At 35.0% G+C, this 97,812-nt stretch carries 87 protein-coding genes and 8 pseudogenes; 76 read left to right on the forward strand and 19 right to left on the reverse strand.

The annotated features are described in order from the left end of the window. Both ADF62_RS11890 and ADF62_RS11475 read right to left on the reverse strand, forming a co-directional pair. Window positions 1-835: pseudogene (locus ADF62_RS11890) on the reverse strand (IS110 family transposase); the annotation flags it as partial. A gap of 21 nt (window positions 836-856) precedes the next feature. Then, window positions 857-1,441: pseudogene (locus ADF62_RS11475) on the reverse strand (IS3 family transposase); the annotation flags it as partial. Between the two features lie 402 nt (window positions 1,442-1,843). Between ADF62_RS11475 and ADF62_RS05835 the strand changes: the two are divergent. From ADF62_RS05835 to ADF62_RS06040, 46 genes and pseudogenes are all read left to right on the forward strand, one after another. Further along, a complete protein-coding gene (locus ADF62_RS05835; RefSeq protein ID WP_048788305.1) occupies window positions 1,844-3,538 on the forward strand; it encodes an ABC transporter ATP-binding protein in 1,695 nt (564 codons plus the stop codon). 10 nt (window positions 3,539-3,548) lie between these two features. Further along, window positions 3,549-7,940 carry a non-ribosomal peptide synthetase gene (locus ADF62_RS05840; protein ID WP_152901328.1) on the forward strand — a complete coding sequence of 1,464 codons (4,392 nt, stop codon included), beginning with the start codon at window positions 3,549-3,551 and terminating at the stop codon, window positions 7,938-7,940. Between the two features lie 13 nt (window positions 7,941-7,953). Beyond that, window positions 7,954-13,821 (forward strand): condensation domain-containing protein, encoded by a 5,868-nt coding sequence (locus ADF62_RS05845; protein ID WP_048788307.1) that lies wholly within the window; start codon window positions 7,954-7,956, stop codon window positions 13,819-13,821. After that, window positions 13,821-16,190, forward strand: a complete 2,370-nt coding sequence (locus ADF62_RS05850) for an FtsX-like permease family protein (protein WP_152901329.1) — start codon at window positions 13,821-13,823, stop codon at window positions 16,188-16,190. The genes ADF62_RS05845 and ADF62_RS05850 overlap by 1 nt, the downstream gene beginning before the upstream one ends. 10 nt (window positions 16,191-16,200) lie before the next feature. Next, window positions 16,201-16,791: a 4'-phosphopantetheinyl transferase family protein gene (locus tag ADF62_RS05855; protein WP_160312379.1), complete on the forward strand. Its 591-nt coding sequence runs from the start codon at window positions 16,201-16,203 to the stop codon at window positions 16,789-16,791. Between the two features lie 852 nt (window positions 16,792-17,643). Beyond that, window positions 17,644-17,988 (forward strand): hypothetical protein, encoded by a 345-nt coding sequence (locus tag ADF62_RS05860; protein ID WP_048788310.1) that lies wholly within the window; start codon window positions 17,644-17,646, stop codon window positions 17,986-17,988. A gap of 839 nt (window positions 17,989-18,827) precedes the next feature. Next, a complete protein-coding gene (locus ADF62_RS05865; protein WP_048788311.1) occupies window positions 18,828-19,256 on the forward strand; it encodes a single-stranded DNA-binding protein in 429 nt (142 codons plus the stop codon). 142 nt (window positions 19,257-19,398) lie between these two features. Further along, window positions 19,399-20,181, forward strand: a pseudogene (locus tag ADF62_RS05870) (PD-(D/E)XK nuclease-like domain-containing protein). 56 nt (window positions 20,182-20,237) lie between these two features. Next, the gene (locus tag ADF62_RS05875; protein ID WP_048788312.1) at window positions 20,238-21,245 is read left to right on the forward strand and encodes an ERF family protein; all 1,008 of its coding nucleotides are present in this window, start codon (window positions 20,238-20,240) and stop codon (window positions 21,243-21,245) included. A gap of 192 nt (window positions 21,246-21,437) precedes the next feature. Next, window positions 21,438-21,575, forward strand: coding sequence for a hypothetical protein (locus ADF62_RS11155; RefSeq protein WP_179944333.1), 138 nt, complete (start codon window positions 21,438-21,440; stop codon window positions 21,573-21,575). Window positions 21,576-21,897: 322 nt separating this feature from the next. Beyond that, on the forward strand, window positions 21,898-22,206 hold the full coding sequence (locus ADF62_RS05880; protein WP_048788313.1) for a hypothetical protein: 309 nt from the start codon (window positions 21,898-21,900) through the stop codon (window positions 22,204-22,206). A 221-nt stretch (window positions 22,207-22,427) separates the two neighbouring features. After that, window positions 22,428-22,550 carry a hypothetical protein gene (locus tag ADF62_RS11675; RefSeq protein WP_275043071.1) on the forward strand — a complete coding sequence of 41 codons (123 nt, stop codon included), beginning with the start codon at window positions 22,428-22,430 and terminating at the stop codon, window positions 22,548-22,550. Between the two features lie 12 nt (window positions 22,551-22,562). Further along, entirely contained in the window at window positions 22,563-22,739 is a 177-nt protein-coding gene (locus ADF62_RS11160; RefSeq protein ID WP_179944334.1) for a hypothetical protein, read from the forward strand. 19 nt (window positions 22,740-22,758) lie between these two features. Further along, window positions 22,759-23,403, forward strand: coding sequence for a JAB domain-containing protein (locus ADF62_RS05890; protein ID WP_048788314.1), 645 nt, complete (start codon window positions 22,759-22,761; stop codon window positions 23,401-23,403). Window positions 23,404-23,418: 15 nt separating this feature from the next. Continuing rightward, window positions 23,419-23,907, forward strand: a complete 489-nt coding sequence (locus ADF62_RS05895) for a hypothetical protein (RefSeq protein WP_048788315.1) — start codon at window positions 23,419-23,421, stop codon at window positions 23,905-23,907. Window positions 23,908-23,958: 51 nt separating this feature from the next. Then, window positions 23,959-24,129: a hypothetical protein gene (locus tag ADF62_RS11480; RefSeq protein ID WP_239664996.1), complete on the forward strand. Its 171-nt coding sequence runs from the start codon at window positions 23,959-23,961 to the stop codon at window positions 24,127-24,129. A 42-nt stretch (window positions 24,130-24,171) separates the two neighbouring features. After that, window positions 24,172-24,402 carry a hypothetical protein gene (locus ADF62_RS11485; protein WP_239664997.1) on the forward strand — a complete coding sequence of 77 codons (231 nt, stop codon included), beginning with the start codon at window positions 24,172-24,174 and terminating at the stop codon, window positions 24,400-24,402. A 2-nt stretch (window positions 24,403-24,404) separates the two neighbouring features. Next, on the forward strand, window positions 24,405-24,584 hold the full coding sequence (locus ADF62_RS05905) for a hypothetical protein (protein ID WP_048788316.1): 180 nt from the start codon (window positions 24,405-24,407) through the stop codon (window positions 24,582-24,584). A gap of 119 nt (window positions 24,585-24,703) precedes the next feature. Continuing rightward, a complete protein-coding gene (locus ADF62_RS05910; protein ID WP_048788317.1) occupies window positions 24,704-25,039 on the forward strand; it encodes a hypothetical protein in 336 nt (111 codons plus the stop codon). A 43-nt stretch (window positions 25,040-25,082) separates the two neighbouring features. Then, window positions 25,083-25,244 (forward strand): hypothetical protein, encoded by a 162-nt coding sequence (locus tag ADF62_RS11165; RefSeq protein WP_179944335.1) that lies wholly within the window; start codon window positions 25,083-25,085, stop codon window positions 25,242-25,244. Window positions 25,245-25,445: 201 nt separating this feature from the next. Beyond that, complete coding sequence (locus ADF62_RS05915; protein WP_048788318.1) at window positions 25,446-26,036, forward strand: type IV toxin-antitoxin system AbiEi family antitoxin domain-containing protein; 591 nt, start codon at window positions 25,446-25,448, stop codon at window positions 26,034-26,036. Continuing rightward, entirely contained in the window at window positions 26,036-26,872 is an 837-nt protein-coding gene (locus ADF62_RS05920; protein WP_048788319.1) for a nucleotidyl transferase AbiEii/AbiGii toxin family protein, read from the forward strand. Before ADF62_RS05915 ends, ADF62_RS05920 begins: the two co-directional genes overlap by 1 nt. Before the next feature lie 643 nt (window positions 26,873-27,515). Further along, window positions 27,516-27,677 carry a hypothetical protein gene (locus ADF62_RS11170; protein ID WP_048788320.1) on the forward strand — a complete coding sequence of 54 codons (162 nt, stop codon included), beginning with the start codon at window positions 27,516-27,518 and terminating at the stop codon, window positions 27,675-27,677. A 3-nt stretch (window positions 27,678-27,680) separates the two neighbouring features. Further along, the gene (locus ADF62_RS05930; protein WP_048788321.1) at window positions 27,681-28,547 is read left to right on the forward strand and encodes a replication initiator protein A; all 867 of its coding nucleotides are present in this window, start codon (window positions 27,681-27,683) and stop codon (window positions 28,545-28,547) included. 86 nt (window positions 28,548-28,633) lie between these two features. Beyond that, window positions 28,634-28,900 (forward strand): hypothetical protein, encoded by a 267-nt coding sequence (locus ADF62_RS05935; RefSeq protein ID WP_048788322.1) that lies wholly within the window; start codon window positions 28,634-28,636, stop codon window positions 28,898-28,900. A 339-nt stretch (window positions 28,901-29,239) separates the two neighbouring features. Beyond that, the gene (locus tag ADF62_RS05940) at window positions 29,240-29,551 is read left to right on the forward strand and encodes a hypothetical protein (RefSeq protein ID WP_048788323.1); all 312 of its coding nucleotides are present in this window, start codon (window positions 29,240-29,242) and stop codon (window positions 29,549-29,551) included. Window positions 29,552-29,555: 4 nt separating this feature from the next. Beyond that, window positions 29,556-30,338, forward strand: coding sequence for an LPXTG cell wall anchor domain-containing protein (locus tag ADF62_RS05945; protein ID WP_048788324.1), 783 nt, complete (start codon window positions 29,556-29,558; stop codon window positions 30,336-30,338). 75 nt (window positions 30,339-30,413) lie between these two features. Further along, window positions 30,414-32,645, forward strand: a complete 2,232-nt coding sequence (locus ADF62_RS05950; protein WP_048788325.1) for a C39 family peptidase — start codon at window positions 30,414-30,416, stop codon at window positions 32,643-32,645. A gap of 73 nt (window positions 32,646-32,718) precedes the next feature. Further along, a complete protein-coding gene (locus ADF62_RS05955; protein ID WP_048788326.1) occupies window positions 32,719-35,376 on the forward strand; it encodes an SspB-related isopeptide-forming adhesin in 2,658 nt (885 codons plus the stop codon). Between the two features lie 149 nt (window positions 35,377-35,525). Next, window positions 35,526-35,915 (forward strand): hypothetical protein, encoded by a 390-nt coding sequence (locus tag ADF62_RS05960; RefSeq protein ID WP_048788327.1) that lies wholly within the window; start codon window positions 35,526-35,528, stop codon window positions 35,913-35,915. Window positions 35,916-36,190: 275 nt separating this feature from the next. Next, entirely contained in the window at window positions 36,191-36,418 is a 228-nt protein-coding gene (locus ADF62_RS05965) for a hypothetical protein (RefSeq protein ID WP_048788328.1), read from the forward strand. 76 nt (window positions 36,419-36,494) lie between these two features. Further along, complete coding sequence (locus ADF62_RS05970) at window positions 36,495-36,860, forward strand: hypothetical protein (protein ID WP_048788329.1); 366 nt, start codon at window positions 36,495-36,497, stop codon at window positions 36,858-36,860. Window positions 36,861-36,920: 60 nt separating this feature from the next. Further along, window positions 36,921-37,670 (forward strand): membrane protein, encoded by a 750-nt coding sequence (locus ADF62_RS05975; RefSeq protein WP_048788330.1) that lies wholly within the window; start codon window positions 36,921-36,923, stop codon window positions 37,668-37,670. 14 nt (window positions 37,671-37,684) lie between these two features. After that, window positions 37,685-38,065: a PrgI family protein gene (locus ADF62_RS05980; RefSeq protein ID WP_048788331.1), complete on the forward strand. Its 381-nt coding sequence runs from the start codon at window positions 37,685-37,687 to the stop codon at window positions 38,063-38,065. Continuing rightward, entirely contained in the window at window positions 38,046-38,258 is a 213-nt protein-coding gene (locus tag ADF62_RS05985; RefSeq protein WP_048788332.1) for a hypothetical protein, read from the forward strand. The genes ADF62_RS05980 and ADF62_RS05985 overlap by 20 nt, the downstream gene beginning before the upstream one ends. Before the next feature lie 68 nt (window positions 38,259-38,326). Beyond that, window positions 38,327-40,705 carry a VirB4-like conjugal transfer ATPase, CD1110 family gene (locus ADF62_RS05990; RefSeq protein WP_048788370.1) on the forward strand — a complete coding sequence of 793 codons (2,379 nt, stop codon included), beginning with the start codon at window positions 38,327-38,329 and terminating at the stop codon, window positions 40,703-40,705. A gap of 56 nt (window positions 40,706-40,761) precedes the next feature. Further along, window positions 40,762-43,533, forward strand: a complete 2,772-nt coding sequence (locus tag ADF62_RS05995; protein ID WP_048788333.1) for a phage tail tip lysozyme — start codon at window positions 40,762-40,764, stop codon at window positions 43,531-43,533. 24 nt (window positions 43,534-43,557) lie between these two features. Next, complete coding sequence (locus ADF62_RS06000) at window positions 43,558-44,241, forward strand: hypothetical protein (protein ID WP_048788334.1); 684 nt, start codon at window positions 43,558-43,560, stop codon at window positions 44,239-44,241. A 4-nt stretch (window positions 44,242-44,245) separates the two neighbouring features. Next, a complete protein-coding gene (locus ADF62_RS06005; RefSeq protein WP_048788335.1) occupies window positions 44,246-44,428 on the forward strand; it encodes a hypothetical protein in 183 nt (60 codons plus the stop codon). 264 nt (window positions 44,429-44,692) lie between these two features. Further along, a complete protein-coding gene (locus ADF62_RS06015; RefSeq protein ID WP_048788337.1) occupies window positions 44,693-44,962 on the forward strand; it encodes a DUF4315 family protein in 270 nt (89 codons plus the stop codon). A gap of 2 nt (window positions 44,963-44,964) precedes the next feature. Beyond that, a complete protein-coding gene (locus ADF62_RS06020) occupies window positions 44,965-45,873 on the forward strand; it encodes a hypothetical protein (protein ID WP_048788338.1) in 909 nt (302 codons plus the stop codon). Between the two features lie 12 nt (window positions 45,874-45,885). After that, window positions 45,886-46,410, forward strand: a complete 525-nt coding sequence (locus ADF62_RS06025; RefSeq protein WP_048788339.1) for a DUF3801 domain-containing protein — start codon at window positions 45,886-45,888, stop codon at window positions 46,408-46,410. A 9-nt stretch (window positions 46,411-46,419) separates the two neighbouring features. After that, on the forward strand, window positions 46,420-48,414 hold the full coding sequence (locus tag ADF62_RS06030) for a VirD4-like conjugal transfer protein, CD1115 family (RefSeq protein WP_048788340.1): 1,995 nt from the start codon (window positions 46,420-46,422) through the stop codon (window positions 48,412-48,414). Window positions 48,415-48,447: 33 nt separating this feature from the next. Next, window positions 48,448-48,612, forward strand: coding sequence for a hypothetical protein (locus tag ADF62_RS10975; protein WP_160312380.1), 165 nt, complete (start codon window positions 48,448-48,450; stop codon window positions 48,610-48,612). 63 nt (window positions 48,613-48,675) lie between these two features. Further along, window positions 48,676-49,365 carry a hypothetical protein gene (locus ADF62_RS06035; protein ID WP_048788341.1) on the forward strand — a complete coding sequence of 230 codons (690 nt, stop codon included), beginning with the start codon at window positions 48,676-48,678 and terminating at the stop codon, window positions 49,363-49,365. Between the two features lie 11 nt (window positions 49,366-49,376). Then, window positions 49,377-49,655 carry a hypothetical protein gene (locus tag ADF62_RS06040; protein ID WP_048788342.1) on the forward strand — a complete coding sequence of 93 codons (279 nt, stop codon included), beginning with the start codon at window positions 49,377-49,379 and terminating at the stop codon, window positions 49,653-49,655. Here the strand turns inward: ADF62_RS06040 and ADF62_RS06045 are convergent. Continuing rightward, window positions 49,609-50,589: a hypothetical protein gene (locus ADF62_RS06045; RefSeq protein ID WP_065425430.1), complete on the reverse strand. Its 981-nt coding sequence runs from the start codon at window positions 50,587-50,589 to the stop codon at window positions 49,609-49,611. The genes ADF62_RS06040 and ADF62_RS06045 overlap by 47 nt on opposite strands. Window positions 50,590-50,755: 166 nt before the next feature. Between ADF62_RS06045 and ADF62_RS06050 the strand changes: the two genes are divergently transcribed. The 18 genes and pseudogenes from ADF62_RS06050 to ADF62_RS06125 all read left to right on the forward strand — a co-directional run bounded on the left by ADF62_RS06050 (window position 50,756) and on the right by ADF62_RS06125 (window position 70,318). Next, complete coding sequence (locus ADF62_RS06050) at window positions 50,756-52,501, forward strand: DNA topoisomerase (RefSeq protein WP_048788343.1); 1,746 nt, start codon at window positions 50,756-50,758, stop codon at window positions 52,499-52,501. 15 nt (window positions 52,502-52,516) lie between these two features. Continuing rightward, window positions 52,517-55,684 (forward strand): PBECR4 domain-containing protein, encoded by a 3,168-nt coding sequence (locus ADF62_RS06055; protein ID WP_065425431.1) that lies wholly within the window; start codon window positions 52,517-52,519, stop codon window positions 55,682-55,684. A 78-nt stretch (window positions 55,685-55,762) separates the two neighbouring features. Continuing rightward, window positions 55,763-56,065 carry a hypothetical protein gene (locus ADF62_RS06060; RefSeq protein WP_048788344.1) on the forward strand — a complete coding sequence of 101 codons (303 nt, stop codon included), beginning with the start codon at window positions 55,763-55,765 and terminating at the stop codon, window positions 56,063-56,065. A gap of 445 nt (window positions 56,066-56,510) precedes the next feature. Next, the gene (locus ADF62_RS06065; protein WP_048788345.1) at window positions 56,511-56,885 is read left to right on the forward strand and encodes a plasmid mobilization protein; all 375 of its coding nucleotides are present in this window, start codon (window positions 56,511-56,513) and stop codon (window positions 56,883-56,885) included. Further along, a complete protein-coding gene (locus ADF62_RS06070) occupies window positions 56,848-58,485 on the forward strand; it encodes a helical hairpin domain-containing protein (RefSeq protein ID WP_048788346.1) in 1,638 nt (545 codons plus the stop codon). Before ADF62_RS06065 ends, ADF62_RS06070 begins: the two co-directional genes overlap by 38 nt. Before the next feature lie 49 nt (window positions 58,486-58,534). Beyond that, window positions 58,535-59,332 (forward strand): hypothetical protein, encoded by a 798-nt coding sequence (locus ADF62_RS06075; RefSeq protein WP_065425432.1) that lies wholly within the window; start codon window positions 58,535-58,537, stop codon window positions 59,330-59,332. A 23-nt stretch (window positions 59,333-59,355) separates the two neighbouring features. After that, window positions 59,356-59,655: pseudogene (locus tag ADF62_RS06080) on the forward strand (terminase gpP N-terminus-related DNA-binding protein); the annotation flags it as partial. A gap of 346 nt (window positions 59,656-60,001) precedes the next feature. Further along, window positions 60,002-60,475 carry an IS200/IS605 family transposase gene (gene tnpA, locus ADF62_RS06085; RefSeq protein WP_003092321.1) on the forward strand — a complete coding sequence of 158 codons (474 nt, stop codon included), beginning with the start codon at window positions 60,002-60,004 and terminating at the stop codon, window positions 60,473-60,475. Window positions 60,476-60,808: 333 nt separating this feature from the next. Further along, a complete protein-coding gene (locus ADF62_RS06090; RefSeq protein ID WP_048788348.1) occupies window positions 60,809-61,600 on the forward strand; it encodes a ParA family protein in 792 nt (263 codons plus the stop codon). 42 nt (window positions 61,601-61,642) lie between these two features. Continuing rightward, window positions 61,643-61,867, forward strand: a complete 225-nt coding sequence (locus tag ADF62_RS06095; RefSeq protein WP_048788349.1) for a hypothetical protein — start codon at window positions 61,643-61,645, stop codon at window positions 61,865-61,867. A 73-nt stretch (window positions 61,868-61,940) separates the two neighbouring features. Beyond that, a complete protein-coding gene (locus tag ADF62_RS06100; RefSeq protein WP_053090509.1) occupies window positions 61,941-63,197 on the forward strand; it encodes an ISLre2 family transposase in 1,257 nt (418 codons plus the stop codon). A gap of 1,366 nt (window positions 63,198-64,563) precedes the next feature. Beyond that, window positions 64,564-64,737, forward strand: coding sequence for a hypothetical protein (locus ADF62_RS11490; protein WP_239664999.1), 174 nt, complete (start codon window positions 64,564-64,566; stop codon window positions 64,735-64,737). A 98-nt stretch (window positions 64,738-64,835) separates the two neighbouring features. Then, entirely contained in the window at window positions 64,836-65,081 is a 246-nt protein-coding gene (locus ADF62_RS11495; RefSeq protein ID WP_239665000.1) for a hypothetical protein, read from the forward strand. A 236-nt stretch (window positions 65,082-65,317) separates the two neighbouring features. Continuing rightward, the gene (locus ADF62_RS06110; RefSeq protein ID WP_048788350.1) at window positions 65,318-66,373 is read left to right on the forward strand and encodes a hypothetical protein; all 1,056 of its coding nucleotides are present in this window, start codon (window positions 65,318-65,320) and stop codon (window positions 66,371-66,373) included. A gap of 18 nt (window positions 66,374-66,391) precedes the next feature. Then, window positions 66,392-66,931: a hypothetical protein gene (locus ADF62_RS11500; RefSeq protein ID WP_239665001.1), complete on the forward strand. Its 540-nt coding sequence runs from the start codon at window positions 66,392-66,394 to the stop codon at window positions 66,929-66,931. A gap of 74 nt (window positions 66,932-67,005) precedes the next feature. After that, complete coding sequence (locus ADF62_RS06115; RefSeq protein ID WP_239665002.1) at window positions 67,006-68,835, forward strand: SspB-related isopeptide-forming adhesin; 1,830 nt, start codon at window positions 67,006-67,008, stop codon at window positions 68,833-68,835. Window positions 68,836-69,082: 247 nt separating this feature from the next. Next, complete coding sequence (locus tag ADF62_RS06120) at window positions 69,083-69,736, forward strand: hypothetical protein (protein ID WP_002887254.1); 654 nt, start codon at window positions 69,083-69,085, stop codon at window positions 69,734-69,736. A 12-nt stretch (window positions 69,737-69,748) separates the two neighbouring features. Then, window positions 69,749-70,318: a hypothetical protein gene (locus ADF62_RS06125; RefSeq protein WP_048788351.1), complete on the forward strand. Its 570-nt coding sequence runs from the start codon at window positions 69,749-69,751 to the stop codon at window positions 70,316-70,318. Window positions 70,319-70,803: 485 nt separating this feature from the next. Here ADF62_RS06125 and ADF62_RS06130 read toward each other — a convergent pair whose 3' ends face one another. Genes ADF62_RS06130 through ADF62_RS06145 form a run of 4 tightly spaced genes read right to left on the reverse strand, consistent with a single transcriptional unit; the run spans window position 70,804 to window position 75,153 of the window. Then, entirely contained in the window at window positions 70,804-71,610 is an 807-nt protein-coding gene (locus ADF62_RS06130) for a hypothetical protein (protein WP_048788352.1), read from the reverse strand. After that, on the reverse strand, window positions 71,600-72,163 hold the full coding sequence (locus ADF62_RS11175; protein ID WP_048788353.1) for a hypothetical protein: 564 nt from the start codon (window positions 72,161-72,163) through the stop codon (window positions 71,600-71,602). The genes ADF62_RS06130 and ADF62_RS11175 overlap by 11 nt, the downstream gene beginning before the upstream one ends. Then, window positions 72,141-73,979, reverse strand: coding sequence for an MFS transporter (locus ADF62_RS06140; protein WP_048788354.1), 1,839 nt, complete (start codon window positions 73,977-73,979; stop codon window positions 72,141-72,143). The genes ADF62_RS11175 and ADF62_RS06140 overlap by 23 nt, the downstream gene beginning before the upstream one ends. Beyond that, window positions 73,972-75,153: a radical SAM protein gene (locus ADF62_RS06145; RefSeq protein ID WP_048788355.1), complete on the reverse strand. Its 1,182-nt coding sequence runs from the start codon at window positions 75,151-75,153 to the stop codon at window positions 73,972-73,974. The genes ADF62_RS06140 and ADF62_RS06145 overlap by 8 nt, the downstream gene beginning before the upstream one ends. Before the next feature lie 324 nt (window positions 75,154-75,477). Here ADF62_RS06145 and ADF62_RS06150 point away from each other — a divergent pair, with 324 nt between their 5' ends. Beyond that, a complete protein-coding gene (locus ADF62_RS06150) occupies window positions 75,478-76,203 on the forward strand; it encodes a hypothetical protein (protein ID WP_048788356.1) in 726 nt (241 codons plus the stop codon). A gap of 579 nt (window positions 76,204-76,782) precedes the next feature. Here ADF62_RS06150 and ADF62_RS06155 read toward each other — a convergent pair. From ADF62_RS06155 to ADF62_RS10325, 3 genes are all read right to left on the reverse strand, one after another. Next, entirely contained in the window at window positions 76,783-77,187 is a 405-nt protein-coding gene (locus ADF62_RS06155) for a type II toxin-antitoxin system death-on-curing family toxin (protein ID WP_027970066.1), read from the reverse strand. Continuing rightward, window positions 77,184-77,405 carry an AbrB/MazE/SpoVT family DNA-binding domain-containing protein gene (locus ADF62_RS06160; protein ID WP_027970065.1) on the reverse strand — a complete coding sequence of 74 codons (222 nt, stop codon included), beginning with the start codon at window positions 77,403-77,405 and terminating at the stop codon, window positions 77,184-77,186. The genes ADF62_RS06155 and ADF62_RS06160 overlap by 4 nt, the downstream gene beginning before the upstream one ends. A 383-nt stretch (window positions 77,406-77,788) precedes the next feature. Next, window positions 77,789-78,100 (reverse strand): tyrosine-type recombinase/integrase, encoded by a 312-nt coding sequence (locus ADF62_RS10325; protein WP_239665004.1) that lies wholly within the window; start codon window positions 78,098-78,100, stop codon window positions 77,789-77,791. Here ADF62_RS10325 and ADF62_RS11505 point away from each other — a divergent pair. The 10 genes and pseudogenes from ADF62_RS11505 to ADF62_RS06215 form a co-directional block, all read left to right on the forward strand. Then, window positions 77,987-78,337, forward strand: a pseudogene (locus ADF62_RS11505) (DNA polymerase); the annotation flags it as partial. The gene ADF62_RS10325 and the pseudogene ADF62_RS11505 overlap by 114 nt on opposite strands. After that, a pseudogene (locus ADF62_RS06175) lies at window positions 78,334-78,698 on the forward strand (hypothetical protein). The pseudogenes ADF62_RS11505 and ADF62_RS06175, both read left to right, overlap by 4 nt. Further along, complete coding sequence (locus ADF62_RS06180) at window positions 78,691-78,972, forward strand: DUF5960 family protein (protein ID WP_048788374.1); 282 nt, start codon at window positions 78,691-78,693, stop codon at window positions 78,970-78,972. The pseudogene ADF62_RS06175 and the gene ADF62_RS06180 overlap by 8 nt, the downstream one beginning before the upstream one ends. Before the next feature lie 141 nt (window positions 78,973-79,113). Then, window positions 79,114-79,773 carry a type ISP restriction/modification enzyme gene (locus tag ADF62_RS06185; protein WP_048788358.1) on the forward strand — a complete coding sequence of 220 codons (660 nt, stop codon included), beginning with the start codon at window positions 79,114-79,116 and terminating at the stop codon, window positions 79,771-79,773. A gap of 5 nt (window positions 79,774-79,778) precedes the next feature. Further along, window positions 79,779-81,824: an ATP-dependent nuclease gene (locus tag ADF62_RS06190; protein WP_048788359.1), complete on the forward strand. Its 2,046-nt coding sequence runs from the start codon at window positions 79,779-79,781 to the stop codon at window positions 81,822-81,824. Then, on the forward strand, window positions 81,817-83,655 hold the full coding sequence (locus ADF62_RS06195) for a UvrD-helicase domain-containing protein (RefSeq protein WP_048788360.1): 1,839 nt from the start codon (window positions 81,817-81,819) through the stop codon (window positions 83,653-83,655). The genes ADF62_RS06190 and ADF62_RS06195 overlap by 8 nt, the downstream gene beginning before the upstream one ends. A gap of 441 nt (window positions 83,656-84,096) precedes the next feature. Next, complete coding sequence (locus ADF62_RS06200; RefSeq protein WP_048788361.1) at window positions 84,097-84,987, forward strand: Fic family protein; 891 nt, start codon at window positions 84,097-84,099, stop codon at window positions 84,985-84,987. 532 nt (window positions 84,988-85,519) lie between these two features. Continuing rightward, window positions 85,520-86,683, forward strand: a complete 1,164-nt coding sequence (locus ADF62_RS06205) for a hypothetical protein (protein WP_239665003.1) — start codon at window positions 85,520-85,522, stop codon at window positions 86,681-86,683. A 177-nt stretch (window positions 86,684-86,860) separates the two neighbouring features. Then, window positions 86,861-88,276 (forward strand): Y-family DNA polymerase, encoded by a 1,416-nt coding sequence (locus ADF62_RS06210; RefSeq protein ID WP_048788363.1) that lies wholly within the window; start codon window positions 86,861-86,863, stop codon window positions 88,274-88,276. Continuing rightward, the gene (locus tag ADF62_RS06215) at window positions 88,273-88,632 is read left to right on the forward strand and encodes a hypothetical protein (RefSeq protein WP_048788364.1); all 360 of its coding nucleotides are present in this window, start codon (window positions 88,273-88,275) and stop codon (window positions 88,630-88,632) included. The genes ADF62_RS06210 and ADF62_RS06215 overlap by 4 nt, the downstream gene beginning before the upstream one ends. 111 nt (window positions 88,633-88,743) lie before the next feature. Here the strand turns inward: ADF62_RS06215 and xerS are convergent, their stop codons facing one another. Together xerS and ADF62_RS11510 are read right to left on the reverse strand one after the other, a co-directional pair. After that, window positions 88,744-89,817, reverse strand: a complete 1,074-nt coding sequence (xerS, locus tag ADF62_RS06220) for a tyrosine recombinase XerS (RefSeq protein WP_048788365.1) — start codon at window positions 89,815-89,817, stop codon at window positions 88,744-88,746. 198 nt (window positions 89,818-90,015) lie between these two features. Further along, window positions 90,016-90,186 (reverse strand): annotated as a pseudogene (locus tag ADF62_RS11510) (IS30 family transposase); the annotation flags it as partial. 17 nt (window positions 90,187-90,203) lie between these two features. On the opposite strand from ADF62_RS11510, the pseudogene ADF62_RS06225 reads away from it, so the two are divergent. Continuing rightward, window positions 90,204-90,808 (forward strand): annotated as a pseudogene (locus tag ADF62_RS06225) (substrate-binding domain-containing protein); the annotation flags it as partial. A gap of 652 nt (window positions 90,809-91,460) precedes the next feature. Here the strand turns inward: ADF62_RS06225 and ADF62_RS06230 are convergent. The 7 genes from ADF62_RS06230 to ADF62_RS11775 form a co-directional block, all read right to left on the reverse strand. Beyond that, window positions 91,461-92,633 (reverse strand): MFS transporter, encoded by a 1,173-nt coding sequence (locus ADF62_RS06230; protein WP_048788366.1) that lies wholly within the window; start codon window positions 92,631-92,633, stop codon window positions 91,461-91,463. A gap of 6 nt (window positions 92,634-92,639) precedes the next feature. Continuing rightward, the gene (locus ADF62_RS06235) at window positions 92,640-93,383 is read right to left on the reverse strand and encodes an arginase family protein (protein ID WP_048788367.1); all 744 of its coding nucleotides are present in this window, start codon (window positions 93,381-93,383) and stop codon (window positions 92,640-92,642) included. After that, window positions 93,380-94,477 (reverse strand): radical SAM/SPASM domain-containing protein, encoded by a 1,098-nt coding sequence (locus ADF62_RS06240; protein ID WP_048788375.1) that lies wholly within the window; start codon window positions 94,475-94,477, stop codon window positions 93,380-93,382. Before ADF62_RS06240 ends, ADF62_RS06235 begins: the two co-directional genes overlap by 4 nt. A gap of 202 nt (window positions 94,478-94,679) precedes the next feature. Then, the gene (locus tag ADF62_RS11180; RefSeq protein ID WP_179944336.1) at window positions 94,680-94,829 is read right to left on the reverse strand and encodes a hypothetical protein; all 150 of its coding nucleotides are present in this window, start codon (window positions 94,827-94,829) and stop codon (window positions 94,680-94,682) included. A 59-nt stretch (window positions 94,830-94,888) separates the two neighbouring features. Then, a complete protein-coding gene (locus ADF62_RS06245; protein ID WP_048788368.1) occupies window positions 94,889-95,689 on the reverse strand; it encodes a YkgJ family cysteine cluster protein in 801 nt (266 codons plus the stop codon). A gap of 59 nt (window positions 95,690-95,748) precedes the next feature. After that, a complete protein-coding gene (locus ADF62_RS06250) occupies window positions 95,749-96,606 on the reverse strand; it encodes an Rgg/GadR/MutR family transcriptional regulator (protein ID WP_048788369.1) in 858 nt (285 codons plus the stop codon). A gap of 590 nt (window positions 96,607-97,196) precedes the next feature. Continuing rightward, window positions 97,197-97,331, reverse strand: coding sequence for a putative holin-like toxin (locus tag ADF62_RS11775; RefSeq protein ID WP_105291367.1), 135 nt, complete (start codon window positions 97,329-97,331; stop codon window positions 97,197-97,199). Between the last annotated feature and the right edge of the window lie 481 nt (window positions 97,332-97,812).

Below are 97,812 nucleotides of genomic sequence, written 5' to 3' on the forward strand. Positions count from 1 at the left end.
GTTTGTTATGCGTTATGAGGTAATACATTGTTCTAATGAGACGATGTATAGAGGCAATCGTGTATGGTTTGGTTGAAGTCACTTGCGATTGTCTTTTGCGTTTCTCATAGAAGTCTGCGATATGACAAGGATTGGTGTGGCTAGCTGAAGCTATGTTATGAATGCACTTCAAGAGAATCTTTCTGGCATAGGGATTCCCACGTTTGGTGATATGTTCCTTGGCTAGAAAGTTTCCAGATTCATAGTGTCTGAGGTCAATGCCGACAAAAGCATTGATTTGATTGGCAGAGTGAAATCGACGAATATCACCAAGTTCGTCAATAATACTTGTCGCTGTGGTTTCAGCTATTCCAGGAATAGAGAGAAGAATCTCGTATTCTGGCAAAGATTGAGCCAAGGTTACCATCTCCTCTAAAACATCTTGTCTGTGTTCAGAAAGCCTAAGTAACTCCCCTGCATAGTATTTGACCTCTTCTATCACTGGAGAGGTTTTCTTGACCGCAAAATAAGACTGATTAGCTAGTTTTGTAAGCTTATCTACTAAGCAAGTCGCACGTTTTTCAGAGATGCGTTCTGCCGTAGACTAACGGATGATAGCTGTTAATGTGGCGTCATCCGACTCCAGTACAAAACTATTACATGGAAAAGTTATTACCAAGTTCCAATATTGTTCCCCAGTTGGTGCTGACAAGATGTTTTCCAATTCAGGAAAAGTGACCTGTAAAACCTTGTGCAGACGGTTTTTAGCACAGACAATATCTTCAGTAAGATTCTGGTAGAAACGGCTGAGGTCGCGTAATTCTTGATAAAGTGCTTCTTGGACATAGCTTGGTTTTAGTTTTACCTTAATGGTTTTGTTGTTGTAATACTCAATATAGTCTACAATGGCTTGTTCTAGCATCGTCTTTACTAGTTTCAAATTCGGTGACGTAGAAAGATTGTAGGCGATAATTGCATTATTAAAGCCATCTAAAACTGGCGACAAATAGAGTTTTTGGTTGCTTAAAATGGGCGTTTAATGAGATTCTCTGCTTTTTTGTCAACTTCTCCTTAGTATGAAGAATCCTTCCGATTCCGACGGGTTCTGGCCGTTAAAACAAGAACTTTCATCAGACGTTAGACCTCCTTATGATTCACAACGAAATAACGATTTCTCAATTCAAGAGTCTTTCGGCGATACCCATAATTTCTTTTTGCTTATAATAAATTTCCTGAATTTTGCCTTTAATCTCTTTATCTTTGTCGAGCCCAACCAGTTTTTTCACCAGATAGTAGTAAGTTGAGAGGGGTAAACTGGCTGTTCCAAGAAGTAAATCTAGTCGAAATCCTCCTGAAGCCATTTCTCTAATTGTCTTTGCCTTTCTTGCTGTAAGGCTTCGTTCCTGTCTTCTAGCTTTAGATAGGCCAACTCGGTACGTAAGCATTCACTCTCCTTTTGAAGTCACTTGAGTTCTGCCATTTCTTTCCTTTACGTCCCAATAATATTTGTATGTATAAGATGTGTGATCTGTGCTATAATAATCTTGGGGTTTGTTTTTGGATATTTGGGGTTTAATAGGAAAAAGTATATCAAACTATAGGAAAAATAAAAGTTTAGGATAAAATAATAACAGCAAATAGTAGAAAGCGAACAATAATGGATTTCTGTTCTTCGGAAATCTCGTTTTGTTCGCTTTTTCTATTGGTGGTTTCAATTTTATCAGTTATGAAAATTGAAATTTTTATTGATACTATTTTTTTAAAGACTGCAGCAATATATACAAGAGGAAATCTAAAATCTTTTTATTCCTTATTCTATTGTAGATAGATACAATAGATAGAATATTCACACTTGGAGGTACAGATGAAACAAATTTTAAAGATAGTATTTTTTAAAAACAAACTATTATTTTTATTGACGATAATATTTAGTTTTATTATTTCTTTGTTTAATATAATCTCAGCATTAATTCTTAAAAATTTTATCGATGTTGCTATAGAAACAGATAAATCTGGATTGAACTCTATACTATTAAAATCTGCTTTTTATATCGTTGGATTTTTAATAATTTCTTATATCACTTCCGTCTTGAGAAGTAAGTATGTTTCAAAAGCATACAAGAATTTAAGTGTTTATTTTACATCGTTATTACTTTCTAAAAGAATTAGTTTTTTAAACGGTTCGAATTCCTCTAAATACTCGGCTTTTCTCACAAGTGATCTCGAAAAAGTGAAGCTGGATTTTGTTGATAATATCGTTGTATTATTTCAAAATATTTGTACATTATTGTTATCGCTATCAATTATGCTTTATTTTGATGTTTATTTATTTTTAGGAATCCTAATTACCTCAATTTTAACATCATTTATGGGTGGAATTTTCCAACAAATACTACCTAAAATAGATAATCAAGTGACAAATCAAAAAAATACCGTCTCACAATTATTTAATGATGTAATTGGAGGTTTTCATACAATAAAACTATTTAGAACTGAAAACAGAATTGAAGAGATTTGTAAGAAAAAGGTTTATGAATTAGAAGAGTTAAATTTTAAAAGAGAGAGAATATTACATCTTTCTAAAAATTTTGCTATGGCAAGCACTAATATAATGGTATTTGTATTGTTTTACATAGGTGCAAACCAAGCAATGAGGGGTGTAATATCATTTGGGACTATTGTTGCATATATACAACTATTAAACTTTGTTGTTGTTCCAATACAAGATTTGCCTCAATGTTTTATGAAATTTCAGTCAGTATTTAACATATTAAAAAATGTTAGCGAATTGATAAACACCTCTAGAAAAAATAATCTTATCGATAATGACATTAAGTTTAGTGAAGACATAGTATTTGATAATGTATCCTTTACGTATAGTGATTCAAATAATTATGCTTTAAAAAACATATCATTCAAATTTGAGAATGGCAAGAAATACATAATAGTGGGTCAGAGTGGTAGTGGTAAGAGTACTTTATTAAGTTTATTACAGAAATTTTGGACAGATTATACTGGACAAATAAAAATAGGTAATGTTGATATAAAAAATATTGAGGAAGATGCTATATATAAAAATGTATCTGTAGTTCAACAAGAGGTATTTATTTTTGATGATACGATACTTAATAATTTAACAATGTTTTCTGTTTTTGAAAACAGGTTCTTGAACAGAGTTATAGAGCAGTCTCAATTGGGGAAACTGATTCGTGAGAAAGGTTTAGAATATAATTGCGGAGAGAATGGTAGGAATTTATCCGGTGGTGAGAGGCAGAGGATTGCTATTGGAAGATGTTTATTACAAAGAACTCCTATCATCATATTTGATGAGGCTACAGCTTCATTAGATAATAGAACTACAAAACAGATAGAAGAAGTATTGTCTGAAATGGAAGGCATTACGCAGATTATTACTTCACATAGGTTAAATAAGGAAGTTTTGCAAAAATATGACAGCATACTAGTAATGAAAAATGGAGTTCTTATAGAGTCGGGAAACTTTAACGAGTTAATTGAAAATAAAGGTGAATTCTGGGCATTATATAAAACAAAAAATTAGGAGAAATAAAATGAAAGAAACATTAACATTATCACAAAATCAAATTGGAACATTTTCTCAAATAGTTGAGGGCGATTATTCAATTGGAGTAGATGCTATTTTTAAAGGCGAAGTAGATAGCAAGTATTTTAGTAAAACGTTAGAAACAATTATCCATAATAATGATATATTTAAATTAAAATTGGTAAAAAAAGATGTTGAGATTTTCCAAGAGCTGAGTGATACGGTACTATATACATACAAAATTAAAGAATTTCAATCATTTGAAGAGTTTGACGATTGGAAGCATAATGCTAGGTTTCAGCAAATAGATTTAGATTATTTAATCGACTTTTATGGAATTATTATTAAAGATTATGGATTTGGTATCTTTTTTAAAGTTCACCATATAATTTCTGATGCTTTTTCTGTAGGCTTATTAGTGAATGAATTCATTTTTACCTATAGAGATTATGAGAAAAATTTATTGCCTTCAATTGAAAGAGGATCATACCAAAAAGTATTAGATGCTGAAAATGAATATAAATTGGGGAAAAAAATTAATAGAGATAAAGAATTTTGGGTTTCAGAATTTAAAAATAAGTTGACCAGTTCGTACTTATCAAATAAAAAAAGTAGCAGTTACCGTGTTCATAGGCAATCATTTAGTTTAAGTAAAAAGCACTCTGAACAGTTACAAGAGTATGCAAAGAGAAACAACGTATCTGAACTATTTATTTATATGTCTGCTTTTTCAATTTATATGTCCAGAATGAATAGAGAAGATATAGTGAATATTGGTACTACATTACATAGTAGATTTGGTAAAAACCAAAAAAATACTATGGGTATGTTTGTAAATACAGTACCAATAAGTATTTCGATAAATAAGGAAAACGATTTTACTGAATTTATTTCACAAGTTGATAAAAGAAAATCGAGAATATTTAAACATAGTAAATTTAATTATACAACACTCAAACAAGAATTAAATGAAAAATATGGCTTTAGAGAAGATCTATTTGATGTAATTATTAATTACCAAACGGCAAAGAAGGAATTTTCTGATGAGTTCAAAATATCATGGCAAAATTGTCAATATCAGTCAAATAACTTAACGATTAGCTTGAATAGTTGGGAAGATGGTACTTTTAAAATAGATTTTGATTATCTCGATGATGTTTTTACTGAGGAGGAAATAAAGAATATAAACAGACATGTTAATAATATTTTATTTAATGGTTTAGCAAATCCGACTCAGAAAATTTCTTCTTTAAAAATGGCCGATGAAGTGGAAGACTCATTGTATAAAGAGATTAATAAGTTAGATAATGTCAATTTTGAAAATAACGATATAAAAACTATATTTGAAAATGTTTGTGAAAAAAATTCAAATAGAATTGCAGTTATTCAAAATAACGAAAAAATCACATATAGTCAGTTAAATGAGTTATCTAATAAGCTCGCTAGGGTTTTATTGAAAAAAGGTATAGGGAAGGGAGATTCGGTTGCCGTAATTTCGGATAGAAATATCCAGTTAATTATTAACATTTTATCAGTAATAAAAATCGGTGCACGATATATTCCTATAGATCCAAATTATCCAGAGGAAAGAATTAATTATATGTTAACTGATAGTGGGACCAAAGCTATATTACTTTCGACGGATAATGTTCTGGAATTAAATGGGGATACAGCTATCGATGTAAGGAAACTATCATTAGATGGTGAAAGTGGTGCAAACTTAGATATTAATATTTCTCCTGAAGATCAGTTATATGTGATATATACTTCGGGAACAACAGGAAAGCCCAAAGGAGTAAAAATATCTCATATTAATGTAGTACGACTTTTATTTCACGATAATAATCGTTTTTCCTTCTCAAATAGAGATGTTTGGATGCTATTTCATTATTATGGTTTTGACTTTTCAGTCTGGGAGATATTTGGAGCGATTTTAAATGGAGGTAAGTTGGTTGTTCCAAGTTTAGATGAAATTCATGATAATTACTTAATTATCGAATTAATTAAGAAGCATCAAGTAACTGTGCTTAATCAAGTTCCAAGTTCATTCTATGCTTTGATGTATGCTTTGGGAAAAACGAAACTTTTGAGTTTGAGATATCTTATTTTTGGTGGGGAGGCATTGGAGCCACTGAAATTAAGAGATTTTTATTTAAATAATGGTCATGTAAATATAATTAACATGTACGGGATAACAGAGGCTACTGTTCATGTTACTTATAAGAAAATAGAATCATCAGAAATCGAACAAGGGATAAGTAATATAGGTTGTCCTCTTCCAACTACAGGTCTCTATTTAATGAATGATGATGAAGTATCCGGTATCGGAGTTCCAGGTGAAATTTGTGTATATGGAAAAGGATTATCTTCAGGCTATTTAAATAATACTAATTTAACACATGAAAAGTTTGTTTTCTCAGATACCTTGCAGAGGAAAATATATCGTTCAGGAGATTTGGCAAGACTGTTGCCAGATGGAACTATTGAGTACATGGGGCGTATCGATAAGCAGGTTAAAATTCATGGATTTAGAATTGAATTGAAGGAAATTGAAGGACAAATTTTAAGAAAATTCGAACGTTCTATTGAAGATTGTATTGTTATTGACAAAAAAGATAGAACTGGAGAAACTAGTCTATATGCATATTTTATCAAAAAGCCAATTTTTAATTATGACAATCATAGTTTGAGTAGAGAGTTAAGGGAGGTACTACCCTCTTATATGATTCCTAAATATTGGATTGAACTGTCGGAGTTTCCACTTACAAATAATGGTAAATTAGATAAATCACAGTTACCAGATATTAAAATTGAGTCTACTGGAGAAATAGATGAAGCTAGCACTGAAAAAGAAAAAGAGATATTAAATATCTTTAGAGACTTATTAGGAAATGATTCTTTGGGAATTCATGATGATTTTTTTGAGTTTGGCGGAGATTCTATTAAGAATATGATGCTTGTCTCTAAAATGAGAAATATCGGACTTGAAGTTACAACTAAGGAAGTCGTACAAAATCCTACTGTTGTAGAACTATCAAACGTTTGTAGAACTAGAGTATTGCATGATAATCAGTTGCCGGTTTATGGAGAGATACAAGAAACTCCTATAATTTCAGATTTTTTCAATTCTAATTATGACAATCCCGAGTATTATAATCAATCAATTCTATTAAAATGCAATAAAAAGATTAGCCAACAAAAGGTAAAAAATGCATTTCTTAAAATAATTGAACAACATGATATGCTAAGAGCAGTTGTTAATAAGGACCGATTATTCGTTTCTAAGTATGATGAGCATGACTTGGATTTTGAGTCAATACGGTTGGAAAAAGAAGAAATGATCCAATTTTTTAACAAGACACAAGAATCATTTCAATTCGATGGTTCTACTTTGTTCAAGATAAGATTGATAGAAATGGGGGACGAAGACTACGTATTTTTAGTTGCTCATCATTTAATAATTGATGCCGTTTCATGGAGAGTGATTTTAGATGATTTAAATTATTTATATGATCATTCAGATGATGTTGATGTTGACTTACCTCTTAAATCTACATCATTTAAACAGTGGGCAATGGAATTAAATGAATATAAAGATTCTTCAGCTTTTAAAAATCAAAGTAAGTTCTGGGATGATACTATAGTTTTTCTAAAAAAACAAAATAAGAGTGGACAAGATACTTTTAACTTCCGTAAAGATAGCATATTTATTGATAACGAAGTAATAAGTGATGGAATGAATAGGGCCAAAGAGATTTTTGGAGCTGATAGTAGTGCTATTTTATTAGCTGCATTATTAGATGTGTTGACAGATTATCTTCCTAATAAAACAATTATTAATATGGAGGGACATGGTCGAACTCTTTCTAGTAAGAATATTGCTGTTGAACGAACAGTAGGGTGGTTCACTGCTATTTATCCGCTTGTTGTCGAAAAACAATTTGATATTTCTTCTTCAATAATGAATATAAAAGATAAGTTAAAACGGGCTAGCCAGTCTCAGATTGAATTTGGTTTGATGAAAAATAAAGATAGATTTACTTATAGACCTAATTTGACTTTTAACTATTTAGGTGAATTTACTGAAGAAATTAATAATAGCAATACTTTCAGTCTATCAAAACAGTCGACAGGAGAAGTAAAAGATAAGAAGAATTACTTAAAATCGGATTTTGTGGTTGATATTATTAATTATGGAGATGGTTTTAATTTTAATTTTACTGTCGTAGAAAAAATCAATATTAATTTTGAAAAAGTAGAAATGGAATTAAAGAATTACTTCTTAAATTTGAAAGATAAACTAAATTGTTATGATCAAAAAGTTATAACTCAGTCAGATGTTTCTGATGAAGAATTGGAAAGTGAAATTTGGAAAGAATTAACAGACTTATATAACTAGATTGGAGGACGCTATGTCAAGTAATATTGAAAAGGTTTATGGTTTAACACCGATGCAGAAAGGGATGTTGTTTAATTACATAAAGTCAGGGAAGACAACTTATTTTGTCCAAAAGTCTACACATTTAAAGGGAAAGTTTAATCTAAATAATGCAGTTTCAAGTTTTCGCATATTGAGTAAGAAGTATGATATTTTAAGAACATCTATATTTTATAATTCAGGTACTGATCCTAAACAAGTTGTTTTAAAGAATAGAGAGATTGAGGTTAATATTATTCATTCCAAAGAGGAAACTAATATTGAGAAAATAGAAAATGATGATTTCAATAGAGGATTTGACCTAACCCAAGACTCACTGTTAAGAGTTACCTTAGTGGTACAGAAAAGTGATTATATCACAATTATTTGGAGTTTTAATCATATAATACTTGATGGCTGGTGCATGTCTATATTATTAAATGATTTTTTCAAGTATTATGAGCTTCTAAATGAAGGTAATACCATTGAGGAAATCCTGTCTAATATTGAAAAAACTTTGGATTATAAGGAGTATATCGATTGGCTTAACTGTCAAGATCACGATGCCGCAAAGCAATATTGGCTAGATTTTATTGCAAATTATACTGATGATTCTAATATTGAATCAAGAGATGGTCACAGTAAGAAGTTAAATAAAAGCAAAAGTATTGTTAGATATAATTCAACTTCAATTCAGATTGAACAGTACAAACAATTTTGTAATAAACATGGAATTACTTTAAGTGTTTTGTTCGAATTTTGTTGGGGTTTATTTCTAGCTAAACACAATTTCACAAAGGATATTGTATTTGGAAAAGTAGTTTCTGGAAGAAGATGTGAGTTGTCGGGTATTGAGAAAGCTTTAGGATTATTTATTAATACTATACCAACCAGAGTAAGTGTTGTAGATAATTTGACATCTTTAGACTATTTAAAGAAACTTTATAATACAAATATAGATAGTGAACAATTTGATTTTTACCCGTTGTTCGAAGTAATGAAATTAGATAAAAATAATGGGAATCTAATTAATAGTTTGTTTATTTTTGAAAATTATTTTGTCGATGAAAAAAAGGATAATCAACCTAAAGATCTAGAGTTGATTCTTGACGATAAACCAGAACATACAGAATATCCCCTGACTCTTGCAGTAATTAATAGGGGTAACTATGAATATGACATTAATTATAACCCTGATATCTTTTCCGAACAGGAAGTTGATATTTATATGTCCCAATTTGTAAATGTAATTGAGTCTGTTACAAAATATCCAAATAAACTAGTATCTGATATAACCCTTTGCAGTGATGAGGAAAAGAATAAAATAACTAGTTATTCTAAAGGAAAAATAGTTAAGTTAAAAGTTGATTCTATTATTGACCAATTTTATAAACAAGTTAAACTGAACCCTGAAAAAGTTGCTATAGTTTCTAACGAAGAGTCCATGACTTATAAAGAACTATGTGATTATGTAAGGAAAATTCAATCTATTTTAATTCTGAATGGTATAAAAAAAGGTGATCGAATTGTATTGCATTTTGATAAAAATATTGATTTGGTTGCCAGTATGCTGGCCTCATTAACGGTGGGTGGCACTTATGTTCCAGTCGACAAAAAGTTTAGTGAAGAGAGAATAAATTTTATCATTAAAGACTCGGATGCAAAAGTAATGCTATCTGATTCTGATGTTAATAGAGTTCAAGATGTAGTTGTACTAAATGTCAAAACAATAGGTAATTCTGATAATTCCTTTACAGCTAATTTTGAGAAATCTATTGAAGGGGATCAGAACCAGTATATTCTCTATACCTCAGGTACAACTGGCAGACCTAAAGGTGTTATTGTTAAGGAAAAATCAGTAATTAATCTAACCAGTTTTTTATATAATGAAATATATAAGCATTGTCAGGGGGGAAATATTGGACTAATTGCTAATCAGATATTTGATGCCTCAGTTCAACAAATATTTACTTCTCTAATGTATGGATTTTCATTGTATTTGATTGATGATGATTTAAAATTTGCTCCCCCAAAACTATTTAAGTATATAAATGATAATAATATAAAAATTTTAGATGGGACACCTTCCTACATAGACCTCTTGGTTAATCAAAATAATCAGAGTTTTCTAGATGTTGGCATCTATATTATAGGTGGAGAGATTTTACCACCAAAATTATTGAAGGATATAACTAGAGTGTCTCCAACTGCAGAGATATATAATGTATATGGACCGACTGAAATGACTGTTGATTCAACTTGTTACAAATGTAGCGAAAAAGACATAGAATTGACTAGAGTTCCTATAGGTAAACCGATCTATAATACTGAATTGAAAATAAAGAATGATAATCATCTTTGTGCTATAGGACAAATTGGAGAAATAACTATTTCTGGTGAAGGACTTTCTTCTGGTTATACAAATTCGGAATTGAATGATCAATGTTTTAAGAAGGTCGATTCTAGTATAGAATACCACACTGGGGATTTAGGCTACTGGAATTCAGACGGTGATGTGATAATATTGGGTAGAAGGGATTCTCAGATTAAGTTAAATGGTTATCGAATTGAACTGACTGAAATAGATAATTGTTTAGTTGAACTTGAAGGGGTTGCTAGTTCACACAGTATAGTTGACAATAATAATATATATACTTTTGTTGTTTTAGAAAAAGAATCTTTAATTAATAATTTAAGAAGTGAACTGCAGAAAAAACTTCCCTTCTATATGGTACCAAGAGATATTATTCAAATTGAAAAAATACCTATGTCCTTCAGTGGAAAGGTAGATATTCAGGTTTTAAAAGAGTTAATTGCGAATAATAATCGTAAAGAAGAGAATGATATTGAAGATAAATTGAACTTAGCTCGCGAAGAAGAAGTTATATTAGATACATATAAAACTATTTTTCAAAGAGAAGATATTACTTTAAATGATAATTTCTTCAATTTGGGTGGAGATTCTATATATGCTATTAGAATTGTATCGTTATTGTCTGAATATGATGTAAAAGTAAATGATATATTGAATTTCCCAGTTTTAAGAGACTTATCCAAGTTTATACAAAAAAATAATAAGACAATCTCTCAAGAAGAGGTTACAGGTAGAATGGAATTACTTCCTAGCCACAGAAGGTTTATTAAAGGGGTGAACAAAAAAACTGCAAATCATTTTAATCAATCAATATTCATTAAATCAGAAGTTAAGTTAAACTTAGAATTAGTAAATGAAATTTATCATACGTTATTGAAACATCATGACTCATTAAGAATAAGCTATCATTATGATAAAGATTATGCTGAATTGATTGATTATAAATCAATTGAGAAAAAACAGGATATTATTGTCATAAATTGTAAAAAAAGTGAGATGTGGGAATATGCTACAAGTGAACAAAAATCTATGTCTTTAAATGAGGGTAATGTATTTAAAATTGTTGTGTTTAAGACTGAAGAAGGCGAATTTTTGTTATTTATTTTACACCATTTTACATCAGATGCTGTTTCTTTAAGAATTTTATTTGATGATTTTTCTAATTTGTATCGGAATCAAAATGACGCGACATCATTACCGTTAAAAACAGTTTCAGTTAAGGAATTTGCAAAAGCAATTAATGAATATAAACAAAATAGTTCTTCACAAATAGATAGAATGTTTTGGAAAGAAAATTATATTACTTTTAATTGTGAAAATTATACGCCGTGTACTTTTTCTGAATCCGAGAAGTTTGAATTGAAATTAGAGAAATCAGTTATTTCAGAGCTTAAGAATAACCTAAGTAAGTTGAATGACATTGATATGCAAGATGTATTACTTTTAAGTTTTTTAGAATCCTATTTCAAAACTTATAAAAAAGAACAGCATCTGTCAATTGATATGGAGGGTCATGGAAGGAACTCGGAGGCCATTGATTTAAATGTTTCAAGAACCGTTGGTTGGTTCACAAGTGTTTATCCTTTACTATTTAAACCAGATGTTATTCCTAGTTCTTTTTCAGAAAAAGTTTCCTATATCCATAAACGATTGAAAAGTGTGCCAAATGGTGGTTTAACATATGCTTTGCAGACAGAATCTAATTCAAAATTTAGATTTAGTTCGATTATGTTTAATTATTTAGGAGAGTTCGATAGTAAGCTTTTTGAAAGCAATGAATTTTCAGTTATGGAGAAAAGCATTGGCGAGGAGGTATCTGGCGACCTTCTTATGCAGAATCCATTAATACTAAATATGTTAATACACGATGGTGATTTAGTTGCTAGTTTTATATATGACAAGAAAGTTTTTAGTAAGTGGAAATTAAAGAAATTCTCTAAAGTATTCAAAAAAACACTAATTCGTTCTATAAAACAGATTGAAAACGTCTCTGAAGATACTACATATAATAATTTAATAAAACAAATTCAAAATTACACTGATAATAAAGTAGATAATTATGTAGACATCCTTAATTCTGAATCAGAAAAAAATATATATGTGTTTCCGCCAGCCATGTTAAAGATTGCTTATTTACCGATTTATAAAGCTGTTTTTTCTGAGTTGGATTATAAGACACATGTATTCCATTTAACTGATGACAAAGAATTGATTAAGAGAATATCAGAATACATTATAAATCAAGGTGATACATCAATTACTTTTGTTGGTTATTCTGGAGGTTCTAATATTGCATATGATGTTTCAATTTATCTAGAACAACACTATGATAAAGAGGTCAATAGTATTGTGATGCTGGATGGATTTAAGTGGGAAGACGGGCTCGATTTTGTAACTGTTACTGAAGAGAATATTGATGACATGTTAGATGATTTTTTGGCTCAAAGCAATATTAACAAAGAAGATCTAGACGAAAAGATTGTAAAAATAATTGAATCGGAACGCACGAGCTTTCTCTTAGAAGCAAAAATTTATCAGGATTATTGTCAATTAAATAAGAACAAACATATTCTTTTACAAAATACAAAAATTTTCAATATCCTTTCAGAAGATACTTTTGTTGATAAATCGAAAGATACCAGAAGAGAATGGGACAGCATTTCAAATCTTGATGTTGAATATATTCATGGTGTAGGTAGTCACTTGAGTATGTTAACAGACAAGAAATATTTGCAACAAAATCGTAGGTTGTTAAAAGATATATTGGAAACAGTTGCTATTTCAACTCCAATAATTAGTGCAAAGAATCTAACAAAGACATATGGTTATGGTGATGCTGAGGTTAATGCATTGAAATCTGTTTCGATTGATATTTTTGAAAAAGAATTTATATGTATCCTAGGTAGTTCAGGTTCTGGGAAATCTACTTTATTGAACTCTTTGAGTACTCTTGAAGAGTTTGATAGTGGGGAACTGAAAATTTACTCCCAAAACGTAGATTATTCAGATAGTAAGCAAATTTTAAAAATTAGAAAAGATTATATTGGATTTGTATTTCAACAATATCTCTTACTACCGAATTTGAATGTAAAAGATAATATCGAGACAGGAAGATATCTTGCAAAATCTGAGTTAAATATTGATAAGATTCTTGATTTACTGTCTCTTGAAGATAAATTAGAGAAGTATCCAAGTCAATTATCAGGTGGAGAACAGCAAAGAGTTTCCATTGCGAGAGCCCTGGCTAAAAATTCTAAAATTTTGTTTTGTGATGAGCCGACAGGTGCTCTTGACACAAAGACTGGAATAACCGTTTTGAAAGTCTTAAAGCAAATTCAAAAACAAGAAGGTTTAACAATTGTCCTAGTCACCCATAATTCACAAATTTCCAAAATTGCTGATAGGGTTATTTATATGAAAGATGGTGAGATTACTAAAGAAATAACAAATGAATTTCCTTTAAGTATTGAGGAGGTGGATTGGGAATAATGAAAAAAGTATTAAAAAACAATGTTAATGGTATTTTAAAAAATAAATTGTTTATTTCGTTATTAATACTTTTTGGAGTGTGCTTCGGTTTTTTGTCTACCTATTTATATTATGGTAATATTCCTCTAAAAAATCATTATGAAGAAGAATTGAGATCTAGTAATTTAGAAGATTTCAGAATTTTACCCTCTCTTACGCTGACAGATAACGAGATTAAACAGATTGTACAAGACTATAAGATAATTGATACAACGAATATAACATTGGAAGAGTTAGTGGGGAAATATAATGTAAACTTAAGTGAATACTATAATATAAGAATTAAAAAGCTTGAAAAAAAATATAACTTCTCTTCGGAGCTTTTTCGCAGAAAATATTTTATTAAAAATTCACGAACATATTTTTTAAGTCCTTATAATGGGAAGGACAAGATTAATAAGTTGACTGTAGTTGAAGGAAAAAAAAATCTTACAAAAGATGAAGTCCTTATTTCTGTTCAGTTTGCAAGGATGAATAATGTAAAAATAGGTGAATCGATAACGCTTTATAATCATTCCTATAAAGTGGTAGGGTTATATTATCAGCCATCTGAAAGTTTAATTTACAATTCTAACTATTCAAAGCGAATAGGTAATATGTATAATGCTGGTGTATTTCTTTGTATGAAAGACTATAATGCAATTGAAGGCATGGAAGATTATATTTTCGTAGCACGGTTTGATAAAAGATTAAATAAAAAACAGCTAAATAATCAGTTACAAACCATGATGAAAGACAAAAAAGTTGGTCAAATTTTTAATAGTAACGATTTGACGAATTTTAAAACATTTCAATCAAATTTCGAAACGAGTATATCAATAATGTCTTTAAGCCTCACTATATTAAGTATTGTTATAGCTATTTTATTGATACAGATCCTACATAATCAAATTAAAAAATATTCAAAAAGTTTAGCGATTCTACGTGCAATGGGATATAATAAATTAGGTCTATCTACAACATTCTTTATATTTGCGTTGCCGACAAGTTTAGGTATTCTTCTTGGGGGGATATTAGGTTACTTTAAATCATTTAAATTCATTGATTCTTATCTAGATACATTTAATTTTATCAGGATTATACCTTCAATCAATATTCCAAAACTTATTTTGATTTTATTAGGTTTGTTTATTTGTATTAGCGTTTTTTCAATTGGAGTTGTTTTTAAAACAATGTCGAACTCCGTATTAGATGGTATTTATGAACGGAATAGCATAAAAATAAATTATCGAGCATTTAGGGTTAATAAGTATTTAGATAGGTTACCGTTTATTATTAGAGTTAGGAATAGTTATTTATTAAATAATATTTCTAGGGCGTGCTCTGTATTGATTATGAGTTTTATTTCTTTCTTTCTATTGAATTTTGCTTTTTCTTTATCTAACATTGCAAATAAACCGGTAAGTGATTATTCAAGCTCTCTTAATTTTAAATATGAGTATATTTATCAATATGCTCAACAAAATAATAATGATAAATTAGATAAAAATCTATCGTATTCAACCACAGTGTTATTAAATACAGAAGAAGATTCTTGGAAGACCTCTAATGCACAATTTGTTGACGAAGATTATAATTCTCTAAATATTTACAATTCAAAGGATAAAAGTATTTTTAAATCATTGAAAACACAAAATTCTATGATAATTCCTAAAAAGGTTTCTGATAAATATGGAGTTAATGTAGGAGATCATATCAAGATTAAATCTAGTAGTGGTATTATTCACAATATGACAGTGGTTGAAATAAATCCGATTTCATATGACAACACTTTGTATTTTAATAGAGAATATTTAAAAAAATTCGATGATAGCTTAACAAGTAAAAGTTATAATAGGAGGTACACTAATAAACTGCTAGGTGAAAATGATGGTGTTGAATATCAAACTAAGGGTGATAAAGTAAATCAAATTAAAAAACTTGTAAGTAGTAGTTTATCTTTGATTCCAAGTATCATTGGTATTACAGTTTTTATTGTTGTTAGCATTTCAATCCTATTAGCCTCTTTAAATCTTCGTGATAACAAAAGAAGTATCTCGATTTTTATTCTGCAGGGTTATTCAAAGAGACAAATCTTAAACATGTTGATAAATGTGTACAGTATTGTATTGATTGTAGGAATGTTTATAAGTTTAATGAATTTAGAACTTCTCTTCGATATAATTTCATCCTATATTAATTCATTAGTGGATATTTACATTGAATTCAATGTTTCAGCACTTTATATAATATTATCTGCCAGTGTAATCTTTTTGGTATATCAATTATCACTATTTGCTACATATCGCTCTTTAAATAAAATTAAGATTAGTGAAGTTAATTATGATTAATTTGAAATTTATGTCAATTAATGATTTAACAGAGAAAGAGTTTATACAATATTTCTATCTATGTAACTCTCAGAAACAAGAAATTATAAAAAAGTATTTTCATGAGGAAGATAAATATAGAAGTGTTTGTGGTGAAAAATTGATAAGAGATTTAATTGCTGATTTTGAAAATATTTCTATTGATGAAGTACTAGTTTCTTTTAACAAATATGGGAAACCATATTCTCCTAATAGCAAACTTCTATATAATATCAGTCACTCAGGAAGTTTTGTTGTCATTGCATATGATTATAATCCAATTGGTGTTGATATTGAAAAAATTGAAATTTTAGATTTTGACTCTATTATAAAAGAGTTTGCAACTGATTTTGAGATTCATCAATTTCAGAAGAGTAGATATCCTAAGAATTACTTTTATCACCTATGGACTTTAAAAGAAGCGTATTTTAAATGTGTTGGTACAGGAATTAGAGAATTGAAAGATATTGAATTTTCAATTCAAGATGGTAATATTACTTCAAATAAAATCGGATTTAGTTTTGAAACAAAACTTTTTTGGGACACTTATATAGTATCAACATGTAAAAGAATTATCCCATAAAATTATTTCTAATTTATATTTATATTCTTGAATAGAATTAATTGTTTAGACGACTATTATGTTTTAAATTATAATTTTTTTGTACTGACCCCAAAAAGTTGGACAAATAATTTAGTAAAAGGTATTAGTTTTGATTTTTAGCTCTCTTTAATAATTTATCAAATTGAATAATATTTCAGAGAAAAATTCCTAGGTCTATTGTTTAGTAGTTGTTTCAAAAAGCTAATATGTTGATAGGACTGAATAGGTCTTCAAAAAAAGTCATCATTTGATGACTTTTTTGTCTTCCGAAAACCACTAGCACAGCTAGTGATTTCGAAAAGCTTTTAGTGATGTAAAAAAATCCCCTAAAGTGTCATATTTGATAAGGTTTTACGACTACTAACTAATATACATACTAAATGAGTGACCCTGATAAGACAGGTTAATAATCATTTCGTACATACAATTTGAAATTTTAAGTATCCTATTGTTTCCATACCTAAATATTAACTTCAAATAATTTATGAAAAGTATAATGCAGGTATTGCTTAAATATTTTTTCAAAATGTGTGTAGAATAGATGAAAGAGATCCATAAAATGAATTTCTTGACAGGAAAAATCTATTTCATATGGTAAACTTCTAGAGAATGTGTCCTCTATAATGGTATCCTAATTAGGAGAATAGAAAAACTATTAGGGCGGATTAATTTCACAGTAGGCAATGATGGTGACGAAAGAGAAAAGATCTTGCTTTCAACTGTTGACATAAATAGCTGTAATCAATCCATTTCTAAAAGATATTAAGAGAAGTATCAAAGTGTTAATAATTATGATATAATAAGAAAAAGATTAAAAAGAGTTCTACAATAATGGAAAAAGAAGAATGGATTGACTATTATAAAAGCATCAATGGTCACAAACCATCAGTTTTAGAGGTTGCTGAAGCAGAAAAGAATGGTGAAATTTTAGTTATTTCTGTTCCATCTACCCCTACAGTTATAGAGAGTGATGATTATATCCCAAATCAATGTTCTAGCTATCGTAAAAAATCTGTCTGTGGAAGCCTTTGGACCGCCTTGACATTCATCTCCCGTGGTTTATGGTGGATAGTTAGACTTGTCTTTTCAGTTTCTTTAGTTATAGTAAATATTATTTTAACTATTTTCTTCTTTATTATACGTATCACAGGTTTGATTTTCTTCTTATCACGTTAATATTTATCATGAAGTGTTTTTAGACACTTCTTTTTTGTTCTTAAAAGTATGAAGGGAGGGATATGTCTTAACTTGTGAAGATGATGGCAAAATGCTAAGGCAATCAAATGTTGCTGTAAAACAGACGTTATTCGGGACACTAAAAATATAGTGGTAGTAGATTCTATTATTGTAAGTTTTTTTAGTTAGTAGAAATGATTTTCTGATACAAGTATCTTCAACAATAAGGAGGAGAAATGACTTAACGATTAATGTTTGCTTGCTATCTCCTAGTATGTTTGCTATACTAATGACATAAATTGTTTAATTTATATCTTTTTTTCACCACCTCTAACGGTGAACCTTTGGTCACGTGACTAAAGAAATCAGAAACATGGAGGAGGAGATGTCATTACTGGTTCTGTCCCAGCAGTAGGCATACCATGTTTAAAGGGGTTAAAAGTGAGCGTACTCGCTTTTAGCTATCAGTTAAGCAATCAGACAGAAGAAGAGGCTTAACGCTTTGAATGAAACACGTACGAGATAATTTGCCTAATTGATTGAAAGGCTACAACAAACGTTATTAGCAACTAAGCATAACGAGAAGTTTATCCTATGGTTTTCCATAGGCACGCGCAACCTTGTTTTTTGAGACAAGACTTGCCGGCTTCTTTGTTATGCTTTTTTGTTTTGAGTTTGGGTAGACGGACAAAAAAGGAAGGCGACATCTCGATGATTAGAGACGAGGAACAGGTGTTCCCAACTCTAACTTGTCGGCATGCGGAGGAAAGGCTACAAACAGGTGTTTAAGGCTTTCCAAGGTCACTTTACAACAACAATTTTTTAAAGGAGAAAAGCTTATGCTTAACAAAGTCATTATTACTGGTCGTTTGGTCGCAGATCCGGAACTTCGCTACACATCTTCGAACAAGGCGGTAGCAACGGCTCGAATCGCCTCTCCACGTGATTTTAAAAATCAAAATGGAGAGCGGGAGACCGATTTTATTAACCTCGTCATTTGGGGTAAATATGCGGAGAATTTCGCAAATTGGATCAAGAAGGGCTTTCTTGTAACGGTTGAGGGACGGTTGCAAACTCGTTCTTATGAAAACCAAGAAGGTCAAAAGGTCTATGTGACCGAGGTTAATGTGTCAAACTTTGACAACCTGCAGCCTCGTGACCATAGTAACTCTTCTTCGCAAAGTCCAGATTTTGCACCTGCAGAAGGGGGCTTTCCTGGAGGTGGAGAACCTCTAGATGATTCTATGTTCGAGAATATTCCTTTCTAGTACATAGTTCAAGGTTTTAAGAAGAAAGTAGAGAGTTCAGTCATACTGAGCTCTTTTTGTTTTGGAAGGAGAAAGAATGATAAAAGAAGTAGAGATACTTCCTCCATTGACAGAGGATAATTACTACCAAGATAGGTATTATATGTCCACTTCTCGTTTTAAGGAGTACATCAAATGTCCCTTAAGACAACAAGTTGTCGATTTGGGCTTTTGGCCTGAGAAGATGGAGACAGAAAGCCTACTTGTTGGTAATTATGTCCATTCTTATTTTGAGAATAAAGAAGCTCATGAAGCTTTCTTGGAAATGAATTGAGATAAGATCATCAGTCAACGAGGAAAAACTGCTGGCCAGGTAAAAGCCTCTTTCAAACAAGCAGATAAGATGATTGCTGCTTTAGAAAAAGAGGAGCTTTTTAATCGTTTGTATCATGGTACAGATGATGAAATGGTGGAGAAAGAACGGATTATCACTGGTACGTTAGAAGGGATTCCCTTCAAGTGCAAAATTGATAGTCTGAATCTTTCAGGCGGTTATTTCATTGACTTGAAAACGATGGAGAGTCTTCAGTCGGAAAAATATTCGACGATACTTCATCGTTATACGAAGTCTCTTCTCTATAACATTGTAGAGTATCAGTATACGCTACAAATGTACGTATATCAGGAGTTGCTGAAGCAAACCTACGGTTATGAGTTTACACCTTATATTATGGCAGTTTCAAAGGAACCTGTTCCCGATAAGGAGTTAATTCTAGTCGATGATACTATCATTGAAATGGGGAGAGACCTCTTTTATGGGCATGTTGAAGTACTTAAAGATGCTTTAGCATATAAGTCTGTCGAAGGATGTGGTCACTGTGATTACTGTTTAACGAATAAGTCGTTAACAACAGCAAAAACGGTGGCAGAATTTTTACAACAATAATAAATAGGAAATAAAGTGGTCAAAAGACCACTTTTTATATTAAGGAGAAAAGAACAATGACTGAAACAATTGCAAACACAAATGAAAAAAACCTAGTAGCTGAACTAATTGAAGCTAAAGTGGCTCTTGCTAAGGCTGAAATGCAATTAGAATGGCAAAAGGCTGAACAAGTAAAAAAAGACCATTCTAAACCGGAGCCAGAGCTTATGGCTCCATTGTTTGAGGCTTTGGCCAAGGCTCAAGCTGAGTTTAAGTCGGTAACAGCAACAAGTAGAGTCACGTTTAAGAACGTGGACTTTAAGTTCGCACCTCTCTCAGAGATTTTAGGGGCTGTACGTCCAGCACTTAACAAGTACGGCTTGACGTTGACGCAACAAACCAAACATGTCCCATTTGGTAATGCCAATGGGATCAAAGTTGTGACGACACTTCTTCATGAAAGTGGTGTCTCTTACGACATTGAGTCTGTTCCTGTATTCTATAATGTCAATGACATAAAGAATCTAGGAGCTCAGGTGACTTACCTGCGTCGATACGAGGTGAAAACCTTGCTGGGTATTGAGGCTGATAGCGAAGAACTAGATATGGACAATGTGCTAAATCAATCGCAATCAGTTCAACAGACTGGTAATTATGATAGTAACCATAAGTATCAGTCAAAAGCCCAAACGAAAACACCTCGCAAGCCAACAGGTGCCCGCTATGGAAAGACTGCTCAGTCAGTATCGCTTACTACTTCTTTGAGTAGCAGTGAACAGACATCACTTAGTGAGGTGACATCAGCTAACAAAGTGGCAAGTGATAGTGTCTCACAAGCAACTAGCGAGTCTGAAGTAGCTCCACAAAAGAGTGAAACAGCTACAAAAGGGATAAAAGCTGCTTGTAACGATGATCAACTGATTCAAATGGTTGCTCGTGGTGAAGAAGCTGCATTGTCTCTTGGAGCAACAGAAAGCCAGTTGCTTGAGTGGTCTCAGCTAGGAGAAAGCCAAGGGTTGACTGTTCAACTCAAAGCTTTATCTGATTTTGTTGCAAAACAACGTCAGCAAGCACAACAACAATAGTAGTAGAACAAAAAGTGATCAGACTTTATTACGGCAACAAAATAAGAGAAATGTTAATTAGAGGCGTTTACCTGATTGGCATTAATTGAACATTATCCAGAGGGTAGAACCATCCCTGGGTGAGAAAGAGTATGATATAATAGGATAAGAATTATCCAACATGATATTATAACGACTAAGGTAGGAATGGGTATGCAAAATATTAATGATCTTTTTGAAGCATATATAGCAGAAGGGAACCCTATTAAGAAGGAGTTTTTGCTAAATATGTACAACCATGCTTTGCAACAGAAACAAAAAGAGGTGATTAGTCGTGACTTTGTCAGATAAACAATCACCAGTATTTTAGATCTTTTCCATTCAAACCGAACATATGTCGAACAACAAATTTGGTACACTTTCTTTAAACAGACACTTTCAGAGCTGTTGTTTATTGGGGTTGTGGCCATTCTAGGCTATTTTTCCCTATGCAACTTGCTTCGCAACAAATTGGTTTTTAAACTATTAGTTGCTGTAGTATTTCTAATCCTTATTCTTTTGATAGAAGGGATTCAACACTTCTTTCGTAGTTGAACAAAGGAAGGAGACGTTTATTATTAATATACTGTGTTTTTTAGAGGGTGCTCACAAGCCAAAAAAACATAGGCAATGTATGGCTAAAGTGTGTACTTATCTAAAGAACGATGGGCATAAGGTTCGAGTAGGGTTTGTTTCACTAGCGGGTCTTGAAGCTTTGGATAACAGAGGAGTCAATTCAATGAGTGAAGCCGTTCCCGGAAAAAGAGTCTGGTTAATCGTTTATGATGAAAATCGTCCCTGTAAGTCCTATACAAATGAAGATATTCATTACTATAAGGAATTTGTGGATTTGTTTTCGTCACGTCTGATACGTAGACTTTATTACGAAGGTATGCTTAACGAACTGACAGCCCTCAAAACAAGAACAGAAAAATGGTCCTAGGGGCCATTTTTTGTTTTTTAAAGGAGAAAAAACAATGACAAAAAGAGAAAAAGCCTTGTGGTTACACGAGCACTACAAGAACGACTCCCTTAAATGGTACCTAGAGAATGATGCCAGATTAAATGCGATGTTTAGGAAAGTTTATCATCGCTATATGACTGACCTCAATGCACGCGCTTCGAAAGTGAAATTGTATCATATTGAGGGACCTAGGCAAACGTATGAGAGAAGTATACGAAGATGTCTATGGTACTAATTTTGATAGCGATTGTCGCTTAGACCGTGCAGAGACGAATCGAAAGGTGCAAACTATCCGCTCTATGTGGGTAGTAGCGCCAGCCTAGGAGGAGGTAGTTATGGATAGAATTATGATTTTGACCAATACGCTACCTGAAGAAAGTAACATTTCGGTTATCTATAAGGGTGACGTTGCTGTTGTAGTTGCAAGGGATAACCAAGAGCGTTTGCTTTTTAAAGTAACAACAACAGTAACAGTAGCAATGCAACTGCAGGCAGAATGGCTTGTAGTTTAAGAGGTAAAGGAGAAAAACAATGACAGAAACAATTACTAGGAGACAAGTAAGACATCCTAAAGACTTTGGTGATAGAGAGCTATTCAAAAGGACTTTCACTCACTGGATGCCTTCAGAAAAGATCGATGCCTTGTATTCTGAATTGCAAGGAGATTTTAAGAAGGTCTGTGAGTTAAGTATCGAGGAGTTAAAACATTATGGATTAACTCAGAGAGATGCTACTGCCTTTCTTTCAATGCTTGAACTTTTCAAACGTTCAGAAGGTGAGGAAGAAAAGCCAACTTGTGTCACTGGGACTGGATATTTTGCTCAAAGTATCCCAAAAGCCTATGGACATAAGAAACAAGAGCATCTCGTAGTGTGGTACTTGGATGTGCATTATAACATTATCGAGGAGCGAGTAGTTTTCATCGGTAGCGTTCATCGTAGTATGGCGTGTCCAAGAGAGATTTTTTACTATGCAGTGAAGAATTTAGCTCGCTACGTGCTGGTAGCTCATAACCATCCCTTTGGAAGTGTATATCCTTCCAGTAATGATATCAATGTTACTGAGGCTCTTGAAGATGCTGCAAAGCTCTTTGAGATGGAGGTCTTAGACCATGTTATCGTAACGAAGGATAAATACTATTCTTTCAGAGATAACGGAAGAATGCGTTGTTTCTAGGAAAGGAGAAAAAGAATGGGAAATATTTCTGATGCCTTTGGAAAGGTAATTATTTCCGCACCAACATTTTCAGATATTGAGGTGCTTGTGGCTACTCATAGGGTAATCAATGCCAAAGCTTGGACCCCAACGACTCTAAAAGGTTATCCAAGAAAAGCGGATTGTATCACAACTGAAGAAGGACTTGTCTCAGCGACACTTCCTTTTACAGCTTGTGGGAACTGGAATATTCGAGAGAATATCGATAGCTTTTTGACTAACATCTTAAAGCAAGATAGCACTCTTAGTGATATCTCAATGTCTGCCACATTTGATTATGTAGATGCAGAGTCTGGCGTAAACTTTATTTATAAAGCAACCGTTATGACTCGCAATGTCCCTGGTAAAGGGGTAACCACTAAACTCTTAACAGATGAAGATTTAGGAGATTACTCAGAGTCTTATCTAAAAGGGCTAGAGGAAGACTATGATCAAGAGCTTGCTTTAGGCCGACTGTCTATCTAAAAATGGTGTTATAATAGGTATAAAGAAAAAGATGTAGCGAGGAGACAAAGCATGAAAGAGACCTTCTTTTGGACCTTTAGTTCAGATGCGATTTCGACCTTATCTGATTTGACGTCAGAAGGTTTTGAAGTTGATTGGACGGTAAGGAGTTCATCTGATGATATGACCAGTGGTTTTGTGATTCAAGGGGAGATTTCTGGAATGATTGAGTTCACTCCATAACCTAGAGATGCTTACACCTTTGTTCATAAGCTAGAGGTTCGTATGGACAAGAAAAAGCAGGGGATAGCAGGGCGTTTGTTAGCACATGTTGCCCAAGATGATTTCAATCGTGGTTTTGAGGGCTTCATGATGTGTCTTTCAAAGGCTGCTCTTTTAGATTACTATGTGCGTCGCTATGGTTGCAGTCGTATTGCAAACACTGATCGTGTGATGTTTCACGCATCAGCATGCCAGTTGCTTATTGACCGATTTTTGAAGGGAGGCGAAAGCTAACCATGAGGATAGTTGAACAATTTAAGGCAGACTGGAAGTCTTCAGGTTTACCGAATAAACCTTACAAGACAACGGAGGAGATTGAAATGATTAAGAATGGCAATCTTGTCTGGGCTGCGCGTGTTGAAGAAAAATTGAGGCGTAAGTTAAGCCCACGAGAACTTGATGAAATGCAGTGGTGAGTTACTGCTACAAACAGTGTATCGTGCAAGATACATCGTATATTTGATATGTAAGAGAAATAGGAAGGTATTAGCCCTAGGCTACACCTTCCTATTTTTCTATGGAGGAGAAAAAAACAATGACAAAACAAATTTTCGTTTATAAAAACAAAAAAACACAGGAAGTCTTTGCAGATCTTTTCGCTAAGGACCTTCTTGAAGGCGTTACAACTTTTCCTCGGATTGATAACGCTCAATCCTATTCATTCTTGGAACTCTCTTGTCTTTATCTCAAGAGAATTTTAGAAATAAAGCATCGTAGGGCTCAAACCCTATTCGTTGAGGGAAAACCCGAACCAGCACTTGCTTCAGCATTGTTACAAGCACGTGCTATGGGACTGAATGTAGTCATCAAATTGAAGACAACTGAGAGTAATAGCGAGACACAAGAGGAGCTTCAAAGAGCTCGGTCTTGACGATGTTGTAATGGCATGATTTGAATTAAGAAGGAGAAAAACAATGACTAAACATCGTTATGTTGAGAAATTTAAACGTAAAGACGAAACAGTCTTTACGAAAAGGTTTCTAGCTTCAGATTTGTTTCAAGCTGATGAATACGCTTTAGAGTATGCTACTAAGCGAGATATTCTCTATCTCGACTTAGGGCCTGCAGTTCAGTAGAAAGGTAAGCTACGTATTTTATACGTGGCTTTTTAAAAGGGTTAAACGGTCTTCTGGTTTTTATCGCTTGCCAAAAACTCGTGCTTTGGTGGCATCCTTATTGAAGGAATTAAACCCGAAATAGTTGATAAAAAAGAAACAAAATGCTAACATTTAATAAAAGTGTTAGCATTTTATTTCCTATGAAAGGATACTGCTATTATGAATAATATTGAAATGATTATGGCTTCTTTTCAACGACATCAAGGATTTTTGACCTTTCAACAAGTACTTGAAGAGAAACTACCTTACAAAATGTTGCTGAGAATGATTGATGAGGGACAAGTAGAGGTTGAAGGAAAGGGGTTATATCGCCTCCCTGATACTTATCTTGACGAATGGTTTGTGACGCAGCAACGTTTTTCAAAAGGAATTTTTTCTTTAGAAACAGCTCTTTGGTTACATGGATTATCACTAACAGTTCCCTTTGAGATGACCATGAGCTTCCCTTATGGAACCAATACCAAAAATGTTAAATCAGAAGGTATACGTCCGATAGTTCTTCGTTCTTATTACGATGAAGGAATTATTGAGCTTGAGCGACAAGTGGGGCAGAAAATTAAGGTGTACGATCCGGAGAGGGTTTTAGCAGAGTGTTTAAGACCAGTTTATCAAGTTGATGTTCAAGTTATAACTCCTGCATTTAAGATGTATTTTCAAAATCACAAAGTTAACTATTCAAAACTGTTTCACTATGCACGTTTATTCAAGGTGACTAATAAGTTGCAATCTTACATGGAGGTATTAGCCTAATGTTTTCCAATGCAAATAGCTTTAAGGCAAAGATTAAGAATATGGCTAAGGATAGAGGTATTCCTGCCCAGCAGCTTCAGCAAAACTTCCTGATTGAACAAGTGTTGAAATTGATTGCTAAAAGTTCCTATAAGGATTCCTTCATTGTTAAAGGCGGTTATCTAATAGGACAGCTGATAGGACTTGATAAGCGAACGACAATGGATTTAGATGTGACGCTTAAAGGGACTGCACTTAGCCAAGGAAATTTGATTACCATCTTCGAAGAGATACTTTCGGATTCGGATGATGTCTTTTCATTTGAAGTAGATAAACTAGAGCCTATTCGTCAAGATGACGAATACGGGGGATTTTCTCTAAAACTCAATGCTACATTTGATACTTTAAGAGAGGTTGTTTTCATCGACATTACAACGGGTGATAAGATTACACCTAGAGAAATTACTTATTCGATGCCATCCCTATTTACAAATGAAACCATTGAGGTTTGGACTTATAATTTGGAAACTGTCCTAGCTGAAAAATTGGAAACGATCATTAGCCGAGGAGTTGCATCAACACGTCCTCGTGATCGTTATGACCTTTTTACCTTGTATCATATCAGAAATGATGAGATAAATTTCGATGTGTTGCGTGAAGCTCTGGCCAATACTGTAGAAAAACGAGGAAGTAAAGAGGCTATTGATATTTGGGAAAATCAGCTAAATAATATTGAGACTGATGAGTATCAAAAACAACTTTGGAAACGTTATCAAAAACAATTCAAATATGCACAAGATATTTCTTTTGAGAAATCAGTTCAGATTGTAAGAGAACTCATGACAACTATTATGTAATATAAAACAGTTCATTACCATTTATTGGGTAGTGAACCGTTTTTTGTATCTAATCCTTTTGGTAAAAGGAACATTCATATCCATTCGCTCGGAGGTTGCTATCAGGCATCCAGTTAGGTGCTATACCCATTAGACTTTCTATATCTTCAAGGCTTTGGTCTTTATCACACTCAATGATGACTTCATCATTAAGGAGTTGCTATGTATTGGTGGTAGTGTAAAATAAGTTGTGTAAACATAAAATTATTGACAGTATCTTGTTGGTTGAAAAGTCTTTACAAATTTGGTAAAACTGCTAAAGAAACGATAAAAATATTACTCATGGGGTTATCTCACCATGATAATGGACCGTCATGAAATTTCAACATGACGTTTAACGCAAGAGAAAAAACTCTTGCGTTTTTTGTTTTTAATAGAATATATATAGTGCGTAATCTAACTATTACGAGATAACTAAGTATAATCGTCTTGTTATCCCTTAAGGTCCCCAAAAAGCTAGAAAGCCTAAGAGTTTATCAAAACTAAAAACAGAATATAAAGAATTGATATATGTGTCCCGATTTGGGAGATTAGAAAAATTACAAAGAGAGCGTTAAGAGCGTTCTCTTTTATTTGTTTAATAAATCTAATTTGGAGGTTAGGAATGACACCTAGCGAGCAAAATTCACGAGAAACTATTATTTCTTTTTTGATGGAACAAACAGGGTTATCACGTCAGGAAACAGTCACCAGTATTGAAGAACTTGAAGCCTTTGGCTTAGTTGGTTTTGCTTCCAACGGTGATTTCAGACTGAAAGAGGTATAAGTAATGACAAAAATTCAGATGATTACAGCAGATGAATTTCAAACGTCAGAACGTTTCTATGCATTACCCAAAATTCTTTTTGAAAGTGACCGCTATAAACAAATGCGGATTGACACTAAAGTTGCTTACGCAATTCTAAAAGATCGCTTGAGTCTTTCCCTGAAAAATAACTGGATTGACGAAGCAGGATATATTTATCTAGTTTATTCAAATGCTAATTTGATGGAAATTTTGAATTGTTCAAAATCAACACTTTTAAGAATTAAAAAACAATTGACTGAGTACGGCTTGATTTATGAAGTTAAGCAGTCAAATAGTCAAAAAGGTACCCTCGCAAATAGAATATATCTAGGTCAATTAATTGACGACAAATCTACTAGAACCCTTGTAAACACTGACTTTGCCGAACCAGACACCCCCCCGGTGTCAGATTTAGACCAGGGGGGTGCTAGGTTCAGACTAGAGGGGTGTCAGATTCAAACTAGGGGGGTACCAAATTCAGACACTAATGATACTGATAACAGTGATACTAATATTAGCGACACTGACATTCCTTCTGACGATGACGAGGAGATGGCTTACTCTAGTCAAGATGATAAATATCAAAATACGCTAAACCGAAAAGTTGATGAAGCGACACAGTACGATAGAGATTATATTTGGAGACTTGTATATGATCGTTTAAGGAAAGAGGGGTTCTCAAGAGCTTCAGCAGATTTTGTAATACGCCATTTTGATGAACGTTATCAATACGCCCTAGAAAATATGCGTTACGCATCCTCTACAGAAAAAATTGCAGAATTTGTTTTTAATGGCATCCTAGCTGTTTTCAATCAAGAGAGACGAAAACAAGAAAATGCTAATGGATGAACTGGCAAATATAAGTAAGTACCTTCTTGAAAGCATGACCTTGATAAGTCGTTAAACTATCACAAATGTTTTCAGGAGGTAGCAAAATGAAATTTGCTAACAAACTTACAACCAAAGCTATGCTTGCAGTCGCTCTTCTTGGAGTGGTTGGTGCAACAGTCAGTGCTGTTCAGCATAAGGCAGGTGATAATGTCGCACACGCAGACACTCCAGTAAGACGTTACTATGAGTACCGTCGAATTTGTGGAAGACTCTATTACCGTAGTGTCCTAAAAGGATACGCCAACAACGTTGGCTGGGTCTACGATAGTGTAGGCCCTTGGATCTCAATTGGTAGGAACGAGTTGCTTTAGCTTTGACCTTAGCAGGTCTTAAAACTGCTTGATGTTCCTTGAAAACTGAATAATAATCTTTTGTCCTGATTAGTGATACTAAAGGCATAAAAAAAAGAAATGGGGGCGAAAGCGTAGCTAGTAGAAGTATATCTAGCGCCTGGTATCAAGTATAACAAAGGCACACTTATAGGAAGTAAGTGCTAACGAGGTAGGACCCACAGTTAAAATTGTGTGGTTGGTCAAGCGGGCCGTGGCTACCAGCCTTAATGAGTTTGAGGTGAACAAAGCTATAAACCTTACGTCAAAATGCAGATTTAACTATTTTTAGTTAAACAAAAGCAAAAAAAGGAGTTCGAAATGAATGATACTCTTTTGAGATTATCTGATCTCAGGCAACTCGGTCTTGAAGGTGGTGTAATGCTATATCTTCAAGACGGTACCGTTGCCAAATGTCGGCCAAAGTTCGCAGCAATTCAGAAAAAAGAGCGAAAAAATGGACGACTTGTAAACGTGGAAGAGATTGTACCTTTTGCAACGATATTTCAAGCAATATCAGTCGTTAAACGGAATAATTTAGTTATTACAAGAAAATTTGTGCAAAACAATCAATCCTTCCTTCGCTTAAGCGGTGTCGGTTATCACCGCAAGGAAAAGAAAAGAGAGGTATGAGACTTTGACTAAAGCAAAATTTATTTCAATTATCTCAACAGCAGTGCTTGCAACTGCATCATCAGGGGTTTTCGCTGATGAAACAACTCCTGTTAGTGACGGGTCAACTAGCCCAACGGTTAGCGTGACTGCTCCTGTTCCAACAGATAAATCAACAGACAAGGCTCCTGATACGAGCACTAGTCATGTATCAGACGGGACTTCTGGTGTTATAGCACCTACAACTGTGACACCAGCTCCTCCAACAACACCAAAGACTGACGAAAATCCAACCACGCCAATAGAACCTATTACACCGGCAACTACTGACCAACTTCCAGCTTCATCAGACGAAGCAGGGACAAATGTAAATCCCAATATTCCGAATCAACCTGACCAAGATAAAGGAAATACAAGTAGTCAAGATGGTACTTCATCTGAGAGACCACAGACAACAGATCAAGCCAATCAGCAAGGAGCTTCTCAAGTAGGTACTACTTCAAATGTGGCGGGTCAAGTGGTTCAAAATGTAACAGCTGAAGCTCCCGTTGAAACGGCTACAGGTGTCTCAATTGTAAGCACTAAGGAAGGCAAAGTCGTGCTATCAGATGGCTCAGAAGTTTCCCCAGAAACTGTCGGTGCTAGAACCAATGAGGATAAGACCATCACGGTCACAAAAAAAGATGGCTCAAAAGTGACACTACCACATACAGGAGATGCTAAAACCCTAGGCTTATCATTCTTAGGTACTTTAATGGCGTTTACAGGTGCGCTTATCTGGAAACAGAAAAAAGTCCAGGACAACTAATGTTTTATCTATGCTTATTAGCTGACCCAGGCACGTCATAAAACGGCTTAACTAATTCATTTTAAAGGAGACCTTATGACCCATAAAAAAGTTATAGCGGGCTTAGCCGTTGCAACTGTATCCGTTGCAACGGCAGGAGTTGCTCAAGCAGATGTGGTAACATCGACACCTAAAAGTGATGCCACTACCCTTGAAACTCAGCCAGAAGCTGAGGTGTTACAAGAAGAGGTTGCCGAAGCGAAAGCTGCTTATGATCAAGCCCAGGAGGGTGTGAATAATCAAGAGACAGTCGTTAACGAATCTCAAAATGCTAAAGACCAAGCGAAATTAGCTCTTGGTAATGCTACGATAGCTGTTAGTGAAGCGCAAGAACTAGCTAATCAAGCCAGTCCTGAGACGATTGCTCAGGCAAAAGAAGGCGTTACTGAAACTACTCAGAATGTAACGAATGCTCAAATACAGCTAGAAGAGACACAAGCTACAGCTAACACCGCTCAAGAAGCGCTTGCTTCTCAAGAAACGATTGTCAATAACAATCAAGCCACTATCGCTAATGCCCAAAAAGAGGTTGACGATGCTAAAGAAGCTGTTGGGGTCGCCAACCAAGCGATTGATGAGACATCAGCTCAAACAGATTTGGCAACTGCTCAAGCTGACCTTACCGCAAAGGCCAATCATGTCAAGGAAGCACAAGAGCAGCTAGAAAAGGCTAAAACAGCTGATGAGGCTTTCGTGGCTAAACGTCAAGAAGTACAAGCAGACCTTGATCAAAAGGCACTCTCCAAAACAAAGACTGAGACCTTGTTAAAACAAGTAGTCACTGACATAGCTAACGAACAAGTATCAACCAGCTTACAAGATCATGCTTACTACAATCAACGTGACGCTATTTGGACATCTTATTATGGTAATGGCAGTTTTGCGGCGACAGGTTGTGTCCCAACATCGCTTGCCATGGTCTTTACAGAATTAGCGAGACGAGGGATTACCCCAACAGAAATTGCTGACTATTTGTATGACAATACTAACTATTTTAATAAAACCTTCTCAGGTACAAGTGCTAACGGGATTGTCGCTGCTACCAAACACTTTGGTTTTGTGCCGACTCAGCTATCCAGTCAATCTGCCATTATGCAAGCTCTTCAGGCAGGGCATCATGTGATAGGGGCTGTGCAAAACAACAAGTTCTCTCCTTGGGGACCAGGTTATAGCCATGAAATCGTTATGAGAGGCTATTCTAATGGGAATACCTATATCTATGATCCTTATAACAGAGCTAATATTGGTTGGTATCCTGTAGCGAGTCTTTGGGCAGAACAAAGTCAAGATAAAGACGATCGTGCTTTAGGAGCGCCGTTCTTTAAGATTACGACTCAAAAAATGGCAGAGCTAGAGGCTCAAAAAGTGAAAGCATCATCAGCTGTTCAGACAGCTAGTCATCAACTAGCAGACGCTAAAGCAACCTTGGCCAAACTACAATCGATAGCACTACGAGTTCCAGGAGCTCAGGAGGTGCTTAATCAGGCGACGGCTGATTTAAGTCAAGCTGAAGCTAATGTGCTTAAAGCTCAAGAAGCCGTCCGTCTAAAAAGTCAAGAATTAGCACAAAAAGAAACAACCCTTAAAGAAGCCCAAGCGGAGCTATCGCTCAAAGAAACAGCTTTAAGTGATGCTAAGGAAGTCTTAGTTGCTAGTCAAGCCAAATTGGAAACGTTAAAAGCTACGGCAACAGCAGCGGAAGAAGCCGTCTCACAAGCTAAAGAGACTCTAGAAACAGCTAAACAAGCTTTGACACAACAAGAAACAAGGTTAGCAGGACTGGAAGAAGCTCCAGCACGCTTAGCTAAAGCCCAAGAAGCCTTAATGGCCGCTAAAGCAGATTTAGCTCAGAAAACAGAGGCGTTAAAGCAAGCTCAAGCAGAGCTAGAAACTTTGAAGACATTAGTTTCTGAAGCACAGACGCATTACATGACAGTATTAAGGGCTTATCAAGCTAATCTCACCAAAGTCCATTACACGAAATTAAAGATTGACTATCAGAAAGTTGTTTCAGATGGTGGTCAGATGGTGCCAGTCGTCGATGAAACAGGAAAAGTGACGGGTATTATCAATGGAACCCCATCCCATCAGGTGAAAGCTTCTACAGAAGCACGTAGCCTAGCGAGCACAGCGACAGCCAATCGTCCTCTAGTAAGCCATTCTGACGACGCTCTTCCTAAAACAGGTGAGGCAAGCTCTAGCATAGGAATGATCGGTGTTAGTCTTATCAGTTTATTAGGACTAGTTGGTTTGAAACGTAAAGCTTAATGCATTTAGTGTTGAACTGACCTAAGCACGTCATAAAAAGGCTTAAAGAACTATTTTTCAAAAGGAGATTGAGATGAACTCAAACACACAAGGACACGGATTTTATCGTAAATCAAAAGCATACGGTTTGGTATGTGGCATTGCCTTAGCAGGTGCTTTGGCATTTGGTGGCGCAAGCCAAGCCTCAGCTGACGAAGTGGTTGCACCAGCTAAAGCAGAAGCGACAGTTGTCACAACTTTAACCGAACCAACAGTTAATAAAGCACAAGCGGTGACCTCACCAGCCCTTGACACAGCTGTTTCTGAAGCACAAGCTGCAGGCGTTACAGTAACAACTGAGCCGACGATTTCTCATACCAATGAAACAACCGCTCAAGCTGATTTAGACCAGCAAACACAAGCTGTTAAAGAAGCTACACAACAAGCCCAAGCTAACACTAAAGCCATTAAAGAAGCAACAGCACAAAATGCTCAAATTGATGCGGAGAATCAAGCCGAAAAAGAACGGATAATGGCTGAGAATAAAGCAGGACAAGCTGCGGTAGATGCTAAAAATGCCGAAGAAAAAGCCAAGGTAGACCAAGCTAATCAAGAAGCAAAGGCGGCTGCAGACAAGACAAATGCCCAACTCAAAGCGGACTATGAGAAAAAACTAGCCGAGATTAAGTCAGTTGAAGACTATAACAAGGCGGTTGCTGAGCGTAACGCTAAAGCACAAGCTGATGCGGAAGCACGTAATGCCCAACTTAAGGCAGACTATGATGCGAAGTTAAAAGCCTATGAAAAAGCACTTGCGGATCGTCAAACGCTTGCAGGCAATCAAGTGACCTTCATGGGATACGGTAAATCAGAAGTCCTCAATTCTTATGGCCAAAGGACTTCAGATACGGTGGTGGTCAATGGTGATGGGACATTTACTTTAACAGAACCTCTCAACGATACGGATGGTGTTTTTGCGAATAGCAAGGTGACAGGTAAATTGATCTTTACTAAACGCTTTGACGAAGCGACTCAAAAAGTGGTTGTGACGATCACTGGGGTACAACTCAATACTTGGCAGTTAGATTTAACACGAGAAACAACAGCTGTTAATCGTAATATTATTGATAGTTATAAAGATTTAGCAGGCAATACCCTCTATACCCGTCGTTTTGATGGCTTGTCATCTATCGGTGTTCAAGACATCAATAAGAGCTTCGCCTTAAACAAAGAAATTATTCTTTCAGATGGTCAAACCTCTGAGGAAGTCCTATTCTTAACAACAAATCCTAGTTGGGTTTATGAAGCACCGTCTAGTCTCTATGCGACACTGACTTATAAGGCGTTAGCTCTCCCTGAGAAACCAGAAAAGCCAACCTATGAACCAGTGACACCAGAAGCTGAAAAACCAGTGCCAGAGAAACCAGTAGTACCTCGATACGTAACACCTGAGGTATCTACCTTTACACCTGAAGTCTTCACACCAAAAACACCAACGGTTAAACCTCATGTAGAAGTCCCTGAAAAAGTATCTGTAAGCGTTGCGGTACACCCGGTCACAGTCCCAGTTGCCAATCCGTCTAAAGATGTTGTGGATGAAAATGGCAACTCCATTAATGGTTTGTCAGTGCTACCTAATAGTGAGTTGAACTATGTGGCTAAACAAGATTTTAGCCAATATAAAGGCATGACGGCGTCAGCAGAGGATATCCTTAAAAACTTTATCTTTATTGATGATTATAAAGATGAGGCACTAGACGGTAACTCAATGACGGTTAACAGTATTACAGCCCAAAACGGTGATGATGTGTCACAACTACTTGAGATGCACCATGTGCTTTCTAAAGAAGCCTTAGATGAGAAGCTACAAGCTATTCTAAACAATAGTGGTCTATCTCCAGTCGGCGAATTCTACATGTGGGTTGCTAAAGATCCACAAGCCTTTTATAAAGCCTATGTGCAAAAAGGCTTAGATATTACCTATAACTTATCCTTTAAAGTCAAACAAAGCTTCACAGAAGTCGACATTGTCAATGGTGTGGCACAAATTGATTTTGGTAATGGTTACCTTGGTAATTTAGTTGTTAATGAACTACCAAAACCTGAAGTCCACAAAGACGTGCTAGATAAACAGGATGGGAAATCCATCAATAATGGTACGATTAAAGTTGGTGATGAGGTCACTTATAAGCTAGAAGGTTGGGTTGTGCCAACAGGTCGCTCTTATAACCTCTTTGAGTACAAGTTTGTGGATCAATTGCAACATAGCCACGATCTTTACTTAAAAGATAGTGTTGTTGCCAAAGTTGATATTACCTTATCAGATGGCTCAGTGATCAAAAAGGGGACTGATTTAGCTGTGTACACGGAAACGGTCTATAACAAAGAAACAGGTCGTTATGAGTTAGCCTTCAAGAAAGATTTCCTTGAAAAGGTTGCTCGTTCCAGTGAATTTGGGGCAGATGCCTTTATCGTTGTGAAACGTATCAAAGCAGGTGATGTTTACAATGACTATACCTTGTACGTCAACGGTAACCGAGTTAAATCAAACCGAGTGGTCACTCATACGCCAGAAGATCCTAAACCGCAAAAATCAAGTACACCAGTACCACAACCACCCGTTCAAGGTGCAAGTGTGGCAACTTTACCAGAAACAGGTGAAGTAGAAAGTTTTGGGATAGTAGCACTTGGAGGTATTCTTACTTTATTTGGGCTAGTAGGAGCTTCAAAATCAACAAAACGTAAACATTGATTCTAAAATAATATAAGGCTATTACTATAAAAGACTAACCTGTATAACGAAACAGATTAGTCTTTTAGTTTGTCCTGGACGTTCAGAAAGATGGAAAAGAGCAAGATTATAGTATGAAATAAATATAAACTAATTATGAAAGGTGGAACATGCAGGAAGTGGAAAAGAGTAACGAACATGTAGGAGATATTGAAAAGAAATCCTCAAGGTTGCTAAAAGCATTAGTTGAAAAAGATAAAAACCTAGTATTACGAGGTACTCTTTCATACAGTGATAAGATAACTTTGAGAAACGAGCTGTATAGTCTCGCTCTGGAAATTTATAAGAAAGTTCATGACACATCTAAGAGTAATATATTTTTAGAGTCAGATCCAAATATTGTTTTGGAAACTAGCCAGTTAATTCTGGCTATAGTGTATCCAGAAAGGTTTAATAATAGTGACGTTCGCTCTATTACCTTTGATGCAAATGTTCGACGTATCAGCAATATGGTTCAGAACGTCATCATGCTGCATCAAGTAAACGATAATAATCGATGAAATACTGATACTGACTAATAACTTCTATAGACAAAAAAGTCGATATCATCACCTTCAACACAGCGCATAAAAGAAGTAGGGATTCTTCCACACACTGGTGAAAAAGCATCCACCTCAATCATTGGGAATATCTTAAGTATTCTCTTGATAGTATCTGGATTATTTCAAATTAAGCGACAAACAGAAGAAAAATAGTTATTTTGATAGGAAATTACAATTTATCGTAAAGAACTTAGGAGCATACAAGCTAGGAAAATAAAGGAGAAATAATAAAAATGGAAGTTGTTACAAAAATTATCACTGTCATGGGAGCTTTGGTTGCTATTGGTGGCCTAGGATGGGCCTTTGTAGGCGCAATTGAGTTTTTCCAGGGAAAGAAAAACCAAAATGCACAACAAACCGATAACGGAATGGCAGGTATGGTGTATGGTGGCGGACTAGCTGCTGTATCAGCAAGTATTGCAGCTGCAATTGTTGCTGCAATCAACTCAATTCAATTTTAAAAGGTATTTAGAGAGATAGCAAAGCATTAGTAATCAAGATATAATAAGAAAAAGATTATGAAAGAGGTTGATAATTATGAACAGAGAAGAATGGATTGACTATTATGAAAGTATCAACGGCCATAAACCATCTGTCATGGAGGTTGCTAAAGCTGAAAAAGACGGTGAAATTTTCGTTCTCTATGAGTCATCTAATCCATCAGTAATTGATGATGACAACTATACTTCTTATAATGATAATACCTACACACATAAAAAAACTGGTCGAAAAACAATCACTTCAGTAATAGGCATGTTTTTCAGATGTATCTGGGCAATCTTACTAGGTCTATTTACAGTTGCAACTTGGCTATTTTCCATTGCATTATGGATTGTAGGTTTTCTTATTCATATTGTATCTTTAACTTTAAGTTTCATTTTTACTTTTGCACGTTTTTATTAACCAGGGTATCATTTAATTGATACTCTTTTATTTCATGCCTAATCGCAAGAGGGGAGGAGTATGGACGAATTAGTACAAAATATGACCAAAAGTCTTCAGCAATACAACGGCGAGGCTAACCGTGCAGTGATAAAAATTAACACAAGTTTTATGGTAGTCGGTTTCATTATTGTGAGCTTTTTCTTGTTGGTAGAAATGATGTCATGGTACAAATACTTGAAACAACAAGGGGGAGAGATGACTTACCGCTTAATGTTAGAAGTAGCCTTAAAATACCTTATTGCTTACTTTTTAGTAGCCATGTCTAGTCAAATTATTGTAGCTATTATACAAATCACTAACTTACTGACACGTATGGTTGGAGCAAATATTACAAATAATCTATTTGAATTTGAAGCCCTCAAAAAGGGGAACTGGGCGATTAGAATTGTTGTAAATTCACTAGCTTATATTGCAGGTGCAACTTCACTTATGCTTACTAATATTATGGTCTTTATGAGATTTATTGAGTTGTATGTTCTTAGAGCAGTATCACCTTTGATAGTTGCCTTTTGGATGTCTGATGATACAAGAAGTATTGCAACAAATCTATTGAAGCGTACAGCTGCAACAGCCTTTCAGGGAGTCCTAATAGTTGTTCTATTGGTCATCTGGCAGGCTTTCAAGTTAGATCAAAATGTAGAATTAGCTAAAGCTGACTGGTTGAAAACTTTTGCGGCTGGTTTCTCATATATTGGTAAGTGTGTGATATTTATATTGATATTATATCGTTCACAATCAACTGCAAAATCTCTTTTACAATCTAATTAAAGGAGGCTAATCGATTGAATAAAAGTAAATTAGGGTCGATTTTCCTAAAAGAAATTGACCAGTATGAAAGGTCGGTAGTAGGCGGTATGACGGCCCGCATTTTTATAATGGTCTTAGGTGTAGGGGCTGTCGTTATGATTGGTGTCTTACCAACAGTTTTTTGGTCTATTCCTGATTTATACATGTATATGGTGGTTATTTTAGGAACACCGCCTTTTATTGTCTATGGACTTAAGTTAGACGGGATTGTTAGAGAACGATTGCTATTTATCTTAACAATTCAAGAACGAAGCTATCAAACTGATGATGATTTCACAGCATTTGGAAATAATAAGGAGGTAACTTATAGTAATTCTGCCTTTTCGCAAGCAAAAGATGTCCACGAATGGAATTAAGCTATCTCTTACAAAAGAGGAGCTAGCGGAACTTGATGAAGAAGCCGAAGTTTGGAAGCTTGGACTTGATCGTCAACGTGATTTGAATACACCTTCAGGTGTTATTCTTGGGAGCTCAGGAAGTGGTAAAAAGGTAACAGTTAAATCAATGGAAATAATTCCAACTTTATTGAAAAACATATATGATAGATGATGATTTCACAGCATTTGGAAATAATAAGGAGGTAACTTATGGCAATTCTGCCTTTTCGCAAGCAAAAGATGTCTACGAATGGAATTAAGCCACCTCTTACACAAGAGGAGCTAGAACGTGGGAAACAGCTACAAAAAGCATTAAAAAAATCAACTCAAAATACAATTAAGTACACGAGCCTTTTTGAAGATGGACTCATGCACATTACGGGTCGTGAGTTTTCACGGACCTATGCCTTGGGTGATGCTAACTACATTACCGCAAGTGATGATGAAAAATCAGATATTATAGATTACTATGCCGATGCCTTAAATGTCTTAGACAGCGATAATACCTATCAACTCACGGTCATTAACCGTCCTTTACCTGATAATGCTGTAGAGCGAATTTCTTATGATAGAGTAAATGATGGTTTCAATGATTATCGTGATGAATACAACAAAATAATTAAAGATCGTTTTGATAAGGAACAAAATAACTTTGAGGTTAAAAAATTTGTAACAGTTTCTACAATAGCTGAAGATAGAAAGATGGCCTATAGTAGGCTTAATGACGTTGAAAATAACTTTACAGCTCAATTTCAGGCGGTAGATGTTGATTTCAAGGTATTAAATGGCTCAGATCGATTAAATATCTTCTCTGATATTCTTAGAGGCAATCCATACTTAAACCTTGATTACCGTGATCTTATCCGAAGTGGTCTTGGTACTAAGTCATTTATTGCACCTGGTTCAATTTGGTTTCAGCCTAAAATGATGAAGATTGATAATCAATTTGGATGTGTAATGTTTGTCAGAAATTATCCGAATTTCCTTAATGATCGTTTGATTAAGTCGCTCGTAGATGTTGGTATTGAATTAGTTATCAATGTTTTGGCACGCCCTTATGATGTAGGTGAGTCCTTGAAGAAAATCAATAACGCAGAGGCGGTTATCAAAATGGATATGGTCAAAAGCCAAAAAGCAGGGGCTCGTGATGGTATCTCACAGGAACTTGCTACTGGTGGTGTTGCTGCGGAACTTGCTGAAGAAGCCGAAGTTTGGAAGTCTGAAATACAGGATAATGACCAAAAAATTTATTCTGGTATCTTCACAGTCTTCTTTAAAGCGGATAGCGAAGAAGAGCTAGAAGATTTCACAGGGCGAGTTAAGGCTGCTGGACGTAAGCATGGAGCAGAGTTTGATGTAGCCTATTACCAACAAGAAAATGGTCTTAATTCAACTTTACCGATTGGTATTCCGTTTCTCGAAGTGAAACAAAATTATATGCGTGACATGACAACCTCTAATATTGTGACACAGGTCCCTTTCACGAACGTTGACCTTCAAAGTAAGAGCCCCTGGGCAGTCTATTATGGCCAAAATCAATTAAGCCATAATTCGATTACCCTTGATCGTCAACGTGATTTGAATACACCTTCAGGTGTCATTCTTGGGAGCTCAGGAAGTGGTAAGTCGGTAACAGTTAAATCAATGGAAGTAATTCCAACCTTATTGAAAAACATATATGATAGAGTCATCATAGTAGACCCTGAAGATGAGTATAGTGATATCGGACGAGAATTTGGAGCGCAGATGATAGATATTTACCCAGGTTCTCAGACTCACCTTAACCTACTAGATTTGCCTGATATGGATAAACTGGATGCAGAAGATGGAGATCCAATTGCTCAAAAATCTTCATTATTGATTGGTTTCTTTGAAAACGTACTTACAGAAGTTACGGATGCCCAGGTGTCTATTATTGACCGTGTGACTCACTTAACTTACCAACGTTTCCAAGATAAAGGGCGTATGCCAACCCTTAAAGATTGGCATGATATTATGTTGGAGCAACCTGAAGAAGAAGCCAGAGATATGGCAATTGCTTCTGAAACCTATGCTAAAGGTTCCCAGGATATTTTCTCTTATGAAACTAATGTAGATATCAATGATCGATTTGTTATTTTCAATTTGAAAAAACTTGATGGAAAATTGAAGCCTTTTGCACTAATGGTTATACAAGACTATATTTGGAATATGGTTGTTAATAATCAAGGAAAATTCACTACACGTATTTACTTTGATGAAATGCAAAACCAATTTCAAACTGATAATCAGGCACTATTTTTCACTAACTTGTACGCCCGTGTCCGTAAATATGGGGCAATTCCTACGGGAATTACTCAGAACGTGGAAACGTTGCTTGATCGTACTGAAGGACGTAAGTTATTAAACAACTCAGAATTTGTTGTACTTTTGAAACAAAAAGGGTCTGATGCCCGTGAATTGGCAGCTATGTATGAATTGACAGAAAGTCAATTAAGATACGTAACGAAACCTAAAGCAAAGGGAACAGGTCTTATTATCGCAGGCGGAACAGTGGTTCCTTTTGAAAACCCAATCCCAAGCACTACGAAATTATATAAACTAATTGCAACAGATGCTTATTCTGAAGCAGGTGCATAGAGGTGATAGATAATCACCTCTTTTTTCATATCTAAATAGAAAGGGGTGATTATTTCTTGAGTAATGAACAATCGCCAAAAAGTAGATACTCTCAAAGAAAACAAGAAATCAGTCAGGCTGTTCAAAGGCATAATAACAATAGAGGCCGAATTGCACAGCGAGGTGCTAATAAAGAGTATAAAGAAGCTAAGGCCGCTTATCGGGAAGCTGCTAAGAACTACCGTGAAGGAGGGGGAGCTGAAGCTCTCAAACTTAAGAAGAATAAAGATAACTTAAGGATTGCTCGTAAGACAAAGAAGATAGTTAAAAAGACAAACCCTACAAAAACCCGTCAGACTGTAAGAATGGCTGGAAAAACAGGTTTAAGTATGGGAAGCTCTTATATTGAGACTGTTCTTAATCAAAACGAAGACACGGCTGAGGGAGTTAAAGCGCTACGAACAGCTAACAGCATGAGACATAGCGCTCGTAAGGCAGGGCGTAGTTTTGGAAAAGTCGCTAAAAAAACTGGAAAAGGGGTTGTTAAAGCCCCTCGTTTTGCCAAACGTTCAACCAAATCAGCGGGAAGAGTCGCAAAGAGGACAGCGAAAAATGCCAGGCGTGCTGCTCAGGCAAGTGTCAAAGTATTTAGAAGAGCCTTGCAAGTAGCTCAGTTAGCTATTAAGTCTGCTGCTTCTGCTGTCAACGGAGCAATTGCATTCTTTTCTACCCCAGTTGGTTGGGGGGTGGCTGCTGTTGCAGCTTTACTTCTTCTAATTGTCATTATATCAGGAGCATTTTCTTCAAAGATTGTCCAACAAACAGATTTCAGTCTAAATGATTCCTGGGTCCAACTATCTAAGACAGACCGTAAAAAATCGAATGGTAAGGTTGAATACTACACAGATATTGATGAAATTCTGTTATACATGAATTACCGTTACGGAGGAGAATGGGAACCATCTGCCAAATGGGAAGATGGTAATGGTGGAAAATGGGCAGGGAAATTTGGCCTAAACCATTTCTCAGATGCTCTTGATGATATTTGGAAGCAGGAAAACGAAGACCCAAACAACCTGAAGACAATGAAAGATGTCTATACAAACGGGAAAGAGTGGACCAAACTCAGTAAGTCTGATCGTGAAGAATATGAAGAAATTCTTGAAAATGCAAAGGAGTCAGGGAAATACCCTGGAATGCAAGAACTTCAAAACCCTCTATATAATGCTGCTGATGATAAAAGTCAGTCTGAAGGAGTCATGATAGAAAAACGTTATGGTTATACAGCAAAAGATAAGTTTAGCTATAACACGACTATTAAGGCCTCTTCAGGTCAAAAACTTTATGCACCTATGGACGGAAAAGTTGAGGTTGGAAAATCTACACTAAAGACCTTTAAAACGAACCTTCCAAAAGATAAGAAGGAAAGCGAAGAAAAGAAACAGAAGACTAATATCATTATCTATACAGATAATGCGGAGTTTATTTTCTATAACGTATCAGGAGCCCGTGTTAAGTCTGGAGACAAGATTGAAGAGGGGACTGAATTAGGGTCTGTTCAAGGTAATGGACAAAAAATTGCCTATGCTAAACGCAAAGAGACTTTGGACAGTAACGACAAGGATGACAAACGGTATTATGACGAAGCCAAATATCTTGAAAAACGTGATGAAGATAATGAGGATTCCAGAACCTTCACCCGTAACGTAGATAAAAAAGGGAAGAAGATTGATAAATGGCAAATTGTCAATCCTGGCTTTTACTTCCCTTTTGTCGCATACAGTCAACACACACAAGTAACAACAACTGAGACGGCAGGTGAAATGAGTGGACGGGCAAAACAACTGTATGATTTGGTCAAAAAATCTCTCCCTGAAGCGACTGACAATGGAATTGCTGCAATGGCAGGGTGTTTTGGTGTAGAGTCTCAAATTGAGCCTAAACGTGCTGAAGGAGATTATCTCTCCCCTCCTGTCGGAGCTTCTGCCGACTCATGGGAAAATGAGGAATGGTTGAATATGGGAGGCCCTGCTATTTATGGTGGAGGTTTCCCAAACATTCTTCACCGTGGACTCGGTCTAGGTCAGTGGACAGACACAGCAGATGGGGCAACACGTCACACACTCTTACTTGAATATGCTAAGAAGATTGACAAAAAATGGTACACGCTTGAAGCCCAAGTCCGTTTCATGCTTGAAGGAGATAACGCTTACTATATCAATATTCTAAAAAGCGTATTGACAAGCAATGATGACGTAGATACCCTGACAAGTCGCTTTCTTTCTCAATGGGAAGGTGTTCCAGGCGATAAAATCAGCGAACGTCAAAAGATTGCGAAACAGGCTTTGACCTGGTTCCATCAAACACCTAAGAGCTCAGGAACAGGTTCAGGGCCAGGAGGCACTAAGGCATCCTCTTGGGACTTCCCTAGTGAATATGAAGGAAAACTAAAATGGGGTCAACCGTCTAGCAACACTGTGACAGGTTACCCAGGAAACAATTACCCTGCAGGACAGTGTACGTTCTATGTTTGGAACCGAGTCCACGAAACTTGGGGACTTGATGTAGCTCCTCAACTTGGAAACGGTCAAGACTGGGTTGCTAACCTTGTAGCTCAAAACGGTTGGCATACTACCTCAACCCCTCAAGTTGGGGCCGTATGTTCAACTGCTGGTGGCTTTGACGGTACTTTAGGTATCTATGGGCATGTAATGTTTGTTGAGCACGTTAATGATGATGGTTCATTCTTGATTTCTGAGCTTAACTATAATTTTGTCCAAGATAAGGTCCATTGGAGGGTTGTCAATAATGCAAATTATTATAGTTTCGCTATGCCTCCTGGACAGTAAAATACAATGAAAGAAAGGTCTATTATGATTGATACATTCAAAGTTAAAATTTTAAAAGGAGTAGGAATTGCTATTGTGGTGGTTCTGATCTTCGTTATTGGGTTCGGTGTTGGACATATTGGAAAGTCAACACAGAAAGTGTCAGCTCCTAAAACAAAAAAAGTTGCTGAAGGAACAGAATTGACCCAGGACTATATCAGGAAATTCTTGATTGCCTATTACACGAAGAAGGACCTAGAGGAGAACCGTTCTCGTTATAAACCATTTATGACTGATGGACTATATACGTCTGTTGTCAATATGGAAAATGAACCCGTTAATCAAACTTATAAGGGTTATGTGGTTGACCAGGCTTTCAAATCAGCTGATATCTTTATTGATGAAAAGAATAATACAGCCATTGCCACAATCAACTACACAAATACACTTCTGAAAAATAAGGGCGACTATAAAGATGCTCAGAAGAATGTTGCTAGTAAAAATACACTGCGCTTAACTTTCACTAAAGATGGTAAAAAGTTTAAGGTCAATAACATGAGCTACCTTATTGTTACAGACTCAGCAAATGTTACAGACACTACTAATAGCTATGGCACACTAGAGAGTGCTTCAAGCTCTGGAAGTAATGCCTCTGCTTCTACTGGTACTAGCGGAAGCGGAAACGCTACTTCACCAACCTCTACAGACTCTTTAAACAGCGAGGAATAATCAGATGGAATTTAAAGATTTTAAACAAAGTCTTGATGAATTATCCAGAACGTTACCGAATCAGTATAGGGATGAGAACATGGAAGGAGTACAGGCTTTAATTCCTTATGGTACCGCTTATATCCAATTTGAGAGTTATCTAGGTGAGGGTGTCATTGTATGGTTGTTAAGGGGCAGAAAGTGCTAGAACGTCTTTATGATTACATTATAGAGGCGTGAGAGGATAATGGACTACAATGAACCAAAATTGGAATTTATTGAAAACAACACAGTGATCAGGATGATTGTATTCATTTCTAACAGTGCCTTGTTAAAACCACGAACAGCTAATAGGCTAAAACAGACTTGCGATCAACTTGAATGTTTGCTAGTAGATGTAGATGAAGATGATCCTGTTTTTGCTAACTGTAATATCATGCTTGAACGTAAACAATGAAAGGAAATATAAACAATGAACGACTATCAAGAAAAACTACAAGAAGAACAAACTGAACAAAAACCTAAACGTAAAAAGAAGACAATTCAAGAACGCTTAGATAGGGCTTTAGAATTGAAAGCAAAGACGGAGAAACAACTTGCAGAAACTCAGAAGCGCTTAGATGGTTATAATAAGCAAATTGAAGAGCTAGAAGTGGAAGCACGCCTTGAAGTAATCAAGCGTTATGATATAAGTCCTGAAGAATTAGATGCTGCTCTTAAGAATTACAAGGAGGGTGATTGATAATGACATTTCAAGTCACAAATCTACAGACAAACAAAATTAGTGAATTTGCAAATCGTGCTCAATTTCTCTATGAAATGGAGCAAATTGAAACAAGACACCTGGCCACAAACACTATGGGGCGCTATAAATTAACTCATTTAAACGCTAAAACAAATGAAATCCTAGAAGAGAAGACTGTAGAAATTCCCCCAACGGAAGGGGATCTTCAACAATCTCTAAAAGACTTTGGTGTTGTCGAAGGAGGAGGAGGCTTGTTTAGTCGTCGGAAACCTAAACAAGCCCTAAAGGTTCCTCCTCAATCAGTATCAGAACCAGAAGAAAGTAACCCAGTGAATATTGATGAAGTGGAACAAGTGTCACCTATTTCAGACACAAAAACAAATCTTCCTACTAGCAATAATGTTGTTCCTTCATCATCTTATACAGGAAGCAATCTTAACATTGTAAGTTTTGGTAAAATTGTGGCTTGGTTGGTTGTTCTCTTCTTAGCCCTCTATGGAGCAGGTGTTTCACACACTATTGCAGTAGGTCTTAAAACGGGAGCAATTAAAACAACACAGTCTACACCAAAACAAACCTCAACTGTTAATGATATGTCAGATGAACATGAAGTAGATGTTTTTAGTCGCTATTTTATTGGAGCATATCTTACAAATAGTGACCTTGCTAATTTCATTAGTTCAAAGGTTTCTAACAAACCTTTTGACAAAGTCACTACAACAGCGGTCCTACTTGAAAAGGTACAAACCAAAGATAAGCAGACTTATGAAATGACTTACGTTGTTAGTTATAACAAAGATGATAAGACTAAATCATCACGTTTCAAATTTACTGTAAAAAAAGCCAAAAAGGCTATGTATGGCTATGAGGTAACTAAGTTGCCGAAAGAGTCAGATTATCCAGGATAAAGGAGAAGAAAAATGGTTGTAGATCAAGAAGCTGTCATTAGAGAATTTAAAAATCAAGGGAACATGACGGCTAGGCTCCTATTCAATATCAGTTGCGTTCTAGCGAAAGCAGCAGCAGATAGAGCTGTTGATATAGGTAAGATGGTTTCTACTAAAATTGAGACTATGCCTGGCGAGAAAAAATCTATTGATGCCCTAAAGAAGAGAGGCGATACATTAGATTACAAGCAATTCTCAAATAATGAAATGAACCTATATAAGTTAAAAGCCTATTTGAAAGAATATGGCATTCAATTTCATGCAGAAGAGTTAGCAAATGGCAACTATAACTACTGGTTTAAATCAAAAGATCAAAAACAATTTCAAGCAGCTCTTGAAAGAGTAAAAGAAGATATTATTAACGACAAAAAACAAATTAAATCTCTTCAGAAGACTCCTAAAGACTTAAAACCTCAAGAACAAATCGCTAAACATAAGGCAGCAACGCCAAAACAGTCAGTAGGAACTAAAGTTAAGAAGCCTACGAAGTCAGTTTAGGAGGGGCTTATGCAAAAGAAAAAACCTAAATTCTGGCCATTTGCAGTATTAGGGCTTATCTTTGCCCTAGCTTTAAACCGTGGCTACACACTGTTCTCTATGTCCCCACCTGTAACGGCAGAACACTTATTCATGCCTTATGAGTATACAGTAACAAACTATTTCAGCCCTCCTTATTTTCTCTTTAGTTCCAAGCCTTTAGGGTTTTCTGCAATGGCCATAGGTTTCTTTATTGCTCTTGTTCTTTATAGTAAAATGAGTACCACAAAAAATCTAAGATCAGGAGAAGAAGCAGGGTCGGCCCGCTTTGCGACTCCAAGAGAACTCCAGGGGTTTCAGGACAAAGAGACTGAAAATAACATGCTTTTCACTCAGAATGTGAAGATGGGGATTTACAACAAGCGCCTCCCCTTTGAGTGGCAACTAAACAAGAATGTTCTTGCTTGTGGTCTTCCTGGTGATGGTAAAACCTTTACTTATGTTAAGCCTAATCTAATGCAAATGAACGGTTCTTATGTTGTAACTGACCCTAAAGGGTTACTTGTGCATGAAGTGGGTACAATGTTGGAAGAACATGGTTATCAGGTTAAAGTGTTTGACCTGGTAACTTTATCAAATTCAAATACGTTTAACCCCTTCAAGTATATGCACTCAGAACTAGATATAGACCGAGTAACTGAAGCTATCATTGAAGGAACTAAAAAATCAGATTCCCAGGGGGAAAATTTCTGGGTACAAGCCAACTTGCTTTTAACCAGGGCCTTAATTGGTTATCTCTATTTTGATAGTCAGGTTCGAGGTTATGAGCCTAATCTTTCTATGATTGGGGACCTCTTGCGTAACTTGCAACGCAAAGAGGAAGATGTTCCTGCTCCTGTAGAACTAATGTTTGAAGAGTTGGAAGAGGCACTCCCTGGGAACTATGCTTGTCGTCAATGGGACCTTTTTAATGCAAATTTTCAAGCAGAAACAAGAAACTCAGTGCTTGCTGTGATGTCTGCACAATATTCTGTCTTTGATCACCAAGCCGTTACTGATATGATTAAGACAGATTCCATGGGTATTGACACATGGAATACTCAAAAGACGGCCGTCTTTATTGCAATTCCAGAAACAAATAAGGCTTTCAACTTCTTAGCCTCAACATTCTTTGCAATCATGTTTGAGGAATTAACCCACGGTGCTGATGCAATTATCCAGGGAAGACGTGAAGGTTACAGCTATGAGGACCTTCTTCATGTTCAATTTATTATTGACGAATTTGCCAATATTGGCCGTATTCCTAACTTCAATGAGGTTCTGGCCTCTGTTCGAAGCCGTGAAATGTCCATTAAGATCATCTTACAAGCCATTAACCAATTAAAAGCCCTGTATAAAGATGACTGGAAAACAATCTTAAATAACTGTGCAACTCTGCTTTATTTAGGTACGAATGATGAAGATACCATGAAGTATTTTTCAATGCGTGCAGGTAAACAAACAATTGATATTCAGAACTATTCAGAAAGTCGTGGACGTGGTGGCTCAAGCAGTACGTCCCACCAACGTCAAGGACGTGATTTGATGACACCTGACGAGGTTGCACGTATCGGTATTGATGAAGCCTTAGTCTTTATTGCCAAGCAGAATGTTTGTCGAGATAAAAAGACAAGTGTAAATCTACACCCAATGAAAGACTGGCTTGCGGATAGTCCTTCTGATAATAACTGGTATGATTATGTCCGCTATGGGTCTGATATTGAAGAATTTTTGGCCACTATCGAATCTGAAACAGTCGCTGATTTGACTGCTGAACTTGAAGCTGAAATTGCTAAAAATGAAGCTCAAGCAAGCAACGAAGAAGTAGAGACTAACCAAGCTGTAATGACCTCTGAAGATAATGCTGAGATTGCCTCTGAGAGTGCATTTCAAGAAACCGTCTTACCAATTCATCATGAAACAGTCGTAGAAGACGAATTGGAAGAAACTGAAGATGTTTTGCCTTTTGCATGGGATGAAGATTGATAGTGATATAATACAAGAAACGGAGGTGATTATATGACTGAAGATATCAAACAAAAACCACGAGGTTTTAAGGGCCTGATGGAAGATTTAGGGGGAAGTACCTTTGATGAACTTATTGACTATATGCAAAACAATCCAACTGATCCACTTGTCCAGGAGTTGGAAGAACTTTTAAATAAAATCAATCAATCTAGATAATAATAAAAGCCAAGTATTAATAGACCTGGCTTTTTCTATTTCAAAAAATGGGAGAAATAACAAATGAGTTTATATGATTACTTTGGCGTTGCAAACACCCAAGAGCTTTATGACATGATAACGAACGATGATCCACGAGTTGATGACCTTCAGAATTTCCTGACTTATGCGAAAACCAAAGTTTTTAATTATGAGGCTCTATTTAAACTTGTGAATAGTGAGCAATTGTTTCCAAGGGAGAATGAAGCCTATATCATTGGTTTTTTGACTCAACGGAGCCCTACATATTATGCAAAAATTTCTGGGGATATGTCTAAGAAGGAGGTTCTTAATATTGCATTTAAGGCAGATATTAAGTCTTACGCTATTGTAGACCACCCAAATATCTTTTCTCAAGATCAAGATGGTGTAATTAGAGATATTGATTGTAATATTGGGTTGATTAGAGGGGTTTATGGAAATACCGCTAGGAACTGTCTTGATAGAATATCAATTTATGGCGAAGAAGGCATACTTCCACTAAGAATGTATTCGCATGAAGCCGAGGAATACGATCACTATATTGCATCAAGCAGAGGGGTTACGTCATTAGTTCAAGAAGGTACTATTGGTCGTGCCCCTGGAGCGAGCTTTCTTGCAATAGCTAAAGAAAGGGAGGTAGACAAGTATTTGTTAAAACTTGCTGATAGTCTTGAGAAACAAAGCGCTAAATTACAAGATAGCCCTAAAAAGAAACAAGGGCGGAGTATTTAAGGAGAAGTAAGATGTCAACACAAGTAACAAACGAGAAAGTAGATAAAAAATATTATGTGGTACTTATGCTAGTTCATATGGGAAACTCTGTTTGGCTAGTCCCACAAGATAACGGAAGTTTAGCGTGGTCCGATGAGTTTTGCGATACGCAACCATTTTTTAGCTATGAAGAAGCTAAAAGTGTAGTTGAGAGTCACTTTTTACAAACTTTTGGGTTTATAGGTTCATACAAAATCATTGAACTTACTTATGAAGAATTGTTGGACTTTGAAATTTTAACTGATAACTAAATAATAGAATATATTCATGTTTAACAGCAGGATTGATGTAATCTTTTGTGTTGTGTTTCTTGAACCTACCAAAGAAAAATAATCTTAATGGTTGTTCATCCTTAGCTGCTTTTTCTAAAATATCGAGTTTATATTTAACACCACGATGACTAGCTGATTGTTTATTAATCGTGATTGTAGGAGTGGCGGTTACATTATTCAAAGTACATTTACTTTTGAACTGCACTAGGAAATAGTCATTTTCAGGTTTGTCCTCAAAATTGATATATCGTACGGAAGCATTATCAAAGTAGATATGGACGTCTTCAAGATTGATATTTCTTTGTCCTGCTTCTGATAGATCAATGAAATACTTTGATAAGTTTATCTCTTTATTATTTTTATTGAAAAACGTGTATCGTTCGCCTGCTTGTTCATCCAAGTAATACTGAACTAGGTCTTTCAGCCGCTTAATGTGCATTTTAAAGGTCTTGTCATCAATATATTTGGACTCTCTAGACTTTGTTTTGGAGTTAGATAAAGGGCCAGACATTTGGGGCTCGTTCTCTTTCTGTCTAGGTTGAGAAATAACAGCTAAATCTCCTTTGACAAGATCGACATCAATAATGATCTTATTCTTATCACGGTAAAATGATCCATGGTTTTCCTTTTCAGTTTCAAGTTCCCTTAATTCGTAATTTTTTACGATTACATCGCAGTTTTGACAATCGTGAACTTGATTTCTTGCTCCAGGTGTAAAATGAGGAGTCTTGTTATAATCTTCTAAACCGAAATTAGTCAAAGTCAGTTTAAAAGGGCACAATTTGCCACACTGGAAGGCGCGCTTATCATATAGTTTATTAAAATCTCCCGTTGATAATATGGATCGTCTGTGTGCTTCCAAGGGTGTTAAATCAATATTAGCTTCTACGCTATACGCTTTTTCATATGACATGATATTTACCTCTTTCTAGTGGTTTAATTATTATATCTTTATTATGTTGTTTTTTTTACAAAAAAATAACATAGCTATATCATAAAGGAAAATTATGAAAGATTCAGTAAGGTGACAAACCAATTTACCTTATTAGCATAACATATATTTAGAAAGGAATAATAAGATGCGAACAATACTACTCTTAGCAGAAAAGCCCGACCAGGCAAAAAAATATGCTAATGCTTTGGGAACCCCAAAGAAGGCTGATACTGGTTGGAATGTTTATTCCGAGCAACTATCTGCCCAGGTTCTTGTCCGTCCTGCGGTTGGACACTTGGTTGAACGGTCTAACCCCTGGACTAATTTTGAAAATTGGGAAAGCGTAGAACGTCTTCCAATGTTCCCCGATCATTTTGAATTTGAAATCAAAAAAAATACCAAGAAGAATTTCAACGCCATCAAGAATGCTATTAAGAACGTTGACAGTATTATGATTGGAACGGACCCAGACCGTGAAGGAGAAGCAATTGCCTATTATATTCTCAACAAGATACCAGGTAGTTTGAAAAAGGTGAGTTGCCGTTTATGGGCCAACTCACTAACTCAAAAAGGGCTAGATATGGCATTTAGAAACTTAAGAAGACCTGAAGAAACAGTCAACTATTACCATGAAGCTGAAGCACGAGGAGAAGCTGACTGGCTAGTAGGTTTTAATTTGAGTCCATTTACAACTCTTATGATGCGAGATCATGAACTAATTCCTGAAAAGTCCAAAGGTATGACGGTCGGACGAGTACAGACCCCTATTGTTTCGCTAATTGTTAAAAATAATGAGGAAATAGAGAATTTTGTTTCAAAGCCATTTTGGCAACTCCGATTATTTGACCAGACAAACCAGGTCGCTTTCTCTCATGAAGCCAAGTTTGAAACTGAAGCAGAAGCTGTAGAAGCCCTAGAATTATTGTCAGATAGGGCAATGATTACCCAGGTATCTTCTGAGAAAAAATCAAAGACAGCTCCTAAACTCTATAACCTTACAGATATTCAAGCTGAAATGTCTAAACTCTATAAATTTGATGCTGATAGGACAAAAAGTATCATCCAAAGTCTCTATCAAAAAGGTTATATGTCCTATCCACGGACAAACTCAAATCTTATCACAACTAATGAATTTGATTACCTAGTAGAGCATATTGACGACTATCAAGCAGCTATTGGTAAAACCATAGAAACACCAAACAGAAGTCCTAGAAAGTTTTTTGTCAATGATAAAAAAGTGGTGGAACACTATGCTATTATTCCTACCGAGATCCTCCCAAATATGGAAGAGCTAGAAAAAGAAGAACGTCTGATTTATCAGATGGTGACCTTCAGAACGTTGTTGATGTTTGCACCAGATTATGAGTACACGTCAACAAGTATTACCCTGGATAATAACGAGAAAGAGTTTAAAACAACTGGCTCTGTGACTCTATCTAAAGGCTGGCAGGTCTATCTTCCTAGTCAAAGTAAGGAACAGGTTTTACCTTCATACCAGGAGGGACAAGAAATTGCCGTAGAACGTCAACTGAAGGAAGATGCAACAAAACCTCCTCAACGTATCACTGAAAACAGCCTTTTGAAAAAATGGCTACCTAAGTACAGCTTGGGAACACCCGCCACACGGGATGCCATGATTAAGTCTGTCCAGGATAAAGGGTATATCACAAAGGACAAAAAGAGTGGCCAACTATTCCCAACTGAACGAGGAATATTGCTAATTCATTATTTGGATAAGCTCAATATAGCTTATACCAATCCTGAAACAACTGGTAAATGGGAAACAGCACTTGCTAAGATAGGTGAAGGGAAAATGAAAAAAGAGGACTTTGTGGCCAAAGTTAGACTGGCCATAACAAAACAAATTGAACGAGGGAAAGAAATCGGATAGAAAGGAAATTAACCTATGTCAAATGCAGCAGAACGAGGACAAGCACTATCGAACCTACTATCAAACAAGCAACGTGACGAAGCCAAGGCTAAAGATATTCTAGCTGTTGCTGAAGGTCTTGGAATGAAACTTATTCCAGAACGTGGAAACGTCTATCATTGGGAAGAACACGACTCTTTGAAGCTCTATCCAGAACGAAACACTTTTAGATGGTGGTCTCAAGAAACAGGTGGTGACACTATTAACCTGGTACAAGTTATCCAAGAATTAAACACTGGAAAACGTCCAAATTTTAAAGAAGCTGTCAACTACCTAATTACAGGAGAATTCGAAACCATTGAATTCGAACCTCTACCAGAAAGAGAACCATTTAACTATTATCTTAAGCGTTTTGAGTCAAAAGACTTTGACCTAGGGCGTGCTTATCTAAAAAATGAAAGAGGGCTATCAGATGAGACGATAGACCTCTTTTTAAAAGCAGGAGTCTTAGCTCAAGCTAATCATAAGACAGGAGATTTGATTGAGCCTGTAATAGTCTTTAAGTCTCTTGATGTAGATGGGTCGCTTAAAGGAGCAACACTCCAGGGAATTGAAAATCATCCCGATATTCACGAACGAGGGCGCTTGAAAAAAATCATGACTCACTCTGACGGGATGATGGGTTTAACATTTGATATCGGCCAACCTAAACGCTTGATCTTTGCAGAAGCTCCTATTGACCTTATGAGCTATTACGAAGCCCACAAGGAAAGTCTGAAAGATGTCAGACTTGTTGCTATGGATGGTCTAAAAAAGGCCACTGTGAGCCGTTATGTGGCTGATATGGCCTCTTCTGACCCAACTGGACCCAATCGCCCGTCACAAGTCATAAAGGACAACAGAAGGGAGCTAGGACAGCTTATTGATCGTCTGCATATGCTCGATAACGTTTCTCAACGCCTAGAAAATGGTTTAATTACTCTAGCCGTAGATAATGACGAAGCAGGCCGAAAATTTATAAAAGAAAAATTTCAAGATATGAATATTCCTGTTAAAGTCGATATTCCCCCACTTGCAGACGGCCAAAAGAAAAACGACTGGAACGACTATCTAAAAGCTGAAAAAGGACTTATCAAACTAGATAAAAAAGCTCCTGAGAAGGCCCAGGAGCACACAAAAAAGGCTGAGAACGAATTCGGGGATTTACCTGGAAACCAGGAGGCAGCACCTCTACCTGAAGCGGATGAACCGCAACCTTTGAATGAGTCGTCACCGACTCAAACTCAGTCTCAACCTTTACTTAATTTTACCATACCTGAAGAACCAAAGTCAATTTATAAACCACACTATCATCCTATTAGTAGCAAGGAATTACGTAAATTAAACCGCTATGCACAACAGCTTCAAGAAGTGGCCAAGTGGTATGATGAAACACTTGCAGGAAGTAAAGTAACTTATTTTGTCAAAGATAAGGATGAGGTTAAGTCTATTGAGATCACCTTTGAAAAAGAGCATTTTATGCACTTAACAGGTATTTATCTTATCAAGCAAGGTATCACCTCTAGCATAGCCCTAGACAATATTGTTCAAGGTCAAGGACACTTTGACAATATCTATCTTGCTAATAAAGGGGCTGCATTCTCAAAACTTCAAATTATGCCTGACCTTAAAGCTATAATTGACTCAAGTTCTTTCTATTTCAATGATGTAAGTGATATTGAAAAGTTCCATAGGTTGGATGTATCAAAGGCAATCCGTACAGAAGATAGCGATTTGGTACTTGCATTTAGGACAGATGATGGCGAAACGTTCCCTGCTTCTTTGATGAAGCCTGGTAAAACCCTAAATTTACAAATGAATGAAATAGCTGAAGAGAGGGCTATTTTTGGGGTTTATCGTAAGAAAGGAGAACAAATTGATACGCTTTCTATTAACAAGCATTATATCAAGGATGGTGGTAAAGAGATGTTAGATATCATGAATAACAATGATTTTAGTCCGATACAGTCTAAGTCACAAGCAATTAAGCGAGAGCAATCATTAGCAACACTCGACTCTGATGGTGATGGAGTGCCTGACGGTCAAGAGGTTTCAGAAAGTACTGATCCACTTAACGCTTCTGATAATAGCTACACTAAGCAGCAACGTGATATGACTGTGACCAATATGATTAAGAATAATGACATCAAGGCTCTTAACGAACATTTGAAAGAAGGAATTAAGTCCTATTTTAATTCGGACAATTACAGAGAATTCCTCAACGGCATGGCCGATTTTAACAATTATTCTCCTAGAAATATCCAACTAATAAAAGCACAACTTCCTGAAGCAACATTGGTCGCCTCTTTCAATCAATGGAAAAAGCGTGGTGGTTCTGTTAAAGGTCAAAAAGCTATCTATATTCAGGCTCCTGTTAAAGTTACAATCAAAGATATATACGGGAACCCTAAAATAGATCCTAAGACAGGTGAAGAACTTAAGCGAATAATCTTCAGAAGCGTCCCTGTATTTGATGTGTCTCAAGTAACACCGCAAGAAGGAAAAATATTAGATATTCCAAGTATGAGTGGGGATGCTACAACACCACTCAGCAAAGAAGACTATAACAATATGTATCGTAGTCTAAAAGAAATCTCACAAAGCAATGGTGTTCCAATTCGGTTTGATCAAACAGAACCAGGTGTAGGTGGCTTTTATGATACAAAAAGAAATGAGATTGTTATTTCTAATCAGGCAAAACGACAGCCTGCACAAGTGATAGGTACACTTATTCATGAAATGGCACACTCAGAATTACACAACGACAAAACGATTGCTGAAAATTATCCTGACCTTAAATATTCGACTGGTGAATTACAAGCGGAGTCTGTTGCCTATGTCGTTTCAAGACACCTAGGTATTGATATGGGTATAGAGCGAAGTTTTGGTTATCTAGCTTCATGGGCTGTTGCCGAAGGTGGTTTGGAAAGTTTGACTGCTCAACTAGAGATTGTTCAAAAAGAAAGCGCTAGTTTGATTGAGCGTATTGATCACGCTATGACCAAATATCAAAAATTATCAGAAGATAAGGGTGTTAGCCGTGATAAGGTATCAACGAAAGAAAATACCTTCTATGATAGCCTAGCACAAGCAAAAAAGCGCACTAGCGGAAAAACTGCTGAAGAAGACGAAGCCCCAAAAAAATCACAAGGAATTCAAATGTAATGTCCCGCAAGAATTCCTTAACAAGAAGGGACAGAACAAAAACACTAACACAAATTGAAAGAAGAGAGGAAGATCAAGATGACGATTACTAAAGAACAAGAAACAACTGTTGAAATGACACTCATGGATTATCTTCTTGATATGGAAGATTTTATCCAAGGTAAAAAGACACTTAATGTTATGAATGTTCGTAGACCTAAGGAAGCACTTGTTAGAATCTTACAAGCTGACCTAGACGATTTTAAACAAAATGGCTTTGAAGATGGAGGTGAAGATTTCGCTGAAAATCTTACACAAACTATAACAGCTCTTGAAAATATGACTGATGCTGAATATACCAAAATTAAGCAGGATATTCTTGATTTTGAACATGGCGCTTAAATGGGAAATATATTTTAAATGGTCATCTTAAAAAGATGTCCAGATTGTCAAGGTGTGCAAGTTGTAAAACTGCACACTTAAAAAGAGTGTACAGTTTGGAAAAGTGTCACTCATGAAAGAGAGCGCAAGCGACAAAATCAGGGGTTTGGGGTCTTCCCCAAGATTAAAAAAGTATCGCAAAAACAGGGCCTAAAATGGGGTCCTGGTTTGAGCGATTTCTTTTTTATTTCAGTATGTGGGGCCCCACATACTAATCTTGCCAGATAGAAAGTATACCCCTATATCATGAGGTTTGTCCAGCACTCTATATCCATAGATTCAGCATAACCAAAGTAGAAAAAACTGGACTCTTTTTACAACAAGTAAATAATGAAGAATGGTTTTATTTAGGTTTAAGACACAGGATAATAACTAAAAGATAGGCAAACATGAAAGGATGTAACAAATGGTAAAGCGTGAAAGATACATAGAATGCAAACTAAGACTAAACCCTAAAGAGGTTAAAGAATTAAAAAAACGTGTAGAAAAATCAGGAAAAAGTCGCCAACAATTTCTATTAGAGTTAGCACTTAACGGAAAAGTTAATAACTATGACTATTCCGAACTTATGCAACTACGTCGAGAAGTTAATGATATTGGACGTAACGTTAACCAAATTGTTAGATATATTCATGAAACAGGAACAGTTGAACCCGAAGCCTTTGAGATGTTACGTCAAGAGATAAAAGAAATGAACAAAGTTATAATGACCGAGTTTAAAGAAGGGAATTTATTGAAAGAAAATGCCAATTACGAAAGTACTCCAAATCAAAAAGACTGAGAACCTAAAGAGGTCTATCAACTATATCACACAGGATGCGAAGACGTTGAAAGCAGAGACAAACACTTTAGAACAAGATTCATTTCCTATGGAGCTTATTGACGGGACTTTGTGTAAACGTCTAGTCAGTGGTCACAATCTTACTGATGAGTCTGATGCAGAAAATATATTTGACGACTTTGTTTTGATGAAAGAAAGTGCAGATATTTTTAATGGCCGTTCTGGATTGAACGCCTATCAATCTGATTTACATGATCCTAAAAAAGTTTTAGCACACCACATCATTCAATCATTTTCACCTGATGACAATTTAACCCCAGAAGAGGTACATGAGATAGGACGTAAAACTATTATGGAATTGACGGGTGGACAGTACCAGTTTGTTATTGCAACACACATGGATAAAGGACACTTGCATAACCATATTATTTTAAATACAACAAATAGTGTTACTATGAAAAAATTTCAATGGAAGAAGAACACAGCTAAAATGTTGTATGAGATTTCAAATAAGCATGCAGAGATTGCAGGTGCTAAAGTTATTGAACCTAAACTAAATAATAGCTATACAAAATATTCAGCTTGGAGAAGACAGAATGTCTATAAGGTCGAAATAAAAGAACGTCTTGACTTTTTATTGCGGCACTCTCTTTCCCTAGAAGATTTCAAGGAAAAAGCAAAGAGGCTAAATGTAACTGTTGATTTTTCAGGAAAGTATGTTAAGTATCGCTTAGAGGATAAGGGACAGCAAAAGTTTACCCGTGATCGTACACTTTCCAAAAAAGGAAAATATTCTTTAGAAGAGATTAAGAAGGCTTTAGCAAAGAATGAAGTTGTTTATTCCAAAGAAGATGTTGTTGTAATGTACCAGGAAGAGCAAGAACAAAAAGAGGAAGACTTTGAATACAAGTTAGATCTTGAAGAGTGGCAAGTTGATGAAGTGACCTCACAAGGTATCTTTGTGATAGTTGATTTTGGTATTGACCAAAAAGGTCAAATCAAAATACCTGCACGGATGCTAGACCAAAACGAAGACGGAACTTTCACAGCTTACGTTAAACAAAAAGATTTCTTTTACTTTCTCAATCCTGACCACTCAAATCAAAATCGCTATATCACAGGTGGAACTGTAATGAAGCAACTTTCACAAAAGAGTGGGGATCTCTTGCTTAAGAAAAATAAATACATTTCTAAGTTGGACCGCCTGGTTGATGAATTGAACTTTTTATCAGATAACAATGTTACTAACTCACAACAATACGAAGACCTGGAAAATAAACTCCTGGAAGAATTAGAAGAGACGGACTTTGAATTGGACCGTTTGGATGACCGTCTCTCAGAAGCTAATAAAATTATTGGAGCCTTATCAACTTATCAAGGTCAGTTGGCTAATGTAGAGGTTGCTGAAGAGATACTTGAGAAAAATCATATTGATAAGAATACAGACCCTTATCAAATGAAGAAAGTCTTAGAAGAAGTACAGTTAGAAAGAACTGCTCTTAAAGAAAAACGTGATACGGTAGTGTCTAACTTAACCAAATACAAAACAATTGAGCAAGAGAAACAGCAGCAAAACAAAGAGAAGAAACAACAGCTTTAAAATATATCATTCAATAGGAATTGAAAACTGAATGGGGTATAATAACATAATGAATAATACAAATTTGAAAAAAATGATTGTTTTGATTGCTTTATTGACTGTGTTTTCGTTTATTACCCCCTTACTTTTAGATACTTTTCTTGGAGGACTATCTTTAGGAGAATTGTTGTCATTTTATGCATCAATTTTTGGAACACTAATAACCTTAGTAGGTGTTGTTATGACCTTGAATTATCAAACACGACAATCAATGAGTGATGACGAGATCAAATATAAGCCTATCCTGATAATTGATTCTGTTTCAACGGAATGTAAGAATTTTATTGGGAGGCGAGAAGTTCCTATTCTGTTTCCATCTAGTTATTCAATAAATAAAGTTGATCAAGGAGTTTTGAAGGATCCGTACTATTATCAATACAATGAAAACACAGAATTTCATATGATTATAAAAAATAAGGGTAGAGGGGAGGCAACGGCAGTTTCCCTAGACTCAGCAAAAATAGAGGACGTTAGTTGGGATGAGGAAAGTAATTTATATATTGGCACAAGTTTGCCGCTTTCCTTAGGTGATGAACTCTTAGTAGATGATCGAGTTGATATAATTGTGACTTTCCCAAAATTTTTATTTTTGAAAAAAGATGAAGACTATAATACTATCTTTATTGAGTTGATGTTGTCTTATGGTGATATGTTTGAAAGGAATAGACGAAAGTTGACAATATTATCAGAATTTCGGATAGACCCTTTAAAAAAAGAAAACACTCCTCACTTTTATAAAGACGGTTATGACTATTATCAGGTAAAGGTTAGATATATGGGGTCACAACAAAAAATAGAAGGACAGTAGGCTGTAGCCTATTGTCCTTTTGAGGGATTGAGGATGACAATTTAAGAAGGCTACTTAACAACCTGATCTTGGAAATATACAAATACCAGGCACAGGCAGAAAGAGAACGTATTAAGGAACGTCAAGCCCAGGGAATTGCTCTAGCAAAAGCTCAAGGAAAGTACACAGGTAGAAAAGCATTATTTACAGAAGATGATGAATGACTTAAGCACGCATTTGATTTGTATTTGTCGGGCTATTCAGACAAAGATGTTGCCTCTATGACAGGGATCAATGAAAGAACCTTCAGAAGGCATAGAGAGAAGTACAACATAGTAAGATAATTTTTTTAAGAGCTGCGTTTCTATTTTTCAACAGTAGAAGAGATATAATCGTCTTGCTGTCCGTTATTTACTAGCTTCATGCTTCAGTAAGTACATGAGGACAAGGATCAGAATTACTTGTTCCATGTCACCTTATAGGTTCATGGAAACGTTATGAAATTTTAACGTAACGTAGTAGAACGCAGGATAACTCCTGCGTTTTTTTATTATGGCTTCAAGCCAGTTTTTCTCGAAGAGAAAAACAAGAAAACCACCAGCTAAGCTGGTGGCTGATAAGGCTTTGAGCTTCCATTTATTTTTCCTGATATGATTTAAGTGTTCAGGTTAAACTAAGGAGGAAAAATAAATGGCAAAAACCAGTTACAGTTTATCACATACCAAGTGGATGTGCAAATATCATATTGTATTTACACCAAAGTATCGACGTAAAGCAATCTACTATAAAGTTCGCTCAGACTTAATAGACATCATCCGCCACCTATGTCAATATAAGGGAGTGGAAATCATCGAAGGACATATGATGCCAGACCATGTTCATATGTTGGTACTAATACCACCCAAACTTGCTATATCGGATTTTATGGGTTATTTGAAAAGTAAAAGTGCTTTAATGATATTTGACAAACATGCGAATCTAAAATATAAGTATGGAAATCGCAAGTTTTGGGCTAGAGGTTATTACGTCAGTACAGTTGGATTGAACGAGAAAACAGTAGCGAGATATATTCGTGAACAGGAGAAAGATGATATTGCACTTGATAAGTTAAGTGTAAAAGAATATGAGGATCCGTTTTCAGATGGTGGGTTCAGAACAAGATAAAAGCCCGTTCAACGGGCAATAATCAAGTAGTCAAGCAAACCTGAACAACGTTCAGCTAGCGTCTTTAGACGCCAGCTGGCAATTATCGGCTTACAGCCGGTGTACAAGCCACCCGTTTTCACGGGTGGTTATGACTATGAATTAGATTACGTTATTTTTCTATTAACAGCAGGGACGACTTAATCGTCTTGGTATCCCTTTAGGAACCTCCAAGCTCACAAGCTTGGCACATAAACAATACAAAGATACGGAAAGCGTAAGAGTTTATTAGAACAACTGACAATCAATATAATTATATAATAATATAGTTAAACAGGGAAAGGAAGCATCAAAATGAAAATCGTTACTTTTGCTGCTATTAAAGGAGGGGTGGGAAAAACCACTTTAGCAAATAACCTGGGGGAAGACCTAGCTAAAAAGGGGAAGTCTGTTCTTTTTTTAGACATTGATCATCAATGTAACCTAACACAAACCCACAATATTTTTGAAGCTGAGGGAACGATAGCAAATATCTTCAGACAAAAAGGTGAGGTAACTATCCATCATGTTAAAGGTAATATTGACCTTATCCCTGGTTATATCCGCCTAGACAATATTGAAAAAGACCTTGAAACAAAGTATTATAAAGATATGCTACTTTACATGTGGTTAGAGGATAACTACGAAAGTAAGAATTTAGGACAATACGATTATATTATAATTGATTGTCACCCTGACTTTTCGACAGCAACTAGAAATGCGGTAATTGTTAGTCATGCGGTTATAAGTCCTGTTATTCCTTCTGAACACGGTTATCATGCTAAGTTTAATCTCAAGGAGCGTCTGGAAGAGTTGAAAGCTGAGACTTTTGATTATAAAACAAGAGAAAGTTTTATGACAGACAAACTATTCTTTGTCGGCAACATGATTAAACATAACACAAAATTTTCTAAAGAGTTGATAGAAGCACTCGCTGAAGAAGATGATGTTATTGGATTTATTCCACAAAAAGAACTTTTTAACCGTTCAACTATGGATAAGATTTCCCTTCCTGAGATGAAAGAAGATAAGGTGATTTATCAACATAATAAAAAATTCTTTGATGATCTTGACGTGACTTTTGAAGAAATTGCTGCTAAACTATAAATATAAACATAGATATAATTATATCTAAGAAAGAGATATCTAATGGCATTTGATAAAAACAATAAAAATATTAGTGACATGTTGAAGGCTACTGAAGACAAAGAAACAAAACAAGAAGTAGTGAAGGTAGTAGAAGATTTTGAAAGAACAAAGCAGTTCCAATTCACGTTACAGCCCTCTGTACGTGAGAAGATAAATCGTTTAGCAAAAGAGAACGGTTATCGCTCTGCTTCATCATTTCTAAATGACTATTTCAAAAACTTATAAACATAAACACAAATATAATTATAAATATGATGACCTATTATAAGTAGGTCTTTTTTAATATATTGGAGGAAGAATGACAGCATCATTTAGTGAATTAGAGTTTCATCAAAAATTGAGGGAAAATAATCAGCAATTATTCCTTAAGATGGTAGCTTCTTATGAGAAGACAATAGCAACAAGCATGAGAGCCCAAGGCTTCAAAAGAGTTAACGAAAAAGAACGAACAGTAACCTTTTCATTTGGAACTATGACTTTTTCAAGAAGTCGTTGGAAGAAGGGAAATGTCATTAGGATCCCTTTAGACGAACAGTTAGGACTTATCCCACGGCAGCGCTTTTCGCAAGAGTTTCTATACTTAGTGACAGTTTTGGCCTCTTTTATGCCCTATCGTAAAGTCGTTGAGGTATTTGATTTATTACAAGATATTGGTATTTCAAAGAATGTCGTTCATAGAGCTGTGTCTGAAGCAGGTAATCTCATCAAGCAAAAAGAAGAGTACGATTCTTGGGCTTTATCAGAAAGTATCGAACGAAAGGAAAAAATCAAGACCGATATAATTTATATTGAAGGTGATGGTGTTTGGGTGAGAAAGTCAGAACGATCCTCCATAGAATTAAGCCATTTTGTCGTACACACGGGTTCTGATAGTAGTTGTAGAAAGAAACTGCAAAATAAATTTGAAGTTATTAACTCAAAAGTAAAAAAAGCTAAAGATACACTGCTTGATTATATAACAACTAATTTTGAGCTTGCACCAGGAACAACTATCATCACAAACTCAGATGGAGGAAAAGGCTACACTCCGTCATCATTCCGTGAATTTGTGAATTTTTGTTCCAAGGGTGAGCATATTCACTTTTGGGACCCCTACCATGTTAGTGAGTGTATCAAGAAAAATCTTACTCCTATTTCTTGCGATTTAGCTGATGCTGCAGTCAAGAAAATTAGGAAAAGAGACAGGACAGGCCTAAAGGTAATCTTAGATACAGCAGAGTCGCTATTAGAGACAGATGCTAAGTTAGAGTCATTTCAGGCTTTCAAGAAACGTATCATCAATGACTTTAGCTATACGGCATCACCAAAGGATAGAGGTCTAGGGTATTTAACCATTGGTGTGATGGAGTCACAACACAGAAAAATGACATATCGAATGAAAAAACGGGGTATGTATTGGTCAGAAGAAGGTGCTGTTGCTATGGCTCAAATAATTTTGTTGTATTATTCAGGAGATTTACGAGATATTTTTTTGGGTAGTTGGAGAAAAGAATACAAAAAAATAAAAAAACTAGATCATTTTGATCTAGTTAGGGGAGAAAAAGTGAGCATTTGATTCCTGGAGCAAGAGTTGCACGTGATGGCTTGACTCCTATGATTAGGAAATTATGATAATAGAAAATTAAAAGAACTCTTGATATTATAGGATTTTAAGAAACTTTATTTAGCAAAAACACTTGCAATTTACTCTAATTGTGATATAATGATTTTATGGATAAAACACGAGAAAAAGACGGAAGGTGCGCGAACACCTTTCCGCCTTTCCGATTAAACAAGTAGTAATTGCTTAATCAGTTTAAAATTATTGTATTATCAAGATAACAGTAAAGTCAAGACTGAAATGAGTGAAAACGCTACACTTTTTCGGTCTTTCTTTTATGTTCTCTTGGTGATTTTAATTTCTCCCAAAATGGGACACATACGATATTGATGTTTTTATTGATAAAGAATTAGTCTTTTAGTATAATAATGTTAGATGATTTGTTCCATTCTCACCTCATTGAGGGTTAATGGAAACGCTGTGAAATTCCAACATAGCGTGAAGCGTAGGAAATTCTCCTACGCTTTTTTGTATGTGGAAGAGAGCAGCTATGTTTGCGTATTCACTTTAGAAATAACTCTATGTTAAAAGTTAATAAAATAATGATTTTTACTTGAAAACAGCCTAAAATTAGGATACATTGTAAATGAAGATGAGGGATCGGCTCATGGTCAATCTGATAATAATCTTGAACGTAAGGGTCAAGTGGGTGGCAGACACCAGAATAAACCGGTCATAGGAACGACTCACTATGTTGAGTTGTTTTTTTGTTTTTCAGTAACACGTTAGATGATTTGACCTATCAGTCACCCACAAAAATAGTGTGTGACTTTTTTGGGCTTAATTTAATAAAATAGAAGAAGTAGGAGCTTTCCTCACAGCCTCGAAAACGGTCTGTCAAGCATTATTAATCAGGCTAGAAAATATGAAAAGCTCCCCTAAGCCCCCGATATGCAGCCCTTGTTTTACAATAAGGCGATTCCATTCGATAAAGTGATAGAAGATAGCAAGGCGAGGGGGAGTGGGTTAAAAACAATCCTAATCTACTGTCACTTCGGACTTAGTGACAGTAGATTGTAATATTAATAATAAACACCGCCCCTCAAGATTAGCATATAACCTCAATTAAAGAGAATTGCTAATTGGGACCTAGGGGGGGGTAATTTAGCAAATAGCGTCATAGAAGATCTAGTCTATTAAAGGTTACAGGTCTTACCACTATTGAAGAAGAACTAATTAGAGACAAATGTAAAATAAAGAAGAATTATTACTGATATTTTTAAATTTTGTCCGCTCTTCGCTTGCTCTTGTAATTTCCTCTGTGCTACACTAATTTTAGTTTAAGAAAAGACGATTCAAATATCTACGAAAGGAGAAAATTATGAATACACCTCGTATTAACCGATTTTTAGGTGAATGGCTGGATAGACAGACTAGTCCCAAAGTTTTTCAAGAAGGCTTAATTCTTCTGAATGCGTGTGACTTTATCGATAGTAATTCAGATGCCATCCCTGGTCTCATCGCTCATAAAAAAGCCCTCTACATCAGCAATTAGATGAAGCTCTCGCTAGTCGTGGGTACTGTTATTTTAAGCCTATTGAAGTCAATGCTCAAGACTCCATTGAAGTAGAGAAGTACTATCGCTTTGAAACCATGCCTAAAGGTTCCAATGAACCTATTACTTACTATGGTCTAGGTGCGTACTTTATTTGCCGTGCTATATTTAATAATGAATTCGATATTAATTATGGCTTTCAATATGATGACGAAAAACTCTTTTATGAAGACATCGGATTTGATGCTCTATTCCATAATAAGTCTGTTTTCCTGTTAGGAGACACTCCCTCTGATGATATGGAGGTATCTTGGCAAGAAATTGGAATCTCAATGCGTAGATGAGCTTTTAATTAATATGCTTTTTAAGGACTTCCCTTTATGATATATGATTTGGAGAAGAGAATACGTACAAGAGACTGTAGGACTTAAATAATTAGACAACAATAAATTTCATGAATAGATTACAAAAGAGTATACTGCTCTTTTTTTGTGTTTTCATAGGGTGTCACTGGGTTTGAGTAAGGGATGACTTTTCCTATCATCTAATTGTAATTTTTAAGAAAGGAAATTGCTTATTCATGGATAAAAACAAACGTTCAATAATCCTAAAATCTAGAGCTTTTTTAACAGCCCTTGTAGCAACAGGTTTGGTTAATAATGGGGTATCAGCAGACGAAACTGCCGCACCAACTGGACCAACAGATAATGCTACTGTTGCGACTGGACACTCCGATACACTTCTTCCTCCCGCTTCATCAACACCAGCGACACCCGGTACCAATTCCACAGATGTCCCAACTGCTGAAGCACCTAAAGTTGACACTCCTAAAAATGAAGGTGTAACAACTGAGACACCTAAAGTAACTGACGGTTCTACTGGTACAGGTGTAGCTACACCTACAACACCAAGTGTTACTACGCCAAGTCAAGACGAAGGGAAGACATTAGAAACTTCTGTGGCTACACCTACGACTTCCGAAAATGCAAGTACAACTGCTGAAACGTCAACAGCTACCTCTGAAGGAAGTGAAGGAAACTCTACTTCTGATACAACTTCAACTGCATCAGAAACACCTACTCCTTCAGAACACACAGTAACTGAAACTCCTACAAATACACCTCATATTCTTGGCGGAACCAATGGAACTGGTGTCTCTACGCCATCTGAACATAAATCAGACAATCGTACAGAAGTAGCTTCACCTTCAGCAGCAACTTCAAACAAGGTAGTTGAGTCTCCTAAAACTGAAGAAACTCCTAAAGTTAGCGACACGAATGTTCAAGAAGCACCTAAACCAGGAGACGTTTCTCCTTCAACAAAACAAGTTGTACTTAATGTGACTCCTAGTCAACCAGTCGTTACAAATACTGGTTATAAAGTTTTCTCAACAAACAATAGTGATCTTGTCGTACAAAACTTCGATGGTTCTGTAGCCTCAGTTCCGGCTTCACAGGCAGGAGGAGCAGTGAATGAGGATGGAACTGTCTCTGTTAAGACCGAGGCAGGAGAAATGGTAACACTTCCTGAAACAGGGGAAGCTGGAACAAAACTCGTTACCTTTGGATTCTTGATTTTGGCAGCACTTGGTCTTCAACGTACAGCTGTAAAACAAGATAAATGGTACTCAAACTAAGAAAGGTGATTATTGAAAATGTTTAAAGACTCAAATAACACGAAAGGACATGGCTCTATTCGAAAAAATAAAGTCTATGGAGCAGTAGGTGTACTTGCACTTGGTGCTGCAGCAATCGTTGGGGGCACTTCTCAAGCATCTGCAGATGAAGTAACTGAAGCTCCTGTAAATTCAGAACCAGTGGCTACCTCACAAGCAAACGCAGACAGCCTTATGTCACAAGCTACAGCTGTTGCAACTTCAGATGTCTCTACTCCAACTACCACAGCGACTGTAACAAACACTACTGATTCACAATCTACTGAAGCTGAAAAGGTAACTATCGACAACACAGCTGTCACAGATGCAGTTGTTACCGCTAAAGATAGTGGGGTTAAAGTGACACAAGATGCTACGCAAGACAAAGGGACACCAACCACAAGTGAAGATCTTGCAACAAAGCAAGCTGAAATCAAGGCCGACCAAAATGAACAAGTAGCTACAATCAAACAAGCTACCCAGGACGCATCTGGACGCCAATCAGCCTATGATGCAGCTGATAACTTGAAGCTCAAGTAGACAAAGCCGTTAAAGACAGTAATGGACTTATTAAGGCAGAAGCTACTGAAATCTCAAGTGGAGATGGTAATAGTGTGGGTGATTACAACACCTATACTGAGCAGGTTAATAAGCAGATTGCGTCAAACAAAGAAACCATCGACAAATTTACCAAGGATTATGCTGCTATGAAGGATAATGCTAACGTTAATGTTGATGGACGTGTGACAACACAAAATGTTGATCAATTGACTTACGGGAACTCTGTTCAAAATGGTAGTGTTAATCCGGACGGCACCTTCTCATTCACGCACGATATGAATGACTCAGCTAATGATAGCTTGGGTGTTTTGGGGACAGGTACCCTTAATGGTAAGGTTAATTTCACGTCTGCAGCTAACGGAGACGGTTCGACAACCGTAACACTTAATAGTCTCGATTTGTGGAACTATGCTTATACAAGTAACCGTCCAAATACTGGTGTTAACCAAAATCTTAACTACCACGTTTACACAGACGGAGAAGAAATCTACTCAGTAAACCATGATGGTAACTCTAGCTTTGCGGAAGATATCAATCATAGTATTGCACTTAACAAGTCCTATGTCTTGAAACCAGGCGAGACTACTGGTATTATCCCAATTCTTAACATTGATGATAACTGGATTATCAATACACATGGTCAGTTGAGTCTTGATTTCACTAATCCAAACGTGGTTCCATCAGCTACAGTTAAAAAGGTTAATGAACCTGTTAAACCAGAAATTCCATCTGTAAGCTACCATGACTACAGTATGAATTATCAACCAACTGTAACTAAAACTGTCCTCAACAGCGACGGCGAAAATGTTAATGGTAAGATGATTCCTAAAAATGATGAACATACCTATGTTTTGAATAATGGAAACATCTTTGCTAATGCAAAAGTTGGCGATACCGTGACAACACGTGATCCACTTGAATTCGGTGAAGTTCCAAATATCGAAGCCAACAAGACTGAAAATGAGGCTAAAGGTTGGAACGTTGACTATGATGAGGCTTCTAAGACCTACACATTTACTGCCAAATACGATGGTAAAGCTCTTGAAGCACCTACAATCAAGTTCGTAGCAACGGACGATAACGGTTTCTACGATAATACTTATAAAGCTGGTCGTAATGGTTACGAAACCTTCTCTGATACTGTCACTAACAAGACACCAACGGCTCCAAAACCACATAAGTCTGTTACAGACTCAAAAGGAAATGACATCGACGGTAAGACTACTGAAGATGATAAAGTAACCTTCCATTTGACGACTGACTATAGCCCATACAAAGATATGGCTGCATCTAAACAAGCACTCAAATTTGCACTCCTTGATGATGTGCAAGATGGTGCCTTCACTGTAGATGAAGATGCTATTACTATTGTCGATAGCAAAAACAACGATGTCAAAGAACTCTTTGATATGTATCATGTACTTTCGGATGAAGGACGTACTGATGCCATCAACAAGATCCTAAATGAATCTGGTCTTAACCCAACTGGTGAATTCTATCTCTGGGTAGCCAAAAATCCCGTTGATTATTACCAAGACTATATTCTAAAAAACAATAATGTAACAGTTAATCTCCCTGCTACATTGCAAATCCCTGCAGGTACTACTGTAGAAAATGATTTCTATCAGATTGATTTTGGTAATGCCTATCAATCAAATCTTGTTTCATTCGATACACCACCAGCAGCACCAGTAGGAGAGTCTGGCGGACCTACTTCTACCCCAGTAACTCCAGTAGAAGAAGTGCCTGTCCAACAACAAGCTATTAAAGTTCTTCCTAATACTGGTGAAAAATCAACTTCAGCTATTGCTACTGCAGGTGCAGTTATTTTGACTACTGCTCTTGGCATGCTTGGTTTCTCTAAACGTAGTAAAGAGTACTAAGATAGCACCCACTTCTTAAAAATCCTTTTCACTATTCTAAATTCATAATTCCCTAAAAACACAGCTCAAAAGAGTTGTGTTTTTTTAGGAGGTGTCACTGGGTTACAAATAGATATTTGTTTTCCTATAATTAGGGAGTACTTTAAAATGAACTAGGAAGGAAGTTGTTGCTTATATGAGGACTGATAATTTATATAATTATGGACTTACGAAATCAAGACCATATAAGTAGAAAGAAGGTGTCTTTTTGAAAAATAATAAATTAATGTTCATGTTACTGATGAAATGGTTTGCTGAAAGTATTTATTTTCTTGAAATCATATTTATAACAGCCACTTCAGTTCTGTTATTAGCAAACAATATTCTCAACGTTTCAACAAAGACGATTCATATTGTCGCCCTGGTATTACTGGTAGTTTATGTATGTATTGGTTTGTTATTAGCTAATCGAAAAAATAAATTTACGATGTCAGTTAATTACTTTAAATTGATAGGTGCATTGGCTTATATCGTACTTATCACCACTCTAAAAGGTATTGTCTTTGATATTCTGACACACCCACTAGTTACATTGGGGATTGCACTTCCTTATGTTGTAGCTATTGCCTTAAGAAACTTCAGCAAAGGTCAGATCAATAAAATCATTTTTGATGATAGACACAATGCAAATATCAGAGGACGATTTGACACCGTAGACAATATCAAAGAGTCGATGCGTTCATCTATTGCTAGTAGCATTTCTCATGAATTTAAAGGTCTTACGGAAATCAGAGATGAAAAGTTTAGACAAGATACAGAGGGCAATGTAGCTGGTATGTTCAAAGTGTTACTGAAATCTGGCTTTTGGGGACTTAAACACATCCCATTGACTAAAGTAACACTGACATTTAACTTAGAATAAGAGGTAATCACGATGAAGAAAAATATTTTAACAACGGAACAAGCAAATTTCTTGAAGCAGTACAATTTCTCACTATACCAGGAACGATTAGAGGTATTATGTGAAGCTCAAAAAGCTGAAAAAGAAGGTCAACTAACATTTGCCTCAGACGATGAATATAAAACATTCATTGATGCTGTAATGACTGGAGAATGGTCTGAAGAACTCTTTATGATCAATCTCTCAAATCCTATCGGATGCGAACACTGCCTTGCAGCACGAGAAGATGGCAATGGCGGACTTATTTGGGATGTCGTTGATTATAGTGAAGGAGACCGCTTCACTAAAGAACAAATCCAGACGATTGTTCCAGAGGCATATCGATATAGTGCCTTTATGGTCTCTGAGATTGCTGCAGAAAAAGACTGGGGTCCAGAAGCTCAACACCAACGACTTGAACAAGCTAAAAAGCAAGCCCAAGAACATGAAAAGCCTATCGAGAACTTTCCAAAACCTCGTGTAATCACAGATGAAGAAAGTCAAAATGAACTTACACAAAGTTCTATTCGGACAGTAGCAGCAACCTTGAGACCTGCACAATAACTAATTATTTCTAAGTTATTATTCCAACTGCTAAATGTGATAGAGCTTCAAAAGAGATAGTTTTCCGAAACTGGAGCTGTCTTTTTTTCTTTACTTATTTGAATTGGATCTAAAAAACTAGATGAACTTTTTCCAATTGAAGAATTAAAGGAAGACAAGCAACGAGTAGTTAAGAAGTGATAGTTCTCCAGTCATTTTGATGACATCATTTCAAAATATGATAACAAAAACGCTGATGGTGGTCAGCGTTTTTTATCATGTAGTCGTGAAAACTCCTTGTACAGACAATGTACGGCACCGTATCAAGTACGGCAATGTTTATAAAATGTCAAAAGGACTTTGCGAGCTCAGACAGTGTATACTCACTGTCGTCAAAATCAAACAGCATCAGTAATGGTCAGACCGACACATTTATGATGCTGTTTAATTTCTATTTTGGGGAAAATCCCCAAACCCCTCATCTAAAAATCTTCTTTGGAGTTAAGCTAATTTTTTATCTCAATACAATTTAATTCAACATTGGCAAATCTATCAGACAACTTATTACATATTTCTTGACCGATTTTTGAAGAGGTGACATTACCAAAAATAATATTATAATTATTTTTTATCAAATACTCATATTCCTTTACAGTATTGCGACCAATTTTGAAGTTAAAAATATCACCCTTGTTAATATAATTATTTTTGATTTTATTTATGTAGTTATAACCATCAAATATTAGGTGATATTTTTCAAATTCCGGTCTATTTCTGCAGTTTTCAAAGCTTTCAAAAGGTTGTTCTAAATAAACTTTAATATCAGGAAATGTACTTTGAATTTGTGCCAAGTCTTTACTTAAATTACCAAGATCACTAGAATTATTGTAATCAATAATAAGTATTTGAGGCATGGTAACCAAGCTAAAAATCCATTTTGGAACATTCTTATAAGCTTTTATTCTTAAAAAATCAACTTTTGGAATAAAAGTAGTTTGCTTTGTTAAATCGAACTCAACACCCGAAAGACGAATTTTCTTTTTAATAAAATTACTTTTTGAAATTAAAAAATTTCTCCAAGAAATATGATTTAAAATAATAGGATCGGAGGTATGCATGCTTGCCATATATTTTAATAAACTTTTTTCTAATTTACCGGAATCAGTTCCCATGGAGGGACTATATGTTATTTCCCAAAATGAGTAGGGGAGTTTATCATCAAAATCAATAAAAAAGATTTGTTTATGGAATATTGTTCCGCTTGCACTTCCAAAACCACTTGGAATATTTAAAGTATTTTTTTTAAGTTTCATTTCTATAACCTTCAATAAATATTATTAAGGGGAATTTCGTTTTTAATAGATGAAAATATTTGATATAGTCTTTAAATCCACCCTCTATTTCGTTGAGTAAAACTTTACGAGGCTTAGTCTCAGTTATTAATTTTTCTATTGTGGGTAGTTCAATATCATAAGATAATGTTATTGTTAACCATGTATTCGATAGTTTCCCATAAAGTCCCCAATTTTCTAACCAAATTTTTTGTAAATCAGTAGAGTCATTTCTTAGTAGGATATCTGTTCCAATGTTTATACCCAAATAGTTAGATGTATTTGATAGCATATTATGAATCGAGGCTATTCTAATGTGTCCTCCTGTTGCTAATCTAAAATATGCATTCTTTGATTGGAGTTGCTTTATGACGTTTCTTAAATGTGTAAGATCTTCCAGAGGCTCTCCACCCGTAATGATATAGATTTCTTTATCATTTATTTCAGGATTTTTAATTTTAGTACCTGCTTTATTAAATGGACAATGATTACATCCTGCACTACAGTAAGTGCTAATTATCAACGGTATTGCCAAATTCTTTAACCTCCATTAATAAAGTTAGGTATTCGTCTTTTAGTTCTTTTGCGTATTTTGAAGTGGAATTCCAATTAGAAATTTCTTTAATTTTATTATGTAAATATGTTTCTACAAATTTAGTATTTTTGTCTACACTTAATTTGATTGGACAAATATCCGAATGATATTGGGCGATATCAGTGAGATATTTAAATCTTTCATTAAGTGTTAGATGAAGTTTGGGATGGAATAAAAGAGAGATTTCATCGGTTATTTTATAACCCATTCCTGAGAAGTCCCAATCAATTACTTTATATTGTTTGTTTGATACTAAGATATTCCCTGGATGTAAGTCTTCATGGCTTAATGTAATACAACTACAAGGATATTGAGTGGTGGTTTCTTCTATCTCTCTAGTTTTAAGTAGTTCAACAATATCAATTATTGTAGCATGTTGTTTATCAGAATCTAAATTTTCTAGCTTTATCCCAGAGAAATACTGATAAGTTAATGAATGATCATCAGTATCTATAATTTTTACCACTGGTAGTGTGGTTGTTTCCTGTATCTCTTTTATTTCCGCAACATTATTATATGATGAATCTTGTATGGGATACGATTGCCGTATATTTAATTTTGACCTAATTAAATCAATTATTAATGTAGTTGTTTTATTTGAAAGTGAGCTTGAGTCGTGATAGCTAAGTTCAAGTCTTTCATTTTTCCAAATAACTACATAAAATATCATTCCAGTTCCCAAAATTAGTAATGCCCATAAAAGCTCTAATAATTGTAATTGATTACTGATTTGTGTAAAAAAGAAATTTATCGCTATCAAAATGATGCCACTACCTACTGAAAGGAAGCTAAACCAGCTAGCTTTCCATTTTTGCTTAGGCTGAAGATTACTATAAAGTTCGCTCATAATTGGTCTATAAATTCCTTTTATTAAAGATATTCCTATGTATCCTATAATGATAGAAACTAATTTATTTAAGGACAGTAAAATTAATGATAAAACAAAGATGAGAGTAATTAAGGAAATTTTGAAAGATGTTGTACGATCGTTAATGAAATTATAGACTCGTCTTCCCAACCCCACTGATGATATTACATTCCCACAGGCGAATAAACATGATAGTATAAGTAAATTATCGGATAAAAGTAACTGAATACTTCTGTTTTGAAATTGTACGGCACCATCAAAAACAGAATAAATAAGAATAATTGAGCAGAGAATAATAAAGTATTTTGGGGTTGTTTTCAAAGACCAGCCCTCATGTATTTGAACCTCTGGTATTGAATCATCGATAATTTTAATTCGTAATAAATTTATTGCTGATAGAAAGATGGTGATACTTTGAATAATCAATGGAAGTAAAGTATTAAATTGGTAAGCTATTACACTTATAAAGAAGAGAGGTATTGTAAACAAATAGAATGATTGAGATAATTTTGAGAAATATTCGGAAAAGTTGCTACCTGAGATGCTTTTAATAATTGCAATTTCGACACCATTTATCAGGCTATCTGCTAATACTGACAGTATAGTAAAAACAATATAAGATGCTATACCAGAGAGCAATAGAGGAGTTAAAAATGAAACAGAGAAAATAATCAAACCAATAAAATATGATATTTTCAATCCAAATTTGTCTGCTATAACTGAAAATGGAATATCTAAAATTAGAGACATTATAGGCACCAGAGCTGCAATTGTTAGATAGGGTTGTAATGGTATTTTTTGTATATCTACCCACCAAATAGGTAAAATAAGCATAGATATAGCAGTGCTTCTTAAAATATAAGATAATTGAAATATTTTTTTATCCACAGAAAACTTTCCCCCTACATCCTTTACATATTCCAGTATTACGGAGATGTTCCTTTATTTTTGCTAAGTCCCATGTGTCATTTGGAAAGTCTTTTAAATTTGAAAATGCGGGCGCATAGAAGCAAGGTTTAATGGTTTGATCGTAGTCAACTACCAGTGAATAATTCGGAAAATTACAAGGCTCGGATGAATTGAGAGTTTCTTCGGATGTTAATATACCTTTATAGTAGTTTGCACATTTTTTAAACTGTGAAACGTTCCAAGAAAATAATGATTTTGAGCTAGCTTCCTCAATAATTTTATAGTTATCCGATTCAGTGTTTTCTAAGGAAGCAATAAAATCATTAAGATAATCTAAATCAGGGAATAGTCTGTTTCTTAATAGCATAGAACGCTCGAAATTCATATTTCTAGAAAAGCTAGATGAGGTAACATCAATAGGATTGAACCCAACACTATCAATATTTAACTTTTTACATAAATCAATTAACTTATCTAATTGATTTAATGTATACTTTGTTAAAGTAACACGGATTCCAACGATAGTTTCTGGTGAATACTTTTTGAATTCAATAATATTATTACAAACAGTTTCGAATTTATTAATACCTCGAATTTGTTTGTATTCTTCAGGAGAGAAACCATCGATAGAGACAATTAATGCCTCTATATTTTTTTTATATAAATATTTGTTGCGAGATAAGAGGGTGCCGTTAGTATTTAATTCTACCCCCATACCTAGGGAATGAATGTCATCAATAATTTGCTCTAGTTCAGGATTTAGTGTAGGTTCACCTCCAGATACCATTATGGAACTTGCACCATATTCCGACATTTTTTTGAATGATGGATAAAGTTCAACTGCGGTACGAATATTCCTTTCTCTGGTTTTCCAACAATCACAAATTGTACATGGACTATTACAATTTTGAATGATATGAACTATAGGTGTATTTAGTCTAAATGTATCCTCCGTCCATAATTGTAGATCATTTAGATGGATTAAATTATCTTCTAAAGCCTTTTTAATAATTTGTAGAGACTCATTTTCTGATTCAGGTAAGGTCCCCTCTAAATAAGAGTGTAAAATATTTGCAGAGTCTTGGTCTACCTCATAGATTTCTAAAGTTTCTAAGTCCGTTATTTCTCTAGTTTCAAACTTAAATATAAACATTATTGCTAACCTCCAACCCCCTAATAACTACATAGTGATAATGATTAAAATATTTGCTAAGACGATAAGAAATTTTGATAAAAAATTATTTTTCATTTTAAATTTTCTCCTTGTTTGATTTTTATTTTTATTATATACTATGAGACACTTATATATATTTTTGTAACGGATATACAACATATGAAAAATTTAACAGGAAAAGTTTTTAAATTAATAAGAAATTCAAAGCAAGTTTCACTCAGACAAGTTGCTGGTAAATGTATTTCTGCGGGGTAGCTTTCAAGGTTTGAGAGAAATGAATCTCATTTAACAGTAGATGCATTTTTGAATTCCTTACAAAGAATGAATGTTTCTCTTGAAGAGTTTCAGTACCTTTATAATATTTATCATCAAATAAACGATGTTCGTTTATCGCAGGAATTATCTGAAGCCTATGTATCTAAGAATATAGTAAAATTAAATAAGATGTTAGCCTGTAGTCAAAAGCTTATGGATGAAGCATCGGATCCTTTAGAACTACAAACGTATACATTAAATTATATTGTTATTAAAGCTATAATGGCTTACTGTAATAGTGACACAGCAGTGACAGAGCATGAAATAACATATCTTATGGAATATTTGTTTTCGGTTGAGGAGTGGGGAAGGTATGAGTTATGGATATTCACAAATACCGCTGGGGTTTTATCTATTGAAACTTTGGATACCTTTTCTTCGGAGATGTTAAAGCGAACACAGCTGTATTACGGCAATTCAAACAATAGAAGAAAAATACACCAAATGCTTTTAAATATTATTAATCTTTCAATTTCTCATGAAAGAAATGATATTGCAATAAAGTATATTACACATTTAGATAAATTAAATATTTCAGACACTGATATGTATGAAAAACTTCTTTTGAAATATAATAAGGCTTATTATAGTTATAGTAATGGCAATAAAGAAGCGCTAAATATTATGAAACAGTGTGCCAAGTTTTTAGATTTTATTGATTGTGAGAATCTTTATTTGCGGTTAAAAGATGAAATAATGACTCTAGAATCTTGATGTTGTGAATATGATATATTTTTATAGTAATTTGGAAAAAGATGGTAGAATATCCATATTTAATAGGAAAGGAGAATTGTTATGGCAAAACCTATTATTCGTAAGGTGTCAAGCAATAGAACAACTTGCTTTGTATCACCAAAACAATTGAAAAAAGATAGCAAGAACTAAATGCTATCTTTTAGTTGAAATACTGCAGTCTGTACAAAATATTGGTAGTATTTGATTGAAGAGACAAATTGGTTCAATAACCTGTTTGTCTTTTTTTAGTACGATGAGCATGTTAAAAATATAGTCAATATCCCCTAGGGGATCCTCTACTGGTGAACTAAATAGCAACTCCCGATCCGGTTTATTGTGAGGTCTTGGGGAGAAGAAAGAAAGTAAAATCATGGCATTATGAACAGAAATGTGATACTAATACGTATTTAGCAGATTAGGTGGCTAGGAACGCTAAAGTCCAATAAGGTAGTTGTTATCTGTAGGTTTAAATCACGATTGTAAATAAGGGAAAATACAATAGAATATAGAAATACAAAAAGTGGTTGTCAACTAAAGGTTGATAACCACTTTTTATCGTCATTTTGTTACATTTCCATCTTGTTTGAGGAAATGGATAATGGTTGTTTTCAATTCATCAAAATCTCCTTGAAACGTTGCAATTTCAACTGTTTTTTCAAGTCCATCATGTAAGGAAAGACTAGATTGGTAGCCATTCATTGCCAGAAACATATGTAAGGCAAGAACAGCAGTCCGTTTATTAGCATTATAAAAAGGATGTTTCTTAATCAAGTTAATCCAAATAATAGCAGCCTTACTGTAAATATCCGGATAGAGAACTTTGCCGAAAATCTCCTGTTTTGGCTGTTCAACAATCATCTGCAAGCTATTAGGGTCAGCTATTCCAACGGGTTCCTTTGGAGAATATTTGCCAATAACCATAACATTGATTTTGATAATATCTGCAGCGGTCAGATACCTCATTTATCCACCAATTCTTTCAAAAGTTCATCGTATTGGTTCATGGCTTTTTCTAGTTCTTTATCAAAATTAAATTTTGGCTCAGCTTTGCGAATGATGACATTGTTTCCTGAAGTAACGAATTCGATTTCTTCTCCGATTTCTGCTCCAAGGGTCTCTTTAATTTGATGTGGAATTGTAATAACCGTACTATTTCCTGTTTTTCTTAAGATAACATTCATGGCTCTACTCCTTTTGTATATACATTATAAAATGAACTTACAAAAAAGTAAAGTAAATACATTTGTTTTTCTCAATTACATAAGCTCCGAAAACTCTTTTTTGATAACCTTTTGATAACCCTTGGCCTGAAATAATAGGTTATAAGTGATGAGAAACGAATAAAGTATCTAATAGGTGCTTGGTATTACTGACATTTATCAAAGAATGATAAATGAGACAAAAAACCAGGTCTTAAGAAAGCTCGTAAAGCTTCACAATTCTCAAAACGTTAATCAATACGATTATATCAACGTTTCAAGACATTCAAGAGTTATCTCTTGGGTGTCTTTTTTTATCAAAAAATCTATAGTTTCCCTGAGAATTTCCCTGAAATTTCCCTGACCTAATTTTTAAGATTCCTAAATGCAATTTCACCAACAGTTTGATTTACTATATCTTTAGTATTAACATAAGTCTTTGTAATTTCTTTGTCACTATGAGTTAAGGCTTCAGAAATTGCTTCTAGTGGAACTCCAGCTTGTTTTGCGAGTGTAGCACCAGTATGTCTTAATTTATGAGGAGATGCAGGTGCTAGTTGACGAAACGACCAATTCAAGCGCAGATGAAAGTAGAGCCGACCAATAACACACAAGTCCTCACAAACCATGTCCTTATTCTCTTTGGAAAGAAATACGAATCGGGAGCAGTGCGCAATATTGCTGTTTCTTACGCTAACTTTGTGGATGAGTCCCTTCAGCTCATTTCACTTTTTGATGATATAGAACACATTGAGAAAGAAGAAAGGCTCCAGACAGCGATTGATACCATCCGAAATCAGTTTGGCTTTACCATGATACAAAAGGCAAATTCTTTACAGGAAGCCTCACGCAGTATTGCCAGAAGTAAGTTGAAAGGTGGGTATTCTGCTGGTGGATTAGACGGACTAAAATGATTGATAGAAGCTATCTCCCCTTTCAGTCTGCTAGGGAACATCAGGACAGGGGGGGATGATGAAATGGATGGGCTTTTTCTTATCAGAACGTACCACATCATTGTCTGAGGATAAGAAAAAGGTTAACATGACAAGCGACTTGACCAAGGAAGAAAAACTTGTCCTTATAGGTCAGTTCTATGCCAGTCAACTGCAAGGACTTTTTATCGTCAAAGAGGACAAACGAAAAGCCACTTACCTTGGGCAAGTGACAGAACTAAGTCCTAAAGAAATCACCATAAAAACAGCTGACGGATATCAGCTGCTTCAAGTAGAAAATATATTATCCATCAGCATGACGGAGGAAACGGATGTTGAGTAGAAAATATATTTACCAAGACAAACTACAATTTGATTATTTCTCAGACTCCTATCTCAGGTTTGAAGAGGATTTCTACCGCTATTCAGCTATGAATGTGCCACTGACTTTTCTAACGGATGATATCCTCAGAGAAATGGCAATGAGCCAGAAAAACTATTTCAAGCTCAACAAACACAACAGCAAAGACGGAAGAGACCATTATTTCTATTTCCAAATAGAAATTGAAAAAAATAATAACTTAGTCAGAAAATACTGGTATGCAGGTTTAAAATAGCAGCGCTATGCGGTGGATGCTATTTTTTTGAGCTCAAAAAGGTTATAATAGTTCTAACAATAATCTGCTAAGGGTACCCTTAGTTAAGTATTACATACTTAACTAATACTTCTGGGTCTTCCTTGGCTCGGAGGTGTTTTTATGTCGTTTGATAATCTTGTCAATCAAATCAATGATTTAGCAGAAACCCAACTCTTCCAATCCAATGACAACATGAACCAAGCCTTTGCGGATAAGCTGGGGCTCAGCCTTAATGACACCTTTGCCTATGTCTACGGTTTGCTCAATTCTCGTGAGTATCAGGAGAAGTACACCAACGACTTGAAGAAAGACTTGGCACGGGTTCCCATTGTCAAGGACAAGGAGCAGTACGTTGCCGTGGGGAAAGCCCTCATGGACTTACACCTCAACTACGAGGAAGTACCAGTTTATGACGGTGTTGAGATTGAAATGTCAGCTCTGCCTTCCTACAAAGTCACTAAGATGAAGTTTGCCAAGAAACGTGATGAAAATGGCAAGTTAGTCAATGACCTCTCCACCATCATCTACAACCAAGACCTAACCATCAGCAACATCCCAGAAAAGGCTTATAGCTATATGGTCAATGGACGCTCAGCCATTGAGTGGATTATGGACCAGTTCCAAGTTAAGACGGATAAGAAGTCTGGCATCACAGATGACCCAAATGATTACAGCAGTGATGAGAAGTATATCTTCAATCTCTTGCTACGGATTATCAACATTTCAATGCAGACAGTTGACTTGGTTAATAGCCTGCCTAAGTTTGAAGTGGAGGAGTGAGTGAAGTGTTTCTAGAAAAAGTAGAATATTGGGATTTTCGAAAATATAAATCAACTGATGATTCTCCCGGATTGACTGTTAAATTTCAAAGAGGAATGAATTTGATAGTTGGTGAGAACGATGCTGGAAAAACAGCAATTATTGATGGAATCAAATTATTATTAGGTACTTTGAGCGATGACTACGATAGAATTGTAGATACAGATTTTTACACAATGGATGGAAAGATATTCAATGAGGAGTTTAAAATCATTGGATTATTTGAGGGGCTTTCAGATGAAGAAGCTGCTAAATTTTTAGAGTGGATTTCATTTGATGAGGGAAATAATCCTCAATTGAAAATTACATTAAAAGTTGTTAAAAAGAAAAACCCTAATGGAAAAGAGTATTTTGATCGTAAAATATATGGTGGGGACAACCATTCCGAGACAATCATAGATAGCGAGGCAAAGCAACTCTTAAAAGCTATCTATTTGAGACCATTAAGGGATGCTCAGAGGGAATTACGTCCAGGTCCTTATTCTAGATTATCTAACATTCTTTCTGCCCATCCTCAGATTGGCGAAGGTGGAAAACAAGAACTTTTGGATATTGTCGGTAAGGCGAACGGAGAGGTAAAAGAATTTTTCTCTAAGGATGAACATAATGTGGTTCAGTTAATTATGGATCAATTAGCAACTTTTTATGATAAAAATGATTTTGAAAAAAGTAAGATTGCATTTAATGTTTCAGAGGCTAATATTTATTCTATACTATCGAGACTAAGTTTAGATACTGAAAGTGTTAATTTAGGGTTAGGCAATTCCAATCTTTTATATATTGCAGTTGAATTGCTTTTGATGCATGATGATAGTGATTATATCGGTCCTAGAATTGCATTAATCGAAGAAATAGAAGCTCATTTACACACACAAGCCCAAATTCGGTTGATTAAGCATATGGAGAATAATTCTTCTACCCAATTTATTCTAACTACTCACAGCACCAACTTAGCCTCTTCTATCAATCCTAAGAATCTAATTTTACTTTACAACAATCAAGCATTCTCAATGGCAGAATCAGAAACTTTGCTAGGAAAAGAAGATTATGAGTTTTTGGAAAGGTTTTTAGATGCGACCAAAAGTAATTTATTTTTTGCCAAAGGATTAATATTTGTAGAAGGTGACGCTGAAAATTTGCTGCTTCCTGCATTTGCTGAGCTAATAGGATATCCGTTACATGAATATGGTATTTCTATAGTTAATATAGGAAATACAGCATTTGAACGATACATCAAATTATTTTCAAGAAGAGGAGATGATAGAATTGAATTACCTGTTTCTATTGTAACTGATGTAGATGTTAGACCTCTGGAATATTACAATGATAAAGGTACGACTGGCAAAGTATACGTAATAGAAAGTCAAAATGAATTTCAACAGATTTTAAGCGAATTGGGATTAGAATCTGATTTAACTGATGAAGACCGTCCCTATGGTACAATATTCTCTACAATAAAGAAACTCAAAGATGGATTCGAGATTAGTGAAACTTCAGATGAAAATAAATTAGATGAAAAAGTTGCTAAAGTGTTAACCAAAGATTATATTAATAGACTTATAGGAGAAAAAAAGGATAATATTATACAAAAGTACCAAAACTATAATGCAAATTCTAAAACATTTGTCGCACCAGCATGGACGTTAGAATATAGTTTAGCAAGAAGTCCGTTAGTAAAATTACTCTGGAAATCAATTCATGAAACAAGATACAAGAACCCTTACGGCACTGTTAATCAAAATAAGTTTGATGAGATAAATAATCAGCTTACCACTAGTGATGATATAATCAGTTCCGAACTAGCTTATGATATCTTTAAACCTTTAAATGATAAGAAGGTCTCTAAAGCAATTGTTGCTCAAAAATTAGCGATTGAAATTGGGAAATTAGCCAGTGAGGATAAAGAGCAACTTAAAACAAAAGTGCTTTCCAATGACTACACTCAATATCTAGTGAATGCGATTAAACATGCTTCTCAAATCAATGAAGAAGAGGGAGGGACTGATGAATGAATTAATAGCATCAATTGAGAAAAGTTTACTCCCATCTGGATGTCATTTTTCCGAGGAACAAAAGGATGTCATTTTACACAACGATACAATGGACGTTGTCGCTGGACCTGGAACTGGAAAAACAACAGTATTAACTGCACGTGTTAAAATATTACTTGAACAATTGAAGGATTCAGGACAAGGAGTTTGTGTACTTACTCACACTAATGTTGCTGTGGATGAAATAAAATCAAGTTTAAGAAAACTCGGGATTGAAGACATAAAAAATCCTCACTTTATTGGAACTATTCAAGATTTTTTCAATACATTTTTTGCTAAGAAAGCGTTTCATTTAATTCTTGGTGATAAAAAAATGCGAGTACTTGATGATGATATATTTCGTGAGAGATTTGATAAGCAATTTGAATTCAGAAAACCAGACTCTTACCAAGATGACTGGACGTATCCTAATCCTGGGAATTGGGAGATAAGATGGAATTTTGATAATTTAGACCAGGTAGCTTCAATGATTGAGCGAAAAATGTATAACAAAGCTTTTAATGATAGCATTATTTGGCTTTTTAAGCAAGGGATAGTCACAAATCATTGTTGCCTAGAACTGTCTAAATGGTATATTGAACAGCATAATGAGATATTTAGAAATATAATCTCAAAAAGATTCACTTATTTATTATTGGATGAAGTGCAAGATACTAGTCAATTTCAATTTGAATTAGTCCAATCGTTATTTGATAAAACTTCTGTGACCATTCAAAAATTTGGGGATCCATATCAAGCGATATATAATATTTGGGGTGGTGATACGGAATTAGCTTGGGAAATCGATGACTCTAAGGAAAAGCGTATTTCAAAAACATCGCGATTCGGCGAGTCTATTGTAAATATAGTGAAAAATGTTTGTGTGAAGAAGTATGATGATTTGGAATCAGATTCTAAGAATAATTCCTTCCCTCCATATTTTATTGTATATGATAATGGCGATGATTTAATTAATAAATATTGTTCACTGATTGATAGATTAGAAAAAGGAAATGAAACTTTTAAGAACTCACCAAAGTCTAAAGTTATTGTCTCAGCACAGCACAAGGATTTGGAAAATATTTTTGGTGAAAGATACCAACGTGTTGTTGTAAAGGATCTAAATTACAGGGGTGATTTAGACTTATTTTTGGATATATGCTTAAAAGAATTATCAAGAAATTTTGAAGATAACTTTGAAGATAGATTGAAAGAAGATGGTTTTAGAATAAAGATATTTAAAATTATTAAAAATCTGAGAAATGAAGATGATGAGAAAATAATCGATGGATTGAGTGCACTTCTTGATGAACTCATAGATGATGAGGGATTATTGCAAAATAAAAATACCTTATGTAATAAGATTAAGAATAAGTTGCAAAATAATTTTTCTAAAAACATACAAATTCAAACTAATGTGTCGGTAGATAATGCAGGTAAAGACATAAGATTGGGGACTATCCATTCGGTAAAAGGGGAAACTCACAAAGCAACTTTACTGATGTTGAATTCAAAATTTACTACTGGGTATGCGGATACCTCACCTAGCTACTCTATACTTCAATTGCTCGAAAAATATTTGAGTAAGAATTATGTAGAACTACCGGAAGATAAAAATGATGAGGAGAAGGAAACGGAAAAAGCTCTTAAACTTGCATATGTGGCACTCAGTAGACCGACTCATCTAGTTTGTATAGGTATTCCGGCTCAATTAATTGAAAGAGACAGTGATTTTTTGAGTAATCTGCAGAATGCTGGATGGATAGAATTTCCTACAATCAATGATACAACAATTGTTAATAACTTGATGTAATTCTGATAAATATATCTTTTTCGGAAAAGCAGAACCTGAGACGTTTTTGTCCTAGGTTCCTAGTTTTCTATTAAAATATGGTAGAGCAAATATAAGGAGATTGTTGCCATGCAAAAATATTTAGAAAACTTAGCTCAAGAGTAGGAAGATGTTGTTTCTAAACAAGCAAGTGTGGATGAGGTTGCAAACTCTATTTTATCATGCCACTTAGAAGCCTTTAAGGAATTAGTAAAATGAAGAATTTGACTGTGAACAAAAGAGATGTCAACGTTTTTGAGGTGATTTACTTCATCGACAGAATGAGATAACAATAATGAATTTCTTACTATCCTTCCGTTAATCTGCAAACTTCCTTCCGATAACAACCCTATCCTTCCGAAGTGTGGTATAATTAGCTTAGACAGCTATGATTATTAAGTTTAGAAAGGATAGGATTTTTCAATGTATATTTCTGTGCAAGAGGCGGCAAAACGTTGGGGAATTTCTGACCGACGAGTCAGAGATTTGTGTAGTCAAGGAAAAGTTGCTGGTGCTATCCGCAAAGGACGCTCGTGGAGAATCCCAGTAGATGCTAAAAAGCCAACGGATGCTCGTTACAAAAAGGTAGAGAGTCTGTTGACTGTTATCGATGACAAAATTGAAATGCTTTCTACCTTGCGTCCCTTAACAAGTGGCGAAGTAGAACGACTCAATGAAGAATTTACGGTTGAATACACCTATAATTCAAATGCAATTGAAGGGAATACCCTAACACTGAGAGAAACGGACATGGTGCTGCGAGGGCTGACGATTGACCAGAAACCTCTTAAAGACCACTTGGAGGCTATCGGACATCGTGAAGCTTTTCAATTTGTCCAATCCTTAGTAGCTGAGAAGCAAGAATTGACTGAACAAGTGATAAAAGATATCCATTACCTTGTTTTATCCGATAAAAAAGATGACCGTGGCATTTATCGCAAAGTTCCAGTGCGTATTATGGGTGCCGCTAATGAACCAGCCCAACCTTATATGATTCGGCCGTTGATGGAAAAGTTATTGGGAGATTATGCAAAAAGCTCTGAGCACATTGTTAGGAAATTAGCTCGTTTTCATATTGAGTTTGAAAGTATTCATCCCTTTATTGATGGCAACGGACGAACAGGACGTTTGCTGGTAAACTTGGAGCTAATGAAGGCAGGCTTTCCTCCAATCGATATTAAGTTTACGGACCGACTAGTTTATTACCAAGCTTTTGACACTTATCATTCAAAAGGGAATCCATCAGAGATGGAAGACTTATTCGCTCGTTATGTTAATGAGAGACTAGACCAGTATTTATTCATTTTAGAGTAATTTTCGCTAAGCGATTTTGTTTAATCACTTTAGATTGATTGCGGTTAGTAAATGGAGATACAAACTGAGACTAATTTCCATGATTGGCTCAAATTTAGTTGAAATTTATCAAAACCTTTGAGATAGTAGAGCACGAAATTAGTTGCAATAACAGCTTTTTCAAGTTAGCTGAATGTGAAAACTATGCAACTAGGTCTTACGAAAAAAGATAGAGTTTGAATTGAAATACAGTGCAATTTACTGAATTTAACCCTCCCCCCCCAAAAAAAAGCTTATTTTTAACCGCACCTCAAAAGTTAGACAGAAAAAATCTAACTTTTGGGGTGTTTTTATTATGAAATTGACTTATGAGGATAACATTCTTATCTATGAACAGACAATATTGAATTGCTTAAATAATAATCAAAAGACTGCTTTAAAATGTGAGAACATTTAAGTATAATAAAAACAGAATACTTAATAGGAAGTCCCCGTTAGCTATTTGAGGTAACGAACACTTGATTTTTGGATATTAAAAATGAAATCTGATTTTATGAAAAAAATTGATTCAAAGAAAAAAGCCATAATTTCTTTTATCGTACTATTATGTTTTTGTATGGGGTACTATGTACTTGCAATTTTACCGCATCAAAGAGCGGTAAAGTCATTTAATGAAGTGACAGCTAAAATTCAAAAAGAAAACAGTAGCTTAGAGGAAACAATTAAAGTGTCTAAGAAACTACTTAGTAGCAAAGATAAGCCCTTAGATGAAAATCTGACGGTTGAACTAAAAAACGAAGTCTCAACTGCTGAAAAGAAGAAGCAAGGAATTCCTAAAATCAAAAAGAAAACAAGCGACATCAATAAACAAGTTAAATCACTAAAAAAACCAATTAACTACACGACAGAGATAAAAAATCTTAAAGATAAAAACCAGAAGTATTCAACAAGTGTTAAACAGTTAAAACAAATTACCAATCCTTCCAATACATTTGTGGAAAGTCGTCTTAAGGAAATTGATACGATTACTGATGTTCAGTCAGCCACAGAAAATAATGATCCAAACCAAGGCTTAAATAAGCAAGGAAGTTATACGGCCGCAGTTTATTTCGCTGACAACGAAGTGATTAACCCAGTTGCTGGTGCTGATTTAGTAGCAAAAGGTACAGATGCCGGTGGATGTGTTGAGGTCTATAAAACGGCTGAAGATGCTAAAAAACGAAATGACTATTTAAGTGCTTTCGATGGCCTTCCAACTGTCATCAACCCTGGTTCACACTATGTATACGGAACAGTTGTTATTCGTGTCGCAGCATCATTAACAGCCTCACAACAAAATACATTAACGCAAAAAATATATGAGAAGTTGATTCAGTTAGAAAATGATAACACAAGCAAAAACACCTCAAAAACGGAAACCTCATCCTCTACGAAACCATCATCGTCTAGTTCAAGCTCTACTCAAGCAACCGTTAGTGAATCAGCTTATAGTGACACCAGAACTGTAGCTGGAAGCACCCAAAAAACACCTGCACAACAACAAGATTCTGGGGTTCCCGAATCATCAAATGATATAATGTTAAATCCTGAATACCATAGCTATGTTGATGAAAATGGTTATAATTCGCTCTTGGGTGCCAATGTCCTAGATAATAGCAACGGAGGCAATAACTCTAATGCCTCTACCGAGTCATCATCAATGGGAAGTTCTGAATAAGTTACTTATAACTCGATACTCCTTTTAAAATGAATTAGAAGACTACTGAAAACGCCAATTACACAGTTATTGGTGTTTTTTACTCTCAAAGACTATTGGCAACACTGTAACACTTGAAAACCTCACGAAAATAGTCTATACTTTTGTTAGTTTATATACTAACAAAAGAGGTAACACATGGGATATCTTGATTACACTAGGGAACCTCGCAGTGATATTGCCTTTATTGATATGAAGTCTTTCTATGCTAGCGTAGAATGTGTTGAGAGAGGGCTACATCCTCTAAAGACTTCTCTATGTGTTATGAGTAGAGCTGATAACTCTGCAGGTCTTATCCTAGCTTCTTCACCGATATTTAAGAAAGTGTTTGGGAAATCAAACGTAGGAAGAGCATACGACCTCCCTTTTGATGTTCAAACAAGAAAGTTCTCGTACTACAATGCCAAGAAACAAGGACTGAGAACAGATTCAGAATACGTGCGATTCATTGAAGACTGGGCAAAAGTGACTTTCATCGTTCCTCCCAGAATGGACGAGTATATCGCAGTTAATATGGAAATCCAAGGCATTTTTCAAAACTATGGTAGCCCAAATGATATTTACCCTTATTCTATAGATGAAGGTTTTATTGACCTATCTAGTTCTCTTAATTACTTCGTTCCAGATAAGCAGTTGTCTCGAAAGCAAAAACTCGACCTTATTTCAGCAAGGATCCAAAGAGACATCTGGAGACAAACTGGTATCTATTCAACCGTTGGTATGTCCAACGCTAACCCTTTACTAGCTAAACTTGCCCTTGATAATGAAGCAAAGAAAACTCCAACCATGAGGGCTAATTGGTCCTATGAGGATGTAGAGGAGAAAGTATGGGCTATTCCAAACATGACGGATTTCTGGGGTATCGGTAAAAGAATGGAGAAACGCTTCAACACATTAGGTATCCATTCAATCAAAGACTTGGCAAATGCTAACCCAGATATCTTGAAGAAAGAACTAGGAGTAGCTGGCCTTCGTTTATGGTTTCATGCTAATGGTATTGATGAAAGTAACGTTCATAAATCCTATAAACCCAAATCAAAAGGTCTAGGCAACTCCCAGGTTCTCCCTAGAGACTATTTTAGACAACGTGATATTGAGATTGTCCTTAGAGAGATGGCCGAGCAAGTTGCTATCCGACTGAGAAAGATAGGCAAAAAAGCGACTGTTGTTTCTATACACCTTGGCTACTCTAAGCAAGAAAACAAACGTTCTATCAATACTCAAATGAAAATTGAACCAACGAATAACACCGACATGTTGACAAACTATGTGTTGAAGTTATTCCATTATAAATACACTTCAGGAGCAATCCGAAGTGTAGCGGTTAATTATTCTGGTTTTGTAGATGAATCTTTTGGATTAATCTCACTATTCGATGATGTCGAACAAATTGAAAAAGAAGAAAGGCTCCAGACAGCAATAGATTCTATCAGAGACCAATTTGGCTTTACCTCTCTACTAAAAGCTAATGCACTTGACGGTGCATCGAGAAGTATTGCCAGAAGTAGGCTCATCGGAGGACATTCAGCTGGAGGATTGGATGGTTTAAAATGATTGATCGTTCCTATTTACCATTTCAAGCAGCAAGAGAATATCAGGACCCTGGGATGCAGAAGTGGATGGGGTTCTTTCTGTCCGAGCATACCTCATCATTACATGCTGCTAAATATCGTGTTGATTTCTCAACAGACTTAAGTAAGCCTCAGAAACTCTTATTACTTTCTCAACTCTATGCCAACCAACTTAAAGGGCAGTTCACTATCAAACATCGTGATAAAAAAGTGACTTTATTTGGCGAAGTGAGAGAACTGTCTCGTAATGAAATATCAATAAAGACTAGTGAAGGGTATAGATTAGTCCAACTCGACAATATCCTTCAAATTCAGCTTTTGGAAAATCATATTCACTAAAAAAGCAACAACCTATATTATGTAGTTGTTGCTTTTTAACTAGAACTCTTAAGCCTATACATATATATTGTACTATGTATCGTGTATAGCTAAAACAGAAGTGACTATAAACTACAAGTCACTCAGTGCTTCCTTAGTTGTCTCTGCAGCTACGTGTGCATAAACCTCTACCATTGCAGTCCCCTTGTGTCCCAATTGTTGGGAGACCAGGAGACTGTCTTTTGTTTGCTCATATAGACGTGTCGCAAGTGTGTGTCGCAGTTTGTGAGGAGTAGTAGGCTTACCATAGGCGGTAGATAACTTCTTCACCAAAAGCTCAACAGAACGTGTGCCAAGCCTTGCAGGCACTTTATTCTGAGTCGTTAAGAAGAATGCTTTATCTGAATCATTTGCTGCGTAGCGTCCCTTCCTAATTTCTAAATAACGCTCGATATAAGGTATGCCAAATGGAGCGATATTTACAACGTCCTTTTTCCCACCTTTTCGAATAACTGTAATTGTTCTTGTGGCTAGATTGACATCTTGCATATCTAGGTTCACTAATTCAGATAACCGGACTCCAGTAGAAAGTAGAAGTGCTATGACAGCAAGATCACGCTCTTTATTTTTGACAAAGGATACCTGGGCACGTTTTGAGATTTTCTTTTCATGTTCATTATCGATATAGTCCAAGAAAGCCTGTGTATCATTTAAAAAGAGTTTTTCTTTCATGTTATCAGCACGACTAGCCAAGGTATCTTTAGGTTTCTTGATTTTGACCTTAACCATGACATTTCGGTAAAAATAAGGCTCACCCTCGTCATCCTCAGTTTCTTGAGTAAGATACTTAAACAAACTTGAGAGAGCATCCTTAGTCCGAACAATGCTGACTTCAGAGATTGAACGACGCTCAGTATTTTCACGAAGATAGACAAAATAAGCTTCGATAATAGACTTTGGTAAATGGGCCAGCTCATCAATATGAACATCGGCAATCGTATCATAATCTGCGTATCGTGCGGTTTTACCCAATTTCTCATGATCTCTAATCAACCATTCAAAAAATCGTCTATATTCCTTTAAGTACTCATACAGTGTCTTATAGCTATATGGAATTACGAGCTTTGCTTGATAATATTCCTTAACATACCAAGGCATAATCTCAAGCAACCCGTTTATATTTTTCATTAGTGTTTCTTGTTTCATATCAGCCTCAAATCTAACAATTTTCTTGTTAGTAGTAGTTTATCATAACTAATATGTGTATTCAACAAATACTTATTTTCCGAACAGATGTATAAGTTCCCTATGTTAATAGAAAAAACTATCTCTGGGACGTATGATATCATTGAATCTGTAAAAGCATTAATTTTTGATAAATTGCAAGATTAAGTGCAACAGTTATTAGAACTCATCTTCTAGAGCTTCATAAGCAGTTTTGTAAGCTAAACATTTTCGCAGTCGGTGATTGGTATCATATAAAGCCTTGTTCAAAGCGTCCTCAGAAATGGTGGCTAAATCTGTTTTCTTTGAGAAATATTCTCTTAGTAAGCCAATTGCTTTTTCATTGCTTCCTCAAAGCTAAAACAAAAAAATGGGGCAGTGAAGAACACGAGTTAGATGACATCTACTATTATAATATTCGACTTGGTATTGAAAAAAGAGCCCATGAACTAGACTACGAGATGCTTCGCTTTTTCAACGACATTCCTTCAAATCTGGAAGAGGGGGTCATTGGTGTACTTTGTATCGGAAAATTTAGTCGTGAACAAATTGCGGAACTAGAAAGACTTAAAAAGACCCTGGTCTTTGTGGATAGTGATACTCTTAATCAAGGACATCCCTGTGTTACTACTGACTTTGAAAACTCCGTACAAACACCACTTTGTTATCTAAGAGAACAAGGATGTAATAGTATAGGCCTGCTCACAGGGCAAGAAAAAACAACAGATGCAACTGAAATCATTCCTGATCCTCGTTTACGCTCTTATCGGAACTACTGTATAGAAAAAGGAATCTATGATCCTCTTTTAGTTCTTACTGGGGATTTCACTGTCCAATCCGGCTATGAACTTCTAGTATCTAAGATAATGTTCCTAATGACATTCAAATTATCTCTTTTAACGATACTAGTCTTGCTAAACAAGTGTATCCCCCACTTTCAAGTGTCACTGTCTATACAGAAGAAATAGTACGAAATAGGTAATTTTTCAATTCACTGTTTTCTATGATTTTGAGGTCCTAACTACAATGTTCAGATAAACGATAACTCAAACTCCAATGTCTGGTTTTTCTAGAAATAAGAGTTTGAACAATAAACCTGAATAGAATATTAACATACATAAATTGATTTAGACTAGCGATTTTGATAGAATTAAAGAACAGAAAGAGTAAGTAATATACACACTCAATCTCTTTTTAGAGCCGTTTAAAAGACGGTACTAGTTTAAACAAAAATAATAACACTTGCTCCTCAAAAAGATATTGAAAAATTCTAATTCTACTGTTATAATCTCATTTGTAGGTAGATACACCAATGTATAAATGAATCAATCTTCCCATGGTCTCTAATTCACTTCTATCTCACAGAGACTTTTTCTTACGTTATTGGTGACATTAAAATTTTATATAAGTGCCTACCGCTAACTAGGGTTACCCCCTAGTTTTTTTACTATAATCTCTCACATACTCATTTTTTGGAGTATAAAGTAAAACATTACTAAAAAATCAGCTATTGATGTCAATGCAATAATGCAGACTAGGTGACTAAAAAAGACAAACACTCAAAATAGCATTTGTCTACTTTATAAATTAACTAGCTCATTTGCTTGTTTTCTGATTTATAAATATTACTTATCAATGCTTAGTTCTTTGAGGTTTACAAACACACAATAACACAGAAGAATAAACAGAGCAAAAACAGCAAGACTTCTGAAAACTAAAACAAGATGACTACTTAAAAAGGCAAAACTTCCTATTACTAAAACAGCAGTTCCTGAAAATACAGAATGTAAGGTCTCCGAGTAAATATATAGTTTCTGTAATTCTTTCATGTTAAGTGACAACTGAAAATAATTGGTTTCGATTATCCCCATCATTGTCTGACCTATCGCTAGAAAAACATAACTCATTAGTACTGTATAAATGTTCGAAGATGTACTAAATAAAAGTAGATATAGAACATAAAATGAAAGACCTAAGGCGAAAGCTTTCATATGAGAACGTATTTGTTTCACGAAGCTAAGAAGGAAGCTAATTACTAAGAATGAAACTGCTAAAAATGATAAGGAAAAGGAATACATAGAATCACTAATACCGAGATACTTTGTTAAATAAACAACTTCATAAGTATCATAAACAACTCCAATTGATCCCACAATAACTCCAGATAATAGAACTAATGCAATTTTCTTGGATCTCAGAAGGTTAAATAATGTAATGTCTAAACTTTGCTTTTTTCTTTCTTCTTTTAAATTTAAAGTCGAAATATTTGGTAAAAATAAAAGACTAGTAGCTCCCACTATCAAAAGAAAAGCATAAACTGCAAACAACAAAAAGTGACTTTTATTAATCAATAAACCAACAAACAACGGTGCTAAAAAATAAGATACAGAACCAATGCTTGTATACCTAGCGTTAAACTTAATCAATGAATCCTTGTCTATAATAATTGGTACACAACTATATAATAAACTGGAAAACAATACATTGACAACCTCAATTATGAATACAACTAATAGGACAATTATATGGTTTAATCCAAAACCTAGTAAGAAAAGTAAGATTGCCTTTGTAATTTCTAACAGAATAAGCAGGTATTTTCTGCTCAGTTTACTATTTGAGATATTAATCCTATTTGTAACTATTGCAGCTAAACACTTTACCACCCAAAAATACATAACTAATTGCACAGAAATTCTAGACAATAGAATGTTGATCAAGATAGTATAACCATACTCTGAGATTAACGATGAGAAACGATTAAAATAAATACTCAATGCTGCATATTTTTTTATTTTCAATATTTCCTATATCCTCCTTAATTTTGATTTAACAAATTGAATAATCTGGTAAAAAATGTGAGCATTATCACTTCCAACCATAGGATTGTACTCAACTATATCACAAAAATATACCTTATCAGAACAAAAAATTTTGGAAATTATTCCAAGAAAATCGTTCATTTGAAATCCACCAATAATAGGATATGATACTGAATCAAAAACAGATGGATCCAAAACATCAATGTCAATTGATAAGTAAATATCTTTTGACTCATCAATATAACTATCTAACTTTTTCAAAACTCTACTCTTATTTAACCAATACTCCTCCATTGAGAGGATGATTATTTTATTATCAAATGAACTAGGAATCTCAAAATTCCTTTCCCCGATAATAATTATTTTTTCAAAAATATCGGTTAAAAAGCTTAAAAAATTCCAATTTTTTACAACACTTTCAAAGTCTTTGAAGTAGTCTAAATGAGCATCTAAAACAATTAAATATGCTCCCTCTCGAACAGTGGCCTTTGCTAATAAATAAGTAACTGAATGATCTCCTCCTAAAGCAATCTGAACTTTAGATTCGGCAATAGTTCGACTTAGACTTTCTAAATCAATAGAAAATAAATCTTGGTTACCTAAATTAATTGTAATTATATCAGAATCTTTCCTATCATATAACATCGCTTCTTGATAATATTTTGTGGGAGCAAATCTCGCTCCTGGAATTCTACTTCCACCATCATAAATAATAGATAATATTTTCATAAACTCATTGACTTTGGCTTAATCCCAGTTAAATTATATGCTAACTTGCACTCCTGTATATCGGGACTCCCAATAGAACCTCCGAAAAACTGAGCTCTACTTCTACACCCACCTTGACAAACATAATTTGCAGGGCATTCATTATAATACTTACATCTTACATTTCGAATATGATTGAAAAACTTCGAATTAATCCAAATATCACTTAAAGTCTTTTCATTAATGTTACCTCCACAAAATTTAGTGGAAGATAATGTCGGACAAAATCCAACATCACCTGACGAATTTATAAACACATAAGAATTGCCAGCACCACAATAAAATGATTCAAATGTGGATTCGGATATATTATTACAATTTGCTTGAATATTGGGAATACACAAGATAGCATTATTAAATTCTTCATCACTAATTGATAGTTGATTATTCCTTTCAAAAGGTAAAAACCTATCAAAAGCATATTTTACATCTAATCGATCAAACAACTCTAAAAAATACTTCACTCCGCTAATATTCTTGTTATTCAAAACAACATTAATAGTAACAGGTACTCCTAAACTCCTAAAATATTCAATATTCTTAATTGTTCTCTTAAATGTACCTCTTCCTCTAATTGAATCATGTATTGTTTCATTCCAACCATCTAAACTAACTTTTAGTCTTATACCATCATATCTTTGAATCAATATTTTAAAATCTTCAGGAATATAGACAGCATTTGTAAAAATTGTTGTACACATTCCCTCCTTTAATACTTCCTCAATAATTTCACTTAATCCTTGTAATAATAATGGTTCGCCTCCAGTGAAATCAACATCCATTACTCCCAGCTGCTTAGCTTCATATACTATACTTGAAATTTTCTTCCTATCGAGCTCCTTTGAATAATCAGGTAAATAACAATGCTTACATCTTAGGTTACATTTGTTCGTAACCTCAATCTGTATCACTTTTAATGGTATTTTCGTTGAAAATTCAACAATTTTAGTGTTGGTCTTAGAGAGTGATATTTCATTGTTATTTAGAAAATCTATAACATTTTTTATTACCTGACTCTTTGAATCAGAAAACTTTTTCAATGAAAATTGGTACATAAATTTTAAAGCTAAAAATGTAGCTAAATTTAATGAAAATAGTTTATTATTCCTATTATTCCTAAGTATTCCTTGCTTATTGTACCAATTAAAAAAAATCGAGTAAACATTGCTCGTCATATTAATTCCCTGCAATCTTCCAAAAATATTAATATAAAAACCAAAGGATTAGAGATAGACTCTAATCCTACAATCAGTTCTATTAGACATGCGGTGGGCAACGACCTTTGAGTCCATCAATCAACTCTGTAGCAACAGAAGGTTTAATTTCCATAATGTCAATAGATAGACCGCTAGAAACAACTTCTTCTTCTGCTAATTCAATTTGTGCAATAGCATCACTAACTTGCATCGTAATATCCTCCATTATTTATTTAAGAATCAATAAGTACCCATAACAAATCATAGAAATCATTCTTTATCTATAAAATTTAGCTGAAAATGCTTTGAAATTGTCTTATTAAACTGATTTGCAATAATAAAGTATATGTTATCTGTTCGTATATATGATATTTTTTTATAAACATCTTCACAAACTCTCTTGTAAAGATTCCAAAATTGATTTGCTTGTGAACTTGTATAAGATAAGGGTATACTTCCCCATCTAAAATCTAAATAATATATATACCATTTTTCATATTCTTTAAACTCTGTAGTGCCATCGGCAGTCTTTGTTCGATAATACTCTGATAAAGTGTTTTTAAAATCATTTTGATATTCAATCTCATATTTCAGCCTTTCCTCTGAAACATGCAAAGACGGACTAAAAACTGGCACCCCAGTTTTAATATATCGTAAAACTACATCTTCTATATCCTTGTACCTCTGCCCCTCACCAAGGTTCAGTTGAAATGTCGGACAAGGAGTAAAAGAAACAACATAGAAGTTCTGAATTTTCTTAATATGAAAAGGATATAATTCACAAGTTAATGGCTTGTTCAAGCCTAAATCATTTATCGTACAACCCAATTCAGAATGAAACCAGCACTTTTTACCACAACTCAACAATGAAACACTATCATCACTAACAATAAAATCTTTAAGATACGTGCGTTTTAGAAAACTTGCTGTCTTTGCATCAAGTAATAAAGAATTATTCACATGACAACAAGAACCTCTACACTTTTCACAATTATAAGAGATAATATCATCTAGAAACGTATAATGAATGATATCTTCTGAAATCTGTTCAGGAAATTTAATAATTCTCATACCAATAATATATCATTTAATTTTGACACTGATGATTTATATCATATACACAAATCCAACTACATTTTTAACACTCCAGATAAATGATTTTCAAATTTTATAGCTAAATTCTCACTATTAGCCAGCTTCATTGCAGCAATACACTTCTTCATTTCTAGAATAGCTTTATTGCTCCTATTCTTCCTTAATTCATATAAATTTTTTGAATAATGAAACACTAATTTCTCGTAAATCTCAGTTTCCGTAAAACAACTATGATTTAACTGTTTTTCAAAATACAACGCATCAAAATATTCATCTCTTTCAATACTTATGATATAACAATTTAATAGCATTGTTGAATGTAACCTTCGGTAGTTTGGTAAATCCTTGTAAAATTCTGAACGTTTACACATTTCTCTTGATAAAAGCATCATTGTTTGATGATTCAATACATCTACAGTATTCTCAAATAACAGTAGTTCGTAACAACCCCAATATTCTACAGAGAATAGGTAGTCTGATAAATATTGGATATCAGATTCATCATAGTAACTTTTGTCTGATAAGTCCTGTAAACGAATTTTTATTAAAATAGTATTTAGAGTATAAAAAGTCTCACGCTTTTCGATTTTTTCTACTTGAGAGATTAATAACTTTTCCATACCTGACACGTTCCTTGCTGAAACAAATAAACTAATCTTTTCTAAGATTTCATTAAACTCATCTCTCTGAAAGTCGTTTGCTGCATACATAAACTCATCAATAGGCATATTTATTGCATTTAAAGCTAACATAAACTTACTAATTGTCAAATCTGTATTTTCACGCTCAAAACGGGAAATATGAGATACTGATACGCCTAACTTTGCGATATCTTTTAAGACTAATCCCCTAGACTCTCTAAATTTCTTAAATAATTTTCCATAATTGTTCATAAAAAACACCTCTTTTGCATATACGAGAATTTTCTAGATAAACTTAAAAGTATTATATCATATAGTGAGATCGGAGGTTAATTTCTATGAATAAAGAAAGTTTTTTAGCAATCTTACTTCTAATTTTTGAAGGCATTATTGTAATTGCTGTTGGCTAAACAAATAGAAAATAAAGACACCACAAAAGTTAGACATCGAGAGTCTAACTCAGAATGAAGACAAAGTCCTCAGAAGTATAACTTCTGAGGACTTTGTCTTCATTCTGGGGCAACCCCATTGGGGTTGCCTTAAACTGCAAGTATTTAACTTACAAGAATAAAAGAAAGTACCTTCATTTTACTTTCTTTCTACCAAAATCTCAAGCATTTATATTACTTAGCCTTAGTTTTCTACTATTGTATATATTTAGAATAGATTGAACTCAATATAAAAAAGTATACATGAATTGACTTAAATTGGTTATTCTGATAAAATTGTGGTAGAAAAAAGAAGTTGAGCTGTCACTCAACTTCCATGTAGAGCCGTTTAAAAGACGGTGGCTAGTTTTAAACGAAAATAATCCGTCTTACTTCGCCAAAAGTGGGGACGGATTATTTTTTGTCATCGTCTTTAAAGAGTTTGTAGCATAATCCAATTAGAGCGATAGTAAAACTACCAAAGCCTAGAATGGTTTGCACAATCTCGAACGCTGTCAAAACGGCTCTCCTCTCTACTAGATTTTGAATGTTTGCCCATAGGCATCACTCCTCTCTAATGAATGAAAGCCACCGTCTATCACTTTTCTACATATAAGAGTATATCAAATCCATATAATAAAAGCTATCTATAAAAGTCTGGCTCCTTCCATTACGTAAAGACCTGTTTTTCATAAGTGTTTTTAGTGAACATACTACAAGTATCAATAACTATAAAAGATTATTTATAGTCATTATAAAACATATAAACAGACTCTATTAAGGAAATGTAAATGATTAAAAATATTGCAAATTTTCAATCATCTTGATATAATCATAATTGTAGGCTTACACACCATACAATAAATAATTCAATCTTCCCTTAGTCTCTAATTAACTTCTATACATAGAGGCTTCATGCTCACATTATTCGACACTTAAAAGTTTTATGTGAGTGCCTACTACTAACGGCTCTTTTCTACCATTTGTCAAGTCTATCAAGGCTTTAAGTAAAAAAAGAGATAAGACAGTA

Origin of the sequence: Streptococcus sp. 1004_SSPC (genome assembly GCF_001069025.1) — a bacterium.
In the GTDB taxonomy this organism is placed as follows: Bacteria; Bacillota; Bacilli; order Lactobacillales; family Streptococcaceae; genus Streptococcus; species Streptococcus vestibularis.

Bases quoted from the DNA above. Each gene is read 5' to 3' on its own strand.
- ADF62_RS05835 (WP_048788305.1), top strand. From the start codon at position 1,844: ATGAAACAAATTTTAAAGATAGTATTTTTTAAAAACAAACTATTATTT.
- ADF62_RS05840 (WP_152901328.1), top strand. From the start codon at position 3,549: ATGAAAGAAACATTAACATTATCACAAAATCAAATTGGAACATTTTCT.
- ADF62_RS05845 (WP_048788307.1), top strand. From the start codon at position 7,954: ATGTCAAGTAATATTGAAAAGGTTTATGGTTTAACACCGATGCAGAAA.
- ADF62_RS05850 (WP_152901329.1), top strand. From the start codon at position 13,821: ATGAAAAAAGTATTAAAAAACAATGTTAATGGTATTTTAAAAAATAAA.
- ADF62_RS05855 (WP_160312379.1), top strand. From the start codon at position 16,201: ATGTCAATTAATGATTTAACAGAGAAAGAGTTTATACAATATTTCTAT.
- ADF62_RS05860 (WP_048788310.1), top strand. From the start codon at position 17,644: ATGGAAAAAGAAGAATGGATTGACTATTATAAAAGCATCAATGGTCAC.
- ADF62_RS05865 (WP_048788311.1), top strand. From the start codon at position 18,828: ATGCTTAACAAAGTCATTATTACTGGTCGTTTGGTCGCAGATCCGGAA.
- ADF62_RS05875 (WP_048788312.1), top strand. From the start codon at position 20,238: ATGACTGAAACAATTGCAAACACAAATGAAAAAAACCTAGTAGCTGAA.
- ADF62_RS11155 (WP_179944333.1), top strand. From the start codon at position 21,438: ATGCAAAATATTAATGATCTTTTTGAAGCATATATAGCAGAAGGGAAC.
- ADF62_RS05880 (WP_048788313.1), top strand. From the start codon at position 21,898: ATGGCTAAAGTGTGTACTTATCTAAAGAACGATGGGCATAAGGTTCGA.
- ADF62_RS11675 (WP_275043071.1), top strand. From the start codon at position 22,428: ATGAGAGAAGTATACGAAGATGTCTATGGTACTAATTTTGATAGCGAT.
- ADF62_RS11160 (WP_179944334.1), top strand. From the start codon at position 22,563: ATGGATAGAATTATGATTTTGACCAATACGCTACCTGAAGAAAGTAAC.
- ADF62_RS05890 (WP_048788314.1), top strand. From the start codon at position 22,759: ATGACAGAAACAATTACTAGGAGACAAGTAAGACATCCTAAAGACTTT.
- ADF62_RS05895 (WP_048788315.1), top strand. From the start codon at position 23,419: ATGGGAAATATTTCTGATGCCTTTGGAAAGGTAATTATTTCCGCACCA.
- ADF62_RS11480 (WP_239664996.1), top strand. From the start codon at position 23,959: ATGAAAGAGACCTTCTTTTGGACCTTTAGTTCAGATGCGATTTCGACC.
- ADF62_RS11485 (WP_239664997.1), top strand. From the start codon at position 24,172: ATGGACAAGAAAAAGCAGGGGATAGCAGGGCGTTTGTTAGCACATGTT.
- ADF62_RS05905 (WP_048788316.1), top strand. From the start codon at position 24,405: ATGAGGATAGTTGAACAATTTAAGGCAGACTGGAAGTCTTCAGGTTTA.
- ADF62_RS05910 (WP_048788317.1), top strand. From the start codon at position 24,704: ATGACAAAACAAATTTTCGTTTATAAAAACAAAAAAACACAGGAAGTC.
- ADF62_RS11165 (WP_179944335.1), top strand. From the start codon at position 25,083: ATGACTAAACATCGTTATGTTGAGAAATTTAAACGTAAAGACGAAACA.
- ADF62_RS05915 (WP_048788318.1), top strand. From the start codon at position 25,446: ATGAATAATATTGAAATGATTATGGCTTCTTTTCAACGACATCAAGGA.
- ADF62_RS05920 (WP_048788319.1), top strand. From the start codon at position 26,036: ATGTTTTCCAATGCAAATAGCTTTAAGGCAAAGATTAAGAATATGGCT.
- ADF62_RS11170 (WP_048788320.1), top strand. From the start codon at position 27,516: ATGACACCTAGCGAGCAAAATTCACGAGAAACTATTATTTCTTTTTTG.
- ADF62_RS05930 (WP_048788321.1), top strand. From the start codon at position 27,681: ATGACAAAAATTCAGATGATTACAGCAGATGAATTTCAAACGTCAGAA.
- ADF62_RS05935 (WP_048788322.1), top strand. From the start codon at position 28,634: ATGAAATTTGCTAACAAACTTACAACCAAAGCTATGCTTGCAGTCGCT.
- ADF62_RS05940 (WP_048788323.1), top strand. From the start codon at position 29,240: ATGAATGATACTCTTTTGAGATTATCTGATCTCAGGCAACTCGGTCTT.
- ADF62_RS05950 (WP_048788325.1), top strand. From the start codon at position 30,414: ATGACCCATAAAAAAGTTATAGCGGGCTTAGCCGTTGCAACTGTATCC.
- ADF62_RS05955 (WP_048788326.1), top strand. From the start codon at position 32,719: ATGAACTCAAACACACAAGGACACGGATTTTATCGTAAATCAAAAGCA.
- ADF62_RS05960 (WP_048788327.1), top strand. From the start codon at position 35,526: ATGCAGGAAGTGGAAAAGAGTAACGAACATGTAGGAGATATTGAAAAG.
- ADF62_RS05965 (WP_048788328.1), top strand. From the start codon at position 36,191: ATGGAAGTTGTTACAAAAATTATCACTGTCATGGGAGCTTTGGTTGCT.
- ADF62_RS05970 (WP_048788329.1), top strand. From the start codon at position 36,495: ATGAACAGAGAAGAATGGATTGACTATTATGAAAGTATCAACGGCCAT.
- ADF62_RS05975 (WP_048788330.1), top strand. From the start codon at position 36,921: ATGGACGAATTAGTACAAAATATGACCAAAAGTCTTCAGCAATACAAC.
- ADF62_RS05985 (WP_048788332.1), top strand. From the start codon at position 38,046: ATGTCCACGAATGGAATTAAGCTATCTCTTACAAAAGAGGAGCTAGCG.
- ADF62_RS05990 (WP_048788370.1), top strand. From the start codon at position 38,327: ATGTCTACGAATGGAATTAAGCCACCTCTTACACAAGAGGAGCTAGAA.
- ADF62_RS06000 (WP_048788334.1), top strand. From the start codon at position 43,558: ATGATTGATACATTCAAAGTTAAAATTTTAAAAGGAGTAGGAATTGCT.
- ADF62_RS06005 (WP_048788335.1), top strand. From the start codon at position 44,246: ATGGAATTTAAAGATTTTAAACAAAGTCTTGATGAATTATCCAGAACG.
- ADF62_RS06015 (WP_048788337.1), top strand. From the start codon at position 44,693: ATGAACGACTATCAAGAAAAACTACAAGAAGAACAAACTGAACAAAAA.
- ADF62_RS06020 (WP_048788338.1), top strand. From the start codon at position 44,965: ATGACATTTCAAGTCACAAATCTACAGACAAACAAAATTAGTGAATTT.
- ADF62_RS06025 (WP_048788339.1), top strand. From the start codon at position 45,886: ATGGTTGTAGATCAAGAAGCTGTCATTAGAGAATTTAAAAATCAAGGG.
- ADF62_RS06030 (WP_048788340.1), top strand. From the start codon at position 46,420: ATGCAAAAGAAAAAACCTAAATTCTGGCCATTTGCAGTATTAGGGCTT.
- ADF62_RS10975 (WP_160312380.1), top strand. From the start codon at position 48,448: ATGACTGAAGATATCAAACAAAAACCACGAGGTTTTAAGGGCCTGATG.
- ADF62_RS06035 (WP_048788341.1), top strand. From the start codon at position 48,676: ATGAGTTTATATGATTACTTTGGCGTTGCAAACACCCAAGAGCTTTAT.
- ADF62_RS06040 (WP_048788342.1), top strand. From the start codon at position 49,377: ATGTCAACACAAGTAACAAACGAGAAAGTAGATAAAAAATATTATGTG.
- ADF62_RS06045 (WP_065425430.1), bottom strand. From the start codon at position 50,589: ATGTCATATGAAAAAGCGTATAGCGTAGAAGCTAATATTGATTTAACA.
- ADF62_RS06050 (WP_048788343.1), top strand. From the start codon at position 50,756: ATGCGAACAATACTACTCTTAGCAGAAAAGCCCGACCAGGCAAAAAAA.
- ADF62_RS06055 (WP_065425431.1), top strand. From the start codon at position 52,517: ATGTCAAATGCAGCAGAACGAGGACAAGCACTATCGAACCTACTATCA.
- ADF62_RS06060 (WP_048788344.1), top strand. From the start codon at position 55,763: ATGACGATTACTAAAGAACAAGAAACAACTGTTGAAATGACACTCATG.
- ADF62_RS06065 (WP_048788345.1), top strand. From the start codon at position 56,511: ATGGTAAAGCGTGAAAGATACATAGAATGCAAACTAAGACTAAACCCT.
- ADF62_RS06070 (WP_048788346.1), top strand. From the start codon at position 56,848: ATGCCAATTACGAAAGTACTCCAAATCAAAAAGACTGAGAACCTAAAG.
- ADF62_RS06075 (WP_065425432.1), top strand. From the start codon at position 58,535: ATGAATAATACAAATTTGAAAAAAATGATTGTTTTGATTGCTTTATTG.
- tnpA (WP_003092321.1), top strand. From the start codon at position 60,002: ATGGCAAAAACCAGTTACAGTTTATCACATACCAAGTGGATGTGCAAA.
- ADF62_RS06090 (WP_048788348.1), top strand. From the start codon at position 60,809: ATGAAAATCGTTACTTTTGCTGCTATTAAAGGAGGGGTGGGAAAAACC.
- ADF62_RS06095 (WP_048788349.1), top strand. From the start codon at position 61,643: ATGGCATTTGATAAAAACAATAAAAATATTAGTGACATGTTGAAGGCT.
- ADF62_RS06100 (WP_053090509.1), top strand. From the start codon at position 61,941: ATGACAGCATCATTTAGTGAATTAGAGTTTCATCAAAAATTGAGGGAA.
- ADF62_RS11490 (WP_239664999.1), top strand. From the start codon at position 64,564: ATGAATACACCTCGTATTAACCGATTTTTAGGTGAATGGCTGGATAGA.
- ADF62_RS11495 (WP_239665000.1), top strand. From the start codon at position 64,836: ATGCCTAAAGGTTCCAATGAACCTATTACTTACTATGGTCTAGGTGCG.
- ADF62_RS06110 (WP_048788350.1), top strand. From the start codon at position 65,318: ATGGATAAAAACAAACGTTCAATAATCCTAAAATCTAGAGCTTTTTTA.
- ADF62_RS11500 (WP_239665001.1), top strand. From the start codon at position 66,392: ATGTTTAAAGACTCAAATAACACGAAAGGACATGGCTCTATTCGAAAA.
- ADF62_RS06125 (WP_048788351.1), top strand. From the start codon at position 69,749: ATGAAGAAAAATATTTTAACAACGGAACAAGCAAATTTCTTGAAGCAG.
- ADF62_RS06130 (WP_048788352.1), bottom strand. From the start codon at position 71,610: ATGAAACTTAAAAAAAATACTTTAAATATTCCAAGTGGTTTTGGAAGT.
- ADF62_RS06145 (WP_048788355.1), bottom strand. From the start codon at position 75,153: ATGTTTATATTTAAGTTTGAAACTAGAGAAATAACGGACTTAGAAACT.
- ADF62_RS06155 (WP_027970066.1), bottom strand. From the start codon at position 77,187: ATGAGGTATCTGACCGCTGCAGATATTATCAAAATCAATGTTATGGTT.
- ADF62_RS06160 (WP_027970065.1), bottom strand. From the start codon at position 77,405: ATGAATGTTATCTTAAGAAAAACAGGAAATAGTACGGTTATTACAATT.
- ADF62_RS06185 (WP_048788358.1), top strand. From the start codon at position 79,114: ATGTCGTTTGATAATCTTGTCAATCAAATCAATGATTTAGCAGAAACC.
- ADF62_RS06195 (WP_048788360.1), top strand. From the start codon at position 81,817: ATGAATGAATTAATAGCATCAATTGAGAAAAGTTTACTCCCATCTGGA.
- ADF62_RS06200 (WP_048788361.1), top strand. From the start codon at position 84,097: ATGTATATTTCTGTGCAAGAGGCGGCAAAACGTTGGGGAATTTCTGAC.
- ADF62_RS06205 (WP_239665003.1), top strand. From the start codon at position 85,520: ATGAAAAAAATTGATTCAAAGAAAAAAGCCATAATTTCTTTTATCGTA.
- ADF62_RS06210 (WP_048788363.1), top strand. From the start codon at position 86,861: ATGGGATATCTTGATTACACTAGGGAACCTCGCAGTGATATTGCCTTT.
- ADF62_RS06215 (WP_048788364.1), top strand. From the start codon at position 88,273: ATGATTGATCGTTCCTATTTACCATTTCAAGCAGCAAGAGAATATCAG.
- xerS (WP_048788365.1), bottom strand. From the start codon at position 89,817: ATGAAACAAGAAACACTAATGAAAAATATAAACGGGTTGCTTGAGATT.
- ADF62_RS06235 (WP_048788367.1), bottom strand. From the start codon at position 93,383: ATGAAAATATTATCTATTATTTATGATGGTGGAAGTAGAATTCCAGGA.
- ADF62_RS06240 (WP_048788375.1), bottom strand. From the start codon at position 94,477: ATGTACCAATTTTCATTGAAAAAGTTTTCTGATTCAAAGAGTCAGGTA.
- ADF62_RS11180 (WP_179944336.1), bottom strand. From the start codon at position 94,829: ATGCAAGTTAGTGATGCTATTGCACAAATTGAATTAGCAGAAGAAGAA.
- ADF62_RS06245 (WP_048788368.1), bottom strand. From the start codon at position 95,689: ATGAGAATTATTAAATTTCCTGAACAGATTTCAGAAGATATCATTCAT.
- ADF62_RS06250 (WP_048788369.1), bottom strand. From the start codon at position 96,606: ATGAACAATTATGGAAAATTATTTAAGAAATTTAGAGAGTCTAGGGGA.